102 protein-coding genes and 1 riboswitch (2 of these 103 running past the window's edge) are annotated in these 112,611 nt (G+C 64.8%); of the genes, 58 read left to right on the top strand and 44 right to left on the bottom strand.

The window, feature by feature from the left end:
- The 4 genes from AC1D02_RS07635 to AC1D02_RS07620 form a co-directional block, all read right to left on the bottom strand.
- Positions 1-722 carry the 5' portion of a methyl-accepting chemotaxis protein gene (locus AC1D02_RS07635; RefSeq protein ID WP_477315339.1) on the bottom strand. It extends 847 nt beyond the left edge of the window, so 722 of the gene's 1,569 nt are visible here — the first part of the coding sequence; the start codon lies at positions 720-722; the stop codon falls past the left edge of the window.
- Positions 723-908: 186 nt separating this feature from the next.
- Complete coding sequence (locus tag AC1D02_RS07630; RefSeq protein WP_477315337.1) at positions 909-2,291, bottom strand: efflux transporter outer membrane subunit; 1,383 nt, start codon at positions 2,289-2,291, stop codon at positions 909-911.
- On the bottom strand, positions 2,288-5,446 hold the full coding sequence (locus AC1D02_RS07625; RefSeq protein ID WP_477315335.1) for an efflux RND transporter permease subunit: 3,159 nt from the start codon (positions 5,444-5,446) through the stop codon (positions 2,288-2,290). The genes AC1D02_RS07630 and AC1D02_RS07625 overlap by 4 nt, the downstream gene beginning before the upstream one ends.
- 18 nt (positions 5,447-5,464) lie before the next feature.
- The gene (locus tag AC1D02_RS07620; protein WP_477315333.1) at positions 5,465-6,637 is read right to left on the bottom strand and encodes an efflux RND transporter periplasmic adaptor subunit; all 1,173 of its coding nucleotides are present in this window, start codon (positions 6,635-6,637) and stop codon (positions 5,465-5,467) included.
- Between the two features lie 170 nt (positions 6,638-6,807).
- Between AC1D02_RS07620 and AC1D02_RS07615 the strand changes: the two genes are divergently transcribed.
- The gene (locus AC1D02_RS07615) at positions 6,808-7,422 is read left to right on the top strand and encodes a TetR family transcriptional regulator (RefSeq protein WP_477315331.1); all 615 of its coding nucleotides are present in this window, start codon (positions 6,808-6,810) and stop codon (positions 7,420-7,422) included.
- A 44-nt stretch (positions 7,423-7,466) separates the two neighbouring features.
- Here AC1D02_RS07615 and tal read toward each other — a convergent pair whose 3' ends face one another.
- Entirely contained in the window at positions 7,467-8,399 is a 933-nt protein-coding gene (gene tal, locus AC1D02_RS07610; RefSeq protein ID WP_477315329.1) for a transaldolase, read from the bottom strand.
- A gap of 170 nt (positions 8,400-8,569) precedes the next feature.
- Between tal and AC1D02_RS07605 the strand changes: the two genes are divergently transcribed.
- The 4 genes from AC1D02_RS07605 (at position 8,570) to AC1D02_RS07590 (ending at position 10,947) form a co-directional block, all read left to right on the top strand.
- On the top strand, positions 8,570-8,968 hold the full coding sequence (locus tag AC1D02_RS07605) for a hypothetical protein (protein ID WP_477315327.1): 399 nt from the start codon (positions 8,570-8,572) through the stop codon (positions 8,966-8,968).
- A 203-nt stretch (positions 8,969-9,171) separates the two neighbouring features.
- Positions 9,172-9,690, top strand: coding sequence for an outer membrane beta-barrel protein (locus tag AC1D02_RS07600; protein WP_477315325.1), 519 nt, complete (start codon positions 9,172-9,174; stop codon positions 9,688-9,690).
- A 124-nt stretch (positions 9,691-9,814) separates the two neighbouring features.
- Positions 9,815-10,579: a slipin family protein gene (locus tag AC1D02_RS07595; protein ID WP_477315323.1), complete on the top strand. Its 765-nt coding sequence runs from the start codon at positions 9,815-9,817 to the stop codon at positions 10,577-10,579.
- A 95-nt stretch (positions 10,580-10,674) separates the two neighbouring features.
- Positions 10,675-10,947: a hypothetical protein gene (locus AC1D02_RS07590; protein WP_477315321.1), complete on the top strand. Its 273-nt coding sequence runs from the start codon at positions 10,675-10,677 to the stop codon at positions 10,945-10,947.
- Between the two features lie 4 nt (positions 10,948-10,951).
- Here the strand turns inward: AC1D02_RS07590 and AC1D02_RS07585 are convergent, their stop codons facing one another.
- The 3 genes from AC1D02_RS07585 to AC1D02_RS07575 are packed head-to-tail and all read right to left on the bottom strand — an operon-like array spanning position 10,952 to position 12,480.
- Positions 10,952-11,368, bottom strand: a complete 417-nt coding sequence (locus AC1D02_RS07585) for a hypothetical protein (RefSeq protein ID WP_477315319.1) — start codon at positions 11,366-11,368, stop codon at positions 10,952-10,954.
- The gene (locus AC1D02_RS07580; RefSeq protein WP_477315317.1) at positions 11,355-11,969 is read right to left on the bottom strand and encodes a hypothetical protein; all 615 of its coding nucleotides are present in this window, start codon (positions 11,967-11,969) and stop codon (positions 11,355-11,357) included. The genes AC1D02_RS07585 and AC1D02_RS07580 overlap by 14 nt, the downstream gene beginning before the upstream one ends.
- Before the next feature lie 10 nt (positions 11,970-11,979).
- Positions 11,980-12,480 (bottom strand): GAF domain-containing protein, encoded by a 501-nt coding sequence (locus tag AC1D02_RS07575; RefSeq protein ID WP_477315315.1) that lies wholly within the window; start codon positions 12,478-12,480, stop codon positions 11,980-11,982.
- Between the two features lie 147 nt (positions 12,481-12,627).
- Between AC1D02_RS07575 and AC1D02_RS07570 the strand changes: the two genes are divergently transcribed.
- The 3 genes from AC1D02_RS07570 to AC1D02_RS07560 are packed head-to-tail and all read left to right on the top strand — an operon-like array spanning position 12,628 to position 20,343.
- Positions 12,628-15,891, top strand: coding sequence for a type VI secretion system Vgr family protein (locus AC1D02_RS07570; RefSeq protein WP_477315313.1), 3,264 nt, complete (start codon positions 12,628-12,630; stop codon positions 15,889-15,891).
- A gap of 32 nt (positions 15,892-15,923) precedes the next feature.
- Complete coding sequence (locus tag AC1D02_RS07565; RefSeq protein ID WP_477315311.1) at positions 15,924-18,929, top strand: phospholipase D-like domain-containing protein; 3,006 nt, start codon at positions 15,924-15,926, stop codon at positions 18,927-18,929.
- 52 nt (positions 18,930-18,981) lie between these two features.
- Positions 18,982-20,343 (top strand): T6SS immunity protein Tli4 family protein, encoded by a 1,362-nt coding sequence (locus AC1D02_RS07560; protein ID WP_477315309.1) that lies wholly within the window; start codon positions 18,982-18,984, stop codon positions 20,341-20,343.
- A 7-nt stretch (positions 20,344-20,350) separates the two neighbouring features.
- Here AC1D02_RS07560 and AC1D02_RS07555 read toward each other — a convergent pair whose 3' ends face one another.
- The 6 genes from AC1D02_RS07555 to pgi form a co-directional block, all read right to left on the bottom strand.
- Entirely contained in the window at positions 20,351-21,205 is an 855-nt protein-coding gene (locus AC1D02_RS07555) for an SIS domain-containing protein (protein WP_477315307.1), read from the bottom strand.
- On the bottom strand, positions 21,205-22,671 hold the full coding sequence (gene zwf / locus AC1D02_RS07550; protein ID WP_477315305.1) for a glucose-6-phosphate dehydrogenase: 1,467 nt from the start codon (positions 22,669-22,671) through the stop codon (positions 21,205-21,207). The genes AC1D02_RS07555 and zwf overlap by 1 nt, the downstream gene beginning before the upstream one ends.
- Before the next feature lie 120 nt (positions 22,672-22,791).
- Positions 22,792-24,036, bottom strand: coding sequence for a sensor histidine kinase (locus AC1D02_RS07545; protein ID WP_477315303.1), 1,245 nt, complete (start codon positions 24,034-24,036; stop codon positions 22,792-22,794).
- Positions 24,033-25,589 carry an ATPase domain-containing protein gene (locus tag AC1D02_RS07540; RefSeq protein WP_477315301.1) on the bottom strand — a complete coding sequence of 519 codons (1,557 nt, stop codon included), beginning with the start codon at positions 25,587-25,589 and terminating at the stop codon, positions 24,033-24,035. The genes AC1D02_RS07545 and AC1D02_RS07540 overlap by 4 nt, the downstream gene beginning before the upstream one ends.
- A 113-nt stretch (positions 25,590-25,702) precedes the next feature.
- Positions 25,703-26,596, bottom strand: a complete 894-nt coding sequence (locus AC1D02_RS07535; protein ID WP_477315299.1) for an SMP-30/gluconolactonase/LRE family protein — start codon at positions 26,594-26,596, stop codon at positions 25,703-25,705.
- Positions 26,593-28,239 (bottom strand): glucose-6-phosphate isomerase, encoded by a 1,647-nt coding sequence (pgi, locus tag AC1D02_RS07530; protein ID WP_477315297.1) that lies wholly within the window; start codon positions 28,237-28,239, stop codon positions 26,593-26,595. The genes AC1D02_RS07535 and pgi overlap by 4 nt, the downstream gene beginning before the upstream one ends.
- Before the next feature lie 219 nt (positions 28,240-28,458).
- Between pgi and edd the strand changes: the two genes are divergently transcribed.
- The 4 genes from edd to AC1D02_RS07510 all read left to right on the top strand — a co-directional run bounded on the left by edd (position 28,459) and on the right by AC1D02_RS07510 (position 32,120).
- Positions 28,459-30,375 (top strand): phosphogluconate dehydratase, encoded by a 1,917-nt coding sequence (edd, locus tag AC1D02_RS07525; protein WP_477315295.1) that lies wholly within the window; start codon positions 28,459-28,461, stop codon positions 30,373-30,375.
- On the top strand, positions 30,372-30,995 hold the full coding sequence (gene eda / locus AC1D02_RS07520) for a bifunctional 4-hydroxy-2-oxoglutarate aldolase/2-dehydro-3-deoxy-phosphogluconate aldolase (protein WP_477315293.1): 624 nt from the start codon (positions 30,372-30,374) through the stop codon (positions 30,993-30,995). Before edd ends, eda begins: the two co-directional genes overlap by 4 nt.
- Before the next feature lie 9 nt (positions 30,996-31,004).
- The gene (locus AC1D02_RS07515) at positions 31,005-31,526 is read left to right on the top strand and encodes a Rhs element Vgr protein (RefSeq protein ID WP_477315291.1); all 522 of its coding nucleotides are present in this window, start codon (positions 31,005-31,007) and stop codon (positions 31,524-31,526) included.
- 90 nt (positions 31,527-31,616) lie between these two features.
- A complete protein-coding gene (locus AC1D02_RS07510; protein ID WP_477315289.1) occupies positions 31,617-32,120 on the top strand; it encodes a Maf family protein in 504 nt (167 codons plus the stop codon).
- A gap of 45 nt (positions 32,121-32,165) precedes the next feature.
- Here the strand turns inward: AC1D02_RS07510 and AC1D02_RS07505 are convergent, their stop codons facing one another.
- From AC1D02_RS07505 to AC1D02_RS07495, 3 genes are read right to left on the bottom strand one after another with little or no spacing between them, the layout of a single operon-like run.
- Positions 32,166-33,128, bottom strand: a complete 963-nt coding sequence (locus tag AC1D02_RS07505) for a diguanylate cyclase (protein ID WP_477315287.1) — start codon at positions 33,126-33,128, stop codon at positions 32,166-32,168.
- Position 33,129: 1 nt separating this feature from the next.
- Positions 33,130-33,747, bottom strand: coding sequence for a chemotaxis protein CheC (locus AC1D02_RS07500; RefSeq protein WP_477315285.1), 618 nt, complete (start codon positions 33,745-33,747; stop codon positions 33,130-33,132).
- Positions 33,748-33,749: 2 nt separating this feature from the next.
- Positions 33,750-34,115 carry a response regulator gene (locus AC1D02_RS07495; RefSeq protein WP_477315283.1) on the bottom strand — a complete coding sequence of 122 codons (366 nt, stop codon included), beginning with the start codon at positions 34,113-34,115 and terminating at the stop codon, positions 33,750-33,752.
- Positions 34,116-34,309: 194 nt separating this feature from the next.
- Between AC1D02_RS07495 and rpiA the strand changes: the two genes are divergently transcribed.
- From rpiA to AC1D02_RS07480, 3 genes are read left to right on the top strand one after another with little or no spacing between them, the layout of a single operon-like run.
- Positions 34,310-34,987 (top strand): ribose-5-phosphate isomerase RpiA, encoded by a 678-nt coding sequence (gene rpiA, locus AC1D02_RS07490; protein WP_477315281.1) that lies wholly within the window; start codon positions 34,310-34,312, stop codon positions 34,985-34,987.
- Between the two features lie 13 nt (positions 34,988-35,000).
- Complete coding sequence (locus tag AC1D02_RS07485) at positions 35,001-35,333, top strand: hypothetical protein (protein WP_477315279.1); 333 nt, start codon at positions 35,001-35,003, stop codon at positions 35,331-35,333.
- Positions 35,330-36,199, top strand: coding sequence for an EamA family transporter (locus AC1D02_RS07480; RefSeq protein ID WP_477315277.1), 870 nt, complete (start codon positions 35,330-35,332; stop codon positions 36,197-36,199). The genes AC1D02_RS07485 and AC1D02_RS07480 overlap by 4 nt, the downstream gene beginning before the upstream one ends.
- Here the strand turns inward: AC1D02_RS07480 and AC1D02_RS07475 are convergent.
- The gene (locus AC1D02_RS07475; RefSeq protein WP_477315275.1) at positions 36,196-37,077 is read right to left on the bottom strand and encodes a LysR family transcriptional regulator; all 882 of its coding nucleotides are present in this window, start codon (positions 37,075-37,077) and stop codon (positions 36,196-36,198) included. The two genes, AC1D02_RS07480 and AC1D02_RS07475, sit on opposite strands and share 4 nt — an antisense overlap.
- 123 nt (positions 37,078-37,200) lie before the next feature.
- Between AC1D02_RS07475 and AC1D02_RS07470 the strand changes: the two genes are divergently transcribed.
- The 7 genes from AC1D02_RS07470 (at position 37,201) to AC1D02_RS07440 (ending at position 44,460) form a co-directional block, all read left to right on the top strand.
- Entirely contained in the window at positions 37,201-37,896 is a 696-nt protein-coding gene (locus AC1D02_RS07470) for an RraA family protein (RefSeq protein WP_477315273.1), read from the top strand.
- On the top strand, positions 37,893-38,813 hold the full coding sequence (locus AC1D02_RS07465; RefSeq protein ID WP_477315271.1) for an NAD(P)-dependent oxidoreductase: 921 nt from the start codon (positions 37,893-37,895) through the stop codon (positions 38,811-38,813). The genes AC1D02_RS07470 and AC1D02_RS07465 overlap by 4 nt, the downstream gene beginning before the upstream one ends.
- A gap of 65 nt (positions 38,814-38,878) precedes the next feature.
- Positions 38,879-40,201, top strand: a complete 1,323-nt coding sequence (locus tag AC1D02_RS07460; RefSeq protein WP_477315269.1) for an MFS transporter — start codon at positions 38,879-38,881, stop codon at positions 40,199-40,201.
- A 54-nt stretch (positions 40,202-40,255) separates the two neighbouring features.
- A complete protein-coding gene (locus tag AC1D02_RS07455) occupies positions 40,256-41,230 on the top strand; it encodes a tripartite tricarboxylate transporter substrate binding protein (protein ID WP_477315267.1) in 975 nt (324 codons plus the stop codon).
- A gap of 147 nt (positions 41,231-41,377) precedes the next feature.
- On the top strand, positions 41,378-42,430 hold the full coding sequence (locus tag AC1D02_RS07450; RefSeq protein ID WP_477315265.1) for a porin: 1,053 nt from the start codon (positions 41,378-41,380) through the stop codon (positions 42,428-42,430).
- 12 nt (positions 42,431-42,442) lie between these two features.
- Positions 42,443-42,904 carry a tripartite tricarboxylate transporter TctB family protein gene (locus tag AC1D02_RS07445; RefSeq protein WP_477315263.1) on the top strand — a complete coding sequence of 154 codons (462 nt, stop codon included), beginning with the start codon at positions 42,443-42,445 and terminating at the stop codon, positions 42,902-42,904.
- Between the two features lie 11 nt (positions 42,905-42,915).
- Entirely contained in the window at positions 42,916-44,460 is a 1,545-nt protein-coding gene (locus AC1D02_RS07440; protein WP_477315261.1) for a tripartite tricarboxylate transporter permease, read from the top strand.
- A 55-nt stretch (positions 44,461-44,515) separates the two neighbouring features.
- Here AC1D02_RS07440 and AC1D02_RS07435 read toward each other — a convergent pair whose 3' ends face one another.
- Both AC1D02_RS07435 and argA read right to left on the bottom strand, forming a co-directional pair.
- Entirely contained in the window at positions 44,516-44,788 is a 273-nt protein-coding gene (locus AC1D02_RS07435) for an oxidative damage protection protein (protein ID WP_477315259.1), read from the bottom strand.
- A 35-nt stretch (positions 44,789-44,823) separates the two neighbouring features.
- Positions 44,824-46,134, bottom strand: a complete 1,311-nt coding sequence (argA, locus tag AC1D02_RS07430; RefSeq protein ID WP_477315257.1) for an amino-acid N-acetyltransferase — start codon at positions 46,132-46,134, stop codon at positions 44,824-44,826.
- A gap of 53 nt (positions 46,135-46,187) precedes the next feature.
- On the opposite strand from argA, the gene hrpA reads away from it, so the two are divergent.
- Positions 46,188-50,240 (top strand): ATP-dependent RNA helicase HrpA, encoded by a 4,053-nt coding sequence (gene hrpA, locus AC1D02_RS07425; protein WP_477315255.1) that lies wholly within the window; start codon positions 46,188-46,190, stop codon positions 50,238-50,240.
- A gap of 131 nt (positions 50,241-50,371) precedes the next feature.
- On the opposite strand, the gene AC1D02_RS07420 is transcribed toward hrpA, so the two are convergent.
- Positions 50,372-50,869, bottom strand: coding sequence for a PRC-barrel domain-containing protein (locus AC1D02_RS07420; RefSeq protein WP_477315253.1), 498 nt, complete (start codon positions 50,867-50,869; stop codon positions 50,372-50,374).
- A 179-nt stretch (positions 50,870-51,048) separates the two neighbouring features.
- Between AC1D02_RS07420 and AC1D02_RS07415 the strand changes: the two genes are divergently transcribed.
- The gene (locus AC1D02_RS07415; RefSeq protein WP_477315251.1) at positions 51,049-51,171 is read left to right on the top strand and encodes a hypothetical protein; all 123 of its coding nucleotides are present in this window, start codon (positions 51,049-51,051) and stop codon (positions 51,169-51,171) included.
- Positions 51,165-52,295, top strand: a complete 1,131-nt coding sequence (locus AC1D02_RS07410) for an extracellular catalytic domain type 1 short-chain-length polyhydroxyalkanoate depolymerase (RefSeq protein WP_477315249.1) — start codon at positions 51,165-51,167, stop codon at positions 52,293-52,295. The genes AC1D02_RS07415 and AC1D02_RS07410 overlap by 7 nt, the downstream gene beginning before the upstream one ends.
- On the opposite strand, the gene hepT is transcribed toward AC1D02_RS07410, so the two are convergent.
- The 4 genes from hepT to acpA all read right to left on the bottom strand — a co-directional run bounded on the left by hepT (position 52,272) and on the right by acpA (position 57,099).
- Positions 52,272-52,700, bottom strand: a complete 429-nt coding sequence (gene hepT, locus AC1D02_RS07405; RefSeq protein ID WP_477315247.1) for a type VII toxin-antitoxin system HepT family RNase toxin — start codon at positions 52,698-52,700, stop codon at positions 52,272-52,274. The genes AC1D02_RS07410 and hepT overlap by 24 nt on opposite strands.
- 25 nt (positions 52,701-52,725) lie before the next feature.
- Positions 52,726-53,964: a putative Na+/H+ antiporter gene (locus tag AC1D02_RS07400; protein ID WP_477315245.1), complete on the bottom strand. Its 1,239-nt coding sequence runs from the start codon at positions 53,962-53,964 to the stop codon at positions 52,726-52,728.
- Positions 53,965-53,971: 7 nt separating this feature from the next.
- Positions 53,972-55,498: a dienelactone hydrolase family protein gene (locus tag AC1D02_RS07395; protein ID WP_477315243.1), complete on the bottom strand. Its 1,527-nt coding sequence runs from the start codon at positions 55,496-55,498 to the stop codon at positions 53,972-53,974.
- A 128-nt stretch (positions 55,499-55,626) separates the two neighbouring features.
- Complete coding sequence (gene acpA, locus AC1D02_RS07390) at positions 55,627-57,099, bottom strand: acid phosphatase (protein WP_477315241.1); 1,473 nt, start codon at positions 57,097-57,099, stop codon at positions 55,627-55,629.
- A 179-nt stretch (positions 57,100-57,278) separates the two neighbouring features.
- On the opposite strand from acpA, the gene imuA reads away from it, so the two are divergent.
- From imuA to AC1D02_RS07375, 3 genes are all read left to right on the top strand, one after another.
- Entirely contained in the window at positions 57,279-57,986 is a 708-nt protein-coding gene (gene imuA, locus AC1D02_RS07385; RefSeq protein ID WP_477315239.1) for a translesion DNA synthesis-associated protein ImuA, read from the top strand.
- On the top strand, positions 57,916-59,397 hold the full coding sequence (locus tag AC1D02_RS07380) for a Y-family DNA polymerase (RefSeq protein ID WP_477315237.1): 1,482 nt from the start codon (positions 57,916-57,918) through the stop codon (positions 59,395-59,397). The genes imuA and AC1D02_RS07380 overlap by 71 nt, the downstream gene beginning before the upstream one ends.
- Positions 59,398-59,467: 70 nt before the next feature.
- On the top strand, positions 59,468-60,241 hold the full coding sequence (locus AC1D02_RS07375; protein WP_477315235.1) for an alpha/beta hydrolase family protein: 774 nt from the start codon (positions 59,468-59,470) through the stop codon (positions 60,239-60,241).
- A 52-nt stretch (positions 60,242-60,293) separates the two neighbouring features.
- On the opposite strand, the gene AC1D02_RS07370 is transcribed toward AC1D02_RS07375, so the two are convergent.
- Positions 60,294-60,641 (bottom strand): hypothetical protein, encoded by a 348-nt coding sequence (locus AC1D02_RS07370; RefSeq protein ID WP_477315233.1) that lies wholly within the window; start codon positions 60,639-60,641, stop codon positions 60,294-60,296.
- Between the two features lie 385 nt (positions 60,642-61,026).
- Positions 61,027-62,922, bottom strand: a complete 1,896-nt coding sequence (locus AC1D02_RS07365; RefSeq protein WP_477315231.1) for a M61 family metallopeptidase — start codon at positions 62,920-62,922, stop codon at positions 61,027-61,029.
- 271 nt (positions 62,923-63,193) lie between these two features.
- Here AC1D02_RS07365 and AC1D02_RS07360 point away from each other — a divergent pair, with 271 nt between their 5' ends.
- The 4 genes from AC1D02_RS07360 to AC1D02_RS07345 all read left to right on the top strand — a co-directional run bounded on the left by AC1D02_RS07360 (position 63,194) and on the right by AC1D02_RS07345 (position 67,429).
- On the top strand, positions 63,194-63,646 hold the full coding sequence (locus AC1D02_RS07360) for an Hsp20 family protein (RefSeq protein ID WP_477315229.1): 453 nt from the start codon (positions 63,194-63,196) through the stop codon (positions 63,644-63,646).
- A 182-nt stretch (positions 63,647-63,828) separates the two neighbouring features.
- A complete protein-coding gene (locus tag AC1D02_RS07355; protein ID WP_477315227.1) occupies positions 63,829-65,358 on the top strand; it encodes a DegQ family serine endoprotease in 1,530 nt (509 codons plus the stop codon).
- Between the two features lie 41 nt (positions 65,359-65,399).
- On the top strand, positions 65,400-66,062 hold the full coding sequence (locus tag AC1D02_RS07350) for a response regulator (protein WP_477315225.1): 663 nt from the start codon (positions 65,400-65,402) through the stop codon (positions 66,060-66,062).
- Complete coding sequence (locus AC1D02_RS07345) at positions 66,059-67,429, top strand: ATP-binding protein (protein WP_477315223.1); 1,371 nt, start codon at positions 66,059-66,061, stop codon at positions 67,427-67,429. The genes AC1D02_RS07350 and AC1D02_RS07345 overlap by 4 nt, the downstream gene beginning before the upstream one ends.
- Here AC1D02_RS07345 and AC1D02_RS07340 read toward each other — a convergent pair.
- Positions 67,320-68,360, bottom strand: a complete 1,041-nt coding sequence (locus AC1D02_RS07340; protein ID WP_477315221.1) for an acyltransferase family protein — start codon at positions 68,358-68,360, stop codon at positions 67,320-67,322. The genes AC1D02_RS07345 and AC1D02_RS07340 overlap by 110 nt on opposite strands.
- Positions 68,361-68,467: 107 nt before the next feature.
- On the opposite strand from AC1D02_RS07340, the gene AC1D02_RS07335 reads away from it, so the two are divergent.
- The gene (locus tag AC1D02_RS07335; RefSeq protein WP_477315219.1) at positions 68,468-69,307 is read left to right on the top strand and encodes a PhzF family phenazine biosynthesis protein; all 840 of its coding nucleotides are present in this window, start codon (positions 68,468-68,470) and stop codon (positions 69,305-69,307) included.
- Positions 69,308-69,632: 325 nt separating this feature from the next.
- Here the strand turns inward: AC1D02_RS07335 and AC1D02_RS07330 are convergent, their stop codons facing one another.
- A complete protein-coding gene (locus AC1D02_RS07330) occupies positions 69,633-70,157 on the bottom strand; it encodes a hypothetical protein (protein ID WP_477315217.1) in 525 nt (174 codons plus the stop codon).
- Positions 70,158-70,611: 454 nt separating this feature from the next.
- Between AC1D02_RS07330 and AC1D02_RS07325 the strand changes: the two genes are divergently transcribed.
- Complete coding sequence (locus AC1D02_RS07325) at positions 70,612-73,785, top strand: error-prone DNA polymerase (protein ID WP_477315371.1); 3,174 nt, start codon at positions 70,612-70,614, stop codon at positions 73,783-73,785.
- 42 nt (positions 73,786-73,827) lie between these two features.
- Here AC1D02_RS07325 and AC1D02_RS07320 read toward each other — a convergent pair whose 3' ends face one another.
- On the bottom strand, positions 73,828-75,501 hold the full coding sequence (locus tag AC1D02_RS07320; protein ID WP_477315215.1) for a methyl-accepting chemotaxis protein: 1,674 nt from the start codon (positions 75,499-75,501) through the stop codon (positions 73,828-73,830).
- A gap of 159 nt (positions 75,502-75,660) precedes the next feature.
- Between AC1D02_RS07320 and AC1D02_RS07315 the strand changes: the two genes are divergently transcribed.
- Positions 75,661-76,980, top strand: coding sequence for an amidohydrolase (locus AC1D02_RS07315; protein WP_477315213.1), 1,320 nt, complete (start codon positions 75,661-75,663; stop codon positions 76,978-76,980).
- Positions 76,981-77,102: 122 nt separating this feature from the next.
- Here AC1D02_RS07315 and AC1D02_RS07310 read toward each other — a convergent pair whose 3' ends face one another.
- The 3 genes from AC1D02_RS07310 to AC1D02_RS07300 form a co-directional block, all read right to left on the bottom strand.
- On the bottom strand, positions 77,103-77,504 hold the full coding sequence (locus AC1D02_RS07310; protein WP_477315211.1) for a PRC-barrel domain-containing protein: 402 nt from the start codon (positions 77,502-77,504) through the stop codon (positions 77,103-77,105).
- A gap of 75 nt (positions 77,505-77,579) precedes the next feature.
- Positions 77,580-78,629, bottom strand: coding sequence for a M48 family metallopeptidase (locus tag AC1D02_RS07305; RefSeq protein ID WP_477315209.1), 1,050 nt, complete (start codon positions 78,627-78,629; stop codon positions 77,580-77,582).
- Positions 78,630-78,636: 7 nt separating this feature from the next.
- Positions 78,637-79,812 carry a YjgN family protein gene (locus AC1D02_RS07300; protein WP_477315207.1) on the bottom strand — a complete coding sequence of 392 codons (1,176 nt, stop codon included), beginning with the start codon at positions 79,810-79,812 and terminating at the stop codon, positions 78,637-78,639.
- Between the two features lie 291 nt (positions 79,813-80,103).
- Here AC1D02_RS07300 and AC1D02_RS07295 point away from each other — a divergent pair, with 291 nt between their 5' ends.
- The 4 genes from AC1D02_RS07295 to ftsB all read left to right on the top strand — a co-directional run bounded on the left by AC1D02_RS07295 (position 80,104) and on the right by ftsB (position 84,422).
- Entirely contained in the window at positions 80,104-81,798 is a 1,695-nt protein-coding gene (locus tag AC1D02_RS07295) for a CTP synthase (RefSeq protein WP_477315205.1), read from the top strand.
- Positions 81,795-82,649 (top strand): 3-deoxy-8-phosphooctulonate synthase, encoded by an 855-nt coding sequence (gene kdsA, locus AC1D02_RS07290; protein ID WP_477315203.1) that lies wholly within the window; start codon positions 81,795-81,797, stop codon positions 82,647-82,649. Before AC1D02_RS07295 ends, kdsA begins: the two co-directional genes overlap by 4 nt.
- 91 nt (positions 82,650-82,740) lie before the next feature.
- The gene (gene eno, locus AC1D02_RS07285; protein WP_477315201.1) at positions 82,741-84,024 is read left to right on the top strand and encodes a phosphopyruvate hydratase; all 1,284 of its coding nucleotides are present in this window, start codon (positions 82,741-82,743) and stop codon (positions 84,022-84,024) included.
- Between the two features lie 44 nt (positions 84,025-84,068).
- Positions 84,069-84,422: a cell division protein FtsB gene (gene ftsB, locus AC1D02_RS07280; protein WP_477315199.1), complete on the top strand. Its 354-nt coding sequence runs from the start codon at positions 84,069-84,071 to the stop codon at positions 84,420-84,422.
- Positions 84,423-84,548: 126 nt separating this feature from the next.
- Here ftsB and AC1D02_RS07275 read toward each other — a convergent pair whose 3' ends face one another.
- The gene (locus AC1D02_RS07275) at positions 84,549-85,391 is read right to left on the bottom strand and encodes a DUF3108 domain-containing protein (RefSeq protein WP_477315197.1); all 843 of its coding nucleotides are present in this window, start codon (positions 85,389-85,391) and stop codon (positions 84,549-84,551) included.
- A 56-nt stretch (positions 85,392-85,447) separates the two neighbouring features.
- Positions 85,448-88,210: a TonB-dependent receptor domain-containing protein gene (locus tag AC1D02_RS07270; RefSeq protein WP_477315195.1), complete on the bottom strand. Its 2,763-nt coding sequence runs from the start codon at positions 88,208-88,210 to the stop codon at positions 85,448-85,450.
- A gap of 692 nt (positions 88,211-88,902) precedes the next feature.
- Between AC1D02_RS07270 and AC1D02_RS07265 the strand changes: the two genes are divergently transcribed.
- Entirely contained in the window at positions 88,903-89,235 is a 333-nt protein-coding gene (locus AC1D02_RS07265) for a hypothetical protein (protein WP_477315193.1), read from the top strand.
- Between the two features lie 57 nt (positions 89,236-89,292).
- Here AC1D02_RS07265 and hslO read toward each other — a convergent pair whose 3' ends face one another.
- A complete protein-coding gene (gene hslO / locus AC1D02_RS07260) occupies positions 89,293-90,246 on the bottom strand; it encodes an Hsp33 family molecular chaperone HslO (protein WP_477315191.1) in 954 nt (317 codons plus the stop codon).
- Between the two features lie 3 nt (positions 90,247-90,249).
- On the bottom strand, positions 90,250-90,774 hold the full coding sequence (locus tag AC1D02_RS07255; RefSeq protein WP_477315189.1) for a gamma carbonic anhydrase family protein: 525 nt from the start codon (positions 90,772-90,774) through the stop codon (positions 90,250-90,252).
- Positions 90,775-90,919: 145 nt separating this feature from the next.
- Here AC1D02_RS07255 and AC1D02_RS07250 point away from each other — a divergent pair, with 145 nt between their 5' ends.
- From AC1D02_RS07250 to bamC, 9 genes are all read left to right on the top strand, one after another.
- Complete coding sequence (locus AC1D02_RS07250; protein ID WP_477315187.1) at positions 90,920-91,798, top strand: alpha/beta fold hydrolase; 879 nt, start codon at positions 90,920-90,922, stop codon at positions 91,796-91,798.
- 63 nt (positions 91,799-91,861) lie between these two features.
- Positions 91,862-92,695: a 3',5'-nucleoside bisphosphate phosphatase gene (locus AC1D02_RS07245; RefSeq protein WP_477315185.1), complete on the top strand. Its 834-nt coding sequence runs from the start codon at positions 91,862-91,864 to the stop codon at positions 92,693-92,695.
- A gap of 113 nt (positions 92,696-92,808) precedes the next feature.
- Positions 92,809-93,690, top strand: a complete 882-nt coding sequence (gene htpX / locus AC1D02_RS07240; protein ID WP_477315183.1) for a protease HtpX — start codon at positions 92,809-92,811, stop codon at positions 93,688-93,690.
- Positions 93,691-94,311, top strand: coding sequence for an L-threonylcarbamoyladenylate synthase (locus AC1D02_RS07235; RefSeq protein WP_477315181.1), 621 nt, complete (start codon positions 93,691-93,693; stop codon positions 94,309-94,311).
- 49 nt (positions 94,312-94,360) lie between these two features.
- Positions 94,361-95,029, top strand: a complete 669-nt coding sequence (locus AC1D02_RS07230) for a site-2 protease family protein (protein WP_477315179.1) — start codon at positions 94,361-94,363, stop codon at positions 95,027-95,029.
- Positions 95,030-95,033: 4 nt separating this feature from the next.
- Positions 95,034-96,236 carry a tryptophan--tRNA ligase gene (locus AC1D02_RS07225; RefSeq protein WP_477315177.1) on the top strand — a complete coding sequence of 401 codons (1,203 nt, stop codon included), beginning with the start codon at positions 95,034-95,036 and terminating at the stop codon, positions 96,234-96,236.
- Complete coding sequence (locus AC1D02_RS07220) at positions 96,236-96,832, top strand: class I SAM-dependent methyltransferase (RefSeq protein ID WP_477315175.1); 597 nt, start codon at positions 96,236-96,238, stop codon at positions 96,830-96,832. The genes AC1D02_RS07225 and AC1D02_RS07220 overlap by 1 nt, the downstream gene beginning before the upstream one ends.
- A gap of 71 nt (positions 96,833-96,903) precedes the next feature.
- Positions 96,904-97,788 carry a 4-hydroxy-tetrahydrodipicolinate synthase gene (dapA, locus tag AC1D02_RS07215; RefSeq protein WP_477315173.1) on the top strand — a complete coding sequence of 295 codons (885 nt, stop codon included), beginning with the start codon at positions 96,904-96,906 and terminating at the stop codon, positions 97,786-97,788.
- Between the two features lie 58 nt (positions 97,789-97,846).
- Positions 97,847-98,992: an outer membrane protein assembly factor BamC gene (gene bamC / locus AC1D02_RS07210; protein ID WP_477315171.1), complete on the top strand. Its 1,146-nt coding sequence runs from the start codon at positions 97,847-97,849 to the stop codon at positions 98,990-98,992.
- 138 nt (positions 98,993-99,130) lie between these two features.
- On the opposite strand, the gene AC1D02_RS07205 is transcribed toward bamC, so the two are convergent.
- The 3 genes from AC1D02_RS07205 to AC1D02_RS07195 all read right to left on the bottom strand — a co-directional run bounded on the left by AC1D02_RS07205 (position 99,131) and on the right by AC1D02_RS07195 (position 101,365).
- Positions 99,131-99,385: a hypothetical protein gene (locus AC1D02_RS07205; protein WP_477315169.1), complete on the bottom strand. Its 255-nt coding sequence runs from the start codon at positions 99,383-99,385 to the stop codon at positions 99,131-99,133.
- Positions 99,386-99,678: 293 nt separating this feature from the next.
- Positions 99,679-100,158, bottom strand: a complete 480-nt coding sequence (locus AC1D02_RS07200) for a DUF7931 domain-containing protein (RefSeq protein ID WP_477315167.1) — start codon at positions 100,156-100,158, stop codon at positions 99,679-99,681.
- 85 nt (positions 100,159-100,243) lie between these two features.
- The gene (locus AC1D02_RS07195; protein WP_477315165.1) at positions 100,244-101,365 is read right to left on the bottom strand and encodes a JmjC domain-containing protein; all 1,122 of its coding nucleotides are present in this window, start codon (positions 101,363-101,365) and stop codon (positions 100,244-100,246) included.
- A gap of 81 nt (positions 101,366-101,446) precedes the next feature.
- Between AC1D02_RS07195 and AC1D02_RS07190 the strand changes: the two genes are divergently transcribed.
- Positions 101,447-101,989, top strand: a complete 543-nt coding sequence (locus tag AC1D02_RS07190; protein WP_477315163.1) for an FKBP-type peptidyl-prolyl cis-trans isomerase — start codon at positions 101,447-101,449, stop codon at positions 101,987-101,989.
- A 205-nt stretch (positions 101,990-102,194) separates the two neighbouring features.
- Here the strand turns inward: AC1D02_RS07190 and AC1D02_RS07185 are convergent, their stop codons facing one another.
- Complete coding sequence (locus AC1D02_RS07185) at positions 102,195-103,151, bottom strand: hypothetical protein (RefSeq protein WP_477315161.1); 957 nt, start codon at positions 103,149-103,151, stop codon at positions 102,195-102,197.
- A complete protein-coding gene (gene mutS, locus AC1D02_RS07180; protein WP_477315159.1) occupies positions 103,151-105,805 on the bottom strand; it encodes a DNA mismatch repair protein MutS in 2,655 nt (884 codons plus the stop codon). Before mutS ends, AC1D02_RS07185 begins: the two co-directional genes overlap by 1 nt.
- A 188-nt stretch (positions 105,806-105,993) precedes the next feature.
- Here mutS and AC1D02_RS07175 point away from each other — a divergent pair, with 188 nt between their 5' ends.
- The gene (locus tag AC1D02_RS07175; RefSeq protein ID WP_477315157.1) at positions 105,994-106,461 is read left to right on the top strand and encodes an SRPBCC family protein; all 468 of its coding nucleotides are present in this window, start codon (positions 105,994-105,996) and stop codon (positions 106,459-106,461) included.
- A complete protein-coding gene (locus AC1D02_RS07170) occupies positions 106,448-106,786 on the top strand; it encodes an ArsR/SmtB family transcription factor (RefSeq protein WP_477315369.1) in 339 nt (112 codons plus the stop codon). Before AC1D02_RS07175 ends, AC1D02_RS07170 begins: the two co-directional genes overlap by 14 nt.
- 3 nt (positions 106,787-106,789) lie before the next feature.
- Here AC1D02_RS07170 and AC1D02_RS07165 read toward each other — a convergent pair whose 3' ends face one another.
- On the bottom strand, positions 106,790-108,358 hold the full coding sequence (locus tag AC1D02_RS07165) for an EAL domain-containing protein (RefSeq protein WP_477315155.1): 1,569 nt from the start codon (positions 108,356-108,358) through the stop codon (positions 106,790-106,792).
- A 141-nt stretch (positions 108,359-108,499) separates the two neighbouring features.
- Here AC1D02_RS07165 and AC1D02_RS07160 point away from each other — a divergent pair, with 141 nt between their 5' ends.
- Both AC1D02_RS07160 and AC1D02_RS07155 read left to right on the top strand, forming a co-directional pair.
- Positions 108,500-108,769: a hypothetical protein gene (locus AC1D02_RS07160; protein WP_477315153.1), complete on the top strand. Its 270-nt coding sequence runs from the start codon at positions 108,500-108,502 to the stop codon at positions 108,767-108,769.
- 51 nt (positions 108,770-108,820) lie between these two features.
- Complete coding sequence (locus AC1D02_RS07155; protein ID WP_477315151.1) at positions 108,821-108,949, top strand: hypothetical protein; 129 nt, start codon at positions 108,821-108,823, stop codon at positions 108,947-108,949.
- Between the two features lie 68 nt (positions 108,950-109,017).
- Here the strand turns inward: AC1D02_RS07155 and AC1D02_RS07150 are convergent, their stop codons facing one another.
- Positions 109,018-109,218, bottom strand: coding sequence for a hypothetical protein (locus AC1D02_RS07150; protein ID WP_477315150.1), 201 nt, complete (start codon positions 109,216-109,218; stop codon positions 109,018-109,020).
- A gap of 164 nt (positions 109,219-109,382) precedes the next feature.
- Positions 109,383-109,489: riboswitch (TPP riboswitch) on the top strand.
- Positions 109,490-109,558: 69 nt separating this feature from the next.
- Between AC1D02_RS07150 and thiC the strand changes: the two genes are divergently transcribed.
- The 4 genes in view from thiC to thiD are tightly spaced (at most 14 nt apart) and all read left to right on the top strand, a layout consistent with a single transcriptional unit that may run on beyond the window.
- Entirely contained in the window at positions 109,559-111,472 is a 1,914-nt protein-coding gene (gene thiC / locus AC1D02_RS07145; protein WP_477315149.1) for a phosphomethylpyrimidine synthase ThiC, read from the top strand.
- Between the two features lie 8 nt (positions 111,473-111,480).
- Positions 111,481-111,684, top strand: a complete 204-nt coding sequence (gene thiS / locus AC1D02_RS07140; RefSeq protein WP_477315148.1) for a sulfur carrier protein ThiS — start codon at positions 111,481-111,483, stop codon at positions 111,682-111,684.
- A 14-nt stretch (positions 111,685-111,698) separates the two neighbouring features.
- Positions 111,699-112,487 carry a thiazole synthase gene (locus AC1D02_RS07135; protein ID WP_477315147.1) on the top strand — a complete coding sequence of 263 codons (789 nt, stop codon included), beginning with the start codon at positions 111,699-111,701 and terminating at the stop codon, positions 112,485-112,487.
- Positions 112,484-112,611, top strand: partial view of a bifunctional hydroxymethylpyrimidine kinase/phosphomethylpyrimidine kinase gene (gene thiD, locus AC1D02_RS07130; RefSeq protein ID WP_477315146.1) — the 5' end (the start) only. It continues 628 nt past the right edge of the window; only the first 128 of its 756 coding nucleotides appear in the window; its start codon is at positions 112,484-112,486; its stop codon lies off the right edge, out of view. The genes AC1D02_RS07135 and thiD overlap by 4 nt, the downstream gene beginning before the upstream one ends.

The following is a 112,611-nucleotide window of genomic DNA, read 5'->3' as shown; positions in this document are numbered from 1 at the left end:
TGCGAAGCGGCGCGGAAGGCCGTGGTCAGGTCGCCGTTGGCGACGGTTTCGGCGACGTCGATCGCTTCTTTCAGCGGACGCGTGATACTGCGCGAAATCAGGTAGGCGAACACGGCGCCGATGGCGACCACCAGCACGCCGAGCAGCAGCAACAGCTTGAACGCGCGCGCGCTGGCCGCTTCGAGAGCAAGCGCGGTGTCGTCGATCGCCTTGCGCTGGAACGCCTGGAGCGCTTTGACCCGGGACGAATACGACTCGGCGGCCGGCATGAAGGTGTCATTGAAAATGCGCACGCTGCCCTCGGCGTCGCCGGCCTTCTTTGCATTCATCACTTCGACCTTCGCGGCCTGGTATTTGGCGCGGTCGGCGACGATCGCCTTGAGCATGGCTTTTTCTTCATCGCTGGTCAGCACCGCTTCGACCTGCTTGATCAGTTCCGAGGTCCTGGTCACGCTGTCGGCGATCGGCTTGGCGAAGGTGGTCGACAGGGTGTCGTCGCTGCTGCGCGCGATCATCGCTGTGCGCGAGATGGCCGAGTAGGTGTACAGGTACCAGTCGGTGACCAGGCGCTCCTTGACCAGCGGAAGCTCGGTCATGCGCTTGGTTGACTCGGCGGCGGCGCGCGCCGTGATGAGCGAGTAAGTGGTCGATGCGATCGACAGCAGCAAAACAATGGCGAAGCCGACTGCCAGCCGCGTGCCGATACGTAAATTCGAAAACATGATGATTGCCCGTCGGTGGATATAAAAATGATACTTCTAGGCAATTATTATGCGCTCATGCGGCGTCGCGGGCTATACGCAGAAGCCGTAGTGTTGTTGAGCGGAAACAAACGTGTCGTCTGACCTAGCCGAGCCGACAAGGCCGCGAGGAAGCGGGCCGGCGCGGCCGGCCCGCTTCGGGGCTGGTCAGCGAACCTCGCTCCAGCCGCCGCCCAGCACGCGGTACAGCGTGACCTGGTTCTGCAGGCGCAGCAGGTTGGCCTGCACCGCCGCCTGCTGCGCCGCGAACAGCGAGCGCTGGGCATCGAGCAGGTCGAGGTACGACGCCGCGCCTGCCTTGTAGCGCAGGTCGGACAGGTTGAAGCGGTCCGCTTCCGCCGCCGCCACCGAACGCTGGGCGCGCAGCTGCTCGGCGTACGTGGCCTGGCCGGCCAGCGCGTCCGACACTTCGCGGAACGCCAGCTGGATGCTCTTCTCGTACTGCGCCACGGCGATGTCGCGGCCTGCCTTGGCGCTGCCCAGCGTGGCGCTGTTGCGGCCGTAGTCGAAGATCGGCAGCACCGCCTGCGGCGCGAAGGTCCAGCCGAACGAGCCGCTCTTGAACAGGCCTGACAGATGCGAGCTGGCGGTGCCGGCGCTGCCGGTCAGCGCGATGCGCGGGAAGAAGTTGGCGCGCGCCGCGCCGATGTTGGCGTTGGCGCCGATCAGCTGCTGCTCGGCCGCGCGGATGTCGGGGCGCACCGCCAGCAGGTCGGACGGCAAGCCGGCCGGCAGTTCGGACAGCTCGGTCTGGGCCAGCGTGCGCGCCGGCGCCAGGTTCTCCGGCAGCGGCTGGCCCACCAGCAGCGTCAGCAGATTAGCGTCCTGCGCGCGCTGGCGCATCTGCTGCGCCAGGACCACGCGCGCGGTGTCGACCAGCGACACGCCTTGCTGCAGGTCGAGCTTCGACACCACGCCGTTGTCGAACTTCAGCTGGATCAGCTTGAGCGACTCCTCGCGCCCGGCCAAGGTCTGGCGGGTCAGCGCCAGCAGTTCGTCGTCGGCCAGCAGCGCCAGGTAGGCGTTGGCCACCGACGCGACCAGGCTGATGTGCGCCGCCTTGCGCGCTTCGCCGGTGGCGAGGAATTGCGCCAGCGCCGCGTCGGAGAGGTTCTTCACCCGGCCGAACAGGTCCAGCTCGAAGGCGCTGACGCCGAAGCCGGCCTGGTAAGTGCTGGTGATGCTGTCGTTCGAGCCGGGCAGGCGGCTGCCGGAAATCGCCGCGTTCACGGTGGGCAGGCTGTCGGCGCGGCGGATTTGGTACTGCGCGCGCGCCTGCTCGATGTTGAGGATCGCCACGCGCAGGTCGCGGTTGTTGGCCAGCGCCAGTTCGATCAGCTGCTTCAGGCGCGCGTCGGCGAAGAAGCGCTGCCAGGAGATTTGCGAGGCCGCTTGCGTGGCCGCCGGACTGGCTTCGGGGAAGCTGGCGGCCACCGGCGCCGCCGGGCGCTCGTATTTCGGCGCCAGCGACATGCAGCCGGTCAGCGCGAGGGCGAGCGGCAGCGCGCCCAGGGTGAATCGTTTCATCATATTTTTTCCTCAAATGCGACAGATGCTTCTTCTTCATGCGCGTACTTCTTGCGCTGGCGCTCGCTGCCTTTGAATATGGACCTCACCACGACGAAGAACACCGGCACAAAAAACACGCCGAGCGCGGTCGCGGTGACCATCCCGCCCATCACGCCGGTGCCGATGGCGCGCTGGCCGGCGGAGCCCGCGCCGTTGGCGATCGCCAGCGGCAGCACGCCCAGGATGAAGGCCATCGACGTCATCAGGATCGGGCGGAAGCGCAGGTGGCAGGCGCGCAGCACGGCTTCCTTGAGCGGCACGCCCTGGGCCTGCAGGTCCTTGGCGAACTCGATGATCAGCACCGCGTTCTTGGCGCCCAGGCCGATGATGGTGATCAGGCCAAGCTTGAAGTAGACGTCGTTCGGGAAGCCGCGCGCGGTCGCCGCCAGCAGCGCGCCGAGCACGCCGAGCGGCACCACCAGCAGCACCGCGACCGGGATCGACCAGCTTTCGTACAGCGCGGCCAGCGCCAGGAACACCGCCAGCATGGCGAAGCCGAGCAGCACGAACACGGTCGAACCGGACAGCTTTTCCTCGCGCGACTGGCCGGTCCACTCGAATGCGAAGCCGGCGGGCAGCTGGGCCGCCAGGCGTTCCATCTCGTCGAGCGCCTGGCCGGTACTGTGGCCCGGCGCCGCATCGCCCGACAGGCGCATGGTCGAGTAGCCGTTGTAGCGCACCGTCTGCATCGGGCCGGTGACCCAGCGCGTGGTGGCAAATGCCGACAGCGGCACCGGCCGGCCCTGGGCGTTGGCGGCGTTCAGCTTCAGCAGGTCATCGGGCTGCATGCGCGTCGGCGCGTCGGCCTGGACGACCACGCGCTGCAGCCGGCCGGCATTCGGGAAGTCGTTGATGTAGGCCGAGCCGAGCGAGGTAGACAGCGCCGCGTTGACCGAGTCGAACGACACGCCGAGCGCATTGGCCTTGTCGCGGTCGATGTCGAGCTGCACCTGCGGCGCGTCTTCCAGGCCTTCCGGACGCACGCCGGTCAGGATCTTGCTCTGCGCGGCCATGCCCATCAGCTGGTTGCGGGCGGCCACCAGCGCTTCGCGGCCATTGCCGGCGCGGTCCTGCAGGCGGAACGAGAAGCCGGTGCCGCGCCCCAGTTCCGGAATCGGCGGCGGCGACAGCGCGAACACGAACGAATCGCGCTGCTTCGACATGGCGCCGGTGATGCGGTTGGCGACGTCCTGGGCGCCCTGGCCCGGGCCCTTGCGCTCGTGCCAGTCCTTCAGCGGGATGAACGCCAGCGCCACGTTCTGGCCCTGGCCGGAGAAGTTGAAGCCGACCACGCCGACCATGTCGGCCACTTCCGGCTGCTTCATGATGAAGGCCTCGGCATCGGCCAGGACCTTGCTGGTGCGCTGCGTGGTGGCGCCGGCCGGCAGCTGGATGTTGGCGATGATGTAGCCCTGGTCTTCGTTCGGCAGGAACGACGACGGCATGCGCATGAACATCAGCGCGACGACGCCGATCACGACGGCGAACACCGCCAGCGCCCGGCCGGTGCGGCCCAGCGTCTTGGCGACGATGCCTTCGTAATTCTTGGCGGTGCGCGAGAAGCCGCGGTTGAACCAGCCGAAGAAGCCGGTCTTGGCATGGCCGTGGCCCGCTTCGACGGGCTTGAGCAGGTGGGCGCACAGCGCAGGCGTCAGCGACAGCGCCATGAACGCGGAGAAGAAAATCGACGACACCATCACCGCCGAAAACTGGCGGTAGATGTTGCCGACCGCGCCGGCGAAGAACGCCAGCGGCACGAACACCGACATCAGCACCACGGTCACGCCGATGATGGCGCCGGAGATCTGGCCCATCGCCTTGCGCGTCGCTTCGAGCGGGGGCAAGCCTTCCTCGCTCATGATGCGTTCGACGTTTTCGACCACCACGATGGCATCGTCGACGACGATGCCGATCACCAGCACCATGCCGAACATGGTCAGCACGTTGATCGAGAAGCCGAACGCCAGCAGCGCGCCGAGGGCGCCGAGCAGGGCGACCGGCACGACGATGGTCGGGATGATCGTGTAGCGGAAGTTCTGCAGGAACAGGTACATCACCAGGAACACCAGGATCACCGCTTCGACCAGCGTCTCGACGACCTGCTTGATCGAGATGTCGACGAACTTCGAGCTGTCGAACGGGATTGCGTATTTCATCCCGGGCGGGAAGTACTTCGACAATTCCTGCATGCGCTTCTTGACCAGCGTGGCCGTTTCCAGCGCGTTGCCGGACGAGGACAGCTGGATGCCGATGCCGGTCGACGGCTTGCCGTTCAGGCGCGCCGAGGTGGCGTAGCTCTGGCCGCCGATTTCGATGCGGGCGACGTCGCGCAGGCGCACGGCCGAGCCGTCGGTATTGGCGCGCAGGATGATGTTGCCGAACTGCTCGACGTTGCTGAGCTGGCCGGTGACGACGACGGTCGCCGTGATGGTCTGGCCGGCTTCGAGCGGCAGGTCGCCGATGGTGCCGGACGCCACTTGCGCGTTCTGCGTGCGGATGGCGTTGTTGACGTCGGTCGGCGACAGGTTGAAGCCCTGCAGCTTGGCCGGGTCGATCCAGATGCGCATCGCCTTTTCGGTGCCGAACAACTGGGCCTGGCCGACGCCCTTGATGCGCTGGATTTCAGGCAGCACGGTGCGCGAGGCGTAGTCGCCGAGCGCGATCGGGTCCCATTTCGGATCGTCCGACGACAAGATGGTAAACATCAGGAAGTTCGAACGGGCCTGGTCGACCCGCACGCCTTGCTGCACCACCGCCTGCGGCAGGCGTGGGGTGGCGCGTCCGAGACGGTTCTGGACGTCGACCTGGGCCAGCGCCGGATCGGTGCCGGTCTCGAACGAGAGCGTCAAGGTGCCGGTGCCGTTGGCCTGGCTGATCGACTCCATGTAGATCAGTCCCGGCGAGCCGTTCATTTCGCGTTCGATCACGCTGATGACGCTGTCCTCGAGGGTCTGGGCGGAGGCGCCCGGGTAAGCGGCGGTGACCACGATGGACGGTGGCGCGACGGTAGGGTATTGGGCGACCGGCAATTGTTTGATTGCCACTCCGCCCACCACCATGATGAACAATGCGATCACCCACGCGAAAATGGGGCGGTCAATAAAGAAGCGAGCCATGAAGGAATCCTGTGTCTGTTATTTGCTGGCGGCTGGCGCTGCGGCGGCCGGGGCGGCGGCGGTTGCAGTCCACGGCACCGGCTTGACCGGGGCGCCCGGCACCATCATCTTCTGGAAGCCGTCGACCACCACCTGCTCGCCAGGTTTCAAGCCATCGAGCACGATCCAGCTGGCGCCTTGCTGCGAGCCGATCTTGACCGGACGCGGCGCCGGCTTGCCGTCGGCGCCGACAACGATGACGGTGTCGCCCTGGGTGCCGCGCGTGACGGCCTGCTGCGGCACGACGATGGCGGCCGGCAGCTGCTGCTGCGACAGGCGCACGCGCACGTACTGGCCGGGCAGCAGCGCGTTGTCCGGGTTCGGCACTTCGGCGCGCAGCGCGACCTGGCCCGAGGTCGGGTCGACGGTCACGTCGGAAAACAGCAGCTTGCCTTTGCGCGGCAGTTCCGAGCCGTCGTCGAGCAGCACGGTGACGGGGACGCCGCCGGCGGCAACGGCCTTGGCGCCGGCGTTGCGGCGCAGGCGCTGCAGGTCGGCGGCCGACTGGGTGATGTTCAGGTAGACAGTGCTGGTCTGCTGGATCAGCGCGAGCTGGGTCGCTTCGGCGGCCGACACCAGCGCGCCTTCGGTGACCAGCGCGCGGCCGATGCGGCCGGCGATCGGCGCGGTGACAGTGGCATAGCCCGTGTTGATCTGGGCGATCTGCACGGCGGCGCGCTGCGCGGCGACGTCCGCTTCGGCCGTCTTCTGCGCGGCCACCACGTTGACGTATTCCTGCTTGCTGACGGCGTTCGCTTCGACCAGCGGCTTGTAGCGCTCGGCCTGGGCCGCGGCCTGGTTCAGGTTGGCCTGCGACTTGCCGAGGTTGGCGCGGGCGCTGGCCAGCGCGGCCTGGTAGGGCGCCGGGTCGATCTGGTACAGCGCCTGGCCGGCTTTGACTTCGCTGCCTTCCTGGAACAGGCGCTTGAGCACCACGCCGTTGACGCGGGCGCGCACCTGCGCCACCCGCACCGGCTCGACGCGCGCCGGCAGTTCGGTCTGCAGCGCGACAGGTTCGAATTTGGTGACGATCACGCCGACTTCGGGCGGCGGGCGGTTGCCGCCCGGCGCGCCGGCCTGGGCGGCATCCTTCGAGCCGCAGGCGGACATCGCGGCGAGGGCGAACAGGATGGCGGCGGCGATCCGTGTCATGGACAACGTGGAGGAGGAAGGGGAAGTGCGCATTGCGTGTGCATCCTTTGGAAATGCGGTTTTGTGACGGCCCGAGGGGCTGTGTTTACCGCTGGCTTTTATCGAATTTCCAGATATACTATCACGACTGTATGTTTAAATGTTTTGAAGCCCATAATTGAAGGGATGGCATGGTACGCAGGACCAAGGAAGACGCGCTGGCAACCCGCGACAGCATCCTCGATGCGGCGGAGCAACTTTTTGTCAAACAAGGCGTGTCGGGGACGACCCTACAGCATATCGCAACGGCTGCCGGTGTCACGCGCGGCGCGATTTACTGGCACTTCCTCGACAAGGGCGCGATGTTCAACGCGATGATGGAGCGGGTCAAGATGCCGCTGGAGGCGGCGCGCCAGCTGCTCGACGAGGCCAACGCGGCCGATCCGCTCGAGTCGCTGCGCGAGCACATGCTGTGCGTGTTCCGGGTGACGGTGGAAGATCCGCAGGCGCGGCGGGTGTTCGAGATCGCCACCCTGAAGATGGAGTTCGTCGACGAATTGAATGCGGTGCGCGAGCGGCGCAAGCAGAACCAGGAGTTGTGGATGGCGCGCACCGAAGCGCGGATCCGCGACGGCATCGCCAGCGGGCAGGTCAAGCCCGACGTCGATGCGCAGGCGGTGGCGCTGGGGCTGTGGGCGATCATGGATGGCTTGCTGCGCACCTGGCTGCTCGACCAGCAGGCGTTCGACCTGATGAAGCTGGGAACGCAGATCGTCGAGACGCACCTGGCCTGTTTGCGGGCATAAGCGCCTGCGGGGGCCTGGTCCTGCGGACCTGACCCCCACCTCGATCAGCGCAGCGCGGCGATCATCTGCTTCAGCTTGCCCGAATCGGCGCAGAACGCGCGGATGCCTTCGGCCAGCTTCTCGGTCGCCATCGCGTCTTCGTTCATCATGAAGCGGAAGGTCTTCTCATCGATCGACACTTTCTCGACGCTGGCGCCGGCCGCTTCCGCCCCCAGCTTGCGCGCCACCGGCGCTTCGGTGTCGGCCATCTGCTGCAGCAGGTCCGGCGAAATCGTCAGCAGGTCGCAGCCGGCCAGTTCCAGGATCTGCGAGGTGTTGCGGAAGCTCGCGCCCATCACTTCGGTCTTGTAGCCGAACTTGCGGTAGTAGTTGTAGATGCGCTTGACCGACTGCACGCCCGGATCGTCGGCGCCGGTGTAGTCCATGCCGGTCGATTTCTTGTACCAGTCGTAGATGCGGCCGACGAACGGCGAAATCAGCTGCGCGCCCGCTTCGGCGCAGGCGATCGCCTGCGGCAGCGCGAACAGCAAGGTCATGTTGCATTTGATGCCTTCGCGCTCGAGGATCTCGGCGGCGCGGATGCCTTCCCAGGTCGAGGCGATCTTGATCAGCACGCGGTCGCGCCCGATGCCGGTCGCTTCGTACAGCGCGATCAGCTCGCGGCCCTTGGCCACGTTGGCCTCGGTGTCGAACGACAGGCGCGCATCGATCTCGGTCGAGACGCGGCCCGGGATGATCTTCAGGATCTCGACGCCGAACGCGATCAGCAGGCGGTCGATGACGTCGCCGGTCGACAGGGTCGGGAAGTCGCGCACGGCCTGCTCGAGCAGCGGGCGGTACTCCGGCTTTTGCACCGCCTTCAGGATCAGCGACGGATTGGTGGTGGCATCGCGCGGCGTGTACGCCTTGATCGACTGGAAATCGCCGGTGTCGGCGACCACGGTGGTGAATTGCTTGAGCTGTTCGAGTTGATTCATGGCGTACGCAAGTGGAAAGAAGTCGGGTCCGTATTGTACCAAGCGGAAATCATCGCCGCCCAACGGGATTCGTCGCCGTTGCCCGTTTGCAATCGCGCGCCGCCTGGTGTTGTCATCGTTACACTGTGTCCAGGCCAATTTCACCGGAAACCTTTCTATAGGAGCAGCACATGATCAAGAAAACCCTCATCAAGGCAATGCTCGGCGTCGCCGCCACCACCGCCATGCTGGCCGCGTTCGGCGCCCAGGCGCAGACCGCCACGGTGCGGCCGCCGAAGGTTGGCGAAGCGAACGACCATACGTCGCCGAACGCGGTAAAGCAGCCGGCCGGCCGCATCGCCAACGCCACCGGCGACATCAATCCTGGCGTGGTGCCGCCGATCGTGGGCGAAGCGAACGATCACACCTCGGCGAACGCTGAACCGCGCCCGGCGCCGAAGGCGAAGTCGATGAAGAAGAAGGTAAGGAAGGCCAAGGTGAAGCCGCCGGTGACGGGCGAGGCGAATGACCATACGGCGCCGGGCGGCAGCACCGAAGCGGCCAAGGCGGCCAAGGCCGCGAGCATGTAACGCTCAGCCGAACAATACAGATACGAATCAATGCGATACGCATAGTCCGTATGCATATATCGCCGATTCGCCACGTTTTATTGTTCGGTTACTATTCGTTACCTAAATTTGTTTGCTTGGCAGTAATGGGATTGTAATAATGGCGGGGCCGTCGAGAACTTACCGCTCGGCGCCCCCTTAATGATTACTAAAAAGGTCCCACCATGTTCAAGAAAATCGCAATCGCAGCGGCTCTCGCCGTCGTCGCTTCGTCGTCGTTCGCGCAGCAGCAAATGGAGCGTCCGGCCGTCTACGCTGGCGTCGACATCGGCAGCACCAAGTTCGACGGTATCTCGGATCGCCAGAGCAGCTTCGGCGGCTTCGTGGGCTATCAGTTCCACCCTAATTTCGCCATCGAGGCAGGCTACAAGCGTCTGGGCGACTTCGACGTCATGGCCGGCGCCACCAAGGTCGGCGTGACCGTCGACCAGACCGCGCTGTCGTTCATCGGCTCGGTGCCGCTGCAGAGCGGCTTCAACGTCTACGGCCGTTTGGGCTACAACCGCCTCGACGCCAAGGGCAGCGTCTCCGGCTACGGCAGCGCCACCGATTCGACCTCGGGCGTTCTGTACGGCGTGGGCGTTGGCTACACCTTCACCCCGAACATCACTGCACGCCTGGAAGCCCAGCGTCCAAGCAGCGATTCGAGCAACATCGGCGCCAGCCTGTCCCTGAAGTTCTAAGGACAGCCGGTTGCAACGGAAAGCCCGCTTCGGCGGGCTTTTTTGCGTCTGCGCGCGATATCTTTCGCGCGCGCGCCGGCGTATGCTTGCGACATGGGCGTCGAACCTTGCGAGGAGAGCGATCATGGTGCTTCAATTTGGTGGCGCATTCTTTCTGTTCATCATCGGGTTGCTGCTGTTTTCGACGATCTGGATCTTCCGCGAGTACGAGCGCGGCGTCGTCTTCTTCCTGGGCCGTTTCCAGCGCGTGATGGGCCCGGGACTGGTGCTGATCATCCCGGCGATCCAGAAGGTGGTGCGGGTCGACCTGCGCACCGTGGTGCTCGAAGTGCCGACGCAGGACGTGATCTCGCGCGACAACGTGTCGGTCAAGGTCAGCGCGGTGATCTACTTTCGCATCATCGACGCGGCGCGCTCGGTGATCGAGGTCGAGGACTACCTCAACGCCACCAGCCAGCTGGCGCAGACCACCTTGCGCTCGGTGCTGGGCAAGCACCAGCTCGACGACATGCTGGCCGAGCGCGAGCGCCTCAACGCCGATGTCCAGCAGGCGCTCGACGCGCAGACCAACTCGTGGGGCATCAAGGTGTCCAACGTCGAAATCAAGCAGATCGACCTGACCGAATCGATGATCCGGGCGATCGCGCGCCAGGCCGAGGCCGAGCGTGAGCGTCGCGCCAAGGTGATCCACGCCGAGGGCGAACTGCAGGCCGCCGAAAAGCTGTTCGAGGCCGCGGAGATCCTGGCCAAGGAACCGCAGGCGATCCAGCTGCGCTACCTGGAAACGCTGACCGTGATCGGCGCCGACAAGAACACCACGGTCATCTTCCCGCTGCCGATGGACCTGGTACAGCACTTCCTGCAATCGGGGAAAAGCGCTTCCCCATAGAACCTTGCGCGATCGAACTGGAATATACGGGTGAACATCGACTGTTCGCCCTGGCGCCGCTGGCCGCGCGAGGGAAACCGAGAGAGGGAATGATCATGCGTACGACTATGGCATTGACGCTGGCGCTGCTGCTGGGCGGCTGCGCCACACCGGCGGAACGCGCCGCGCAACAGCAGCGCGAAGTGGACGAGATGATTGTCGTGTATGGGCCGGCGTGCGAGCGGCTGGGCTATGCGAACGGCTCCGATCAGTGGCGCTCGTGCATCCTGACCATGGACACCAAGAACGCGATCGCGCGCTACCGGACCTCGCCGACCACGACGACCTGCTTCGGCCATCGCGGCTTTTTCAACTGTTCTTCGTTCTGATGGCTTACCCGTGGCCGTGGGCGCGGATGGCGGTGATGCGTTTCACCGCCGGGTCGTAGATGGCATCGTAATAGCAGTCGCCGCCATCTGCGACCACCAGCCAGTCGGCGCGCAGCTGTTCAGGCGTGCGGCCCCACAATGAGCAGGCGCCGCTCAAGCGGACCACGCGTGCTCCTTCCTCGAGCACGCCCTGGTACTGCACCGTGTAACCCGAGATGTCGCGCATCGGCCTGCGGTTCTTCGGAACGATATCGATCGCCGACGACTTGATGGCGTTGGCGGCATCCATCGCGACCTCGATCGGCACTTCCCATCGTCCTCCGCGGACCTGGTGCCACTGAGGCAGATCCTGGGCGGCGGCGCTGACCGACGTTACGGCGGCGAGGATGAAGGCCGTGAAAATTCCTTTAGTGGCATTCATGGCGGCCGAAGGTTTTTTCCAGGAAATCGAGATAGGCCGGATCGTCCTTCGACAAGATCGCGCAATCGAACGGCGGCTGCTGGATTTTTCCGAACAGGTAGATGGTCGACGTCACGGCGAAAAACTCTTTTTCGTTTTGCAGGAAATGGGCGCGCTGATACGCCTGCGGATACTTGCCAGGCCGGCTTGCGGCCTCGAATGCGCGGATGATATCCGGATTCCTCAGCGTCAGGACGGCGAGGTGGTAGGCATGCATCAATTCGTGCAGCAGGATCGGCTTATTGGCCGGGAACACGATCGGCTGAATGCGCACGGCCGGCTCGCCATTACGCACGTCGAAGATACCGGGATTCCCGCGAACGGCCGGATCGACGATGATCCGGGTCTTCTTGAAAAACGCCAGTATCTCCGGCGGCAGGCCGCTTGCTTCGACGATGTCCAGTTGCTCTGCCACGGAGGCGAACGGCGCGCCCGCAAACGCCGCTTTCTGGCTGTCGTCGAGAAGATGATCATCGAGCGTGAAGCCGCGATGCGCCTGGTCCGCCAATGCGAAGGGAGAGAGCAGGCAAAGCAAACACAGTAGAAGCGTGCGCAATTTCATTGGCGCTCTCTCAGGCGAAGTCGGTCGCGTCGAGGAAAGCGGCGACCAGAGTTTCGAGCCCGGCCTGGTCTTCCTCGTTGAAGCGGTTCAGGGTCGGGCTGTCGATGTCGAACACGCCCAGCACGACGCCGTCCTTGATCAGCGGGATGACGATTTCGGCGTTCGACGCCGAGTCGCAGGCAATGTGGCCGGGGAAGGCGTGCACGTCCGGCACCAGCATCGTCTTGCGCTCGGCCGCCGCGGCGCCGCACACGCCACGTCCGAACGGGATGCGCGCGCAGGCTACCTTGCCCTGGAACGGGCCGACCAGCAGTTCCTGGCCGTCGCCTTTTTTGTTCGGGCGCGTCAGGTAGAAGCCGGCCCAGTTCAGTTCCGCGATGGTGTCGTAAATGAAGGCGGAGAACTGCGACGCGTTGGCGACCAGGTCGCGTTCACCTTCGAGGATGCTGGCGACCTGGCGGGTCAGCATGGCGTAATCGGGCTTGGTGGAGGCGGCGGGGGTGATGTGCATGATGCGATGGGCGTGTGGTTGCGAAAAATCACATTCTAACCTGCCATCCTCATAAGCGCCAACTAAGTCGCGCCGCATTGACCAATGGCAAATTCCCACAGCGTACGAATCCTAATATCAGCTCTTCAAGTGGTGCAGGGAGCGGCCGTGAAGACATCGGAGATCATCAATCAAGTGCGCGAGGCGCTTTCCTCGTTCACCAGCGACACCCGATTGTACGAACTCTCCTTTCCCGAGCAGCGCAAATCGGTTCCGCTGCTGGTTGAGGCGTTCGCTGCCGATGAGCGCGTGCTGGGAGTTGGATACCGGGACGTAATCGCCTTGTCCACCAACGGAAACATCGCGCATCAGTCTGTGCTCGGGCAGCGCGCCCGCTTGGCGATGAGCCTGGCCGACCGCACTCGGGCCGGCTTCGGCGGGTACGTGAGCGAGGTCGCCACACTGGGGTGCGACGGCGCCCTGACGCGCTATCGTCTGCGTCTGTCGCCATGGATTAGGCTGCTGACCCAGGTGCACAATAGCCGCGCATGGCAGAACTGCGGCGTGCGTGAAATTGTCGATGCCGTTTTCTCTCCCTATCAGCCGCATGCGCAGTGGCGCTGGAGCGACGAGGTCAACAGCTTCCTGGCCGATGCTGGGATTCGCGCCTCGTGCACCCAGTATCGTGAGACTGACGCCGAATTCGTCACCCGGCTGCTCACAGAAGAGGGATTGGCATGGCGATTTGAAGACGCTGACGGCCAGGATCGGATGGTACTGTTTTCGGACAGCAGCCGGTTGGTCGCCGTACCGGAAGACTCCAGCAGCGCTGGCGATGGCATCCGCTACCATGCCGCCAGCTCGGTCGAGCGCAGCGACAGCATTCAACACCTTGAAGAGATTCGCACGCTTGGAATTGGCACGGTGACCCTGTCGAGCTATGACTACATCGTCAAGCGGACCGTCAGCGTTAGTGTGCCAACGAGGTACCCAATCGGTGGCAAGTATGCGCAGGGGGTTGAAATATTTGACTGTCCGGGCCATGGCGCCTTCGCCGATAGGGGGCAGGCGCGCCGCAACGTCGAATTTCAGATGCAGGCGCATGAAGCCCGGACCCTGGTGTGGCAGGGGAGATCGACCGCGCGCACTCTGTGTGCAGGCACGCGGATTCGCGTCACCGGAATTCCGATGAAGAAGTACTGCTCTGAAATACCCGCGTTCGTGGTGCTGCGTGTCGCAAGCGCTGGCGTGAACAACCTGCCGGTAAGCGCGCGGGATGGCCTCGCCACATTATTCGGCCCGGTGGTGGATATGATTGGACAATCGTTGGGCGAGGTCGGGCTCGCCGGCTCCCACGCTCTGATCGATCAGGCGCGGCGCAGCGGCTACGCCAATTGTTTCGAGGCGATACCTGTGGAACGGCCATGGCGTCCAACTGCGGACGACAGCGCTTGCATCCGCGTGAGGCCTACCGCGACAGGCAGTCAGAGTGCGATTGTGGTGGGACCTGACGGCTCGGTTGAACCTAACGGCGCGGACGAAGTGCATTGCGACAGGATGGGGCGGGTCCGGGTTCGCTTCCATTGGCAGGAAAGCAGCGCCAATTGCTGGGTGCGTGTGGCACAGCGTTCGGCAGGCGCGCACATGGGAAGCCAGTTCATCCCGCGCATCGGCCAAGAAGTCCTGGTGAAATTCATCGAGGGCGATATCGATCAGCCGGTCATTGTCGGCGCGCTGTACAACGGTCAGGGTGAGGGCGGGGTGCCGACCACGCCAGGCGGGCGGGCCGATCAGATCAGTGATAGCGCCGTCTTCGAACCGGCGAACGATCATCGCCGCTCCGGCCAGGGCAATCTGGCCGGCGGCAATAGCCCGGTCTGGCATGGCGCATCGGGCGCCAGCGCCGGGCATCGTAATCCAGGCGCGCAGTGGGGTGTGCGCAGCAAGGAACTCGGAGGCCGGGGCTACAACCAGTTGGTGTTCGACGATACAGACGGCCAAGGCCGCGTTCAGCTGAAAACCACCCAAGCGGCCAGCGAACTCAATCTCGGGCACCTGATCCACAACGTGGACAATTATCGGGGGACCACGCGAGGCAGAGGCGCAGAGCTGCGTACGGATGCATACGGCGCCGTTCGTGCAGGCGAGGGTTTGCTCATCTCCAGCTACAAGATCGCTCATGCGCCACTATCTCGCGCCCCTGCGGGCAACAACATGGAAGGCAACGCATTGCTCAAGCGCGCGATGCAACTGGCCGCCAGCTTCAATGGTGCGGCGACGATGCACCAGAGCGTTGCCTTCGGCGCGCACCTGGGGTCCACGTCAGCGGACGCAAGTTCCACGGACAGCAAGGCGGCGCCATTGAAAGCTTTGTGGACCACCTCTGCGGGAGCAGTCAGTAGTTGCAGCCTGAGGGTAGCGAGGGCGGATGCGGCAGCGCGGAATACCAAACCGCACGACGACAAATTGGCTCACACCAGCGCACCCATGGTGGGCATCTCTGCGAAGGCCGGCCTTGGAATGGTGGCGGGTCAAGACGTGCAACTGGCGAACGGCGAAACAGTATCTTTGATGAACGGCATCGACAGCCAGTTCGTGGCCGGAGGTCAGATGCAGGTCCACAGTGGCCAAGCCATCGGCGTGCTCGCTGGGGCTGTGGGGGGCGGCGAGGACGGCGCCGGGTTGCAGTTGATTGCAGCGAAAGACGAGGTCGCGTACCAGGCGCAGTCCGACAAGCTGCAGGTGCAGGCGCGCGACGAGATCGACGTTGTCAGCGCCACCGCGCATATCGATTGGGCGGCGGCCAAGAGCATCAGCCTGTCGACCGCGGGGGGCGCCAATATCACCATCGCCGGTGGAAATATCACGGTGCAGTGCCCGGGAAAACTTATGGTGCACGCGGGGATGAAAAAGTTCGCTGCGCCGGATCGCCTCAGCTATCCATTGCCGAAGTTGCCCAGATCGGCAATGCCCGAGCGAGCGCTGAAATTCAAACTGCGGCTGGCGGATACGCCTGGGCCGCATGGCCATCCGCTGGCGCATACACCGTGGAAGATTGCTTCTGGCGAAATGCCATTCGGTTTGGCGTTTATTGACGAGGAAAGCATCGTCGCGCAAGGCGAGACCGATGCAGACGGAAATCTGGTGCTGACGGACCAGGAACAGTCGAAGGTGGCCAAGGCCTACTGCGCGAATCCAGAGCGCACCTGGCTGGTGTATCCAGGGCACACGGTGCGCTTGAATGTCGAAACCGAGTCGGCCGATTGGAGTGAGCAAGAAAAACTTTTGCAGGCGATGAATGCAGCAGACTTCAGCGGTGGCTTGCACAGCAGCCAGCATGACCCTGGCGCAGCACCTCAAGCCAGATACGCAAAGGCGGCATTCGATGTTTCGGCATCGAAGAACGTGTTCCCGAAAGTCAAAGAGTCGTAATTTCGGCCCATATCCTATTTCTGGATTCGTTCATGACCAGTAAACGCATCTCTCAGTTGGTTTCGGAAGAAGGCAAGCCGCTTGCGTCGGCGACTTCGGCGCCGGGCTGCTTCATTCATGACGGCGTGCCGCCCAAGGGCTATGCGGACATTCAGTGGGGCGATGTTTTCGCGGAACCTCGAAGTGGCAACAAGGTCGAGTTTTACGTGACCGGGGAGGAATATTTTGCTGCCGTCGCTGCAGCAATCGAAGGCGCGCAGGAGTCCATCTACATCACAGGCTGGCAGGTAAATTTCGACGTCGAACTGGTCAAAGGGAAGACACTGTTCGAATTTCTCGCGAAGGCGATCGACGGGAATCCCAACCTGCGCATTTACGTCATGCCCTGGATGTCGCCGAAGGTCGGCGTCGACACCGGAGATTTCGAAACCATGCTCGCGATTTTCCAGTTGAATGCTGGGCTTCCCCCGCCGGCGCGCGCGTTTGCGATGCCGGCGATTGCCCAAAGCGACATGCCTGCAGGCCTGGGCATCGGATTCTCGCACCATCAGAAACTGGTGGTGATCGACAATCGGCGCGCTTTCGTCGGCGGTATCGACCTTGCATACGGTCGTAGGGATGACGGCAGGTTTTCGCTTGCAGCGGACGGAAGGAAGGGCAACGAACTGTACAACTCTTGCATTCCTGCGCTCCATGAAATGTCCCATGTCGAACAAACGGATTACCTTACCCGCGCGGAAATGTTCGCAGCCTGCTTCGACGGCAAAGTGGGAGTGACCGGAACGTTCGTCACTTCGGCACCGTTGAAGTCGATTGCAAACGCCCAGGATTTTGTGCGGCCCGCCATCGACAAGAAAAATGAAGTTCAGAAGTCTGTTTCTGATTGGTGGGACAACGTGAACCTGATGCCGCAATTCCTGCGAAAGGTGCAGGACGTTCCGATCGATGCCGCGCAGGAGTTGTCGCGTTGGGCTTTCCATAAACTGGATCAGGAAGTCCAGCACAAGCTCGGAAAGCTTCGCGAGAGCGGCAGCGCCAACGCGGCCGATCGCGCCGCGGCCGTACTCGCTTGGCTCAACAACGCAAGCATGGATCAGCTGCCGCCGGCGATCCGCCAGGAGACGGTCACCCTGATTGAAACTTTTATTATCGCGACGATGACGCAGCTTGGGAACTTGACTGACCAGAAATCCGTGCGTTATGAAAATCTTAAGAAGCTAAAAAAGATGCTTCCGGCAAGCGCGAAGACGATCTCGTCTGATCAACCGCGTATGCCCTGGCATGACGTTCATTCGTCGATCATGGGGCCTTCAGTGAGCGACTTGAGCAGAAATTTCATTGGACGGTGGAACGGTATTGCGGCGCGCTACGAGCGGTCATACAAGTTTGTGACTAATGACGCGACAGTACGCACGATGTTTTCTTTCTTTGGAATCCAACCGACTGCATGGATACGAATTCCGAGGCTGCCAAGTTCAATCGCTCCGGACAAACAAGAGAAGGCGGGCGAAACGTGGGTCCAGGTTTTGCGCAGTGCCCCGTTGACCTTGCAGCTCGACGAGTGGAACAGCAATTCTGGCGACGGGCGCCGCAAGCCGCGGCCTGTCCGCGCCCAGAATAACTGTCTGAAGGCGATGCTCACGGCGATTCAGGGTGCGCAGAAGTTCATCTATATAGAAGGGCAGTTCTTTCAGTCGGCTTATGGCACCGATCTGACGAAAGAGGGGAAGCTCTCAGGTCCCATGGATGCATTGTTGGATATCACGAAGTCGCCGAACTACGGGAAGTATGCGCGACAGCTCGAAATCGTGGGGGTCTCGCCAACGAAAATCGTCAGCGCAATTCGCTGGTCGCAGATAGATGACGTTCGCGCCGATGCGAACGGCAAGGGCCGCGAGTTCATGAACGATCTTGACATGGTAATCAAGAACGCAGCGGCGATCGAGTCGTCTCGACGCATGGGGAAGGCGCAAGAAGAAGTCATAAATCCCATTGCTGACGCACTGGCGACTAGGATCGAAACGGCGATTTATGACGGGTTGCCATTTCATGTATATCTTGTCGTGCCGGTGCATCCCGAAGGGCCGTTGAACGCATTGAATATCATGACTCAGCTTCACCTGACGATGCAATCGCTGGTGTTTGGGGAAAGCAGTCTGGTCAATCGGATTCGGCGCGCGATGGCGGTCGCAGATTTGCTGCGAACGGAAAGCATGCCGATTGATTCGGCGAAAAGCATTGTCCGAAATTATCTGCCGGGGGAACTGGAGCGCAAGGTAAAGGAGGGATGGAAGAAATACGTTACGTTGTTGAATCTGCGCACTTGGGATCACTTAGGGCTGAGGCCGGTCACGGAACAAATTTACGTTCACTCGAAGTTGCTTATCGCTGATGACAGGGTCGCCGTGCTCGGCAGCGCGAACATAAACGATCGCAGCCAGTTGGGCGATCGGGATTCGGAGCTGGCGGTCGTTATCCGCGACGACGCGAAGGTATCAGCGAAACTCGACGGTAAGCGCGTCGAACTGGTGAGCGTATCGGTGCAGAATTTGCGATCACAGTTATGGTCCAAATTATTCGGACTTACGGGCGCCACACCTGCACCCGAGCTCCAATCAATAATCCTCGCACCAGCGGCGCCAGAGACGTGGATGGCGATTCAAAATCTTGCATATGCGAACGCGCTCGCTTATCAGCAGGCTTTCCCCTTCCTCGCGCGGGTCGCCGGTGAGTCTAGTTCAATCTGGCCGACATGGGTGCCCGATAAGCGTCGTCTGCACGGTCAGATGCCGTTTCATCCCAACTTTTGGCTGACTGTAAGAAGTAATTCAAAGCCCCTCAGCTGGGACGCTACCGCGCTTCTGCGCGAATCCTCCCCTGCGACCACGCGAGGCTATATCGTCGCGCTGCCGACGACTTGGACGGCGGGCGAGAACAACATCTCCAAAATGAATTTAACGTTATTGGCAGACCTCGCTGTGCCGACAGGCCAGCCGAGCGATTCATCAGGGAGCGGCGAAATTCGTCGGGCGGTCTGACGGGGTCTGAGTGAATTTCTGGTGATTGTAGTTTTGTAATTGAGGAGTGATCATGCGCCTTTGCTGGCATTCTCGAATCTATCTATCTTGTCTCCTGGTCGTATTGTTCTCTGGATGCAGCCGTGCGGAAGGCCAGCAATCCATCGCCTCGGACGAAGCACTTGCGGAGCGGCCGTCCAAATATCCTAGTCTTGAAGAAATGCTGGAAAGTACCGCGCCAGAATATCGTACACCGCAGGGTGCGCGACGCGATTGTCTAGGTCGCCTGACTTTCGATGTTGACCAATCGATTGAATGGGCTACTTTTTTTGACAGAAGAGTTACGGACAGCCTTCAAGGACGGAAATTCAGTGAAAACGTCTTTGATCGGGGCGACGTCATGGAATTCGGCAATGTCCGAATTGGAATCGTCGGGCCGGTTGATTCGCAGCTCGCAAGCCGAGTCCGAAGGAATATGCCTTCGGAAACAGATTATCTCGAAAAGTCGATTAATGACTTGTCCGATCGAATTCGTGAAATCAAAAATGCAGGAGTGCAGGAAGACGCATCCCGGGCCTCTCTCACTTGGTTCGTAGAGAAAATTGAACAACATCGAAAGACAATCCAGGAAATAAAGGAGGAATTCCCTGTGGCCGACTTCGGCATTCCAGGAAGTTACGGTTATTCGACGGAGTTTTTCGAGGGTAATGATGAATCGCTGAGGTACTCGGTCTACTTCGCGCATGTGCTGCGAGAGAAGTATGTCTACATGTTCCGGTCTCAAGAGCGAATCACACCTACGATGAGCAAGGAACAGCACAAGCAAAAACTGGTGGCGATACTGAAGAGTTTCCGTCCGCGCATACTACACGAGATCCCTTCTGAACTTGGCGTTTGCATTCCCCATGGGTTTATTGCCGACGACGGCAAAACCATCACCGACATTAAGCAATCGTTTCGTTGGGCGGACGCACCAGGTGTCGTGTACACCATCCATACGGGCAACGTAGACAGCCGCCGAATGAAGTTTACCCCGCTTACGGCGGGCGTAAGGGCCGCGGTGGGCTCCTTTGGCACCCCTGAAGAAAGCGAAATGAACAAACACGTCACCCGGCGTATTGGACCGCGCCCGTACAAAATGGGCGGATTGATGTCGGACCAGGGCGGGGTCGCATTGAAAATCCACAGGCCGGGAAAAGCGACTATCGAAACGTATTCTGTCTTTACCGGCTATTCGGGTTGGCTTAGTGTCGCTGTGCTTCCCTACATCCTCGTCGACATGCAAACATTCACGAGGGAGCAAGCTCCCGAACTCGCTCAGGATCCGCCTCCGTTCGCGCAGAGTATGGGCCGACTGGAGACTGTTTTGCGCAGCATGCGACTGCGCCCCACCGATCCCCCGATGCCCGAAATCGTTGCGGCATCCAAGAAGTAATGAACCTTCAGCCGATGAAGGAATCGAACTGCATGTCGAATTCCTGCAGCGCCTTCTGCGCATTCTGCATCTTCTTGCGGAACTCGGGCCCGCGCTGCAGCGCCAGGCCGACCGCCAGCACGTCGATCACCACCAGGTAGGCCAGGCGCGCAGAAATCGGCGTGTACGGGTCGGTGTTGAACACCAGATCGATCGGGATCAGCACCGTCGCCAAATCGGCCAGCGGCGTGCCCGAGGGCGCGAGCACGATGACGTCCGCGCCGCCGCGCCGCGCCAGCTTCACTGAGCGCAGCAGGGCAGGGCTGTTGCCGCGCTGTGAAATCGCGACCACCGCATCGCCCTCGCGCAGCAGCGCCGCGGCGATGCTGTGGATGTTCGGATCCGAATACGCCACCGTCGGCACCCCGGAGCGGAAGAACTTGTGCTGCGCGTCGGCCGCGACGATCCCCGACGTGCCCTGTCCGTAAAACTCGATCTTGTTCGCGCGCGACAGGATATCGAGCGCCTTCTGGATGGCTTCCGGATTGAGGTTGTTGCGCAGGTCGAGCAGGGTGTTGATCGAGCGGCTGCAGATCTTGCTGACCAGGTCAGACGCCAGGTCGTCCTGCGCCGGCTGCTCGTTCGCGCCGGGCAGCGCCAGCGCGAGTCCCTGCGCCAGCTTCAGCTTGAACTCGTGCCAGCCGTCGTAACCGAGCGTGCGGCAGAACCGCACCACGGTCGGCTCGGACACCTGGGCGCTCTTAGCGAGCGCCGTGATGTTCTGGCTGACGGTGGCCGTCGGCTGTTCCAGCACCGCCAGCGCGACCTTGCGCTCGGACTTGGACAGCGAGTCGAGCTGCGTCCGTATCGAGTCGAGCAACATCAGTCTTCGGGCAAGGCTTCTTCGCGCCACTGCAGGCCGTCGCGGCCTATCAGTGCGCTGGCCGCCGCGGGTCCCCAGGTGCCGGACGAATACGGAATCGGATTGTTGTCGGCCTGCTCCCAGTAGTCGAGGATAGGCTCGACCCATTCCCACGCCGCTTCCAGCTCGTCGCCGCGCATGAACAGCGTCAGCTGGCCGCGCAGCACGTCGAGCAGCAGGCGCTCGTAGGCGTCCATGCGCGGCGTGTTGAACTGCTCGCGGAAATCGAGTTCGAGTTCGGCCTGCTTCAGGCGCATGCTGTCGCCCGGCGTCTTGGCCATCAAATTCATCGACAGGCCTTCGTCCGGCTGCAGGCGAATCACCAGGGTGTTCGGCTGGAAGCTCGACGTCGGCTGGTTGAAGATCGAATGCGGAATCGGCTTGAAGCGCACGACGATTTCGGCCAAGCGGTCGGCCATCCGTTTGCCGGTGCGCAGATAGAACGGCACGCCGGCCCAGCGCCAGGTGTCGATTTCGGCCTTCAGCGCGACGAAGGTCTCGGTGGTCGAGTGCTCCGGCGCATCCGGCTCGTCCTTGTAGCTCGGCACCGGCTGGCCGTCGACGTGGCCGGCGCGGTACTGGCCGCGCACGATGTTCTGCGCCAGCGTGGTCGGCGTGAAGCGCTTCAGCGAACGCAGCACCTGCAGCTTGGCGTCGCGCACCGCGTCGGGGGCGATCGAGGTCGGCGGCTCCATCGCGACGATGCACAGCAGCTGCAGCAGGTGATTCTGCAGCATGTCGCGCAGCGCGCCCGAGGTGTCGTAATAGCCCATGCGGTTGCCCACGCCGATCTTCTCGGCGATGGTGATCTGCACGTCCGAGATCCACTCACGGCGCCACAGCGGCTCGAACAGGATGTTACCGAAGCGCAGCGCCAGCAGGTTCTGCACGGTCTCCTTGCCCAGGTAATGGTCGATCCGGTAGATCTGCTTCTCGGCGAAGACCTTGCCCACTTCCTTGTTGATCTGCTTGGCCGATTCGAGGTCGCGGCCCAGCGGCTTTTCCAGCACCACGCGCGAATTGGCGGTGGCAAGACCGGTCGCGGCCAGGTTGTCGCAGATCTGCGCGAACAGGTGCGGCGGCGTCGCCAGGTAGTACACGCGCGTCAGGCTGTCGTCCTTGCGCAGCGCCTCGACCAAGGCGCCGTAGGTCTTTTCGTCGGTCGCGTTCATCGACACATACACGATGCGCTTGACGAATTCCGCGTACTTCGCTGCGTCGGGCGCCTTGATGTTCGGCTTGGACTGGGTCTCGACCGCGGCGAGGAACTCTTCCTGCGACCACTCGTGGCGGCCCACGCAGATGATGCGCGCGGACGGCGGCAGATCGCCGGCCACGTCGCGCGAGTACATCGCAGGGAGCAGCTTGCGCATCGACAGATCGCCGCTGCCGCCAAAAAGTACGAGGTCGAAATCGTTGATTGCCATAGTGTGTGATCGCAAAAGTAGGGTGCCGGATGGATAATGCCGCTTGTTGCCCGTTGCTGGCGCACGCAAAGCCGTTTATGTAAATTTACTACATCAATAAACGAATCGCAAGTAATTTTACTACGCGATTGACGGAATGCCGCCGCGCGGCAGGCGGACCGTGAAAGTGGCGCCGAGGTTCTTGCCGGCGCTGTCGACGGTCAGCGTACCGCCGTGCAGCTCGACGATGCGGCGCGCAATGTACAGGCCCAGTCCAAGGCCGGTGGCGTTGCCGCTGGTTTGCAGCGTGAACGCGCCGAACACGTGCTGCAGGTCTTCCGGCGGAATGCCCTGGCCGCTGTCGGCGATGTCGATCTCGACGTGGCTGTCACCGTCGCGGATGGCGACCCGGACGGCGCCGCCGTCAGGGGTGAACTTGATCGCATTCAGCAGCAGGTTCCAGATCACCTGCTGCAGCCTGCCGGCGTCGGCCATCAGCGTGATGCCGTCGCCGAAATCGGCCGGCGCCACGCTGAAGGCGATGCGTTTTTCGTGCGCCGCAGGTTCGATCGTCGACACGGCCGCGCGCAGCACGCCGCCCAGTCCCACTTCGGCCGGCACGATCGACATCTGCCCGGTCAGTGTGCGGGCGGCGTCGATCAGGTCGTCCACCATGCCGGCCTCCTGGCGCACGTGCAGTCGCATGGCGGTCAGCCCCGCTTCGACCGCGGGCGGCAAATCCTTCACGGTGCGCAGCATCAGCTCGACGCGCATCGACAGCGCGGCCAGCGGCGTGCGCATCTCGTGTGACACCGTGGCGAGGAACAGGTCGCGCGTGCGGCTGACCCGGTTGAGTTCGTCGATGATTTCGCGCTGGCGGTCGAACGATCCGGCCAGCGTCGCCAGCAGGGCGGCGTAGGTGGCCATGCGTGTGTCCGAGACCGGAGGCTCGAGCCGCACCACGTTCCACAGCGACTGTCCCGACAGGGCGGCCAGCTTGGCGATGCGCTCGCATTCCAGCGGCGAGGTGAAGTCGCGAAAGCACCATCCGAACACCAGCACGCCGTAGACTTTTCCGGACTGGGTCAGCGGCAGGCTCGATACGCGCATGCCGTGGAACATGCGGTCCGGCTCGGGCGCGCCGCTGGCCAGCACGGCGCCGACGATCTCGCGTTCGAGTTCGGTGCCGGCGCCGTCTTCGCTCCACAGCGCCGACGCGCCGAGGAAGCGGGTGGTGCGCGACGACAGCAGCGGGCCGACGGTGCGCCTGCCTTGCGCGTCCCAGGCGGATACCGCGAGCCCGGTTGACAGCGCGTACTGATTTAAAGGCGCGGCCCAGCCATCCCAATCGATCTGGGCGACATGGGGCTGCGCGATGTGGATCACTTGCTCGCTTCGATCGGCAAATCGACCGACGGCGGCATCTTGCTGCCGTGGGCGATGGCATCCTCGATCACCGGGCTTTGGCGTGACGGCGAACGCGACAGCAGGCCGTAGTAGGACGAGAACGGCAGCTGCGGCACCACGCTGCCCGGATCAATGTAGGCGTCTTCGTCGAGCAGTTGCAGGCCGCCTTCGGCGATCACGTATTCGCGCGTGACCTGGATGTTGCGGCTGCCGCGTACCTTCGGGATCGCGATCGCGCGCCGCAGCACCGTCGAGATCTCGACGTAGTTCAGCAGGATGATGTTGTCGACCAGGTGCGAGCCCTTGAGCTCCTCGCTGATCTGCGACAGTCCCAGCAGCTCCGGGCTTTCGTAGTTGAAGAAGATGGTCGCCAGGCGGTTTTTGAAGAACGTCGCCAGCGCATACAGATAGTCGGCCACTTCGTCGCGGCTGGTCATCTCGTAGACCGCGATGGAATCGAACACGACGACGTCGATGCCTTCCTCCTCGACCAGCTTGATGATGCGGTCGAAGTGCACGTCGAGTTCGAGCTCGAGCGGCGACTCGTACTGGATGAACAATTCGCCGCGTTCGACCATGCCTTGGAGGTCGAAGCCGAGCGAGCCGGCGTTGCGCATCAGTTGTTTCGGGTGTTCGTCCAGGCTGACCAGCAGCGTCTTGTGGCCGGCCTCGATCGCCGACTTCAGGAACTGCACGCTGAGCACCGTCTTGCCGGTGCCAGAGATCCCGCTGACCATCGTCACTGAGCCCTCGTACAGGCCGCCGTCCAGCAGCCCGTCGATCGATTCGGAGCCGATCGACAGGCGCTTGTCGGAGGTCGGCTGCTCGTTGAGGGACAGCGGGCGCGATTGCGCGCGGCGATACACGTGGATGCCCTTGTTCGCTTCGATGCGCATGGTGTGGCTGCCGCCGATGAAGTCCTGGCCGCGCGACTTGAGCACGGTGAGGCGGCGCTGCACGCGGCGGCGGTTTTCCTGGCGCGACAACTCGATGATGGTGTCGAACACGAAGCGCTCGTGCGCCGCGGCGCCCAGCGACTCGTCGCGTTCGGCGGTGACCATGGTCGTCACGCCGAGGCGGTTCAGGCCTTCGATCAGCACGTGCACGTCTTCGCGGAACGGCAGGTCGTGCACTTCGGCGTACAGGCGCAGCGGGGTCAGGCCGTCGATCAGCAGGCGCTTGGCGCCCATCGCGCGCAGCGACTCCGAGAACGCCCCTTCGCTGTTGCGGAACTCGCTCAGCAGAACGGCGGGGCTGGTCTGGATGACCTTGACCTTGCCGGCGTCGATCTGGCCCTGCAGGTCCCAGTTGAAGCCGGCCGCGTCGCGCAGCAGCTTGGTCGAATCGAGTTCGAACGAGACGATCGCGCCCGGTTCGTCGTACAGCGCCGCGCCGGCATGGATGAATCCGAGGCCGAGCGTGGTCTTGCCGGAACCGGGCGCGCCCTCGACGATGATGTTGTTATGGCGCGGAAGCCCGCCGAGAAGGACTTCATCGAGTCCGTCGATGCCGGTTTTGACTAGGGTGTCCACTCTTGTTGCTCCTGCGCGCGAAAAAGCGGGGTCAGCTCCCGCAGGACCTGACCCCCATTAATAGATGCCGACAGTCTATCAGGCTAATTCTGTCTGCTAGCGCACAAAAGGCGTTACGGCCGGTAAACTGGTTCCGGCAGGCCCGGGACGTCTACCCGCAACGACAACACGCAGCCGCTGAGCGGGTATTGCGCGCGTTCTTCGGCAGGCCGCCTGGTGCCGGCGCTTGTGATGTAAAGCGTGCGCAGGTCGGCCCCTCCGAACGCCATCATGGTCGGCGCGCGCAGCGGTAGCCGGACCTCGCGCAGCAGTTCGCCCGCGCTGGAGAAGCGCAGCAGGCGGCCGCCTTCGAACATCGCGCTCCAGTAGGCGCCTTCGCTGTCGACCGCGGCGCCGTCGGGGCGCCCGCCGTAGCCGGGCGCCGCCTTGTCGCTGGAAAAGCGCTGGAATGGCTGCGCTTCGCCGAGCGCGCCGGTGGCGGCGTCGAACGGATAGCGGTCGATCCGGTGGCTGGTGGTGTCGGAATGGTACATCCACTTTTGGTCCGGGCTGAAGCCAAGGCCGTTCGAAACGGTCATGCCGCCCGACCAGGCGCGGCGTACCTGGCCGCGTTCGAGGCAGTACATTTCCGCGGCCGCTTCGGTGCGCGGCTCGTACAGCGTGCCGACCCAGAAGCGGCCGGCCGGATCGACGCGGCCGTCGTTGAAGCGCACCTTGCCGGTGTCGTAGGGCGCCGGCGCGATCGGCGTGAAGGCGCCGCTGTCGGTGTCGAAGCGCGCGAAGCCCGAACGCAGCGCGACCACCAGGCCGCCGCCGGCATGCAGGCCAAGCGCGGTCGGCTCGCTGTCGGTTTTCCAGCTGCGATGCGCGCCGCTGGCGGGATCGAGCCGGTGAATCGCGAAGCCATCGATGTCGACCCAGTACAGGCAGGCCTCGGCCGGATTCCACAGCGGGCTTTCGCCGACCGCCATCGGCTGGTCGAACGCGACGTCGATGGCGTCGCTCATACGGCCGCCTTGGCCATCGCGATCAGGCCGTTGGTGGAGCTGTCGTGCTTCGCGGGCTGCGCGTCGCCGTTCAGTTCGGCCTCGATGTTCTTGGCCAGCACCTTGCCCAGCTCGACGCCCCACTGGTCGAAGCTGTTCACGTCCCACAGCACGCCCTGCACGAAGGTCTTGTGCTCGTACAGCGCCACCAGCGCGCCGAGCGAATGCGGCGTCAGGTATTCCATCAGGATGGTGTTGCTCGGACGGTTGCCCGGGAAGGTCTTGTGCGGCGCCAGGCGCTCGGCTTCGGCCTTTCCGATACCCTGGGCATTCAGGTCGGCGCGCACTTCGTCGATGGTTTTGCCGCGCATGAACGCTTCCGACTGCGCGAAGCAGTTCGCCAGCAGCGCCGCGTGGTGCTGGGTGAATTCGTGTCCGGGCCGCAGCGCCGCGATGAAGTCGATCGGCGTCACGTCGGTGCCCTGGTGCAGCAGCTGGAAGTAGGCGTGCTGGCCGTTGGTGCCGCATTCGCCCCAGATCGCCGGGCAGGTCGGGGTGTCGACCGGTTCGCCGCTGCGCGTGACGCGCTTGCCGTTGCTCTCCATCTCGAGCTGCTGCAGGTATGCGGGGAAGCGGTTCAGGTCCTGGTGATACGGCGCGATCGACACCGAGCCGCAATCGAGGAACTGGCGGTTCCAGAAGCCGACCAGCGCGAGCAGCGCCGGCATGTTTTGATCGAGCGGCGCGGTCCTGAAATGCTCGTCCATTGCGTGCGCGCCGGCCAGGAAGTCGCTGAAGTAGCCGAAGCCGACGGCCAGCGCGATCGGCAGTCCGATCGCCGACCACACCGAATACCGCCCGCCGACCCAGTCCCAGAACGGGAACATGTTGGCCGGGTCGATGCCGAATTTCTTGATTGCCTCGGTGTTGGTGGAGACGGCGACGAAGTGCTTGGCCAGCGCCTCCGGCTGCGCCAGCGCGAGGAACCAGCGGCGCGCGGTCTGCGCGTTCATCATGGTTTCGCTGGTGGTGAAGGTCTTCGAGGCGACGATGAACAGCGTGGTCTCGGGATCGACCTGCGACAGCGTCGCATCCATGTCGTGGCCGTCCACATTCGACACGAAATGCAGGGTCAGCGTCGGCAGCGAATACTGGCGCAGCGCCAGGCAGGCCATCTTGGGGCCCAGGTCGGAGCCGCCGATGCCGATGTTGACGACGTCGGTGATCGGCTTGCCGGTGTAGCCGCGCCAGGCGCCGGAGCGCACCGCGTCGCTGAAGATGCGTACGCGTTTCAGTACATCGTGCACGTCGGCGCCAACGTCCTGGCCGTCCACCACCAGCGCGGGCGCATCGATCGGCGCGCGCAGCGCGGTGTGCAGCACGGCGCGGTCTTCGGTCAGGTTGATCTTCTCGCCGGCGAACATCGCCTCGCGCTGGCGCTCGACGCCGCGCTCGCGCGCCAGGCCCACCAGCAGTTCAAGCGTGCGCCCGTCGAGGCGGTTTTTTGAATAGTCTAGAAAGAGACCAGCGCCTTCGACCGACATCTTCCTGAAGCGCTCGGGATCGGCGCCGAACAGGTCGCGCATCTGCCAGCTGGCGGCGTCGACGGCGTGGGTGGCGAGGGCCTGGAAACTGGCGGTGGAGGTGAGGGCGGGCTGGCGCATGGTATCGAGAGTAGAATGGGCTTATGTTTATGATACATCAAAATTCGGTAAATTCACTACATAATGAAATGCGGAGCGTTGCAGTTGACGTGCGCCGCTGACAAGGCCGGGGTCAGGTCCGCCGGACCTGACCCCATTGTCGCAACAATATTCGAGCCTGACGGATTAATTGAATAATTTTGTAGTAAAATTTCAGAAATTAATTTTAGAGGATTGACCATGGCGCTCCATCCAGTACTTCAGGCGGTGACCGACCGTATCATCGAACGCAGCCGCCCGTCGCGCGCAGCCTACCTCGCGCACCTCGACGCCGCGCGCGTCCAGGGCGTGCAGCGCAGCGCGCTGGCCTGCACCAACCTCGCGCATGGCTTCGCCGCGTTCCCTGCCAACGACAAGCTCAAACTGAAGGAGCAGAAAAAGCCCTCGATCGGGATCGTCTCGTCATATAACGACATGCTGTCGGCGCACCAGCCATTCCAGTTCTTCCCCGAGATTATCAAGGCCGCCGTGCGCGAAGTCGACGCGGTCGCGCAGTTCGCCGGCGCGACGCCCGCCATGTGCGACGGGGTGACGCAGGGCCAGCCCGGCATGGAACTGTCGCTGTTCTCGCGCGACGCCATCGCGATGGCCACCGCGGTCGCGCTGTCCCACAATATGTTCGACGCCGGCCTGTACCTGGGCGTGTGCGACAAGATTGTCCCGGGCCTGTTGATCGGCGCGCTGCATTTCGGTCACCTGCCCGCGGTGTTCGTGCCGGCCGGCCCGATGAGCAGCGGCGTGTCGAACAAGGAAAAAGCGGCGCTGCGCCAGCGCTACGCGCAAGGCAAGGCCACCCGCGAAGAACTGCTGGAAGGCGAATCGGCGTCGTACCACAGCGCCGGCACCTGCACCTTCTACGGCACCGCCAACAGCAACCAGATGCTGATGGAGTTCATGGGCCTGCACCTGCCCGGATCTTCTTTCGTCCCTCCGGGCACGCCGCTGCGCGACGCACTGACGGCCGCCGCGGCCAAGCGCGCCGTCGCCATCACGCCGCAGGGCGGCAATTACACGCCGGTCGGCCACGTCGTCGATGAAAAATCCATTGTCAACGCGGTCATCGGCCTGCTGGCGACCGGCGGCTCCACCAACCACACGCTGCACCTGGTGGCCATCGCCAAGGCGGCCGGCATCGTGATCGACTGGGACGACTTCAACGAACTGTCCGCGATCATTCCTTTGCTGGCCCGGATCTACCCGAACGGCGACGCCGACGTAAACCACTTCAACGCGGCCGGCGGCCCTGGCTACGTGATTCGCGAGCTGCTCGACCAGGGACTGCTGCACGACGACGTGCTTACCATCCTCGGCAAGGGCCTGCGCGCCCATTGCATGGAGCCGTTCCTGGACGGCGAGAAGGTGGTATGGAAGCCCGCTGCCGCGCAATCGGCCGACACCGAGGTGCTGCGACCGGCCTCCGCGCCGTTCGCCAACGACGGCGGCATGATCCTGGTGAAGGGCAACCTGGGCCGCGCCGTGATGAAGATCTCCGCGGTCAAGGAGCAGCACCGCGTCGTCGAGGCGCCGGCGCTGACCTTCAACTCGCAGGAAGACTTCATGCACGCCTACCAGGCGGGCCACCTGGACCGCGACTTCATCGCCGTGATCCGCTTCCAGGGCCCGCGCGCCAACGGCATGCCGGAACTGCACGCGCTGACTCCGGCGCTGGCCAATCTGCAGGACGCCGGCCGCAAGGTGGCGATGGTCACCGACGGCCGCATGTCGGGCGCGTCGGGCAAGGTGCCGGCGGCGATCCACGTGTCGCCCGAGATCCTGGCCGGCGGCCCGCTCGGCCTGGTGCGCGACGGCGATATCATCCGCCTCGACGCCACCCTGGGCACCTTGCAGGCGCTGGTGCCGGATGCGGTCTGGCATGCGCGCGCGATGGCGACCGCCGATTTGTCGTCGTCGCACATCGGCATGGGACGCGAGCTGTTCTCGATGTTCCGCCACACGGTCAGCGAAGCGGAGAAGGGCGCCACCACCTTCTCGCTGCCATCGCCGATCCCCACCACCGTGCCGCTGCACGAAGGCGCCGATGTCGGCGACATCGTCCCCGGCTCCGACGAAGACACCTTGATCAAGAACCCAATATGACCATGAACCTGCTCGACATCATGCGCGTTGCGCGCGTCATTCCCGTCATCGCCATCGACGACCCAGAACACGCCGTGCCGCTGGCGAAAGCGCTGGTTGCCGGCGGCATCCGCGTGCTCGAAGTCACGCTGCGCACCAGGCATGGCCTGGACGCGATCCGCGCCATGACCGCGGTCGAAGGCGCCATCGTCGGCGTCGGCACGCTGACCCAGCCCGAGGAATTTGCCGCCGCGCGCGACGCCGGCGCCGTGTTCGGCGTCTCGCCCGGCCTGACGCCGGCGCTGATCGAGGCGGCCAAGCGGAGCGGCCTGCCGCTGCTGCCGGGCGTGATGACGCCGTCCGAAGTGCTGGCCGCGCGCGAAGCGGGCTTCCTGCAGCTCAAGCTGTTCCCGGCGGTGCCGGCCGGCGGCGTCGGCATGCTCAACGCGATCGGCGGCCCGATTCCGGATGTGACGTTCTGCCCGACGGGCGGCATCTCGATCGAGACCGCGCCGGCCTTCCTGGCCTGCAAAAACGTCGCCTGCGTGGGCGGCTCATGGCTGACGCCGAAGGACGCGCTGGCGGCCGGCGACTGGGCCCGCATCACCGAGCTGGCGAAGGCGGCGGCCGCGCTGGGCTGACCGTCCGTGGTGAAGCGCAGCCTCACCGAAGGCGAAGTGGCGATGGCGTCGATGCTGTTCGGCGACGCCATCGATTATGCGAAAGTTCGCATAATCGGGCGGCGCTACATGCCGTTCCAGCCGCGTAACTGCGCGATGACGCCGAACGGCAGCATGTACTTTCACCGCTCCTGCTTCCTGGACGATTATTCGTCTGCGGACATCGGCGCGCGCCACTGGTTCATGCACGAGATGGTGCACGTCTGGCAGCACCAGCTGGGCTATCCGGTGCGGCTGCGCGGCGCGGTGCGCATCGGCCTCGATTACCGCTACCGGCTGCGCGCCGGCGCCACGCTGGCCGACTTCAACATGGAAGCGCAGGGCGACCTGCTGGCCGATTATTTCGTGCTCAAGCTGCTCGGTGCGCCCGGGGCGATGCGCTGGCGCCACAACGCCGGCGCCCTCGACCTGTTCGAGGAAGTGCTGGCCGATTTCATTGCCGATCCATCAAAGCGCGCGCACCTGCCGCGCAGCCTCGGCAGCCGCCGTTAGTTCGCACGGCTTGCGCGGCATCAAACAGCGCCGGGCGGAAAGCCGTACGCTAGAAGTTTGCTAGACGCAACTTTTTTCCGGCGAGGCCCTATGTACTTCCGTGTTTTCATCCCGATCATCCTGCTGCTGTGGACAGCGCGGGCGGGAAGTGCGCCCACGCCGCGTATAGGAGAAGCGGAAGTGCGCGATGCGAACAAGGGACAGCCGTGCTTCACGATTTCCGAACGCGAGGAGCGGCGCGGCGGGGCACCCGATTTCGAGGCGATCAGCGTGGTGGACACCTCGGCCCGGCCGCGCGAGACGGTGTGGAAGATGTCGATGCCGAAAGGGCGCACCTTTCCGGTGATGTTCAGCATGTGCATTCCGTACGCTGGCAGGGTGCAGTCGCTGCCGCAGACGCGCGCGGCGGAACTCGAACCGGGCAGGGTGTATGAGGTGACGATCGACGTGCGCGGCGGGGCGCCGGAGCAGGCGCGCGGTTATGGCGCCAGGTTCTGCCTGGTCAGGCAGCGCGACGGCGGCGTCAATGTGCTGCCGATCGCACCTGGCACGCGCGAAGGGAAAAATCTGTACGGATGCGTCGCGGCCAAGTGAAGATGGGGTCGTCAAATTCGGGGTCAGGTCCATCGGACCTGACCCCTACGCCTGATCGACCGCCACCTGGTTGCGCCCGCCGCGCTTGGCCTCGTACAAGGCGCGGTCCGCCGCGCCGATCAACTCGGCCACTTCAAGCGGATTGTTCGGCGCCTGCGTCGCCACGCCGATGCTGATGGTGACCTGCGCAGACCCTTGTGCGCCGACATGCGGAATCGCCAGTTGCGCGACGCAGCGGCGCATCGTCTCGGCGATGCCGGCCGCGCCCGCGCTGTCCATGTCGGGAAGGATCACCGCGAACTCCTCGCCGCCATAGCGCGCGATCAGGTCGGGCGGGCGTTTCAGGCGTGCGGCCAGCGCGCCGGCCACGCGGATCAGCGTGTCGTCGCCCTGCTGGTGGCCATAGTGGTCGTTGTACGCCTTGAAGAAATCGATGTCGATCATCAGCATCGACAGCGCGACGCCGGAACGCTTGGCGCGCCGCTGCTCCTTCTCGATCGCCTGGTCGAAGTGGCGGCGGTTGGCGATCCCGGTCAGGCCGTCGGAGAATGTCTGCGAGCGCAGCTCCAGCGCCTGCTCACGCAGCAGCCGCTCGCGCTGCACCGCGGCGCTGACGTCGCTGACCTGGATCAGGCAGTGGCGCCGATCGCCCTCGACGTCGAGCGGCGTGACGGCGACCGCCTGCTGGATGCGCACGCCGGCGATGCGCGCTTCGCGGTCGGCGAACAGCGGCAGCGGCGCCTTGTGCAGCGTCTGCGACAGCACCGCGGGGAAGTTGTCGCGCAGCGCCTGCAGCACCGCGCGGTCGAGGCGCTTGCCGTGCAGCGCGGGGAAGACGGCGAAGAAGTCGCGCCCCAGCACCTCGCCTTCGGTGCAGCCGGAGCGCTGCGCCATCCAGCGGTTCCACAGCACCACGCGGCGCGCGTTGTCGAGCACCACGGCGCCGACGTCCAGCGCGCCGAGTACGTTTTCCAGCATCCCCGGACGAATCATGTCGATGCTGCCCATGTCACTCGCCTTCAATCGCGGACAGGTAGCGCTCGACCTGGGCCTGCAGGTCGGCCAGCGCGGAGAGGTCGAGCACGAACGCCACGTAGCCGTTGATCTGGTGCGTCTCGAGGATGAAGTCGATGTGCAGCACCAGCACCACGGTGTCGGGCGAGCCGCCGGAGGCGCCGAGGATGTCCTCGCTGCTGCCCAGGTGGTAGACCGGCAGCGAGCCGCGCAATTCCTGCTCGAAGATGTTGGCCAGGGTGCCGACGCAGGAGTTGAGGATGATGTTGCCGATCTCGCTCATCGCCTCCTGCTCCATCTCGGTGAGCTGCTTGAACGGCACCGCGTCGCCCACCATCAGGCGCACGATGTCGAGGCTTTTATCTTCGGGGAACATCAGGATCGCGCGGGTAGTAAAGGCGCCTTCGTAGAGCTGGCTGACGCCGCACACGCGCTGGCCGTCGACGTTGCCGAGCAGGGCGGCGGCGGCGGCGCGGTTCAGGAAGCGGATCGACGGCACCGACATCGTGACCTCTTCGCTGACGATTTCGCTCATCGCCCTGGCGGCCTGGCCGACGCCGATGTTGAAGATTTCAACCAGCGCGTCGTGCTGCAGTTCGCTGAGCGTGACCATGCTTACTCCAGCGCGCCCAGCAGGGCGTGGATGCGCGCCTCGGTGATCGGCTTTTCCATGAAGCCGATGCCCATTTCGCTGGCGCGGTTGCGGGTCGCGTTCTGCACGTTGGCGGTGACCAGCGAGATGTGGGCGTCCGGGCACAGCGCGCGCAGGTGGCCGGCGGCGGCCATCCCGCCCATGCCCGGCATGTTGATGTCGATCAGGATCAGCACCGGCGAGATGCCCCGCACCTTGTCGAGCGCTTCTTCGCCGGTGGCCGCTTCCTCGACCAGCCAGCCGGGCTGGCGCGTCAGAATGAACTGGCGTGCCATCAGGCGCGAGACGCGGCTGTCGTCGACCACCAGTACGATTTTCGAGTCGTTCATTGCGATTCCCAAGAGTCTTCAAAGCGTTGGGGGATTCTGCCACCGATCGGCGCATTGTTTTTCCCAAAAGGAACATTCTTTGCGCTGGCGCGGGGTCGCGCTTGCTGCGGGACAAGGGAAGATATTGTTGAAAGGCGGCCCGGCCACGGTCGATCCGTTAAAATGTCGGCATTCCCCCCAAGTTAAGCAGAATCATGACCCAAGACGAACTCAAGCAAGCAGTGGCCGTGGCCGCGATCCAATATGTCGTGGACGGCGAAATCATCGGCGTCGGCACCGGCTCGACCGCCAATTTCTTCATCGACGAACTGGCCAGGATCAAGCACCGCATCAAGGGCACCGTGGCCTCGTCGGAAGCGACCGCGGCGCGCCTGCGCGGCCACGGCATCGAGGTGTTCGACCTGAACGACGTGCCGTCGATCGCGGTCTACATCGACGGCGCCGACGAAATCACCAGCACCGGCGCGATGATCAAGGGCGGCGGCGCCGCGCTGACGCGCGAGAAGATCGTCGCTTCCGTGTCGGGCCAGTTCGTGTGCATCGCCGACGGCTCCAAGCTGGTCGACGTGATGGGAAAATTCCCGCTGCCGGTCGAAGTGCTGCCGATGGCGCGCGCCGCCGTCATGCGCAAGCTGGCGGCGCTGGGCGGCCAGCCGAAGCTGCGCGTAAAGGCCGGCACCGACGAAGCCTTCATCACCGACAACGGCGGCCAGATCATCGACGTCGCCGGCCTGTCGATCACCGACCCGGTCGCGCTGGAGCAGGAAATCAACCAGGTGCCGGGCGTGATCGCCGTCGGCCTGTTCGCACTGCGCGGCGCCGACGTCTGCCTGCTGGGCACCGGCGAAGGCGTCAAGACCCTCACTTTCTAAGCCAAGGAAAAGCATGAAGCGATTGCTGCTGCTGGCGACGTGCGCGTTTGCGCTGTCGGCCTGTTCGATGTTCAAGACGAAGATGGAACCAGTGGCGATTGCGCCGGCCAAGCCGGTCGACACGCGCCTGCGCGACGCCAACGGCGCCGTGATCGAACGCATCGCCTTCCGTCCGGGCGTGTCGTCGGTGACGGTGGAGCGCCTCGGCAAGGCGCAGGCGTGCCACAGCAGCGAGGGCGCAGGCCTGGTGACCGAGCCGGGTCCGGTCGAGGTCTACAAGATGGTGTGCGACAGCGGCAAGGTGTTCATGGCCCGCTGCGAACTGCGGCAATGTAAGGCGATGTGACGATTCCGCTCACCGATTCGCGGCGCGACGGCATCCTGATGCCGTCGCTTGCGCTGTTCGGCAGCCAGGTTTCCGTCAACCTTGGCGCCGCGGTGGCCAAGCAGCTGTTCCCCGTCATTGGAGTGGAAGGCATCACCGCGTTCCGGGTGGGCTTTTCGGCGCTGATCCTGCTGGCGATCTTCCGCCCCTGGCGTTCGCCGCTGACCCGGCGCGACGTGTTCAACCTGGTCATCTACGGCGCCGTCATGGGCCTGATGAACCTTCTGATCTACCGCGCGTTCCAGCGCATCCCGATCGGCATTGCGGTCGCCATCGAAGTGACCGGGCCGCTGCTGGTGGCCTTGCTGTCGTCGCGCCGGCCCCGCGACATCGCCTCGTGCGCGCTGGCGGTGTTCGGGCTTTATCTGCTGCTTCCCTTGAATACAGTCGCCGGTCGCCTCGATCCGGTGGGCGTCGCGTATGCCTTCGGCGCTGCCGCGTGCTGGGCGCTATACATCGTGTTCGGCAAGCGCGCCTCGAGCATCGCGGGCGGGCAGGGCGTCGCGCTGGGGATGCTGGTGGCGTCGCTGTTCATCGTGCCGCTCGGGGTGGCCTACACCGACCCATCGACGATCACGACGCGGGTAGCGGGCATCGGCCTGCTGATCGCGGTGTTGTCGAGCGCGGTGCCGTACTGCCTGGAGATGCTGGCGCTGCGCGGCCTGCCGCAGGGGCTGTATGGGATGTTCAGCAGCGCCGCGCCGGCCGTCACGGCGCTGGCCGGGCTGGTCGTGCTGGGAGAGCGCTTGAACGGGACGCAGTGGATGGCGATCGCCTGCATCGTGCTGGCGTCGGCGACCTGCGCGCTATCCGCTCGAAAAACTTAATGACCGTTCTGGCTGCGCAAAATCGCGACGGTGCGTTGCACGACAGGGGACATATACCCGCCCGTGCGGTAGGTCAGGCCTAGCCTTCGCCTCAGCGTCGTTTCGGGCAGTTCGACCTCGCGCAAGTACGCCTTTTGGGATTGCAGATTGAAGCGGGCCACAAATCCCAGCAAGTGAGTCTGCTCGATGATCGGCAGGATCATGTTCAGCACATTCGATTCGATCTGCACGGCCGGCCGCGCAAGGCCATTCCTTTCGAAGGTCTGGTCGAGCCATTGACGGCTCGCCACCGAAGCTGCCGGCAGTACCCATTTGTAGCGCAACAGGTCCGGCAAGGTGTACGGGGCTTTGAAGATGTCGTGATCCCGGCTCGCGAGCACGACCACCTCGTCCTCGGAAAACTGCTCGGACACCAGGTGCTCGTCCGATTCGACGATCGGCCCCACCACCAGGTCCAGGTCGCCCTCGCGTAGCGCCGAGAGGAGGGCGTCGTTCATCGCCACCTTGAGTTCGACCTCCACCTCGGGCGCGCCGCCCAGCAGTTCTTCGAACACGCCAGGCATCATGTGCTCGGCCAGCGTCGGCACGCAGCCGATCCGCATTTTTCCCTTCAGGCCGCCGGCATGCTCCTTCATTTCGCGCGCGGTTTCCTCCACCAGCAGCGCCATCTGCTTGGTTCGCGACAGCAGCACCGCGCCGGCGGCGGTCAGCTTCATCCCGCGTCCGGACTTTTCGAACAATTGCGCGCCCAGGTCCGCTTCCAGCCGGTCGATGCATTTGGTCAGCGCCGGCTGGGTGCGGAACAGCTTTTCGGCGGCGCGGCCGAGGTTGCCTTCGGTGGCGATGACTTCGAAATAGCGCAGGTCGCGGAAATCCATGAAGCATTCCTGAAAGTTTAAGAAAGCGAAAAATAAGTGAATATACATTATAGATCGCGCTTCATATACTCGGTTCACATCAAGAAAAACATTCACAGACCCGCACACAGAACAGGACCCGACATGACCCATTCCGCCCCTCCAGACGTCATCAGCGACTTCATTCGCGTTGATCCGAGCCTGGCCAAAGCCGCCTCCGAATTTCCCGCCTCGATCCTGGCCGACGTCGCCGGCCGCCGCGGCACACTCAGCAGCCGTATTGCTCCGCTGGCGCCGACCATGCGCATCGCCGGCCCGGCGCTGACGATCGAAGTGCGTCCCGGCGACAACCTGATGATCCACGCCGCGATGGCAATGGCGAAGCCGGGCGACGTCCTGGTGATCGACGGCAAGGGCGACGAGACCACCGCGCTGATGGGCGAGATCATGATCTCGGCGTGCATGAAGATCGGCATCGCCGGCGTCATCATCGACGGCTCGGTGCGCGACACCGAAGCCATCCGCGCGCTGGGCTTCCCGACCTACGCCGTCGGCGCCAATCCGAACGGCCCGAACAAGCTGGCGCCGGGACGCGTGAACTGGCCGGTGTCGGTCGGCGGCACCGCGGTCGCTCCCGGCGACCTGATCGTCGCCGACGCCGACGGCGTGGTGGTCATCGAGCGCAGCAAGGTGGAGGCTGTGCTGGCGCTGGCAGCCGGCAAAGTCGCCGACGAAACCGTGCGCTTGACGCAAATCCGCAGCGGCGGCCAGTTGCGCCCGGCGTGGCTTGAAGGCGCGCTGAAGAAGGCCGGTGTGGTGATCGAAGGAGCAGTCGCATGAGTCGCGTGATCCTGGTGACCGGCGCCGATCTCGCACCGCAGGCGGTGGCGCTGCTGGCCGATTTCGAGCTGGTCTACGCCGGCAAGGACTGCAACGAGGATAGCGTGGTGGCGCTGTGTCGCCAGCACGATCCGGTGGCGATCATCGCGCGCTATGGAAAAATCAGCGCGCGGGTGATTGAAGCGAGCCCGAGCTTGCGCGTTATTTCCAAGCACGGCACCGGCATCGACACCATCGATGCGGCCGCGGCGAGGGCGCGCGGCATTGCGGTCAAGGCCGCGGCCGGCGCGAATGCCGCCGCCGTGGCCGAGCACACCTGGGCCCTGATCCTGGCATGCGCCAAGAACGTGGTTCGCCTCGACGGCCGCATGCGCGCCGGCCACTGGGACAAGGCGACGCACAAGAGCCTGGAGCTCAAAGGGCGCACCCTGGGCCTGGTTGGCCTGGGCGCGATCGGCCTGCGCGTCGCCGACACCGGCATGGCGCTCGGCATGCGCGTGATCGCTTACGATCCGTTCGCCAAGGCGTTTCCCGCCGGCGTGGAGCGCGTCGAACTGGACCACGTCATCGCCGCGTCCGATGTGTTGTCGCTGCACTGCCCGCTGACGGCGCAAAATGCGAATATGATCAATGCGGCGACGCTGGCGAGCATGCGCCAGGGCGCGATCCTGGTGAATACGGCGCGCGGCGGCCTGATCGACGAGGCGGCGCTGGCCGATGCACTGCGCAGCGGCAAACTGCGCGCCGCGGGACTCGACAGCTTCCAGGTCGAGCCTTACGACGGCGCGCACGAATTCTCGGCGTTGGCCGACGCGATCCTCTCGCCCCACGTGGCAGGCGTCACCGACGATGCCTACGTCGGCATGGGAACGGCGGCGGCGCAGAACGTTCTGGACGAACTCGCCGTCACGGCGTAACAGCATATAAAAAGGAGTGCGCCCACGATGGCGCACCCGACCGGCAGGCTTTGGAGGAAGACAAGATGGAAACCACGAATCGCGACATTCAATTCGAGAGGGCGACGGTGCGCAAGGTCATCGGGCGCCTGATCCCCTTCCTGATGGTGTGCTACCTGCTCGCGTTCATTGATCGCGGCAACATCGGCATGGCTGCCCTGAGCATGAATCACGACCTGGGCATCTCGCCGCAGGTGTTCGGTTTCGCCAGCAGCCTGTTTTTTATCTCGTACTTCTTCTTCGAGGTGCCGAGTAACCTGGCGCTGCAGAAATTCGGCGCGCGCAAGTGGATCGCCCGAATCATGATCACCTGGGGGCTGGTGTCGGCCGGCACCGCGCTGGTGACCGGCCAGAACTCCCTGTTCGTGCTGCGCTTCCTGCTCGGCGCGGCCGAAGCCGGCTTCTTCCCTGGCGTCCTGTTGTACCTGACTTACTGGGTGCCGTCGGCCTACCGCGCCCGCATCATCGCCATTTTCATGGTGTCGGTGCCGCTGGCAAGCTTCATCGCTTCGCCGGTCTCGGCCCTGCTGATGCGCATGGAAGGCACGCTGGGCCTGCACGGCTGGCAGTGGCTGTTCCTCCTGGAAGGGCTGCCGACCGTCGTGATGGGCCTGGCTTGCCTGTCATTCCTGACCGACCGGCCGGAACATGCGAAGTGGCTGAGCGCCGAAGAACGCGACTGGCTCGCCGGCCAGATGGAGCGCGAGCGCAGCGAGAAGAAACTGGTCGCCCATGTTTCGCTGTGGAAGCTGTTCCGCAGCAAAGAGGTGCTCGGCATGGCGCTGGTCTGCTCGACTGCGTCGGCCGCCGGCTCGGTGCTCGGCGTATGGCAGCCGCAGATGATCAAATCGTTCGGATTTACGGTGATGCAGACCGGCTTGCTCAACTCGATTCCTTACGCCATTGCCGCCGTGCTGATGGTCTTTTGGGGACGCAATTCGGACCGTACCGGCGAGCGCCGCTGGCATATAGTCATTCCGCTGGCGCTGATTTCGGTGGGAATGCTGTTCACGCTGGCCACCACATCGATCGTGCCGACCATCATCCTGCTGTCGTGCGTGCTGATTGGCGCCTACTCCTTCAAGGGACCGTTCTGGGCGCTCAGCTCCGGCTGGCTGGCCTCGGGCTCGGCAGCGGCAGGGCTGGCCGGCATCAACGCCGTATCCAACCTGATCGGCGGCGGGCTGATGGTCAACGTCTATGGCTGGATCAAGGCCGGTACCGGCAGCTACGCCCTGGCCCTCCTGCCGATCGCGGCGCTGGCGCTGGTCAGCATCACGGTGCTGATGGTCCTGAGCCGCAGCGCCAGCAAGGCGGCGCGCATTGCAACGATCGGGGCCGCGGCATAAGCGACGCCCGATTCATCCAACACATCATTACAACCACAACAGCAGGAGACCTGTATGAATCCGTTCGCCCGTCACATCCTGATCGTCGCGCTATCGAGCCTCGCTGCACTGGCCAGCGCCGCCGAGCAGCCGTATCCGTCCAAGCCGATCCGCCTGGTCGTTCCGTTTCCCGCCGGCGGCGGCACCGACATCATCTCTCGCGTGGTGAGCAACAAGCTGACCGAAACGCAGAAATGGGTCATCGTCGTCGACAACCGCCCTGGCGCCGGCGGCAACATCGGGGTCGACCTGGCCGCCAAGGCGCCGGCCGACGGTTACACCATCGTCATGGGCCAGACCAGCAACCTGGCGGTCAATCCCACCCTGTACGCGAAAATGCCGTATGACGCGATCAAGGACCTGGCGCCGGTCGCCGCGGTGGCCGACGCGCCGCTGGTGCTGGTGGTGGCCGCCGGCTCGCCGTTCAAGACGCTGGCCGACGTGGTCGCCGCGGCCAAAGCCAGGCCCGGCATGATCACGCTGGCCACGCCGGGCAACGGCACGGTGGCGCACCTGACCGGCGAATTGTTCCAGAAGGCGGCCGGCATCAAGCTGCAGCACGTGCCATACAAGGGCTCGTCCCAGGCGATCACCGACCTGCTCGGCGGATCGATCCAGCTGCTGATGGCCTCGGTGCCGACGGCCAACGGACAGTTCAAGGGCGGCAACATGCGTGCGCTGGCCGTCACCTCGGAAAAGCGCTCCGGCGATTTGCCGACCGTGCCGACCATCAACGAGTCGGGCTACAAGGGCTTCGACGCCCGCACCTGGTTCGGCTTCCTCGCCCCGGCCGGCACGCCCGCGCCCGTCATCGCCAGGCTCAATGCCGAAGTCAACAAGGTGCTGAAAATGCCGGAGGTGCGCGAGAAGATCCGCGTCGAAGGCGGCGACACCCTGGGTGGCACGCCCGAGGAGTTTGCCAGCATGATCAAGGCGGAACACGTCCGCTGGGGCAAGGTCGTCAAGGAGTCCGGCGCCAAGATCGACTGACCGGCGCCCACGCAGCCATCGGCCCGCGGCGACGCGGGCCCACACCACATTCCTTTTTCAATCCGCGCAACAGCGGAGGGATCCGTGCGGCCTTCGCACGGCAATTGAACCAGCAGCATCCATAAAAACTACTCAAGGGACCGCAAGATGAACATGAAATATTCGATGATGGCGCTGTGCTGTATGGTGTCGGCAACGGCGTATGCGCAGTCCAGCGTGACTGTGTACGGCTCGATCGACGCCGGCCTGCGGTATCAGACCAACGTCAACGCCGCCGGCGACGGCCTGCTGTCGATGGGCACGGGGAACTATTACTCCAACCGCCTGGGCTTTCGCGGCGTGGAAGACCTGGGCGGCGGGCTGAAGGCGCGCTTCCAGCTTGAAAGCGGTTTTTCCAGCAAGACCGGCGCGCTGGACAACACCAACAACGTGCTGTTCAACCGTACCGCGGCGGTCGGCGTGAGCGGCGCCTGGGGCGGCATCGACGTGGGCCGCCAATACACGATCGGCTTCAAGACCGAGAAGTTCCTCGACCCGTTCGACCATCACTACACCGGCATCGTGCCGCTGTCGTCCGGCGCCGGCACCACCTTGCCGGCAGCGGCGAGCGCCGCGGGGCTGGGCGCATCCTCGTCTTCCGGTACGCGATTCAACAACGACGTCCAGTACGCCGGCACCTTCGGTCCGGTCACGGCGCGCGCCGAGTATGCGCTGGGCGAGATCGCGGGCGACGCCAGCAAGGGGTCGGCACGGGCGGTGGGCGCGAGCTACACCGGCTCGACGCTGCTGCTGGCCGGCGCTTACACGCACAAGGAGACGGTGGCTGGCTTCACCAACACGGCGTTCGTCGCCGGCGGCGGATTCAAGCTGCAGGCGGCGACGGTCAAGGTGGCGCAGTCGCGCGAGCGCCAGTCGAGCGCAACGGTGGGCGAGTATCGCAACAAGACCAGCTGGGCCGGCGTGAGCTACGCGTTCTCGCCGGCAGTGGAAGCCACGCTGGCCGCCTACCGCTCGAATTTCGACAGCCTGGCCAGCACCGGCAAGCGCGATTTGCTGCTGCTGGGCGCCACCTACACCTTCACCAAGCGCACCAACCTGTACGCCGAAGTGGACCTGAACCGGTATGAAGGCGCCCTGGTGCCTGCCACCAGGCAGACCCGCCAGCGCGGCATTTCGGCCGGCATCAACCACCTGTTCTAAGGAGCCGACGCGATGAACATAAGAAATCAAAAGGACTTCTGGGCCGGCTTCATGTTCGTCGCGTTCGGCGCGGGCTTTGCCGTATATGGCGCCCGCTACGCGTTCGGCACGGCGGAGCGCATGGGCCCTGGTTATTTCCCCACCGTGCTCGGCCTGCTGCTGGTGGCGATCGGCGTTGTGGTCGCCGTGGGCGGCCTGGTTGGGAAGGGTGAAGTCGAACAGATCGGAAAATTCGCCTGGCCCACGCTATTGCTGATCATCGGCCCGGTCGCGCTGTTCGGGCTGCTGCTCGAACGCCTGGGCCTGGTGGCCTGCCTGCTGATGCTGGTCGGCATTTCCAGCTATGCGAGCCATGAGTTCGGCTGGAAGGCGACGGTCGGCAATGCGCTCGCGCTGATCGCGCTGTCGCTGCTGGTGTTCGTGTACTTGCTGAAGCTGCAATTTCCACTGTGGCCGGCTGCGCTCGGCATATAAGGAAACATACAATGGACGGCTTTCTCTCTCACCTGTCGATCGGATTTTCAGCGGTGCTGGCGCTGGAACCGATGACATTGTTCGGCATCACCGCCAACATCCCCGTCAACCTGGTCTACTGCCTGCTCGGCGCCATCATCGGCACGCTGATCGGCGTGCTGCCGGGCCTCGGTCCGACGGCGACCATCGCCATGCTGCTGCCGGCGACCTACGCATTGCCGCCGTTGGGCGGACTGATCATGCTCGCCGGCATTTACTACGGGGCGCAATATGGCGGCTCGACCACAGCGATCCTGGTCAACCTGCCCGGCGAGACCTCGTCGGTGGTGACCTGCATCGACGGCTATCAGATGGCGCGGCGGGGGCGGGCCGGGGTGGCGCTGACCACTGCCGCGCTCGGATCTTTCTTCGCCGGTTGCGTCGGTATCCTGCTGCTGGCCGCGTTCGCGGTGCCGCTGGCGAAGGTCGCGTTCCAGTTCGGCCCTGCGGAATACTTTTCGTTGATCGTGCTCGGCATGATCGGCGCGGTGGTGCTCGCGTCCGGATCGCTGATCAAGGCGATCGGCATGATCTGCATCGGACTGCTGGGCGGGATCATCGGCACCGACGTCAACTCCGGCGTGGCGCGCTTCACCTTCGACATCGCCGAATTGTCCGACGGCATCGGTTTCGTCGCGGTGGCGATGGGCGTGTTCGGCTTCGCCGAGGTCATCGCCAACCTCGAGCAGAAGGAGCATCGCGAGGTTTTCACCAACAAGGTCACCAGCATGTTTCCGACCAGGGAGGACTTCAGGCGCATGGTCGCGCCGGTGCTGCGCGGCACGATGCTGGGATCGGCGCTCGGCATCCTGCCGGGCGGCGGGGCGGCGCTGGCCTCGTTCGGCGCCTACTCGCTGGAAAAGAAGGTGAGCAGGAACAGCGCCGAGTTCGGCAAGGGCGCCATCGAAGGCGTGGCGGGTCCGGAGTCGGCCAACAATGCCGCGGCGCAGACCTCGTTCATTCCCTTGCTCACGCTGGGCATTCCGCCCAACCCGGTGATGGCGCTGATGATTGGCGCGATGACCATGCACAACATCCAGCCTGGACCGCAAGTGATGACCAACAATCCGACGCTGTTCTGGGGCCTGATCGTGTCCATGTGGTTCGGCAACCTGATGCTGGTGGTGCTGAACCTGCCGCTGATCGGCATCTGGGTCAAGCTGCTGAAAGTACCGTATCGCTTCCTGTACCCGGCAATCCTGGTGTTTTGCTGCATTGGCGTCTACACGGTCAACAATAGCGCGTTCGACGTCCTTCTGACCGCCGGCTTCGGTGTGCTCGGATATGTCTTCAACAAGCTGGGATGCGAAGGCGCGCCTTTGTTGCTCGGCTTCGTGCTGGGGCCCATGCTGGAGGAGAACTTCCGCCGCTCGCTGCTGCTGTCGCACGGGGACTTCTCGGTATTCTTCAGCCGCCCGCTGTCGCTGGCCCTGCTCGTTGCGACAGCCGTGCTTGTCGTGATCGTGGCGATGCCGTCGGTCAAGAAGAAGCGCGTCGAGGCGTTCCAGGAGGAATAGGGTGAAGGGTCTGACGGGGACGCCAAGTCCCGCGGGTCAGACCCAGGTGGGAAAGTTATTCGGCAGGAGGCACGTAGCCGACAGCCGCGTCGGCGCCTTCGCCGAAGAAGTGCTTCTCCATCTGCGCCGCCAGGTATTTGCGGGCGCGCAGGTCGGCCAGGTTCAGGCGGTTCTCGTTGACCAGCATGGTCTGGTGCTTGAGCCACGCGGCCCACGCCTCTTTCGACACCTGCTCGTAAATTTTCTTGCCCAGTTCACCCGGGTACGGCGGGAAGTCGAGCCCTTCGGCGTCTTTATTCAGTTTGATGCAATGGACGGTGCGGGCCATGAGTGCTCCTAATGCGGTATGGGGTAAAGCCGAGATTATAAAGGCTTAATCAGGACCTGTGATTTGCGCTGCCAGTTGTACATGTGCTGGCGATCCTTCGGCAGGTCCTCGACCGTGGCCGGCACGAAGCCGCGCTTCTGGAACCAGTGCGAGGTGCGTGTGGTCAGCACGAACAGCTTGTTGAAGCCAGCGGCGCGCGCGCGATTTTCCATGTGGCGCAAAATGCGTTCGCCGTCGCCCTGGGTCTGCACCTCGGGATTGACGGTCAGGCAGGCCATCTCCGCCATCTTCGACGCCGGGAACGGGTACAGCGCGGCGCAGCCGAAGATGACGCCATCGTGCTCGATGACCGAGAAGTTGTCGATTTCGCGTTCGATCAGCTCGCGGCCGCGCTTGACCAGCGTGCCGTCGGCTTCGAGCGGCTCGATCAGCTTGATGATGCCGCCGACGTCGTCGATGTTGGCCTTGCGCAGACTCTCGAGGTTCTCGTGACTGATCATGGTGCCTACGCCGTCGTGGGTGAACAGCTCGAGCAGGGCCGAGCCGTCCATCGCGAACGAGACGATGTGGGCGCGTTCGACGCCGTTGTTGCAGGCCTTGATCGCCTGCTGCAGGTAGTATGACGCGTCGGACGGCAGGAAGCCCGCCTGCAGCACCGCTTCGGCCTGGTGCGACGACAGTTCGCGGATTTCGACGCCGCCCTGGTCGAGCATCATCGGCGTCTCGCTGATGAAGATCAGCTTGTCGGCCTGCAGGGCGATGGCGGCGGTGACGGCGACGTCTTCCATCGTCAGGTTGAACACTTCGCCGGTCGGCGAAAAGCCGAGCGGGGAGAGCAGCACGATGCTGTCGGTGGCCAGGATCGGGTGAATCGTCTCGGCGGCCACCTTGCGCACCACGCCAGTCAGCTCGAGGTCGACGCCGTCGATCACGCCAAGCGGGCGCGCGGTGACGAAATTGCCGGAGATAATACGGATCGCGGCGTTCGACATCGGCGTATTCGGCAAGCCCTGGCTGAACGCGGCCTCGATGTCGAGGCGCAGTTCGCCGGCGGCTTCCTTGGCGCATTCCAGCGCGGCGGTGTCGGTGATGCGGATGCCGTTGTGGAAGCGGCCTTCGACGTTACGCAGCGCGAGCTGTTCGGCCACCTGCGGACGCGAGCCGTGGACGATGACGACGCGGATGCCGAGGGCGACCAGCAGCGACAGGTCCTGGGCCAGCACGGTGAGCGCGCCGGCGGTCACGAGTTCACCAGGGAAGGCGACCACGAAGGTCTTGCCACGGAAAGCGTGGATGTAGGGCGCGACGGAGCGCAGCCACTGGACGAATTGGTTAGAAGTTTCCATTTGCCGCATTATAATTCGCTGCGCGACTTGCGCGCTAAATACGTGTAAAAACAATGTCAGAACAGAGTAACAAGCCTGCAGATGCCGCTTCGGCCGCCAATGTCCATCGTGCGCCGCGGTCAAAGGCGGGGTCAGGTCCGGCGGACCTGACCCCATCGAAGCAGGCGCAGTCGCGTCAAGGACAGCCGCGCCAGCCAGCAAAGGCGGGGTCAGGTCCGCGGGACCAGACCCCTTCTCAGCGCGCGCCTCGGCCGCCGCGCCAGGCGGCCGTGCGCACGCCGCTGCCGCCGATTACCTTCCCGGAAGACCTGCCGGTCTCCGGCCGCCGCGCTGAAATCGCCAAGGCGATCGCCGAGAACCAGGTCATCATCGTCTCCGGCGAAACCGGCTCCGGCAAGACCACCCAGCTGCCGAAAATCTGCCTGGAGCTCGGACGCGGCGAAAAAGGCCTGATCGGCCATACCCAGCCGCGCCGTATCGCCGCGTCGTCGACCGCCAAGCGGATCGGCGTCGAACTCGGCTCGCCGCAGGGCGTCCACGTCGGCTACAAGGTGCGTTTCAACGACACCTTGCAGCCTGGCGCGTGGATCAAGCTGATGACCGACGGTATCCTGCTGGCCGAAACCCAGACCGATCCGCTGCTCAAGGCCTACGACACGATCATCATCGACGAGGCGCACGAACGCAGCCTGAACATCGATTTCCTGCTCGGCTACCTGAAACAGCTGCTGCCGCGCCGGCCCGACCTGAAGATCATCATCACGTCGGCGACCATCGACGCCGAGCGCTTCGCGCGCCATTTCGGCACGCCGGAAAAGCCGGCGCCCGTGATCGAAGTGTCCGGCCGCCTGTACCAGGTCGAGGTGCGCTACCGCCCGGTCGAACGCGATCAGGTCCTGACCGGCGCCCCGGACAGCGGCAAGCCGCTGCCGAAAGCGCAGGCCGCGCGCGAAAAGCGCGACCTGATGGATGGGGTGGTCGACGCGGTCGACGAACTGTGCCGGCTCGGCTCGGGCGACGTGCTGGTGTTCCTGCCCGGCGAGCGCGAGATCCGCGACTGCGCCGAGGCGCTGCGCAAGCACCATCCGCCGCACGTCGAGATCCTGCCGCTGTTCGCCCGCCTGTCGGTCGAGGAGCAGGAGCGCGTCTTCAAGATCGGCAACGCGCGCCGCATCGTCCTGGCGACCAACGTGGCCGAGACTTCGCTGACCGTGCCGGGCATCCGCTACGTGGTCGACGCGGGCCTGGCGCGCGTGAAGCGCTACAGCTTCCGCAACAAGGTCGAGCAGCTGCAGGTCGAGCCGATCGCGCAGTCGGCGGCCAACCAGCGCGCCGGCCGTTGCGGCCGCGTCGCCGACGGCGTCTGCATCCGCCTGTACGAAGAACAGGATTTCCTGCAGCGCCCGAAGTTCACCGAGCCGGAGATTCTGCGTTCGTCGCTGGCGGCGGTCATCCTGCGCATGAAGTCTCTGCACCTGACCGACGTCGAGACTTTCCCGTTCATCGAGCCGCCGCAAGGCCGCGCGATCGCCGACGGCTACCAGCTGCTGCAGGAGGTCGGCGCGGTCGACGAATACAATCAACTGACCCCGCTCGGCAACAAGCTGGCGCGGTTGCCGCTCGATCCGCGCGTGGGCCGCATGATCCTGGCCGCGCTGGACAACGCCTGCCTGACCGAGATGCTGATCATCGCGTCGGCGCTGTCGGTGCAGGATCCGCGCGACCGGCCAATGGAGCACCAGCAGGCCGCCGACGAAGCGCACAAGAAGTTCGCCGACGAGAAGTCGGAGTTCCTGACCTACCTGAAAATCTGGCGCTGGTTCGAGCAGGCGATCGAACACAAGAAAACCAATCGCCAGCTGATGGAAACCTGCCGCGCCAATTTCCTGTCGCAGGTGCGCCTGCGCGAGTGGCGCGACGTGCATTCGCAGCTGCTCACCATCGTCAAGGAGCAGGGCTGGCGCCTCAACGAGCTGCCGGCCACCTACGAAAACCTGCACACCGCGCTGCTCACCGGCCTGCTGGGGAACATCGGCTTCAAGAGCGAGGACGAGCCGGGCGCCGGCTACCTCGGCGCGCGCGGCATCAAGTTCCACATCTGGCCTGGATCGTCGCTGCTCAAGAAGCCGGGCAAGTGGGTGATGGCGGCCGAACTGGTCGAGACCACGCGCCTGTACGCGCGCACGATCGCCACCATTCAGCCGGAGTGGGTCGAGCGCGTCGGCGCCCACCTGCTGAAGAAATCGTGGGGCGAGCCTCGCTGGGAGAAGCGCGCCGCGCAAGTGACCGCATCCGAACGCGCGACCCTGTACGGGCTGGTGGTGTACAGCCAGCGCCGCATCAACTACGGCCAGTTCAATCCCGAGGAGGCGCGCTCGATCTTCATCCAGGAAGCGCTGGTGGGCGGCGATTACGACACGCGCGCGCCATTCTTCGCGCACAACCACAAGCTGGTGAAGGAGATCGAAAACCTCGAGCACAAGTCGCGCCGGCTCGACGTGCTGGTCGACGATCACCTGATCGCCGCCTTCTACGACAAGCTGATCCCGGCCGACGTGGTCAATGGCGCCGGCTTCGAGAAGTGGCACAAGGACGTCACGCGCGACAATCCGAAGCTGCTGTTCCTGAACCGCGAGGAGCTGATGCGGCACGAGGCGGCCGGCGTGACCACCGAGCTGTTCCCGAAAACGCTGACCGTCACCGGCATCGAGATGGCGCTGACCTATCACTTCGAACCGGGCAGCGTGCGCGACGGCGTGACGATGTCGGTGCCGCTGTTTGCGCTGAACCAGCTGCCGCGCGAGCGCTGCGAGTGGCTGGTGCCGGGCATGCTGAAGGAGAAGGTGCATCTGCTGCTGAAATCCCTGCCGCAGAAGCTGCGCCGCCATTGCGTGCCGCTGCCCGATTATGCGGCGCGCTTTTGCGAGCGCATGCAGGATGCCGGCAAGTTCGGCCGCGGCGACCTGATCGACGCGATCATCGCCGACATCCGCGCGCAGACCAGCATCGCCGTGATGACTACCGACTTCAAGGTCGAGACGCTGCCGGCGCACCACTTCATGAACTTCAAGGTGATCGACGAGCACGGGCGCCAGCTCGAAATGGGCCGCAACCTGGCCACCTTGCAGGCCGAATTCGGCGGGCAGGCGCGCCAGAGCTTCCAGAAGCTGGCCGAGGCGACCGCGGTGGTGGCGCCGGCGGCCGCCGCGGCTCCCGTCAAAGGGAAGGCGCCAGCCGAAGCGCCGAAGGCAACCGGCGCGCACACCAACATCACGGCGTGGACCTTCGGCGAGCTGCCCGAGCTGCTGGAAATCGTGCAGGGCAAGCTGACCCTGATCGGCTTCCCGGCGCTGGTCGACAAGGGGACACACTGCGACCTGGAGGTATTCGACGATCCGACGGTGGCTGCGCGCACGCATCGCATCGGCCTGCGCCGCCTGTTCGCGCTGCAGTTCAAGGAGCAGCTCAAGTTCATCGAGAAGAATATCCCGGGCATGCAGCAGATGGGCATGCAGTTCATGGCGATGGGATCGCAGGAAGAGCTGCGCGACCAGATCATCGCCAAGGCGATCGACATCGCCTGCCTGCAGGATCCGCTGCCGACCGACGCGGCGTCGTTCAACAAGCGCCGGGACGAGGGCAAGTCGCGGCTTGGCTTGCTGGTCAACGAGATTGCGCGGCTGGTGTCGCTGGTGCTGACCGAGTTCCATGGCCTGCCGAAGAAACTGCAGGGTGTACAGGCGCAGGCCGCGGCCGACATGCAGGAACAGTTGCGCGCCCTGGTGCACAAGCGGTTCGTCACCGACACCGAGTTCGCGCAGCTGTCGCACTTTCCGCGCTACCTGAAGGCGATCAATGTGCGGCTCGAAAAGCTGCGCGGCGATCCGGCGCGCGACGCCAGGCTGATGGCGGAGTGGAGCGGGGCGGCCAGCCAGTTCCTGCGGATTTCAAAGACCATGGCGGGCAAGAACACCGATCCGCGCATGACCGATTTCCGCTGGATGCTGGAGGAGCTGCGGGTGTCGCTGTTTGCGCAGGAGCTGCGCACGCCGATGCCGGTGTCTGCCAAGCGGCTGCAGAAGGTGTGGGAGTCGATGCAGCGCTAAAGAATGGGGTCAGGTCCGCCGGACCCGACCCCGGGTTTGTCGCTGCGGCGGAAATACCCGCGCGGCGATTCTAGCCTCGGTGTCAAATTCGGGGGCAGGTCCGCAGGACCAGACCCCTCGGCCTGCATCTGTCAGTGGTCGCTGCGCGTCTCGCCGATTGCCGGCCCGGAGCTGGCGCCAGCCCCGCGCACCGCGCCTCCCACCATGCCGTCGACCGGCACGCCGGTGCCCGGCAGATCGGTGCCGTAGAAGCTGTGGACCTGCTTCATCCACTCCAAGTCGGTCATGTCGGGCCACGAATGCGCGTTGAATCCCGGCGCCGACTTCAGCTTGTCCTTGTCGACGTCGAGCACGAAGCATTTGTTGACGGTGTCGAGCCGCATCGCCTGCCACGGCACGGCGAACAGTTTCTCGCCCAGCCCGAAGAAGCCGCCGAACGCCAGCACCGCATACGCCACCTGCCCGGTGCGCATGTCGAGCATGATTTCCTTGATGTCGCCGAGACTCAGTCCCTGGTTGTTGATCACGCTCTCGCCGATCAACGTGTCCGCACCCATCAGCGCGGGGCCCGGCCCCTTGCCGCTGGCGTGCTTGTAGATCCCTAATCTGTCGCGGTCCAGAAAGCCCATGATTCGTCCCTCCTGTTATGAAATCCCAGCCTAGGGAGCGCAACCCCCCACGTCCTTGATCTATCTCAAACGTGCGAAGGTCGCATCAATCCGTTGTGTTCATGCCCTTATGCGCGCCAACGCACAGAGCGAAAATTGCGCACTGGATAGTCTGGTAAAAAAACACGGAGGCACCTTAAATGATGTTTGTGAACGCACGCTGCAACAACGCCGGCCCGCTGGGCAAATCCATCCGCACCCGCTCGCTCGCGGCGTTCCTGTTGGCGCGCCTTCCCGTTCCCCTCACCAGGCTCCGATGGTAAAAACAAGTAATCCGTGGCTGCGCGGCTTGCTGCGCGCCGGCAAAAAGCAGCAGCGTTCGGTTGTCCGCGCCATCGGCAGCCTGCTCGCGCCGCCCAAGCCAACGCCCAAACGCAAGCCGAAGGTTCGCCCGGTCGGCGTTGCCGCCACGGTCACACCGCTCAAGCCGCGCGCCACCCGCAGCAGGCCTGCCGCCGTCAAGCCGGTCGCGGCCGCTCCCGCCGCCGGCAAGTGGCTCGCGTCCTATCTGTCGGGGATGTCCGACCGCGGCACCCTGCGCCGCATGAACTACTGGCTCTACGTTCCAGATAAAACACCGGCCGACAACGGCTTGCCGCTGATCGTCATGCTGCATGGCTGCGACCAGACCGCGACCCTGTTCGCCGAAGGCACGCGCATGAACCAGCTGGCCGAGGCGGCCGGCTACGCGGTGCTGTATCCGCAGCAGTCCGTCGGTACCCATCCGCACCGCTGCTGGAAATGGTACGACCGCGCCACGCAGCAAGGCGCCGGCGACGTGCCGCTGATCGTCGGCATCGTCAACAAGGTGATGGCCGGCTATCCGATCGACCGCTCGCGCATTTATATTTGCGGCATTTCGGCCGGCGCCGGCATGGCCAACATCGTCGCGCTGAATCATCCGGAGATGTTCGCCGGGCTTGGCGTGCATTCGGGACCGAGTTTCGGCGCCGGCCACAGCACCATCGGCGCGCTGGCGGTGATGCAGCATGGCGGCGGGGCGAGGGTCGACGGGGCGATCGAGGAAGTGCTGGACAAGCGCGCCGCATTCTCGCCGCTGCCGACGATCCTGATCCAGGGCGAGGACGACCATGTGGTGCGGCCGATCAACCAGGTCCAACTGGCGCGCCAGGCGATGCTGGTCAACCGCCTGCCGGCCGACAGCCCGGAACAGGTGAAGGTCAAGCTGGGCACCAGGCGCGGCCACGGCTATCACCTGCGCGATGTGTACCGCGGGCGCAAGGTGATGCTGCGGGTGGCGCGCATCGCCGAACTGAAACATGCGTGGAGCGGCGGCGACGAGCGCCTGTCGTACAACTCGGGACGGGGCCCGGATGCGAGCAGGATGATGCTCGACTTCTTTTCAAGGCACCGGCGGGTGCTGTGATGTCGCCGTCACCAGCGCCTGGGCGAACGCTTCGACGTCGTCCAGGCCGCGCTTGACGATCGTCACCAGCGCCGGCAGCGGCGCGGCCTGGTAGTCCCACTCCGCGCGGCAGAATTCGCCGACGCGCTGGAGGTCGTGGGCCAGCGCTTCGGTGATCCAGCCTTTCTCGCGCAGCAGCAGGAACACATGGCGCTCGTCCTCCGGCTCGCCCAGCCGATACGTGCCGATCACGTAGTCGCCCATTTCCACCGCCGCCTCCCACGCGCGCAGCACGTTGAGCGTGGCCGCGTCGCGCCGGGTGATGTCGTCGAGGAAGGTGGTGGGATCCTTTTCGTATTCCTCGCGCGCCCGCCGCAGGCAGTGTTCGATCATCGCCGTCTTGCTCGCAAGTACCTGGTCGCTCATGATTGCCTCCACGGGTTTGGACGCGCTACATCAGGAAAAGTGCCGCCGCGACGATGGTCGGCGCGAGGGCGCCGAGGAACAGGCCGGCCGCGCCGATCGATTCATCGTTGAAGCCGCGCCGCAGCAGCGACACACCGGCCGGATTCGGCGCGTTCGCGATCACGGTCAGTCCGCCGCCGGCGACGGCCCCAGCCACAAGCATATACCTGTCGTGCGCGGACAGGCCGGAAATCAGCGAGCCCAGGTAGGTGAGGGCGGCGTTGTCGGTGACGGCGGTCAGGCCGAGCGCGCCGAAGAACAGCGCGGTCGGGCCCAGCTGCGAGACCAGCGGCTGCAGCCACCATTGCTGCATGCCGCCCAGCACCACCAGGCCGGCCAGGAAGAAGCCGACCAGCAGGCCTTCTTTCAGGATCAGCGGATCCTGGTGGCGCGGGTAGGCCTGGGTGAAGCCGAGGAACAGCAGGAACAGGCCGAGGAACATCACCGGGTGGTGGGCCAGCAGCACGACCGCGGCGAGGAAGGCAAGATGAATCAGCGCGACGCCGGGAGGAATCCGCGGCATCTCGCTTGCGGGAGCTGCGGCGAGGTGGCGGCGCAGCAGGAAGGTCATGCCGGTCGCGTTGATGATGACTGCCAGCGCGGCTTTCCAGCCGAAGGTCGCGGCCATGAAGGCGCTGTCCCAGCCCCAGGCGCCGGCCACCATCAGCACCGGCGGCGCGGCGTAGGCGGTCAAGGTGCCGCCGATCGAGACGTTGACGAACAGGACGCCGAGGGCGCCGTATTTTAGCCGCTCGGGTACGCCGGCGCGGAACACCAGCGGCGCCAGCATCAGTGCGGCGATCGTCATCGCGGCCGGCTCGGTGACCAGCGAGCCGGCCAGCGGCACCAGCGCGAGTCCGAACCAGGTGTGCGCCACTTCTTCACGTACCGGCAGCAGCCGCGCCAGCCACGCGAGCAAGCCGCGCACGCTGGCCAGCACCGGGCGCGAGGCGGCGATCACCATCACCACGAACACGAACAGCGGCTCGGCGTACTGGCGCGATTCGGCATAGTCGATCGCCGCCCGGCCGCCGGACAGCACGGCCATCGTGACGATCAGGATGCACGCCCAGAAGCCGAACACCACCTCGACCTCCCCGAGCAGGTGCAGCAGGCCGGCGTGGCGCGGGTGGCGCTGGGCCAGCCGCTCGAACGCCTTGGCGGCGAAGGTGTGGATCAGGGCACAGCCGAACAGAATCGCGCCGGCAAGTTCGACTGTGTGCATCGCTTCCTTATCCGGCCTTCGGCGCGGGCGCGCCAGCCTGCAGAGCCTTCAGCCGATCGACCGCATTCGTGTTCTTCGGATCGAGTTCCAGCGAACGCTGATAATTCTTGATCGCCAGCGGCTTGTCGTTATCCTGCTGATAGGCTTCGGCCAGCGAGTCGAAGGCATTCGCGCTTTTGGGATCGACAATAGTGGCGAGTTTGAAGATCTCGATCGACTCCTTGACCTTGTCCGCCCTCAGCAACTGGTAGCCCCAGTTGACCAGAATCGGTTCGCCCAGTTTGAATTCGGGTTCCTTCTTTTGCATCTCGGCGTAAACTTCCGAGGCGTGGCCGAACCCGCGCTGGCCCAGGGCGGCGACGAAAGTGTCGAGCGTCGGCGGCAGGCCGCGCGAGGCGCGCCTGTCGACCATCAGCATATGTGCCGGCACGCCGTTCCTGGCGGGCGCGTTGGCCAGAAAGGCGCGGCCGGCCGAATCGTTCTTCAAATAGGCGTTGAGGAACTGGGCGACGTAGCGCGACATCCAGCTCATTGCCAGCGACGATTCTTCGCGTGTGTATTCGTCCGTGCCGTGGCCGCCGTCCGGCGCGAAGCGCTGAAACTCCGAGCTGAAGTTCGCGTGCTCCATGGGATTCATCGTCAGCTTGTAGAAGTCGGCGTATTTGATGTCATTTAACAGGTTGCTGGACATATCGAACTTGCGGGCGGCATGTTCTTCCATCGACCGCGGGCGCGCCGCGACGTACATGAACGGCGCCGTCAGCCGCTCGGGCGAGACATACTTGGCCGAGCGCACCAGTTCGGGGAAATAGCGCACCGAGCCGTCCAGGCTCACCAGTGCCGAAATGCGGTTGTCCCTGGCGGCGGCCAACACGTTCGCTAGGCCGCCCCAGCTGAAACCGATGACGCCGACATGCGCCGCATCGGCCTGGGGCAGCGTTTGCGCGTAACCGACCAGGAATTCGATATCGCCGGCCTGGGCTTCCACACCCTCGAGGTCTGTTGTCATTGAGCGGCCATGCGGCCCGATCGCCGCCGTCGAGATCACCACATAGCCCTGGCTTGCAAGGTATTCGCATAGGTCGACGTTTTCATGCGCCGACGCATTGAAACTCGGCGCATAGATCACGACCGGAAATTTCCCCGCTGCCGGCCGGGCATCGCGCACCGCCCACATCGGCCGGCTTTCTTCGCGCCGGATCGCGTCGGGTTTCAACGCGCTCCAGGTGTTGGCGATTCTGGTCGAGGTAATCTTGTCGATTTCTGCTGCCGGACGATTGAAGTTTTCTTCGGTGGCGATGAGGCGCAGGTAGTCGATGTAATGCAACGGCGCGCCGCCTTTCGCTGCCGGGTACCAGATCAGCGTTTGCAACGGCCGCGCGCGTTCGCCCGAACTGGGCTTGCCGCTCAGCATATCGATCTTCGCTTTATAGGTACGCGAGTAATCGTACTGCTGCACGATGCGCAAGCCGACCCCATGCTGGCCGGGCTCATTCGAAAACACGAAACCCGATGCGGCCTGCGCGACGGACATGGCACTCAATAACAGGCCGAATATTATCTTGTACATATATGCATCTCCATGATTATTAATTATTCTTTCGCAACCATGGCAGATAATACATGCGTTTTTTGCGTTAGAGCATTATTTCCTTAGCCGGCTTATCGAACAGCCTTGTCCAGCTCGAACGCGTTGGTCAGGTCGCCCTGCTGGGAGCGCACGCCAGGCAACGGTTCGAGCTTGAAGCGGTGCGTCAGGAACTGCAGGATCGACGTGGTGTCATACGGCGTGTGGTCGACGAAGCCCTTCTTGGCGTACGGCGAGATGATGATCGCGGGGATACGCGAGCCCGGGCCCCAGCGGTCGCCCTTCGGCGGCGCCACGTGGTCCCAGAAGCCGCCGTTTTCGTCGTAGGTGATGATGATCGCCATGTGCTTCCATTGCGATGAGGCCTTCAGTTTGGCCACGATGTCGGCCAGGTGGATGTCGCCTTCCATCACGTTGGCGCCGCCCGGATGCTCGTTCAGCTTGCCGGACGGCTTGTAGAAGCTGACCTGCGGCAGCTTGCCTGCCTTGATGTCGGCCATCAGGTCCTCGCCGTCCTTCAAATGTTCGGCGCGATCCTTCGTGCCCGGCGCGAAGCGCAGGAAGTAGTTGAACGGCTGGTGGTGAGGCTGGAAGTCGACCTCGCCGCCGTAGATCTGCTTGCGGTCGTTCAGCGCGGCGTAGTAGCCCCCGGCATACCACTTCCAGCTCACGCGCTTGTCCGACAGCGTGTCGCCGATGGTCTTCAGGGTTTGCGGCGGCAGCGGGTCGTCGGCCGGATCGGCCAGGCGCGGATCGTCCTTGGCCGGCTTGGCCTGGCTCGGCTGATAGCTCGGCTGCACGGTGTTGATGGTGTAGCCGTCCGGGCTGATCACGCCGTCCTGGAACTTCGGCCCGCCGGTCATCGCGCTGGCCGGCGAATCGTCCTTGAGCATCAGGCGGCCGTTGGCGTCGAGTTTCGCGCGCATCTTGTCGGGCGCGTTCGGGAAATTCGGCGTGCAGGCGCAGGCCAGCCACATGTGGTTGATGTAGGAGCCGCCGAACGCGCCCATGAAGAAGTTATCGGCCAGCACGTACTCGCGCGCCAGGCGCCACAGCGGCAGCGACGAGCCGTCGTAGTGGCCCATGGTCAGCGCGCCGGCGTCGGACCAGGCGACGAACATGTCGTTCCTGCCGCCGTTGATCTGCATCTGGTTCTGGTAGAAGCGGTGGGTCAGGTCGCGCGTCTTGGCCGACAGCGGCAGGTTGATCGGCGGCGCGTCGATCTGGAACGGCGCGTTCGGCATCGCGGTTGGATATTGGGGATCGGGCACGCTGGTCTTTTGCCACACCGGCGGCAGGGTGGGCAGCACGGTGCCGTCGCGGTCGCGCTGGACTGTGCCGTTTTCCGCGGTGGCGTTGCCGATGCCGTTGGCGCCGGGGAAGCGGCCGTACAGGTTGTCGAAGCTGCGGTTTTCGCCGTACAGCACGATCACGGTCTGGATTTGCTCGAGGCCCTTCAGTGGCCTGGGCGCCTTCTTGGTGGCGGCGTGGGCGGGCAGGGTGGCGAGCGCGGCGAGCGCGAACAGTGCGGAGCAGGCGATTTTCATTGTTAAGCCGTCAAAAGTGGACGCCTATTATAGGGGCAATAGCGGGGGCTGGTCCTGCGGACCTGGCCCCATTTTGGACGGACGATCCAGGCTCTGCGCGCACGATATCAGATAGACCTTGCCAAACCCCGGCCCAAATAGTACTGTGTATTCATACAGTAGTTTTAAGCGATCCCACCATGTCACTTCATCAACATATCACCGCCCCGGAGGCCTTGCACCCCTCCTTGTGGCTCGCTTCGCAGCTGGCGCATTCCACCGCGCGCTGCGTCGATACCGGCCATCCGGCGCTGTCGGGCCAGCTGCCCGGCGGCGGCTGGCCGACCGGCACCCTGATCGACCTGATGCTGCAGCAGCCCGGCATCGGCGAGCTGCGCCTGCTGCGTCCTGCGCTGGCGACGGTGGCGCGGCGCCGCATCGTGCTGCTGCAGCCGCCCCATCCGCCGCAGGCGCTGGCGCTGGCCGCGCTCGGGCTGGCGCCGTCGCAGCTCATCTGGATCCGCAGCAGCCGCAGCAGCGACGCGCTGTGGGCGGCCGAGCAGGTGCTGCGCAGCGGCAGTTGCGGCGCCTTGCTGTTCTGGCAGAACCACGCGCGCGGCGAAACGCTGCGCCGGCTGCACCTGGCCGCGCAAAGCGGCGAAACCCTGTTCTTCATGATGCGCCCGCTCGCCGCGGCGCAGGACAGTTCGCCCGCGCCGCTGCGCCTGTCCTTGCGGCCGGCCGCGGGCGGGCTGGACATCGAATTCGTCAAACGCCGGGGACCGCAGCGCGACGCGCCGCTGTTCCTGCCCCTCACACCTTCTTTACTGCAGCGCCATGCGACTTTGGATCGGGCTCTACCTGCCCCAGTTACCGCTCGAAGTGTTTTGCCCGAACTGGTCCAGTGATTCGGCCAGCGTCGTGCTCGAGCAGGAACGCGTGCTGGCGCTGTCGCCGGCGGCGCGGGCGGCCGGCCTGCAGGGCGGGATGCGGCGCGGCGGGGTGCTCATGCTCGCGCCCGAGGCCAAACTGTACGAGCGCTCGGCCGAGCGCGAGGCCGAGGCCCTGCATGCGGTAGCGATGGCGCTGCTGCAGTACACGCCGCTGGTGGCGCAGGCCGAGGAGTCGACGCTGCTGATGGACGTCGGCGCCAGCCTGCGCCTGTTCGGCGGCATCAAGGCGCTGTGCCGGCGCATTCGCGCCAACCTGCGCGCGCTGGGTTTCACCGGCGCCCTCAGCTGCGCGTCGACCGCGCGCGGCGCCTGGCTGCTGGCGCGCCACGGCGGCACGCGCGTCGTCAAAATGGACTCGCTGGTGCGCCGGCTCGACCGCCTGCCGGCTGCCTTGCTGCCGCCGGCGCGGCCGTTCGCGCCCTGGTTCGAAGGCATCGGCTGCTTCAACCTGGGCGACATGCGGCGCCTGCCGCGGCCCGGTCTGCAGCGGCGCTGCGGCCGGCCGCTGCTCGACATCCTCGACGCCGCCTACGGCATGACGCCCGAGCTGTTCGACTGGATCGAAGCGCCCACCACCTTCCGCGCCAGGCTCGAACTGTTCGACCGCGTCGAGCACGCCGACGCGCTGCTGTTCGGCGCGCACCGGCTGCTGCTGCAGCTGACCGGCTGGCTGTGCGCGCGCCAGCTGGCGGTCGAACGCATCACTTTGCAGCTCGAGCACGAGCGCGGCCGGGTGGCGATGGCGCCCACCGCGATCGACATCGTGCTGGCCGAGCCGACCTGGCGCGACGAACACCTGGTGCGCCTGCTGCGCGAGCGGCTCGGCAAGGTCGAACTGGTGGCGCCCGTCATCGGCCTGTGCCTCGAAGCGCTGCAGGTGCAGGCGATGGCGCCGCCGAGCGACTCGTTGTTTCCCGAGCCCGGCGGCAGCGAGCAGGACCAGCTGCGCATGCTCGAACTGCTGGTGGCGCGGCTGGGGCCGGAAAACGTCTTGCAGGCGGCGCCGCAGGCAGATTACCGGCCCGAGCACGCCAACGCCTGGGTCCCGGTGGGCAAGAAGATCCGTCCGGCAGACCGCGAGGCGCAAATGCCGCCCGACGTGCTCAGCCTGCCGCGCCCGAGTTGGCTGCTGGCCAAGCCGATCGCGCTGCTGATGCGCAATCACCGGCCGTTTTACGGCTCGCCGCTGAAGCTCGCCTCGACGCCGGAGCGCATCGAAGCGGGCTGGTGGAACCAGTCGCAAACGCGCGACTACTTCATCGCCGAAGGCCAGGACCACGCGCATTACTGGGTGTACCGCGAGCGCATCGTCGGCGCGGCGCAGGACAGCGAACCGCGCTGGTTCCTGCATGGACTGTTCGGTTGAACCGCGCTTGCCGAAGGGGGCGATCTGATGCACAGTGACAGCTTGCCAACTCATCTTGACCAGGACAGACATGCAGACTGAACGTATGGAATTTGTTGGTGCCGACGGGCAAAAGCTGGCGGCGCGAATGGAATCTCCCAATGGGCCGGTCAGGGCGTATGCCTTGTTCGCCCACTGCTTCACCTGCGGCAAGGACGTGTTCGCGGCAAGCCGCATCGCCCAGTCGCTGGCCGAGCGCGGCATCGCCGCGCTGCGCTTCGATTTCACGGGGCTGGGCGCGAGCGAAGGCGACTTCGCCAACACCAATTTTTCTTCCAACGTGGCCGACCTGGTGGCCGCGGCCGACTTCATGCGGGACGATGGGAAGGCGCCGCAGATCCTGATCGGCCACAGCCTGGGCGGCGCCGCGGTGCTGGCGGCGGCCGGCTCGATCCCCGAAGCAAGGGCGGTGGTGACGATCGGCGCGCCGAGCGATCCCGAGCATGTGCGCGGGCTGCTGGGACCGTCGCTGGGCACGATCGAATCGACGGGCGAAGCGGAGGTGTCGCTGGCGGGGCGCAGTTTCAAGATCAAGCGCCAGTTCCTGATCGACGCGGCCGGCTATAACCTGGCCGCGAAGACGGCCTTGCTGAAGCGCGCGCTGCTGGTGATGCATTCGCCGAAGGACACGACGGTCGACATCGGCAATGCACTGGCGATCTTCACCGCGGCGAAGCATCCCAAGAGTTTCATCTCACTGGACGACGCCGATCACCTGCTGACGAGGCGCGAGGATGCGGTGTATGTGGCAGGGATGATCGCGGCGTGGAGTGAACGCTACCTGGTCGTAGCCGGAGCGCCATGAAAATGGCGACTCGGCGTCCCCGTCGCTCCGGCGGACCTGACCGCGACGTCTATCACTCGTCGTCGAACTCTTCGGCCAAATTCTTCCAGCCCTTCTTCTTGGCGAAGTCGTTGAATTCCTCCGGCGCCTCGAGCACGATCAGCTTGGCTTCCTGCAGGCCAGGATCGCTGTGCTCGAAGTTCGGGCCGACGTAGCCCAGCGCGCGCAGGCGGTCGATGATATTGCCGACCAGCGTCTTGTCCTTGTACAGCCCCGCGACGGACGCGGTGAAGTCCACGAACACATCAATGATCCCGTAGCCCTCGTCGTAAATGCGAATTGCCTTGACGTCATGGGAACGGCCGCTGCTGTCACTGGCCTTGAACGGGCCGCTCAGCTGGATATCGGTATCGGTAGTCATCGCCGCAGCATACACCATCGTGAAATTACTTGAGCGGCTTCAAGATCGCGCACTCGAATTCATTGGGGTCAGACCCGGTTATTGAATGGCGCGAAGCCGAAGACACTGGCAAGAAGGCGAGCTTATTAAAGTCAGACCCGTTTATTCAATGGCGCGGCGCCGAAAACGCCAGCAAATAACCGGGTCTGACCCCGATGGTTTACTTGGAATTCATTGGGGTTAGACCCAATTCATTGGGGTCAGACCCGGTTATTGAATGGCGCGAAGCCCAAGACACCGGCAAGAAGGCGAGCTTATTAAGGTCAGACCCGTTTATTGAATTGCGCGGCGCCGAAAACGCCAGCAAATAACCGGGTCTGACCCCGGTGGTCTAGACCCCGATGGTTTACTTGAGCGGCTTCAGGATGGCGCCGAGGCGATCCTTGCTGCCGGCAATGCGCTCCAGGTGCGGATAGCGCAGCCCGCCGTGGTAATCGAGCGAAATCGTCCGGTAGTTCGCGCCCTGTTTCACCAGCAGCACGATCGGGTCCTTGCTGTCCTTGGCCGCTTTGATCGCCGCCTTCAGCACCTCGCCCTTGTAGGCGCGGTTGTTGACCGCAGCGATCGTGCTGTTCGGCGCCAGGCCGGCGCGGAACGCCACGCTGTCCCAATTCACCGCGGCCACGCCGCCATCGGCCTTGACCGTCATGCCCAGCGAGTACGCGAAGCTGGTCGCCTTGCTCTGCTCGTCGGCCGTCTTGCTGAAGTCGCTCGGCTTGTCGCTGTAGACCAGCTTCCAGCCGGCGCGCGCCAGGCCGTCGAGCGGGGCGCCGGCGGCGTGGCCGTCGAGGCGCGTGCGCAGGAACGGCGCCCAGTCGAATGGCTGCACCTTGTTCAGCGCGGCGACCACGTCGTCGAAGGTGTAGAACGCCGGCAGCATGCTGCCGTCGTTGATGCTGTAGAACGCGCGCGCGAAATCGTCCAGCGAGTGCTTGTCGTTCGACATCTCGCGGATCTTGGTGTCGACGTCGAGCCAGACGAACATGCCCTCGACGTAGTAGTCCTCGGCGCGCTGCCAGTTGCGCCAGCCCAGCGGACGGCGGCCGTTGATGATCGAGTCGTTGACCGTGTCCTGCAGCGCGCGCCACGAGCGCCCTTGCACGTTGTCGTACAGCGCGGCCATCGCGGCGAATTCCTCTTGCGTGCCTTTCTCCGACATCAGGCCGGAGCGCGCGCCCAGCACCTTGCCCCAGTACTCGGTCTGGCCTTCGTACACCCACAGCAGTTCATTCTGCAGCGGCGCGTTGAAGTTCGGGACGTCCTGGCCGGCCGGGCGGCGGAACTTGCCGTCCCACGAGTGGGTGTATTCGTGCGGCAGCAGGTCGCGCACCGCCTCGTTCTTGGCCCACTCGGTGAAGTAGCCCGGCTTGACACCGTTCTCGCTCGACTGGTGATGCTCGCGCCCGATGCCGCCGAAGTCGTCCGACAGCGCGAGCAGGAAATCGTAGTGCTTGTAATGGTGCGAGTTGAACAGCTTCGATGCCTGCGCGACCAGCGCGCGGTGCGCCTCGATCTGTTCAGGCTTCGCTTCCAGGCTCTCCGCATTGTCGGCGACGATGTTGAGGAACACCGGCGCCTTCGCGCCCGGCGCCAGGTCGATGCGCTTGAAGTAGCGGCCGGCAAACAGCGGCGAGTCGATCAGCGTTTCCAGGTCGAGCGGCTTGAACACCACCTCGTTGCCATTGCGGCCGGACGCCTCCAAGGCGCTGCCGTACTGCCAGCCTTCCGGGAGGGTCAGGCTGGGCTGCACCGTGATGCGGCGCGCGACATAACCGGCCGGATACAGCGTCACCGACGGCCACTGCACGCCGAGGATGTCGTTGGTCATCGTGATGCGGCCCTGCGAGCCGTCCATCGGCGACAGAAACTGGTATTCCGCTTCCAGCGTCGTCACGCCCTGCGGCACGTTCAGGTGGAAGGCGAACACGTTGACCGGGTCGCGCGACCACTCGACCGGCTTGCCGTTGCCGGTGAACTTCAGGCCGGCCAGCTGGCTCAGGATGTTGTTCGGACCGTGGTTGGCCGGCAGCCACTGCGGATACAGCAAGGTCAGCGGACCCGGCTTGACCGGGAGCGACATCTTCATGCGGAAGATCTGCTGGCTCAGGTTGGTCGCGTCGACCTTCAGCACGATGGTGCCCGGATACGGCTGGTCGACCGGCACCGGCACGTCGGCGCGGGCAGGCAGGGCGAGGGAGGCGAGCAGGGCAACGAGGGGCAGCAGCTTGAGCTTGGAGGTCATGGTCTGAATAAGATAGTTGATGTGTCAAGTATTTCGGCAGCAGAAGTGTAGCATGGCTTGGGGCCAGGTCCGCCGGAGCGACGGGGACGCCGAGTCCCGCCTTTTCGGCGCAAATATCAGGCCGTTTGACCAAATATTTTTCGCCCCATTGGGCAAAAAAACGTATTTTTCAAGCCCTTGAAATGGCCCAGGTCGATCACTAGATTGGACGCAACGGATGCTCAACCGAGGTCCGTCAACTTATCGCTTAACTTACACAAGGATACTTATCATGCGTACTTTCGACCTTACCCCTCTCTATCGTTCCGCCATTGGCTTCGACCGCCTGGCCAACCTGCTCGAGCAGCGCGCCGACGCTCAGCCCAGCTACCCGCCATACAACATCGAACTGGTGAGCGAAGACCAATACCGCATCGTGATGGCGCTGGCTGGCTTCAGCCGTTCGGAAATCGAGATCGTCACCGAGCGCGATGCCCTGCACGTCACCGGCCGCAAGCAGAAGGATGATGTGCAGCGCACCTTCCTGCACCGCGGCATCGCCGCGCGCGACTTCGAGCAGCGCTTCCAGCTGGCCAACCACGTCAAGGTCACCACCGCCTCGTTCGACAACGGCATGCTGACCATCGAACTGGTGCGCGAAGTGCCGGAAGCGCTCAAGCCGCGCAAGATCGCCATCGACGGCGGCGAGACCGTGCAGGCACTGGAGCAGCGCCAGGCCGCGTAATGTAAGCGGGGTCAGGTCCGCCGGGCCTGACCCCGACTTTGACGCCGGCGACGGAATCAAAGGTGGGGCCAGGTCCGTCGCGACTGGTCCCATTTTTTCGTTACGGCCGCGTGTTAAGCAAACTCTAAGTCTGCAGGTTCACACTGAAGCCATCGACCAACTCAACTCACAGGAGTACGACAATGCAAAATCAAGGTGCCGTTACTGCTATCACCGCCAAGCGCCTGACGCTTGCACTCGCTGCCGCCGGCGCGATCGGCGGGGCAGTGGGTGCGATTGCAGTCAATCACAATAACGCCGTCGCTTCCGCCGCCACCGCCGCGGCGACCGCGCCGTCCAACTACGTCGCGCCGGCGCCGCTCGCCGCGCCAGGCACCCAGGTATCGATGGCGCTGCCCGACTTCACCCAGATCGTCTCGCGCATGGGGCCCGCCGTGGTCAACATCCGCGTGATGGGCAGCACCAAGACCGCCTTCAAAGGACGCGCGCAGCAGGCGCCGCAGTTCGATGAAGACGATCCGTTTTTCGAATTCTTCCGTCGCTTCCAAGGCCCGCAAAATCCGCGCGGCCAACGCGACAGGCCCGTTTTTGGCGCCGGTTCCGGGTTCATCGTGAGTCCGGACGGCGTCATCCTGACCAACGCGCACGTGGTGCGCGACGCCGAGGAGGTCACGGTCAAGCTGCAGGACCGGCGCGAATACCGCGCCAAGGTCCTCGGCTCCGATCCGAAGACCGACGTGGCGGTGCTCAAGATCGACGCCAGGAACCTGCCGGTGGTCCCGATCGGCAAATCGAGCGACCTGAAAGTGGGCGAGTGGGTGCTGGCGATCGGCTCGCCGTTCGGCCTTGACAGCACCGTGACGGCCGGCGTGGTGAGCGCCAAGGGCCGCTCGCTGCAGGACGATAACAGCGTGCCGTTCATCCAAACCGACGTCGCCGTCAACCCCGGCAACTCGGGCGGCCCGCTGTTCAACACGCGCGGCGAAGTAGTCGGCATCAATTCGCAGATCTACAGCCAGACTGGCGGCTACCAGGGCCTGTCGTTCGCGATCCCGATCGACGTCGCCTACCGCATCAAGGAGCAGCTGGTCGCCACCGGCTCGGTCAAGCACGCCAAGCTGGGCGTGACGGTGCAGGAAGTGAACCAGGGCTTCGCAGATTCGTTCAATCTCGCTTCGCCGGAAGGCGCGCTGGTGTCGACCGTCGAACGCGGCGGCCCGGCCGACAAGGCCGGCCTGAAGTCGGGCGACGTGATCCGCAAGCTGAATGGCCAGCAGATCATCGCATCTACTGACCTGCCGGCGATGCTGTCGACCGCCCGGCCGGGCGAGAAGGTGACGATGGACGTTTGGCGCGACGGGAAGATCGTGCAGGTCGGCGCCAAGCTTGGCGACGCCAGCGAGAAGGCGGCGCCCGAAGAAGTTGCGGCCGTGTCCACCAGCAGCGGCTCGAAGCTGGGCCTGGCCCTGCGCCCGCTGCAGCCGATCGAGCGGCGCCAGTCCGGCCTCGCATCGGGCCTGCTGGTGGAAGACGCCGATGGCGCCGCGGCCAACGCCGGCGTGCAGCCTGGCGACGTCCTGTTGTCGATCAACGGTCGCGCGGTCAGCACCATCGACCAGGTGCGCGACGTGGTCGGCAAGTCCAACAAGTCGGTGGCCTTGCTGATTCAGCGCGGCAGTGACAAAATCTTCATTCCGGTGAGGATAGGCTAAGCCTGGTCGTCCTCCATCCAGGGAATCGAGAAAGAAGAAGTATGCGGCTATTGCTGGTGGAGGACGATGTAATGATCGGCGAAGTAGTGCTCGACCTGCTCAGGGCCGAGCACTACGCCGTCGACTGGGTCAAGGACGGCGAGATGGCCGACACCGCGCTGGTGCAGTCGCAAGCGTATGACCTGGTGCTGCTGGACCTTGGCCTGCCGCGCAAGGACGGCCTCGAAGTGCTGCGGGCTATGCGCGCCCGCAAGGACCGCACCCCGGTGCTGGTGGCCACCGCGCGCGATGCGGTGGGCGACAGGATCGCCGGCCTCGACGCCGGCGCCGACGATTACGTTCTCAAACCCTACGACCTCGACGAACTGCTCGCGCGCATCCGCGCGTTGCTGCGCCGTTCGGCCGGCCGCGCCGAGCCGGTATTCGAATACAAGAACATCACGATTAATCCCGCGACGCGCGAAGTGAGCGTGGCCGGCGCGCCGGCGACGCTGTCGGCGCGCGAATGGGCGGTGCTCGAAGCGCTGATCGCGCGGCCCGGCGCCGTGCTGTCGCGCGCGCAGCTGGAAGAAAAGCTTTACAGCTGGCGCGACGAAGTGTCGAGCAACGCGGTCGAGGTCTACATCCACGGCCTGCGCAAGAAACTTGGCAGCGACCTGATTCAGAATGTGCGCGGCGTCGGCTACATGGTACCCAAGCTATGAGGATGACGCATTCCCTACGCGGGCGCCTGCTGTGGTTCCTGCTGGCGGCGATTACCTTCGCCGCCGTCGCGCAGGCGTCGGTGGCCTACCGCACCGCCCTCAACGACGCCGACCAGATCTTCGACTACAACATGCAGCAGATGGCGCTGTCGCTGCGTTCCAGCGCGCCGCTGTCGAACGCGGAGTCGCGCGCCGGCGTCGAAGCGGCCGCCGAGAACAACGAACTTGTGGTGCAGGTGTGGACGCTGGACGGCGTGCAGCTGTTCCGCTCCGTGTCGAGCGCGCGCCTGCCGCAGCGGGCGGTGCTGGGTTTTTCCAACGTCGAGGCAAACAACACCACTTACCGCGTTTTCTCGCTGCAGACCAGCGCGCAGACCGTGCAGGTCGCGCAAGACATGGCGGTACGCCGCAACATGGCCAGCAACTTGGCGCTGCGCACGGTCTGGCCGATCGCGGTGATGATGCCGATCCTGATGCTGTCGGTGTGGTGGATCGTCAGCGGCTCGCTCGAACCGGTGGCGCGGGTGCGCTCGCAGGTGGCGTCGCGCCAGGCCGACGACCTGTCGCCGGTCTCCGAAGGCGGTCTGCCGGACGAGGTGCGGCCGCTGGTGCAGGAACTGAACCTGCTGTTCGGGCGCGTGCGCGAGGCGTTCGCCGCGCAGCAGCACTTTGTCGCCGACGCGGCGCACGAGCTGCGCACGCCGCTGGCCGCGCTCAAGCTGCAGGTGCAAAGCCTGGAGCGCGCCGAGTCGCCCGAAGCGCGCCAACTCGCCGTGGCGCGCCTGTCGGCCGGCATCGAACGTTCGACCCGGCTGGTCGAACAGCTGCTGGTGCTGGCGCGCCAGGAAGCCAACGCCGCGGAGGGCGCCAAGTCACAGCCGGTCGCGCTCGACGAGCTGGCGCGTCGCACGGTCGGCGAGCTCGCTAACGTGGCGCAGCACAAGGGCGTCGACGTCGGGCTGCACCATGCCGACGCGGCGCGCATTGAAGGGCAGGTCGACGCGCTGACGATCCTGATGCGCAACCTGGTCGACAACGCGATCAAGTACACGCCGGCCGGCGGCACCGTCGACATCGACGTCAGCGCGGAGGGCGCCGGCGCGGTGATCGTGGTGGAAGACAGCGGGCCGGGCATCCCGGTCGAAGAGCGCGAGCGCGTGCTGGACCGGTTCTACCGCGTCGCCGGCAGCGAGGCGTCCGGCAGCGGCTTGGGGCTGGCGATCGTCAAGGCGATCGCCGAGCGCCACGGTGCCACGCTCACGCTGGGCCAGTCGGCGCGGCTGGGCGGGCTGGCCGCGCGGGTGGCGTTTCCGAAGCGGGCGTCGCCCGGCGCGACGCGCCCAGGAAAATCGAGCGCGTCAGCGTGAAACGGTCGAAGGCCATCGACAGGCCGTAGGATGCGATCACCGCGACGATGAAGCGCACGGTCTCGCTGCCGGCCGGCGATACGGTCCGCAGCGCGACGGCGATCGGCATGTGCATGAACATGATCCCCATCGAATAGCGGCCGAGGGCGGTCAGCACCGCGGCGATGGGCTTCACCCTGGCCAGGTACAGGTTGGCCTGCATGAACGCGACGATCATGCACAACGCCAGCGCCAACGACAGCAGCGGGATGCCGTAGATCGTGTACTTCATGTCCTGCGCGACCAGGTAGCCGGACAACGCAAGCGAGATGGCGATGGCCGAGCCGATCCACGCCGGCGCCGCGGCGGCAGCCGGCAGCGCGCGGCCTTTGCACAGGTAGCCGAGGAAGAAGTAGGGCATCGCCGCGGGGACGACGTGCAGGTTCAGCGGCAGCGCGAACCACGGGTACCACAGGTTCACGTAACTTGCGGCGAGGCCGACGACGACCACCAGCGCGACGATGCCGGTGCGCCAGCGCACCAGCAGGAAGTTCATCACCTGCTGCGTAAAGTACAGGCAGGTCACGAACCAGAACACCGCCATCGTGCCGCCGATGCCCTGGCCGCCCGACAGCTGGACCAGCAGTTGCGCCCACCCTTTGCCGGCCAGCGTCATCTTGACCATGATCGGCACGCTGAGAAGAAACAGAAAGGCGAAGTAGGGCACCAGCAGGTGCCGCGCTTTTTTGACGGCGTATCCGACACCGTCGGGGTCCGGCTTGAACAGGTAGCCGCTAAGGAAAAAGAACAGCGGCATGTGAAAGACGTGGATCGCGTCCCTGGCCGGCGTCCCGTACAGCACGATGTGCGCGGCGGCGACCAGCAGGATGCCGCTGCCCTTGATGCAGTCGATCCATTCGATTCTTGCGGCGCCCTGCGGAAGCTGGCTCATGTTGTTCTCCTTCGCTCGTCCAGCTTATCGGGGGGCATGGTCCGGACCATTGACCTCGCGCAGTTGTGGCAACATGGCAGTCCCACATTTTCGGAAGGAATGCCAGCATGCCCTGCGTCCGTTACCAGATCCTGAACGTCTTCGCCGAAACGACTTTCGGCGGCAATCCATTGGCCGTCATCGAGGACGGCGCCGGCCTGTCCGACGCCGACATGCAGGCGATCGCGCGTCAGTTCAACCTGTCGGAAACGACGTTCCTGCTGCCGTCGGCCGTCGCCGCGGCGCGCGTGCGGATTTTCACCCCCAGCTACGAGATGCCGTTCGCCGGCCATCCGACGCTGGGATCTGCGCAGGTTGTCAGCGATCTGCTGGATGCCGGGGAGAGTTTCAGCCTTGAGATGAAAGGCGGCGTAATTCCCGTGCGCCGCCGCGACGGCCGCTGGACCTTGTCGGCGAACGCCGCCACCCATCGGCCGATGGAGGCCACGCGCGCCGAACTGGCCGCCATGCTCGGATTGTCCGAGGAGGCCATCGTCGGGCCGGCATACTGGATGGACTGCGGCACCGAGCAGCCGGTGATCGAGCTCGCGTCGGTGGAGCATGTGCACGCATGCCGGCCGGTGGCCGCGCTGATGGCGCGGTTCAGCCGCAACACGGCCGGGCAGCCGAAGACCTATGTGTTCGCGCGCACCGCGGAGGGCTTTGAGTGCCGCTACTTCTGGATGCCGGGCGAGAGCAGCATCAGCGAGGATCCAGGCACCGGTTCTGCGTGCGCGAACCTTGGCGCGTGGTGGCTGCTGACACAGGACGGTCGGCCGCTGCATGCGATCGTGCGCCAGGCGACGTCGATCAATCGGCCGAGCGTGCTGACGCTGGATGTGGAGCAGGGCAAGGTGGAGGTGGGCGGAAGGGTGATCTTGCTTGGGAAGGGCGAGCTTGCCTGGTAAAAGATGGGGGCAGTCCGCAGGGCCAGACCCCGCCTGCGTCCTTAGAACTTGTGCCAGAGGCGCGCGAAGCAGACATGCCGTTCAGGCCAAACTGCACGCTCTCATACTTGAAGCCGTTGTCGGTCTGGTTCGGATCCTGCTCCGTCGGATGCACGTTGAAGGTGTTCGCTGGGCACCTTTGACGGCCCGCCGGCTCCGCTGATGCACTACGACGCCAAGGCCGCGGCCGACTGGCGTTCACGTATGCGTCGCGCCGAAGACCAAGTTCACCATCGGCCAAGTTATCCGACTAGCTTGTCCGACCTACACCATGTTATGGCGGCGATTACCTCGCTATCGCCTGCAGCAGCACGAAGCCTTCGTGGCGGATTACGCCTTCGGCATCGGCCAGGGCCTTGCTGGCCTTGATGAATGCCGGACGCTGCATGTCCGCGCGTTCGGCGGCAGAGGCAGTGGGGCGGGCCGGCTCGCCATAGGTCGGCCGGCTGTTATACCTCTGGTTGAGCAGCTTCTTGCCGTAGCTCGATGAATAGAAGCGCGCCATTTCGGTGGCTGTTTCGGCGCTGATGGTGCGGGCCAGCGGATACGCCAGGCGGGCGTAGATTTGCTCCTTCGGCGTTTTGTCGATCCTGGCGTAGACGGCCGCGCGCTGCTGCTCGCTGGCGTAACGGCTGGCGCCGGTCACCGAACGCATCATTTTCTCCATCTGCATCGCCGCCATCAAATCGGTAACGGCGCGCACGTGGCCGTTGGTAATGACGGCCGGCCCGGCGGCGGGCGCCGCGCCAGACGAGGCATTGCAAGCGGCGATCAACACGGCTAGGCCCAGCGCTTTTACCAGTTTCATCATTTACCTTTGGTTAATGTTTTTGTTTGGAAATTATAGCAACATTGCATCAATAAAATCGGGGTCAGACCCGCTTTTTTTCAAAAATAATCGCGGCGTTGGACGAATCAATAAATCGGGGTCAGACCCGCTTTTTTCAAAAATAATCGCCGCGTTGGACGAATAAAAAATGGGTCTGAAATGGGGCGCGGCAGTTTTTTGAAAATAACCGGCGCATCGGACGAAGAAAAGGCGGGTCTGACCCCGGGGAGTAAAATCGGGGTCAGACCCGTTTTTTTCAAAAATAATCGCCGCGTTGGACGAATAAAAAATGGGTCTGAAATGGGGCGCCGCGGTTTTTCGAAAATAACCGGCGCGTCGGACGAATAAAAGGCGGGTCTGACCCCGGGGGGGGAGAATCCTTGTGTCGGCGCACCCGTAGGATATACTGTGTTTATATACAGTATTCTTGCTTCCGATGCCCGCCTTCCCGCCCGTGACCGGCCTGCCCGACTATGCCGAGCTGTTCTGCCTGTCGAATTTCTCTTTCCTGCAAGGCGCCTCGCACGCCGAGGAGCTGGTCGCGCGCGCCGTCCAGCTAGGCTACTCGGCGCTGGCGCTGACCGACGAATGTTCGCTCGCCGGCGTCGTGCGCGCCCATGCCGAAGCCAAAAAGGCGGCGCTGCCGCTGCTGGTCGGCGCCCACTTCCACCTGCAGCATCCAGACGGCCGACCCGCGCTGTCGCTGATCCTGCTGGCGCAGAACCGCAACGGCTACGGCAACCTGTCCGAGCTGATCACCATCGGCCGCACCCGCGGCGACAAGGGCACCTACCTGCTCACGCCCGCCGATTTCGCAGCGCCGCCGCCCGCGCACGCCCACCTGAAGCAGATGCCCGACTGCCTGGCGATCCTGCTGCCGGCCTATCCCGGCCACGACGCCGCCGACGTCGACCGCCTGCACGCGCAGGCCGCGTGGATGGCCGCGACCTTTCCCGGCCGCGCCTGGATCGGCCTGAACCTGCTGCACCGCGCCTACGACGACGCCCACCGCGCCACCATCGAGGAGGTGGCGTGGCAGCACGCGCTGCCGATCACCGCCATCGGCCACGTGTGCATGCACGTCCGGTCGAGGAAGCCGCTGCAGGACACGCTGTCGGCCATCCGCATCGGCAAGCCGGTGGCCGAATGCGGCTACCAGCTGGCCCAGAACGCCGAGCAGCACCTGCGCGCGCGCCTGCGCCTGGCCAACATCTACGCGCCCGAGGTGCTGGCCGAAACGCTGCGCATCGCGCGCCTGTGCACCTTCTCGCTCGACGAGCTGCGCTACGAATATCCGAACGAGGTGATCCCGGCCGGCCAGACCGCGGCCAGCTACCTGCGCAGCGAGACTTACATCGGCGCGCACCGGCGCTTCCGCGAGGGCATCCCGGCCAAGGTGCAGCAGCAGCTCGAACACGAGCTGGCGCTGATCGGCGAGATGCGCTACGAGCAGTACTTCCTGACCGTCTACGACATCGTGCGGTTCGCGCGCTCGAACAACATCCTGTGCCAAGGCCGCGGCTCGGCCGCCAATTCGGCGGTGTGCTACTGCCTCGGCATCACCGAGGTCGATCCGGCCCGCGCCAACCTGCTGTTCGAGCGCTTCATCTCGAAGGAGCGCAACGAGCCGCCCGACATCGACGTCGACTTCGAGCACCAGCGCCGCGAGGAGGTGATCCAGTACATCTACAACAAGTACGGCCGCACCCGCGCCGCGCTGGCCGCGGTGGTGATCAGCTACCGGCCGAAAAGCGCGCTGCGCGACAGCGGCCGCGCGCTCGGCATCGACCTGGCCATCGTCGAGAAGGTGGCCAAGACCCACCACTGGTTCGACAGCAAGCAGGACCTGGTCAACCGGCTCGCCGAGAGCGGCCTCGATCCCGAGTCCGACCTGGCGCAGCAATGGGCCACGCTGGCGCAGCAGCTGCTCGGCTTCCCGCGCCACCTGTCGCAGCATCCGGGCGGCTTCGTCATCGCCCAGGGCAAGCTGTCACGCCTGGTGCCGATCGAGAACGCCGCGATGGCCGAACGCAGCGTGATCCAGTGGGACAAGAACGACCTCGAGGAGCTGGGCCTGATGAAGGTCGACGTGCTGGCGCTGGGCATGCTGTCGATGCTGCGCCGCGGCCTCGAATTCATCAGCACGCGCCACGGCACCGTGTTCGAGATGCAGGACATCCCACACGACGACACGCCGACCTACGACATGATGTGCGCGGCCGATACGGTCGGCGTATTCCAGATCGAGTCGCGCGCGCAAATGAGCATGCTGCCTCGGATGCGCCCGCGCATCTTCTACGACCTGGTGATCGAGGTGGCCGTGGTGCGCCCCGGCCCGATCCAGGGCGGCATGGTGCATCCTTACCTGCGCCGGCGCCAGGGCCTGGAGGAGGTGGTCTATCCGAAGCCCGAGATCCGCGCGGCGCTCGAACGCACGCTCGGCGTGCCGATCTTCCAGGAGCAGGTGATGCAGGTGGCGATCCTCGCGGCCGGCTTCACGCCGGGCGAAGCGGACCAGCTGCGGCGCGCGATGGCGGCCTGGAAGCGCAAGGGCGGGCTGGAGAAATACTATGAGCGCATCGTCGGCGGCATGCTCGAACGCGGCTACACGCTCGAATTCGCCGAGTCGATCTTCGCCCAGATCCAGGGCTTCGGCGAATACGGCTTCCCCGAATCGCACGCCGCCAGCTTCGCGCTGCTCGCCTACGCCAGCGCGTGGATGAAGCGCCACGAGCCGGGCGCCTTCCTGTGCGCGCTGCTCAATAGCCAGCCGATGGGCTTCTACAGCCCGTCGCAGCTGGTGCAGGACGCGCGCCGCCACGGCATCGAGGTGCGGCCGATCGACATCGCCGTCAGCGACTGGGATTCGACGCTCGAAGAATACGACGACACGCGCACGCGCCAGCCGGCGGTCCGGCTCGGGATGTCGCTGCAGCGCGGCATGAGCCGCGAAGTGGCGGCGCGCATCGAGGACGCGCGCGCGATCCGCCCGTTCAGCGACGTGGCCGACCTGGCGCGCAGGGCGGGGCTGGATCGCGGCGACCTGCAGGTGCTGGCGGCGTCGAACGCGCTCGCCTCATTGGCCGGCAACCGGCGCCAGGCGCTGTGGCAGGCGGTCGGCGCGGTGCCCGACAAGGACCTGCTGCGCCCGACCACGCCGCAGGAAGAGGCGCCGCAATTGCGCGCGCCATCCGAGGGCGACGAGATCGTCGGCGATTACCGCTCGCAGGGATTGACGCTGGGGCGCCATCCGCTCGCGCTGCTGCGCCCGCAGCTGCTCAAGCAGCGCTTCATGCCGGCGGCGGTGTTGAACGATTACCAGAACGGCCAGCTGGCGCGCGCCTGCGGCATCGTCACGGTGCGCCAGCGGCCCGGGACCGCCAAGGGCGTGCTGTTCATGACTCTGGAAGACGAGACGGGCAACATCAATCTGATCGTCTGGCCCAAGCTGGTCGAAGAGCAGCGCCGCGAAGTGCTGCGCGCGCCCTTGTTGGGCGTGTATGGGATCTGGCAGAGGGAAGGGGAAGTGCGCCACCTGGTGGCCAAGCGGCTGGTGGACATGTCGCATTTGCTGGGGCGCCTGGGCACGCAAAGCCGCGACTTCTGCTGATGGGGCTTGTCGTTCCTGCCTGCGCAGGAACGACAAGCTGGTTTAGAACTCTTCCCAGTCGTCGCCGGCGCGCGCGGTGCGCTTCGGCGCGGCGATCGCGCGCGCCACCGGCGCCACGCGCGGGGGACGCGCCGCCGCCTTCAGCACCGGCGCCACCCTGGCAGCCGAACGATCGAGCTTGAACACGCTCACCACCTGCGCCAGCTTGCGCGCCTGCTGCTGCATCGATTCGGCCGCGGCCGCCGACTCTTCCACCAGCGCCGCGTTCTGCTGCGTCACCTGGTCCATCTGGCCGATCGCCTGGTTGACCTGCTCGATGCCGTCGGTCTGCTCCTGGCTCGCCAGCGTGATCTCGCCCATGATGTCGGTCACGCGGCGAATGCTCGACACCACCTGCTCCATCGTCGCGCCGGCCTGGTCGACCAGCCTGGCGCCGGCATCGACCTTCTGCACCGAGTCGCCGATCAGCGTCTTGATTTCCTTGGCCGCCGCCGCCGAACGCTGCGCCAGCGTGCGTACTTCCGACGCCACCACGGCAAAGCCGCGGCCCTGTTCGCCGGCGCGCGCCGCTTCGACCGCCGCGTTCAGCGCGAGGATATTGGTCTGGAACGCGATGCCGTCGATGACGCCGATGATGTCGACGATCTTGCGCGCCGATTCGTTGATCGATCCCATCGTGACGATGACCTGGCCGACCACCGCGCCGCCCTGTGCGGCGACATCCGAGGCCGTCAACGACAGCTGGTTGGCCTGGCGCGCATTGTCGGCGTTCTGCTTGACCGTCGACGTCAGTTCTTCCATCGACGCCGCGGTCTCTTCGAGCGAGCTGGCCTGCTGCTCGGTGCGTGCCGACAGGTCGTGGTTGCCGGCGCTGATTTCGTCCGCTGCGACGGTGATCGACTCGGTACCGCCGCGCACTTCGCTGACGATCTTGACCAGGCTGTCGGCCATGTGGCCCAGGGCGCGCAGCAGCGCCGCGGTTTCATCTTTGCCGGTGGCGCTGATGGCGTGGGTCAGGTCGCCCGCGGCGACCGTCTCGGCCAGCGTCACCGCCTGGCGGATCGGGCGCGTGATGCCCACGGTAAGCAGCCAGGATCCGGCCACGCCCACCGCGACGGCGGCCGCGGCGAGGACGGCGATCAGCGTGGTGCTGAACCGGGCGGTGACGTCGATCGCTTTGGCGGTCGCATCGATATGGCTGCGCTGCAGCTTGACCATCTCCATCAGCAGGTCCTGGTACACCTTGGCGCGCGGGGAGTAGGCTTCGTCGAGAATCTTGACGGCGGCTTCGTTGTCGCCGTCGGCCTTGGCCTTGCGCGCCGCTTCGCGCGCCTCGATGTAGATCTTGCGCTGTGCGATGATCTTCGCGTACAACGCTTTTTCGTCCGGCTCCTGGATCATCGGCTCGACCTGCTTGACCAGCTCGATCACCTGCTGGGCGGTGACGGCGGCGTCTTCCTTAAAATAGGCGACCAGCGACGGGTCGCTGCTGCGCATGATGGCGGCGGTGCGGCGGATCGCGCCGAAGTTCTGGCCGTACCAGTCGGTGAACAGGCGCTCCTTGGTCAGCGGCTGGTCCATCATGACGTGGGTCGAGGCGGCCACGCCGTTCAGGCGCCAGATGCCTACCACGGCGATGAACGCCGTCATCGCCAGAATCAGCGCGAAACCCAAGGCCAGGCGGGTGCCGACTTTCATATTAGACATCGAAAACATGGTAATTCCCTATAATGTGGCATTCTTGCCAAACTTTGAGGGCGTCATTCTACAGTGTTATACGGCAACATTCATTTCCTGATAGAATTTATTCAATTGTATGCCCCCAAATGTTGCAGATGCACATCATTTCCTCCCACCCTTATTGATAGCGCTCCCATGACACCCATCAGCCGTAATATTCTCGCCCTCGCGCTGGCCGCCGCCGGCGCCGCCCACAGCGCGCCGCTGCCGAAAGCCATGGCGGACCAGCTCAACGCCTCATATCCCGCTGTCGAATCGCTGTATCAGGAACTGCACCGCGCGCCCGAACTGGCGTTCAACGAGCACAAGACCGCCGCCAGGCTGGCGCAGCTGGCCAGGGAACTGGGCTTCGAGGTGACCACCGGCGTCGGCGGCACCGGCGTCGTCGCGCTGCTGCGCAACGGGCCCGGTCCCACGGTGATGCTGCGCACCGAGATCGACGCCCTGCCGGTGCTGGAAAAAACCGGCCTGCCGTTCGCCAGCAGCGTGACCACCAGGAACCCCGCCGGTGAGGCCACCCCGGTGATGCACGCCTGCGGCCACGACCTGCACATGGCGGCCTGGTACGGCACCGCAAAGCTGATGGCGGAAAACCGCAAGCAGTGGAGCGGCACGCTGATGCTGGTCGGCCAGCCGGCCGAGGAGACCGTCGCCGGCGCCGCCGCGATGCTCAAGGACGGCCTGTTCACGCGCTTCCCGAAGCCCGACTACGCGCTGTCGATGCATGACGACGCGAGCGGTCCCTCGGGCACGATCATGTACCACGCCGGCGCCTTCCGTGCTTCGTCGGACGTCGTCAACATCACCATGTTCGGCCAGGGCGGCCACGGCGCGGTGCCGCACGAAACGCGCGACCCGATCGTGATGGCGTCGCGCCTCGTGCTGGCCTTGCAGACCTTGGTCTCGCGCGAGAACAATCCGCTCGATCCGGTCGTCATCACCGTCGGCAGCATCCATGCCGGCACCGTGGCCAACATCATTCCGGACCAGGTCAAGCTGCAGCTGTCGGTGCGCACCTTCAAGCCGGAAGTGCGCGCGCGCGTGCTGGCGAGCATTGCGCGTGAAGCGAAGGGCGAGGCGATTGCCGCCGGCGCGCCGAAGGAGCCGCTGGTGGAAGTCCAGCCGGGTACCGATTCGGTCTACAACGATCCGGAGCTGGTGGGCCGCATGGTGAAGGTGGTGCAGGGCGCGGTGGGTCCCGAGTTCGTGAAGGAGATGCCATCGAAGATGACGTCGGAAGACTTTTCGCAGTACGGCATGCAGCCGGGCGTGAAGGCGGTCTTGCTGCACGTGGGCGCGGTCGACGCGGCGCGCCTGGCGGCCGCCAACAAGGCCGGCAAGCCGCTGCCTGGCACGCACTCGCCGCAGTGGGCGCCGGACTTCAAGCCGACGGTCACCAACACCATCAAGGCCGAGACCGCGATCCTGCTGGATCTGTTTGCGAGCAAGAAGTAAGAAATGGGGGGCTGGTCCGCGCGACCGCAGCCCGGCATGCGTACGGCGCCCGACGCCGGAAACCGCGGCACGCAAAGGCGTGGTCAGGTCCGGCGGACCTAACCCCATTTTTCTGCGGCGTCTTACACCCCGCTGGTGCCGTAGTAGCCGTGAATCTGGCTGGCCCAGGTCTGGTCGGCCATGTTCGGCCAGTTGTCCTTGTCGAAGCCAGGCGCGGCGTCGATTTTCGCCTTGTCCATGTTCATCGTCATGCGATGGTTGGCGGTGTCCAGCGTCAGCGCCGCCCATGGCACCGCGAACAGCTTGTCGCCGATGCCCAGCACGCCGCCGCTCGACATCACCACATACGCGATCTTGCCGCTGCGCATGTCGAGCATGATTTCCTTGATTTCGCCAAGGTGCTCGTCCTTCAGGTTGTGGACGTGGTCGCCGATCAGGGTGTCGGCGCCCATCAGTTCGGGGCCCGGGCCCTTGTGGTTCTTGTTCGAATACATTCCGAGCGTGTCGCGATTCAGATAGGACATGTTGGCCTCCGTGGTAAAAGAGACAGCATGGCCCGCCCGCGCAAACGGGTCTGTTCGCTCGCGCACACTGGACCGTCAGCGCGCCGCGCGAATCCGTCTGGCCCGTTCGCCACTTTCCGGATGGCTGGCCGCATAGCTGGCGGTGGTGCGCAGCCAGCCGGGCAAGCCGGCCGATGGATCTTTTGAATTGACCGCCTCGAACACGTCGAACAGATCCGCCAGCGGCGCCGTCGGCATGCCCGCGCCACGCAAGCTGGCCGCCGCAAAGTCGTCCGCGTCGGTCTCCATGTCGCGCGAGTAGCGCATCCTGACCGCCAGTGCGGGCACGCCGGCGGCGACGGCGCTGAAATCGCCGAACAATGCCGCTGAGGCGGCCGCCGTCAGCGATGAGCGGGCCAGCACGCGCACGGTGTGGCGATGCTCGACGTGGCCAATCTCATGCGCCAGCACGCCGGCCAGCGCGGCTTTTTGGGACGGCGTGAATTCGTCGTTGTTCTCCCGCGCGATGGCGCGCACCATGTTGTCGGTAATGATGATGGTGCCATCGGGCAGGGCCAGCGCATTCGCGCCCAGCCGCGGCGAGTCGCGCACCAGCAGCCGGATCGGAATGCGCGGGTGCGCCGGCATGATCGACGCCATGACTCGCTGGATCTGCGCGATGCGCGGTTCGCTGAAGCGGCTAGGCTCGATCATGCCGCGCTCGAGCGCGCGCAGGCCGGTCTGGCCGAGCTTCTGGTCGAACTCCGGCGGCACCGAAGCGGCGATTCGCTCGGCCGCGGCGGGGATGCCCCAGATCGCGATCGCGGCGCCGATGGCGATCAGCATGACCAGCGCCGCCAGCGCCGCCGGCCAGCGCTGCTGCCACCGCATCACCGTCGAAGGACGGAAGCCGAGAGCGTCGGCCAGCGCCTGGCCGCCCGCAGCGTCGGCCACTTCGCAGCGCGCGCCGTCCGGCAGGTATAGCACCCGCGGCGCCCGCGCGAACGGTTCTGCCAGCGTAACGTCGGCAAAGCGGTATTCCTTGGCCAGCGCGGCGCCCATTACCACCAGCGCGCCGTCGCCCGGCTTCAGTTCGACCGCATGCAGGCGGGCGCTGACGCCGTCAAAGTAGTTTGCTGTAATCATCGCGTCCTCACCACGAAAGATCGATCATGCCGAAATCGGCCGCGCCGTCGCCCGCGGCGCTGGCAGGCTTGCGCGCTGCCGCGGCGATATGCTGCTCGAAGCTGGCGCCGCCATGCACCGCCAGGTGTTCGACCCGGTAGCGATAGACCCGGACTGCGGCGAAAGGACGGAACAGTCCCAGCGTGAGCAGGGTCAGCACGGCGTTCACGGTCTGCAGCCGGACGAATTCGCGCGCGCGCATCGTGCTGCGAATCTCGAGACCAGGGAAGGCAGTGTGCGACCACACCAGGTTGGTATAGCGCGCCTGCAGGTAAGGGCCGGCCAGCAGGTACAGCGTGTAGACGGCCAGCAGCGCGCCGAGGAAAGGCACAACCATCATCATCCAACTGCTCTTGGACGTGCCGCCAGCCAGTTTGGTCCAGGCGAAGGAAGTGATACCGAGCGCCGTCATCAATACCAGCATGCCGGCCAGCGCGATCAGAAACGCGATCAGGAAGGGCTTGATGAAGCGGCGCGCCGGCAGCGTGTAGCTAGCCGGGGCGGCCCCGAATTCGAGGTGGCGCTGCTGATAGCCTTTCATCGCGCCGTACATCAGGGGCCAGGCGACATACAGCAGGAAGGCGTACAGGCCGGTCAGCCTTCCCGGCATGAGCGCGAGGAGCACGCCGGGCAGCAGGAACGTCACCAGCGGCGGCAGGTAGGCGCGATAGGCGCCGCCGACCGAGCCGCTGAAATCGAAGCGCAATCCGCGATACTGCGTGTTGTGCAGGCGGAAGCGCAGCGCGCTGCGCATGAACCAGGGCAACGCTATCAGCAGCGTCCCGAACACCGTCAGTCCGACCTCGGCCGAAAAGCCGAACGCGTATTGATAGGACGCGAACAGCACCACGGCCAGCACACGGCCCTTGAGGATCGCCTTCGGATCGCCGCGAAAATCGAAGGTGGCGCCGGCCAGTTGCGTATTGCGGTCGAAGTACTGCAGGCGCCGCACCTTCGCCCACGCCGAGTAGATGCCCAGGGAGGCGACCGTCAGCATCAGGTTGACGATCCAGATGCGGAAGTATTCCTGGCCGCTGCCGGTGAAGGCGAAGCCGAGCGTCTCGGTGGCGGGATCGCCGTCGTTCGCGGCGGGTGCCATGGGCGCCGGGCTGGCCGCGTCGACTGGTTCCGAAAGAGCTTGCATCGTTTGGTCCTCGTTATCGAAGAATGGGAATGGATTCTAGCGATGATCGTTTAACTTTGCCAGATGAATAATTAATTTTAAGTAATATTGCTGAATTAAAATTCTTGCTGTAGCCAAAGAGCCACGTTCCCTGTCGCGGAGCCGGCGCGTGGTGTTGAGCCTGCCTTGGCGGCACCGCCATTGCTGGCGCGCGGCGCCCCGGGCTTGGATTTTTGCCCCGGCATGCGGAAGTCTTGCCCGGTTTAAGGTATAATTTCAATTTCCCGCACGTGCCGTTCGGCACTATCTGCAATGACCAAATTTGTCTTCGTCACCGGTGGCGTCGTGTCTTCCCTTGGAAAAGGGATTGCCGCCGCCTCTCTCGCCGCGATCCTCGAATCGCGCGGCCTCAAAGTCACCATGCTCAAGCTCGATCCGTACATCAACGTCGATCCGGGCACCATGAGTCCATTGCAGCATGGCGAAGTGTTCGTCACCGACGACGGGGCCGAAACCGACCTCGACCTCGGCCACTACGAGCGCTTCATCAGCACCCGCATGAAAAAGGTGAACAACTTCACCACCGGCCAGATCTACGAATCGGTGATCCGCAAGGAGCGCCGCGGCGAGTACCTGGGCAAGACCGTCCAGGTGATCCCGCACATCACCAACGAGATCCAGGATTACATCTACCGCGGCGCCGAAGGCGCGGACGTGGCGCTGGTCGAAATCGGCGGCACCGTGGGCGACATCGAATCGCTGCCCTTCCTCGAAGCGGCGCGCCAGCTGTCGCTGCGCGCCGGCCGCAAGTCGTCGGCCTTCGTGCACCTGACCCTGGTGCCGTTCATCGCCTCGGCCGGCGAACTGAAAACCAAACCGACCCAGCACAGCGTGCAGAAGCTGCGCGAGATCGGCATCTCGCCGAACGCGCTGCTGTGCCGCGCCGACCGCCCGATCCCGGACGACGAGCGCGCCAAGATCTCGCTGTTTTCGAACATCGAGGAAGCGGCCGTCATTTCGGTGTGGGACGTCGACACCATCTACAAGGTGCCGCAGGTGCTGCACGACCAGGGACTCGACGAAATCATCCTCGAAGCGCTCGGCCTCGAAGCGCCGCCGGCCGACCTGTCTGTGTGGACCAAGCTGATTCACGCGCTCGAGCATCCGAAGGAATCGGTCACCATCGGCATGGTCGGCAAGTACGTCGACCTGACCGAGTCGTACAAGTCGCTGACCGAGGCGCTGCGCCACGCCGGCATCCACACCGAGAGCCGCGTCAACATCGAGTACCTCGATTCGGAAGACATCGAGACCAAGGGCTGCGCCCACCTGGCCAAGTACGACGCGATCCTGGTGCCGGGCGGCTTCGGCAAGCGCGGCGTCGAAGGCAAGATCATGGCCGCCCGCTATGCGCGCGAGAACAAGGTGCCTTACCTGGGCATTTGCCTCGGCATGCAGGTCGCGCTGATCGAATACGCACGCCACGAAGCGGGCATGGTCAACGCCAACTCGACCGAGTTCGAGCCGGACACCGACCAGCCGGTCGTGGCCCTGATCAACGAGTGGCAGAACCACGACGGCAAGGTGGAAAAGCGCGACGAGCGCTCCGACCTCGGCGGCACCATGCGCCTTGGCGCGCAGGCTTGCGCGGTCAACCCGGGCACGCTGGCCGCCGAAATCTACGGCAGCGTCGTCACCGAGCGCCATCGTCACCGCTACGAAGCGAACAACCACTACCTCGCGCGCGTCGAGCAGGCCGGTCTGATCGTGTCCGCACGCACCCCGACCGAAGACCTGTGCGAAATCATGGAGCTGCCGCGCCAGGGCGCGCACGCGCACCCGTGGTACATGGGCGTGCAGTTCCACCCCGAGTTCAAGTCGACGCCGCGCGCCGGCCATCCGCTGTTCTCGTCGTTCATCAAGGCGGCGCTGGCGCACAAGAGCGCGGGCGCCGGAAAGCCGGCTGCCACGGTGGCGGAACCGGCATTGCAAGGAGATGCAGCATGAAGCTTTGCGGATTCGACGTCGGCCTCGACCAGCCGATCTTCCTGATCGCCGGCACCTGCGTGATCGAGTCGCGCCAGATGGCGATGGACACCGCCGGCACGCTGAAGGAACTGACGGCCAGCCTGGGCATCCCGTTCATCTACAAGTCGTCCTTCGACAAGGCCAACCGCTCGTCGGGCAGCACCTTCCGCGGCCCCGGCATGGAAAAGGGCCTCGAGATCCTGGCCGACGTCAAGCGCGAGATCGGCGTGCCGGTCCTGACCGACGTGCACACGATCGAAGAACTGCCGGCCGTGTGCGCGGTGGTCGACGTGATCCAGACCCCGGCCTTCCTGTGCCGCCAGACCGACTTCATCGTCGCCTGCGCCCAGACCGGCCTGCCGGTCAACATCAAGAAGGGCCAGTTCCTCGCGCCCGGCGACATGAAGAACGTGATCGACAAGGCGCGCGTCGCTGCACGCGCCGCCGGCGTCAATGAAGACAACTTCATGGCTTGCGAGCGCGGCGTCTCGTTCGGCTACAACAACCTGGTGTCGGACATGCGTTCGCTCGCCATCATGCGCGAATCGAACTGCCCGGTCGTGTTCGACGGCACCCACTCGGTCCAGCTGCCAGGCGGCCAGGGCACCTCGTCCGGCGGCCAGCGCGAGCACATTCCGGTGCTGGCGCGCGCCGCGGTCGCCGCCGGCATCGCCGGCCTGTTCATGGAGACCCACCCGAATCCGGCGGTCGCCATGTCGGACGGCCCGAACGCGATGCCGCTGGGACGCATGAAGGAGCTGCTGTCCACGCTGGTCGATATCGACCGCGTGGTCAAGAAGGCCGGCTTCCTCGAGACCAGCTTTGCCTGAGATACCCGCGAAACCTGGGTCTGACCCCGCGGGGTCAGACCCTTTTTTTGCCTGCGCTTAAAAAGATTACCTACCTTCGGAGATTAGAAAAATGAGTGCTATCGTTGACATCATCGGCCGCGAAATTATCGATTCGCGCGGCAATCCGACCGTCGAGTGCGACGTGCTGCTGGAATCGGGCGTGATGGGCCGCGCCGCGGTGCCGTCCGGCGCCTCGACCGGTTCGCGCGAAGCGATCGAGCTGCGCGACGGCGATCCGAAGCGCTATTTCGGCAAGGGCGTGCTGCAGGCCTGCGAGAACATCAACACCGAAATCTCCGAAGCGATCATGGGCCTGGACGCCAACGAGCAGGCGTTCCTGGACCGCACCCTGATCGACCTCGACGGCACCGAGAACAAGAGCCGCCTGGGCGCCAACGCCATGCTGGCCGTGTCGATGGCGGTCGCCAAGGCCGCCGCTGAAGAAGCCGGCCTGCCGCTGTACCGCTACTTCGGCGGCTCCGGCGCGATGCAGATGCCGGTGCCGATGATGAACGTCATCAACGGCGGCGCGCACGCCGACAACAACCTGGACATCCAGGAATTCATGATCATCCCTGTGGGCGCCCCGTCGTTCAAGGAAGCGATCCGCTACGGCGCCGAAGTGTTCCACACGCTGAAGAAGATCCTCCACTCGAAAGGCCTGGCCACTTCGGTCGGCGACGAAGGCGGATTCGCGCCGTCGGTGGCCAACCATGAAGAAGCGATCAAGCTGATCATGCAGGCGATCGAAGAAGCGGGCTACGAGCCGGGCACGCAGATCGCGCTGGGCCTCGATTGCGCCGCGAGCGAATTCTACAAGGACGGCAAGTATGTCCTGTCGGGCGAAGGCATGGCGCTGTCGGCGGTCGACTTCACCAACATGCTCGCGACCTGGTGCGACAAGTACCCGATCATCTCGATCGAAGACGCGATGGCCGAAGGCGACTGGGACGGCTGGAAGATCCTGACCGACGCGCTGGGCAAGAAGGTGCAGCTGGTGGGCGACGACCTGTTCGTCACCAACACCAAGATCCTGAAAGAGGGCATCCAGAAGAACATCGCCAATTCGATCCTCATCAAGATCAACCAGATCGGCACCCTGACCGAGACCTTCGCCGCGATCGAAATGGCCAAGCGCGCAGGCTACACCGCGGTGATTTCGCACCGTTCGGGCGAGACCGAAGACTCGACCATCGCCGACATCGCGGTCGGCATGAACGCGCTGCAGATCAAGACCGGCTCGCTGTCGCGTTCGGACCGCATGGCCAAGTACAACCAGCTGCTGCGCATCGAGGAAGACTTGGGCGACATCGCCAGCTACCCGGGCCGCGACGCGTTCTACAATCTGAAGTAAATTAACCTGCAACCGGCCAGTCAACCTGGCCGGTTTCCACATCCATGCGCCTGATTACGCTTGCCCTCTGTGCCTTGCTGCTGCTGATCCAGTATCCCCTGTGGCTGGGGAAGAAGGGCGGCTGGCTGAAAGTGGCCGACCTCGAGACCCAGGTTGCCGAGAGCCGCAAAAAGACCGAAGAACTGAAGGCGCGCAACGCCAAGCTCGACTCCGAAGTACGCGACCTGAAGGACGGCACCGGCGCGGTCGAGGAGCGCGCGCGCTATGAGCTCGGCATGATCAAGTCGAACGAAATCTTCGTCCAGGTGCTCGACGAAAACGGCAAGCCGACGGTGTCGAAGACGGCGCTGCCGGCGCCTCCGCCCGAGAAGCCAGGGGCCGCAAAGTCGGCGCACTAAATTCACACGGCTGCGGCAAATTCGGGGGTGTAGCAGGGGTTTAGCGAAGCGAAGCTTCGCTCCTGCGCAACGGTCGGGCCTTGCAAGGCTCGACTCCTCCCAGATCCGGCGGACCTGACCCCGTTTTCAATCGATCAGCGTCTTGACCAGCACCTTCCCGCCGCCCATCGGACTCTCCTGGCGCACCATCAGCTGCGTAGCCTTCGCGAACCAGAATGTCGACGGCTCGCCCGGCCGGTTGTAATCGGTCGTCACCACCCAGCAATCGACCGGACCGCCCGGTCCGGCGATGCGCGCCGATCCCGTCACCTTGAACAGGTAGCGCTGCGGCGCCGACTTTCCGCCGGGATGATAGAAGTTGATGCTGGCTTCGTAGCCGGCCGCCAGCGGCAGTGTTTGCAGCGTCTCGATATCGGTCTCGAAGTTGAACGTCGGCTCCGGCGAGTCGACAGAGAGATCCTTGTGGGTATTCTCGGCCAGCTCTTTAATGCCGGTGATCTTGTCCGGGGCGAACGCGAACCCTTCCACCAATCGCTTCCCTTCGCGCTCGCTCACGCGCTCGTGCGTGCGTGGACGGAAGGTTCCACTATCGAACCAAGAGTCGAAGGTCCGCGTCGATGGCGGGTTGACGCCATCCCATCGCTGCGTGATGTGCAGCGCGTTCGTCTCGAACTTGACCGTGCGCGCCCAAATGTCGATCGGCGCATTGCTGTCGCCCGATTTCACGTAGCGCAGATAGTGGTGGGTGCCTTCGTGCAGCAGCGCGAAGCGCGGCAGCGGCGTGCCGAGATCGACCTTGGTAATCGCCGCGCCGGCATGGAGGGAAGTGGCCGCGGCGATGGCGGCGAGGAGGAGTTTGAAACCTGGCTTGTGCATATGTCCTGTGCCCTGGTTAAAAACAACATTGTATTTTGCTTGCGTCGCGCGAAACCGCGTATGCATTGAAAAAAAGGCCCCGTGCGCGAGCATGGGGCCTTTCAGAAAACAGGATCAGGTCTGCGGGACCAGACCCCGATTCAAATAACTTAGAACTTGTAGGTCGCGCTCAGGTAGCCGGTGGCGCCGTGGGCGTCGTAGTAGCTAGGATCGTAACCGCTCTGGAAGTACTGCCCCGCCGTGATCGCCGCGGGCGGCTGACGGTTGAACAGGTTCTTCACACCGGCGCGCACCACCAGTTTCTTGAAGCCGGTGAAGGTGCCCTGCAGGTCCCAGGTCGAGAACGCGCCGACGTGCTGGGCGTCGGTCCCGTTCTCGGAATCGGCGCGCACGTTGTCGGCGTAGCCCGACTGATAGTTCTGCGTCAGGTTCAGGCCATACGCCTTGTACTTCCAGTCGAACGACAGCTGGTGCTTCCAGCGGAAGATGATGCCGCCGTTGGCCACCGCGTTGAGCTTCTGGCCGTCCGGCGTCAGCGTCGCCGCCACGCTCTTCTGCACGGTGCCGTCGATCAGCGTCTCGTCGAACTTGCTGACGTAGGTGCCGTTCAGGCGCGTGCTGAAGTTACCGAAGGTGGCGCTCTTCGGCAGTGCGTAGCGCACGTCGAGGTCGATGCCCTGGGTCTTGAGCGAGTTGGCGTTGATGTTGGTGTTGACGATCTTCGCGATGTTGCCGTTGGCGTCGCGCTGCACGAACGGCTGGTACGCCGCAACGCCCGCTGCCGCCTGGTCGACCAGGAACTCCGGATCGAAGGTGGTGACCAGGTTGTTCACGTTGATCTTCCAGAAGTCCAGCGCGACCGACAGGCCCTTGACCGGGTCGATGACGAAGCCGACCGAGGACTGCTCCGATTTCTCAGGCTTCAGGTTGGCGTTGCCGCCGTAGATCGTGTTGAACTGGGCGCGCTCGCCGGTCGCCGGATCGACGAAGGTGGCGGTGGTGCCGGTCGATACAGGGGTGTTCAGCTCAGGCAGCGCGGCGACGCGGAAGCCCTTGCCGTACGACGCGCGCACCAGCAGCTGCGACACCGGCTGGTAGCGCAGGCTGATCTTCGGATTGGTCGCCTTGGCGTCCGGGTAGCGGTCGGTACGCACAGCCAGGTCGGCTTCGAGCGTCTTCAGCACCGGCACGATGACTTCGCCGAACAGGGCCTGCGAGTTGCGCGATGCCGACAGCGGCAGCGCCTGGCCGCCGTAGCCCGAGATGTCGCCCGACTGGTAGGCCACGCTCGGGTTGAACTTCAGGCTCTCGTCGCTGATCGATGCGCCCAGCGCGAACTTGGCGGCGCCGGCCGGCAGCTGGTACAGGTCGCCCGAAACACGCGCGGCCAGCGAGTCGTTGGTCAGGGTCGAGTTGACCATCTGGCCGTTGTAGTTGGTGGCGCGGATCTGCGCGCTCAGGGCAGGCGACTGGTACTGGGTGAACGGATTGAACGCCGGGTTGTTGCTCAGGAGTTGAACCAGTTGCACGTTGTTCTGGTAGCCGCCGGTGGTGGTCTCGGTGACGTCGGATGCGTTGTGGGTGTAGGCCACATCGTAGTCGTAGCCCTTGATGGCGCCGCGGGCGCCGATTACCAGGTGGGTCTGGTCGGCGACGTCTTCATGCGAGCGTCCGCCGGCATCGACCGCGCGGTAGCTGACCGTGACCGGCTTGCCGGCTTCGGACGGCTTCCTGGCCGCGATGTAGGCGGCAGGGTAGAACGGGCTGCTCGGCGCCAGAATGATCGCTGGGTACACGTTCTGCTTGGCGAAGGCGGTGTCGCTCTCGAGGAAGCTGTTGCTGTATGGGGAAGCCTGCTCGATGGTGACGGTCTTCTGGCGCGAGTGGAAGCCCTCCATGAACAGTTCGGCGCTGTCGTTCAGCTTGACGCGCAAGCTGCCCGCCAGGTTGGCGCGCGCCACTTGCGGCGCCAGCGGCACCAGCGGCGCCGAGTTGTAGCGGCAGGCGGTGTTCGCGCCGAAGTTGGCGTCGAAGGCACTGCCGTTGACGGCGCAGTTGTCCGGCGAGAGCGGATTGCCGATCGAGCTGCCCAGGCTCGCCAGCGTGTTCGGCACGTAGCCCATCGCGTTGGCCTGCGTGGTCGGCACGAAGGTGGTCAGGTTGCCGCTCGGGGTCGCGCTGTTGTCGAAGCGGCCGTCGTTGGTCCAGTTGTTCTGGGCGTAGCGGCGCTGGCGGCCGTACAGCGCGTTGTCCTTGCCGACGTCGGCCGACACGGTGATGTTGTAGCGGTCTTCGTCGAAGTCGCCGAAGCCGGCGATGATGCTGGCCTTGCCGGTCGAGCCGCCGCCGTCCTTGGTGCCGCTGGCGTAGGTGCTCGCTTCGACGCCCTGGAAGTTATCGCGCAGGATGAAGTTGATCACGCCGCCGATCGCGTCGGAGCCGTACACGCCGGAGGCGCCGTCCTTCAGCACTTCGACGTGGTCGACCGACGCGAGCGGGATCGAGTTGACGTCGACCGCGGTGCCGTCGGTGGCGTAGTTGGCCAGGCGGCGGCCGTTGACCAGCACCAGCGTCTTGGACGCGCCGATGCCGCGCAGGCTGGCGGTCGATTCGCCGTAGGTGGACGAGCCGGCGCCCTGGGCGGCGTTGGTCGCGCCGACCAGCGTGTTCGAACTGATGGAGGTGAGCAGCTGTTCGGTGTTGGTGACGCCGAGCTTCTGGATGTCTTCGCGGGTCAGGGTCTGCACCGGCAGCGCGCCTTCGGCTTGCGCGCGCTTGATCGACGAACCCGTGATCTGCACGCGCTGCATGGGCGCTTCGGCCGTTTGCGCCTGGGCGGCGATTGCGCCCAGCGCGAGGCTGCCGGCGAACATCAGGCGCAGCGAGCGCGCGATAATTTTTTCTTGAGTCATGGTGGTGTCCCGATTGGATGGATGTGTCAGGGCCGCGCCGAGGCTTTTGGCCGCGCGGCGAAAACGTTGGCTACTCGGGAAATTGATGCGTGGGGCGACGGCGGCGCGATTGCCAGGGTAGGGCGGGCGCTGCCGGTGACCAGTACTTCGTTTTCGACGTAAAACCAACCTGGATGTTTTCAGGCGTGAGCTTGCGTTTGTTGCACTGCGCAAGTTCGGTTCATCTTACAAACCGGTGAGATGACGTGTCAACTCGGCCGGGCGCTCGAAAAGTTATACATCGCGAACGCTGTATATGCATGTTTTTACCGAAACGATTTAGTGTTTTTATATTTTATATTGAACTAAAGTTGGCGCAAGCAGTGCTCGGCAAAATTGTCATCGTCGAAAATTGTATTTGCACGAATAAATCGATCGTGCTTTTTTAACGAACTGAGATGGGCTGCTGCGCCGCAATATAAACTAGGCATTTTTTGTTACGTTTGCTTACATTTAGCTTGTATAGCCAAATATTGTCTCGGCTATTCGTCCATCACCAAAAGTAATTCGGCCTCCGGCCCGATGGCTGTCGATCTCCCGTTTGAGGGCCGGTCGTGGCATCATCGCGGTTATGGAAGTGGCACGGTATGCCCCGGATGCCGCGCGACCCTCAGTGAACACAACCAACATACATGTTTACAAAGGACAAGTTGATGGCGTTAGATCATTGGAGCGACAAAGAGAAAAAAATCGCACGGCGCGCGTTCGACGCTGCCGTCCAGCGCGAACGGGCAGCGTTACTGGAAGAATTTAAGCAAAAGGCGGCCAACGCGAAGGACTTCGAGGATTTATGGCAAATCGAAGATTACTTGAAGAAGAAGCAGCGCGAACTCGTCGCAAAGTACGACTACCGCTATTCCCAACTGCGGTTTGTTTTTACCATCCTGTTGGCTGAAGGGCGAGTCACTGAGGAGGATCTCGCCGGACTGTCGGAAGAGAAGCTGGTCGCCATCCGCGTGCTGCGCGACGACAAATACGAGTGGTGAAATTAGAATGGGGACTCGGCGTCCCCATCGCCCCGCGGGACCAGCCCCCGTCGTGGTTTAGTGTTTGACTTCGCTGGCCGGCATCAGCGCTTCGATCGGCGCTTCGGTCGCAAACAGCTGCGCGCAGTCGACCTTGTCGAACTCGTAGTGTTTGCCGCAGAAATCGCAGTTGATGCCCAGGTGGCCCAGCTCGGCCAGCGCGTCTTCCACTTCCGCCTGCCCCAGCATCTTGAGCATATTGCCGACTTTTTCGCGCGTGCAGCTGCAATGGAACTGCGGATGCGCCGGCTCGAACACCCGGATCGTCTCTTCCCAGAACAGCCGGTTCATCAGCGTCTGGATGTCGGTCGCCAGCAGTTCTTCCTGCTTCAGCGTCGACGCCAGCGTGACCGCGCGGTTCCACGTCTCGAGGTCGTCCTCTTCGCTGGCCTGCACCACCTGGTCGTCCTTGCCGCTGTGGCGCGGCAGCTTTTGCAGCAGCAGCCCGCGCGACACGCCGTCGTCGGCGCCCAGCCACAGGCGGGTGTCGAGCTGCTCCGAGCGCAGCATATAGTTTTCGATGACGGTCGCCATGTCCTCGCCGTCCAGCGGCACGATGCCCTGGTAAGGCTGCTGGCCCGGCATCTTCTCCACCGGGTCGAGCGTGATCACGAAGCGGCCCTTGCCGCTGACATTCAGCAGGTCGGTCAGCGATGCGCCATCAGCCACCACGGCGTCCGGCGCCAGCTTGGCGGTGGCGCGCAGGCGCAGGTCGGAGTCGCACTCCACCACCAGCAGGCGCACCGGCCCGTCGCCATGAATCTGCATGATGATCGCGCCGTTGAACTTGAGGTTGGCCGACAGCAGGGCGGCGGCCGCCACCATCTCGCCCAGCACGGTCTTGACGGCCGCCGGATAGTTGTGGCGCGCCTGGATCTCGCGCCAGGTGTCGGAAATTTCGACGAACTCGCCGCGCACCGCGGCGTTGTCGAAGATGAATTTTTGCAGGGTGTCTTTGGTGTCTTGGGTCATGTGTTATCCGATTTTTTTCAGTTCCGCCTGGTACATCTTGCCGCGCTTGACGTAGCCGTCGGCGATGTCGCGCAGGCGCGCGATGTCGGTCTCGGCCAGCGTGCGCACGGCTTTCGCCGGGCTGCCGAGGATCAGGGTGTTGTCCGGGAATTCCTTGCCCTCGGTGACCAGCGCGCCGGCGCCGACCAGGCAGCCCTTGCCGATCTTCGCGCCGTTCATGATCACCGCCTGGATGCCGATCAGCGAGCCGTCGCCGATGGTGCAGCCGTGCAGCATCGCCATGTGGCCGATCGAGACGCCCTTGCCGATGTCGAGCGGGTAGCCCATGTCGGTGTGCATCACGGTGTTTTCCTGGACGTTGCTGTCGGCGCCGATCGAAATGCGCTCGTTGTCGCCGCGCAGGGTCACGCCGTACCACACGGTGGCGTTGGCGCCGAGCGTGACTTTGCCGATCAGGCTGGCCGTGTCGGCCACCCAGGCGGTCGGGTCGATCTGGGGCGCGTCGGCTCCGAGTTGGTAGATAGCCATAGTGTGTGGGAAGGAGTTATTGGAATGGCGCTATTTTACGCCTCGGGCAGCCAGCCGGCCCGATCACCGCAATTGGGGGCGCCCTGCGGGAATTCAACAGCGGGGTATAATTCGAACGGTCGTACTTTTATCTCACCAGGCATCCATGAAACCGTCCCGTTCCGAATTCGTCCCCATCCGCGGCCTGCGCACCCACGTGCACCACTGGGGCAGCGAAGGCGCGCCGATCATCTTCATGGTGCACGGCTGGATGGACGTGGGCGCCTCGTTCCAGTTCGTGGCCGACCACCTGGCCGGCGACTGGCACGTGATCGCGCCCGACTGGCGCGGTTTCGGGCTGACCGAGCGCGCCCACGTCGACACCTACTGGTTCCCCGACTACATCGGCGACCTCGATGCGATGCTCGATCACTATTCGCCGCGGGCGCCGGTCAACCTGCTGGGCCACAGCATGGGCGGCAACGTCGCCGGCATCTACGGCGGAGTGCGGCCCGAGCGCGTGCGCCGGCTGATCAACCTGGAAGGCTTCGGAATGCCGGCCACCACGCCGGAGCAGGCGCCGCGCCAGTATGCGAAATGGCTCGACGCGTTGCGCCAGCCGCCGGAGATGCGCACGTATCCGAGCGTGGCGGCGGTCGCCGCGCGGCTGCAGAAGACCAATCCGCGCCTGTCGGACGAGCGCGCGGCCTTCCTGGCGCCGCACTGGTCGGCGCCGAACGATGCCGGCGAGTGGGAGATCCTGGGCGACCCGGCGCACAAGCAGCCGACGCCGACCCTGTACCGGATCGAGGAAGTGATGGCGTGCTGGCGCGCGATCACGGCGCCGGTGATGTGGGTCGAGGCCGAAGACACCAATATGTGGCAGTGGATGGGGCCGAAGCCGCAGGCGCGCATCGAGATCGACCGCCGCCTCGGACACTTGAAGGATGTCGAGTGTCACATGATGGCGGACGCGGGGCACATGCTGCACCACGACCAGCCGGAGCAACTGGCGCGGCTGATCGAGGCCTTCCTGGCCAAGTAGACCCGGCGCCTTCGAGTCGCCACTCGGCGTACAATGACACCTTCGTCAATTCGCCGGTTCCCCATGCTGAATGTAGATTTGCATTGCCACTCGAACGTGTCCGACGGCGTCCTGTCGCCGGCGGCAGTGGCGCAGTACGCGCACAAGGCGGGCGTCGACGTCTGGGGCCTCACCGACCACGACGAGGTCAAGGGCATTCCCGCCGCGCGCGCCGCTGCCGCGCAGATCGGCATGGGCTTCATCCCCGGCGTCGAAATCTCGATCACCTGGGCCAACCAGACCGTGCACATCGTTGGCCTGCGCATCGACGACACCAGCCCCGTGCTGGTGCAGGGCCTCGAAGCGACCCGCAGCGGCCGCGACGCCCGCGGTCGCGAAATGGCCGAACAGCTGGCGGCGGCCGACATCCCCAACGCCTACGAGGGCGCGCTCAAATATGTCGGGAACCCGGACTTGATGTCGCGCACCCATTTCGCCCGCTACCTGATCGAGATCGGCGTCTGCGCCACCATCCCGGAAGTGTTCCGCAAATACCTCACCGAGGGCAAGCCGGGCTACGTGCCGCACCGCTGGGCCACGCTGGAGCAGGCGGTCGGCTGGATCAAGGCGGCCGGCGGCGTTGCCGTTATCGCGCACCCGGGCCGCTACAAATTTTCCCCGGTGGCAGAGGGCGCGCTGTTCGACGAGTTCAAGCAGATGGGCGGCACGGCGATCGAAGTGGTTACCGGCAGCCACACTCCGGACCAGTATCCGATTTATGCGGAACTGGCGCGCCGCTACGGCTTCCTGGCCTCGCGCGGCACCGATTTCCACGCGCCGGGCGAGTCGCGCGCCGAGTTTGCGTTGCTGCCGCCGCTGCCGTCGAATGTGACGCCGGTCTGGCACGACTGGTTCTAGCACTTGAATTTTCCGTGTAGCACCCTTATCTTGCTGTCATTGCTTAGCATGGTCGGCATTGGTTCCTGCCTTCGCAGGAACGACGACCTCGCTATTCCCCGGAGCCAATAAGAATGAAACGCATCGTCCTGTTCCTCGCCACCAACCTGGCCGTGATGCTGGTGCTGACGCTCGTGCTGAATGTGCTCGGCGTGGGCCGCGCAGTGACCGGCGCCGGCATCAACGTCGGCCAGCTCGCCGTGTTCTCGCTGGTGGTCGGTTTCACCGGCTCGATCGTCTCGTTGCTGATGAGTAAGCCGATGGCCAAGTGGTCGACCGGCGCGCGCGTGATCGACAATCCGTCCAACTCGACCGAGCTGTGGCTGGTCAACACCGTGCGCCAGCTGGCCGAGCGCGCCCGGATCGGCATGCCGGAAGTGGCCGTGTACGACGGCGAGCCGAACGCCTTCGCCACCGGCGCCTTCAAGAATTCCGCGCTGGTGGCGGTGTCCACCGGCCTGCTGCAGGGCATGACGCGGGAAGAAGTCGAAGCCGTGCTCGGCCACGAAATCGCCCACGTCGCCAACGGCGACATGATCACGCTGACCCTGATCCAGGGCGTGGTCAACACCTTCGTCGTGTTCATGGCGCGCGTGGTCGGCTTCTTCGTCGACAAGGTGCTGCTGAAGAACGGCAGCGACCGCGGCCCCGGCATCGGCTACATGGTCACCGTGTTCGTCTGCGAAATCATCTTCGGCATCCTGGCCTCGATCATCGTCGCCTGGTTCTCGCGCCAGCGCGAATTCCGCGCCGACGCCGGTTCGGCCAGTCTGCTGGGCAATTCGGTGCCGATGCAGCACGCGCTGGCCCGCCTGGCCGGCCTGCATCCGGGCGAACTGCCGCAAAGCATGGCGGCGTCCGGGATCTCGGGCGGCAACAGCGGCTGGGGCGCGCTGTTCGCCACCCACCCGCCGATGGAGCAGCGCATCGCCGCACTGCAGGGACTGCGCGCTTAAATGAGCCAGTTCTTCCAGATCCATCCGGATAATCCGCAGGCGCGCCTGATCAAGCAGGCAGCAGGGATCATCCACGGCGGCGGCATCGTCGCGCTGCCCACCGACTCCTGCTACGCGCTGGTGTGCCACCTCGACGACAAGGCCGCGGTGGAGCGCCTGCGCCGCATCCGCGGCATCGACGAGAAGCAGCACCTGACGCTGATGTGCCGCGACCTGTCCGAGATCGCGCTCTACGCGCGCGTCGACAACCGCCAGTTCCGCATTCTGAAGTCGGCCACGCCGGGGCCGTTCACCGTGATCCTCGAGGCCACGCGCGAAGTGCCGCGGCGCCTGTCGCACCCGTCGCGCAAGACCATCGGCCTGCGCGTGCCGGAGCATCCCGTTACCAACGCATTGCTGGAAGAACTGGGCCAGCCGCTGATCGGCTCGACCCTGATCATGCCGGACGGTGAACTGCTCAACGACCCCGACGAGATCCGCGAGCGCCTCGCCAAGCTTGTCGACCTGATCATCGACGGCGGCCCGTGCCCGATGGAGCCGACCACCGTGATCGACCTCACTTCCGACGAGCCGACGCTGATCCGGCAGGGCCGCGGCGACGCCGCCGTCTTCGGCCTGTAACTCCTTCCACCCGCGGGGCCGCGCGCCCCGCTCTGATAGAATCGACTTCATGAACGAAATCATCCAGGCGATCGCCGTCTACGCACTGCCGGTCATCTTTGCCATCACCCTGCACGAAGCCGCGCACGCCTACGCCGCCAAATATTTTGGCGACAATACCGCCTACGCGCTCGGGCGCATGAGCATGAATCCGCTGCGCCACATCGATCCGATCGGCACCATCCTGCTGCCGGCGCTGGTGTTCATGACCAGTTCGAAAATGGGCTACCCGATGCTGTTCGGCTATGCCAAGCCGGTGCCGGTCGACTATAGCCGCCTGCGCAACCCGAAAAAGCAGATGGCGTTCGTGGCGCTGGCCGGCCCGCTGATGAACCTGGCGATGGCGTTCGGCTGGGTGGTGTTCGCGCTGCTGCTGGCGGCGACCCATGTCAGTGAAGCCTATCCCTATGCCGTGGCACGCGCCGGGCTGATGGTCAACGCCATGATCTGCGCATTCAACCTGATTCCCCTTCCGCCGCTCGACGGCAGCAGGGTCGTCGCGAGCATCCTGCCCAATCGCCTGGCGGCGCAGTACTACAAGATCGAACCGTACGGCATCTTCATCCTGCTTGGCCTGCTTGTCACGCACGTGCTCGATCCGGTGATCCTGTCGATGGCGCAGTGGACGCGCGATTTGGCGTTTCTCATGGCCACCCCTTTGATTTACCTTTTGAGCTAATCCTATGTACCCCGATCGCGTCGTCTCCGGCATGCGTCCCACCGGCACCATGCACCTTGGCCACTACCATGGCGCCCTGAAAAACTGGATCAGGATGCAGGCCGAGCAGCCTTGCCTGTTCTTCGTGGCCGACTGGCACGCGCTGACCACGCACTACGACGACCCGAGCATCATCGAGCGCAGCACCTGGGACATGCTGGTCGACTGGCTGGCCGCCGGCGTCGACCCGTCGCAGGCAACCCTGTTCATCCAGTCCAAGGTGCCGGAGCACGCCGAACTGCACCTGCTGCTGTCGATGGCCACGCCGCTCGGCTGGCTGGAGCGCGTGCCGACCTACAAGGACCAGATCGACAACCTGGCCAACAAGGACCTGGCCACCTACGGCTTCCTCGGCTATCCGCTGCTGCAGGCGGCCGACGTGCTGATCTACCGCGCCAGCCAGGTGCCGGTTGGCGACGACCAGGTGCCGCATATCGAAATGATGCGCGAGATCGCGCGCCGCTTCAATCACCTGTACGGCAAGGAAAAGGGCTTCGAGGAGAAGGCGATCGAGGCGGTCAGGAAGCTTGGCAGCAAGCGCGCCAAGCTGTACACGGAGCTGCGCACCGAATATCAGCAGGAGGGCAAGGATGAGGCGCTGGACCAGGCGCGCGCCATGCTCGAGGACGCCGGCAGCCTGTCGAACATCGACCGCGAGCGCCTGTTCGGCTACCTCGAAGGCAGCCGCAAGCTGATCCTCGTCGAGCCGCAGGCCAGGCTGACGGTGGCCTCGCGCCTGCCGGGCCTGGACGGGCGCAAGATGAGCAAGAGCTACGGCAATTCGATCGCGCTGCGCGAGGACAAGGAGTCGGTCACCAGGAAGGTGCGCACCATGCCGACCGATCCGGCGCGCGTGCGCCGCACCGATCCCGGCAACCCGAACAAGTGCCCGGTGTTCCAGCTGCACGAAGTGTATTCGGACGGCGCCACGCGCGACTGGGTGGTCAAGGGCTGCACCACGGCCGGCATCGGCTGCATCGAATGCAAGCAGCCGGTGATCGACGCTATCGTCGCCGAACAGCAGCCGATGCACGAACGCGCGCAGCAGTACCTCGACGATCCGACGCTGGTGCGCGCGATCGTCGCCGACGGCTGCGACAAGGCCCGCAAGCTGGCGCAGGAAACCATGCGCGACGTGCGCGAGGCCATGGGCCTGGCATATACTTGATGAGTCAAGTATCTCCGTGGGTGGCGCGCTGGGCGCCGGTCGTGCCGGAAGGTGAGGTGCTCGACCTGGCGTGCGGGACGGGGCGCCACGCGCGCCATTTCGCGGCGCTGGGGCATGCGGTGCTGGCGGTGGACCGCGATGCGGACGCGCTGGCCCAAGCGGCGGGCGAGGGCATTGTTACGATGCAGTGTGATCTGGAGCCGGCGTCAACCCCGGGGTCAGGTCCGGCGGACCTGACCCCATCTTCTGGGCAGACGCCTCTGGTGCCGGGCCGCTTTTCAGGCATCGTCGTCACCAACTACCTGCACCGGCCGCTGATGGCGCAACTGGCCGCCAGCCTGCGCCCCGACGGCGTGCTGATCTACGAGACCTTCGCCATCGGCAACGAAGCCTTCGGCAAGCCGTCGAATCCCGCCTTCCTGCTGGCGCCCGGCGAACTGCTGGACATCGCCCGCGCCGCCGGCTTGCGCGTGCTGGCGTTCGAAGAGGGCTATGTCGAGCGCCCGAAACCGGCCATGATCCAGCGCCTGTGCGCTTGCGGCCCCGATTTTCCGCTTAGAAACGCCTTGCTCGACCGTTTTGAACATGACTTCTAGTCAAGAATGAACCAATCGGTCAGGGTATCCGCTACAATCAGGTTTTTATTGGCCACCAACATCACAAGATTATGATCAAGGGCAGCATAGTAGCAATCGTCACCCCGATGCACGCGGACGGCAGCCTGGACCTGCCGGGCCTGCGCAAACTGATCGACTGGCACGTCGCCGAAGGCACCGACGGCATCGTCATCGTCGGCACCACCGGCGAGTCGGCCACGGTCGACGTCGAAGAACACTGCGCGCTGATCCGCCTCGCGGTCGAGCACAGCGCCAGGCGCATCCCGATCATCGCCGGCACCGGCGGCAATTCGACCGCCGAATCGATCACGCTGACCCAGTTCGCCAAGGACGCCGGCGCCGACGCCGCGCTGGTGGTGGTGCCGTACTACAACCGTCCTACCCAGGAAGGCATGTACCAGCACTTCAAGGCGATCGCCGAAGCGGTCGACCTGCCGATCATCCTGTACAACGTGCCTGGCCGTACCGTGGCCGACATGAGCAACGACACCGTGCTGCGCCTGGCCGACATTCCGAACATCGTCGGCCTGAAGGATGCGACCGGCAACATCGGCCGCGGCGCCGAGCTGCTGCGCCTGGCGCCGAAATCGTTCGCCGTGTATTCGGGCGACGATCCGACCGCGCTGGCGCTGATGTTCATGGGCGGCGCCGGCAACATCTCGGTCACCGCCAACGTCGCGCCGCGCGCGATGCACGAGCTGTGCGTGGCCGCGATGGCGGGCGACATCGCCAGGGCCGTCGAGATCAACAACAAGGTGATCCCGCTGCACGCCAAGCTGTTTGTCGAGCCGAACCCGGTGCCGGTCAAATGGGCGATGGCCGAAATGGGCCTGATGCCGGCCGGCCTGCGCCTGCCGCTGGTCGCGCTGGCCGCCGAATTCCACGATACCGTCCGCGCCGCGATGCGCGAAGCGGGCGTCCTTCCACAATCCTGACCGCAAGGCCTGGACCATTTTTCGATATCGCTGACCGTTAGCCCTTACCTATTACGACATGACTAATCGCAAGACTTTCACCCCTGCCGCCACCCGCGGCGTCGTCCTCTCCGCGCTGATGGTAAGCCTGGCCGGTTGCAGCTATGTTGGCAACATCATGGAGTCCGACAAGCTCGACTACCGCGGCGCCAAGAAGGCCGCCCCGCTCGACGTGCCGCCGGACCTGACCCAGCTGCAAAAGGACAACCGCTACGCGATTCCTGACGGCCGCGGCGTCGCCACGGCGTCGGGCCTGCAGCAGAAGGGCGCGGCGCCCGCGGTGGTGGCCAGCGGCGACGCGATCGGCGCGGTCGGCAACGCGGCCGTCAAGGTCGAGCGCAACGGCAACCAGCGCTGGCTGGTGGTCAAGCAGACCCCTGAGCAGCTGTGGCCGCAACTGAAGGAGTTCTGGGCCGATTCCGGCTTCACGATCGAGACCGAGTCGGCGACCACCGGTGTGATGGAGACCAACTGGGCCGAGGACCGCTCGAAGATCCCGCAGGACTTCATCCGCAACACCCTGGGCAAGGTGTTCGACTCGGCTTACGGCACCGGCCGCCGCGACAAGTTCCGCACCCGTCTCGAGCGCACCGCCGACGGCAGCACCGAGATCTACATCAGCCACCGTGGCGCCGAGGAAGTGCTGACCGGCCCGCAAAAAGAGATCCCGCAGTGGACCACGCGTCCGAACGACCCGGGCCTGGAAGCGGCTTTCCTGGCCAAGCTGACCGCCCGCCTGACCGGCACGCCGGACGTCAAGGCGGTCACCTCGACAGTGCAGAACGCGCCGCTGCAGGCGACCCACGCCAAGCTGGTCGGCTCGACCGTGGAAGTGGACGAAGGCTTCGATCGCGCCTGGCGCCGTGTCGGCCTGGCGCTCGACCGCGTCGGCTTCACGGTGGAAGACCGCGACCGCGTCAACGGCGTGTACTTCGTGCGCTACGTCGATCCCGACCTGGCCGGCACCACCGGCTTCCTGAAGAAGCTGTTCACCTTCGGCGCGGCTGCCGACAAGGAAAAAGAAGCGCAGCGCTATCGCGTGTCGGTGAAGTCGGCGGCTGGCGCATCGACCAGCCAGGTGACGGTGCAGACCAACGACGGCAAGCCGGAGACGACGCCGACCGGCGCCAAGATCCTCAGGCTGCTGGGCGACGAGCTGAAGTAACCCTTACATGGGAATAAAAAAACCGGCCCAGGCCGGTTTTTTTACGGGTGTTCGGGTCAGGTTGGGCGCGACCTGACCCCAAACGTACAGGCGTAAAAAAACCGGCCCGAAGGCCGGTCTTTCTTTGCCATGAGCAAATTACTTCGCAGCAGCCGAAGCAGCAGCCGAAGCAGCCGAAGCAGCAGCCGAAGCAGCGTCAGCAGCCGACGATGCGGCCGAAGCAGCCGACGAAGCGGCAGCAGCAGCTTCAGCAGCTGGGGTAGCGGCTGGAGCAGCTGCAGGAGCTGGGGTCTCGACTACTGGAGCTGGAGCAACAACAACTGGCTCTTCTTTTTTGCTGCAAGCAGCCAGAGCGACAGCCAGCAGGGAGATGATCAGCAGATTTTTTTTCATGGGTTTTCCTTTTTTAATTCAAAAGTAGAGACAACGTTATTGCGATGAATAATTACCGGTAATTATCGCTCGTTAGGATATTCTCGTCAGCTTTCGTACCTGTGATGGTGCTTGACAGACAACGGAAACTTCCTAACCCGATATTATAGCGAAATTTGGTGCTCCGCAATAGGCGAAAGATGCTTTTATGGAATTTTCTAAGCTGATAACAACGTTCATTTTGTAACAATATGTTTATAGCCAGCGATCCGCCCTGCATAAATGCCGTTTTCCCCACAAAATTCGGTCGACCTTTACAGGCCGGTAACAGTGGGGTGGAGGCAGGGGCGTGACTCCAGCCAGATTGCCGCAAAGCGTTCCAGGCTGATTTCGCAGGCCGCCGGATTATCGAACGCCGCCTCGCCGCGCATATGATCCGAGTGGAAGCGGCGCACGATGTGGACCTGGTCGCCGATGCAGAACGAATCGGTCAGCTGGTGCAGATTGGGCGGCGTGGCGCGGCATTCGACGCGGTGGCCGTAATCGCGCAGCAGGCGCAGGAAGCGCGGGCACTCGCGCTCGATATGAGCGCTGCGGTGCATCGCCAGCACCAGTGCGCCGCCGGCGGCGAGAAAGTGGCGCAGCGCCGCGTCGACGTCGGCCTGCCCGAGCGGGAACACGGAAAAGTCGGGATCGAACATCTCCAGCACGCCTTTCGAGCGCGCCAGGCATTCGCGCAAGTGCGCGCCGAATTCGGCGTGCGAATTGAATTTCACGGCAATCGGTGCATCCATGTGTCCCCCTTTTGCTGGCCTCAGCGTCAAGTTCGGGGTCAGGTCCGCCGGACCTGACCCCAGCCTTTGGTCGCCGCCGCCGGACTTAGCCCAGTTCCACCCAGCCGTCCTGGTACCAGGTGTACAGCGCGTCCATCACATCGTCCGACGCGCCGGCCAGCGCTTCGCCGGACAGCATGCGCGTGTTGGCCAGCGTATCGAGCAGCGCCTTGTCCGCGCGCCCGACGGCGAACGACTCGCCATTGATGAACACGTGCTTGCCGCGATAGAGCATCAGCGTTTTGAGCGACAGTACCACGCCGCGCTTGGCGATCGCCTCGCCGAAGCGGCCAACCGTCAGCGGCTTGGCCGGCCCGGTGAAGAACACATTGTGCTTCGGCTCCGACAGGTGCTCGCCCAGGAAGATCGTCACGTCTTCTTCGGTGAAGCGCACCTTGTTCAATTCATCGGCGATGGTCGAGAGCATGTGGCGCGGGATCTCGGCCGGCTTGGCCGAGGCCTCCAGCTCCGGATCGGCGTAGCGGCCAGGCAGGTCGATCGAATCGGCCATGAATTGCAGGAAGGCTTCGCCCAGTTCCTGGTAGGACGGCGAGCGGAAGCCGATCGAGTAGGTCATGCACTCGCCCTCGGCCACGCCGTCGTGCGCGTAATGGGGCGGCAGGTACAGCATGTCGCCCGGCTCCAGCACGAACTCTTCCTGCGGCTTGAAGTTCTTGAGGATCTTCAGCGGCATGCCGTCCACTAGCGACAGGTCCTTCTGGGCGCCGATGCGCCAGCGCCGCTTGCCGTGCGCCTGCAGCAGGAACACGTCGTAGGAATCGAAGTGCGGGCCGACCCCGCCGCCGTCGGAGGCGAAGCTGATCATCAGGTCGTCGAGGCGGGCGTCCGGGATGAAGCGGAACTGGCGCAGCAGCGCGTCGGCGCGGGCGTCGTACAGGTTGGCGCCCTGGACCAGCATGGTCCATTCCTTGCGGTCGCGCGCCGGCAGGTCGGTCAGGGGGCCATGCTGCATGTTCCATTCGCCGTCGAAATGGGTGATCAGGCGCGACTCGACGAAGTTCTGGGTCGCCATCCTGGCCAGCGCGTCGAACGGCACGATCGGCTTCATGCCCGGGATGGCCTGGCGGATCAGCAGCGGTTTCTTGTGCCAGTAATCGCGCAAAAACTGGGCCGGCGTGATGTCGCCGAGGAGGGGGATTTTTTTCATGCGCCATTATAACCGTGCAGCTATGGGCGAACGCGGGCGCGGAGGTATAATCCGTCTGCTAAAACACTGAAAGGAAGCGCGATGAAGATTGCCAAGAACACGGTAGTGACGGTCAACTACAAGCTGTCGGACGCACAGAACAACCTGATCGAAGATGGCAGTCAGCCCATGGTCTACCTGCACGGCGGCTACGAGAACACGCTGCCGAAGATCGAAGAAGAGCTCGATGGGAAAGAAGTCGGCTATTCGTCGACCATCCAGATCGAGCCGGACGACGCGTTCGGCGACTACGACCCGGCGCTGGTGAAGGTCGAGCCGCGCAACCGCCTGCCGGAGCCGCTGGAAGTGGGCATGCAGTTCGAAGGCATGCCCGACAGCACCGACGCCGACGACGAAGCGATGATCTTCACCGTCACCGACATCGCCGACGACAAGGTTGTACTGGACGGCAACCATCCGCTGGCGGGCATGGCGCTGCGTTTCGAGCTGTCGGTGATCGACGTGCGCGCGGCGACCGAAGAAGAGATCCAGCACGAGCACGTGCACGGCGCCCATGGCCACCACCATGGCGACGAAGATGACGGCGATGCCAGCGACGAGTTCCGCTCGCACCCGGTGCACTGATGTGGGTCGGGGGTGTAGCAGGGGTTTAGTGAAGCGAAGCTTCGCTCCTGCGAAACGGTCGAGCCTTGCAAGGCTCGACTCCTTCCAGGTCCTGCGCGACCTGACCCTGTTCTTGACGCCGGCGGCTGCACTATCACTTCAGCGATTCAAGCCGTTGCGTCAACCCCGTGGTCAGGTCCACCGGACCTGACCCCACCTTCCAGAATCACTTCTCGTCCGACGCGTTCTTCAGCGTGAACGGCGACGCCGCTCCCGGCGTGACTTTCACTTCCACCGCTCCCGATCCCAGGCTCAAGTGCCCCAGGTTGCCGCGCCATTCGATGTCCGGCGAACCCTTCTTCGCCGAATCGGTATCGATCAGCAGCACCTTGCCCGGATACTTCTGCGCCAGCGCCGCGATCTGGCGCCGCGGCTCGTCGAAGCCATCCTGCTTGCTGCTGCTGGCGCGTCCAAGCAGCGCGCGCAGCCCGGTCGGCTGCGTCAGCGCCTTGACGTCGCCCTCCGAGAACAGCACCACCGCGTCGAGCTTCTCGCGCCTGGCCATCGCAAACAGGCGATTGAGCCAGAAACGGTTGGCCACCATGCGGTCCTCGAACTCGCTGTTGCGGCCCGCTTCGGGCAGGAAGTGGTTGTTGTTGGCGGGGAGGTTGATGGTCGCGTACAGCACGTCGCCCACCTGCCAGTGCGCGTTCTCCGCGTAGCTGCGGAACTTCGCGCTGGCCGACAACCGCGTCACCGCCAGCTTGCGCACGCCCAGCGAATGCGGCTCGCTGTAAAAAGTTTCGCGCAGCCGGTTCAGTCGTTCGATCGCCAGCGAGCGGCCGGCCGAGTTCTTGCAGCCGCTCCAGTCGCTGGCGGCCGGCAGCACGATGATCGGCCGGCGCGCGTCGTCGAACAGCTCGCGCCGCTGCGCGTACAGCTTGTCGCTGCACGGTTCGTCCGCGCCCTTGATGCCGGTGACGACGACGAAGGCCAGCGACGATTCGCTTTCGTCGGCGATCGCCTGCTTGAGCCGCGCCTCGCTGCCGCCGTTGTGGAAGCTGTGGCCGATCACGCCAAACCGGTGCTGGTTTGGATCCACCTTTTTCGGCGCGGCGGCGAACGCGCCGTGCGTCGCCAGCACGGCCAGCGCGACCGCTGCAAGCTGGTGGCGGCGCGCCATTATGCGGACAGGCGCTTCAACTGATACAGCCGATCGAGCGCCTCGCGCGGGGTGAGGGCGTCCGGATCGATCGCATCCAGCGCTGCCTGCAGATCACTGGCGCCGGGCGCCTCGGGCGCTACGTCGTCGTCCGGCTCGACGCACGGCAGCGCGAACAGGTCGAGTTGCGGCGTCGTGTCGAGCGCCTGCGATTCGAGCCGCGCCAGGTGCTTGCGCGCCGCCTTGATCACGCCCTGCGGCACGCCGGCCAGCTGCGCCACCTGCAGTCCGTAGCTTTGCGAGGCCGGGCCGGCCTGCACCGCGTGCAGGAACACGATGCTGTCCTTGTGCTCGACCGCCGACAGGTGCACGTTCGATGCGGTCGGATGGCTCTCGGGCAGCTGCGTCAGTTCGAAGTAGTGGGTGGCGAACAGCGTGAAGCTGCGGCTCGTGTCGATCAGGTGGCGCGCAATCGCCCACGCCAGCGCCAGGCCGTCGAAGGTCGAGGTGCCGCGTCCGACTTCGTCCATCAGCACCAGGGAATGCTCGGTGGCGCCGTTCAGGATCGCCGCCGATTCGGTCATTTCCACCATGAAGGTCGAGCGGCCGCCCGCCAGGTCGTCGGTGGCGCCGATGCGGGTGAAGATGCGGTCGATCGGGCCGATCGTCGCCGAAGTCGCCGGCACGTAGCTGCCGATGTAAGCCAGCAGCGTGATCAGCGCGACCTGGCGCATGAAGGTCGATTTACCGCCCATGTTCGGGCCGGTGATCAGCAGCAGTCGGCGCTCGTTCGAGAAGCAGCAGTCGTTGGCAATGAAGCGCTCGATCTGGTTCTCCACCACCGGATGGCGGCCTTCGCGAATATCCAGGCACGGCTCGGCGACCAACTGCGGCGCGCACCAGTTGTGCTGCAGCGCGTGGTGAGTCAGCGCAGTCAGCGTGTCCAGCTGCGCCAGGCCCTGCGCGATCGTCTGCAGGCAGGCGATGTGCGGCGCCAGGTCGCCCAGCAACTGGTCGTACAGCAGCTTCTCGCGCACCAGCGCCTTGTCCTGCGCCGACAGCGCCTTGTCCTCGAATACCTTCAGCTCCGGCGTGATGTATCGCTCGGCGTTCTTCAGCGTCTGGCGGCGGCGATAGTCGTCCGGCACTTTGTCGGTCTGGCCGTGCGTGACTTCGATGTAAAAGCCGTGCACCTTGTTGTACTCGACGCGCAGGTTGGCGATGCCGGTGCGGGCGCGCTCGCGCGTCTCCAGGTCGACCAGGAACTGGCCGGCGTTTTCCGACAGGCCGCGCAGTTCGTCGAGTTCAGCGTCGAAGCCGCGCGCGAACACGCCGCCGTCGCGCACCATTGCCGCGGGTTCTTCGGCGACCGCGCGCTGCAGCAGGTCGAGGCAGGATTCGGGCGTCGCGATCGACTCGTGGATCGCCGCCAGCACGGCCGGCACGCCGGCGATGAAGCTTTGCTGGACGGTGCGGCGCAGCGCGGGCAGCTGCTTCAGGCCGCCGCGCAGGCTGGCCAGGTCGCGCGGGCGCGCCGACAGCAGCGCGATGCGCGTGGTGATGCGCTCGATGTCGGGCACGTTGCCCAGCGTGGCGGCCAGCGCGCCGCTGGTGTCGCTGCCGGCCAGCGCGGCGATCGCCTCGTGGCGCGAGCGGGCCACGCCCTGGTCACGCTTCGCATGGTGCAGCCAGTGGCGCAGCATGCGCGAACCCATCGCCGTGCGGCAGTGGTCGAGCAGCGAGAACAAGGTAGGCGACTCCTGGCCGCGAATGGTCTCGGTCAGTTCCAGGTTGCGGCGGGTGGCCGCGTCCAGGCCGATGAATTCGTTTTCGGTTTCGGTCGACAGGCTTTTTACGTGCTGCAGGCCGCGGCCCTGGGTCGACTGGGCGTAGCGCAGCAGCGCGCCGGCCGCGCCGAACGCGGCGCCCAGGCCGTCGGCGCCGAAGCCGGTGAGGGTGGCCACGCCGAGCTGCTCGAGCAGCGCGCGGTGGCCGCCGACGACGTCGAAGTGCCAGTCGGGCACCGTCTGCGTGTGCGCGATTGCGCTGTCTTCGAACAGGTCGCCGGTGTCGCCGCGCAGGATCTCGGCCGGCGCGATGCGTTCGAGCTCCTGCTGCAGGCGCACGCCGACGGTGCGGGCGTCGCCCGAGAACTCCATCAGCTTCAGGCCGCCGGACGCGAGCGACAGCCACGCCAGGCCGGTGGTGACCACCTTGCGTTGGCTGATCATGCACATCGCCAGCAGCGGGCGCTCGGCCTTCTCGGGCAGCAGGTCGGCGTCGGTCAAGGTGCCTGGGGTGACGACCCGCATCACCTTGCGTTCGACCGGGCCCTTGCTGGTGGCAGGATCGCCGATCTGTTCGCAGATCGCGCACGACTCGCCCAGCTTGACCAGCTTGGCCAGGTAGGGATCGAGCGAATGGAAAGGGATGCCGCACATGCGGATCGGATTGCCGTTCGACGCGCCGCGCGCGGTCAGCGTGATGCCCAGGATGCGCGCCGCCTTTTCGGCGTCGTCGTGAAACAGCTCGTAGAAGTCGCCCATGCGGTAAAACAGCAGCATGGTCGGGTAGTCGGCCTTCAGTCGAAGGTACTGCTGCATCATGGGCGTATGTTTTTCGCCCGCGCCGTTCTTGATGGCGGCTGCGTTGATTTCGGTCGGAACGGTGGTCATTTATTCTTCATGGGGATGGAGCGGCGGCGGCGCCTGCGATGATCCCGCCATTTTACCGCTTTCGCCACGGCGCTCCGAGCAAAAACCTGCCTGATTCCAGCAACCGATCGATTGCATTTTACGGACAGGCCTCCTATACTGGGTTAATGCAACCTTTTGGTTGCGCAATGACCAGAAGGAGGAACAGCATGAAAAGCATTTCGAGCACCGATTGCATTGAGCGCAGCGTCGTCATCGACGCCCCGCGCGCTCGCGTTTGGCAAGCCCTGGCGAACGCCGAGGAATTCGGCACCTGGTTCGGCGCGAAGCTGGCCGGCCAGGTTTTCGTACCCGGCCAACGCACGCGCGGGCAGATTACCTATCCCGGCTATGAGCATCTCACTTTCGACGTGATGGTCGAACGGGTCGAGCCGCAAGTCCTGCTGTCGTTCCGCTGGCATCCCGCCGCAGTCGATGCGGCGATCGACTATTCCGCAGAAGAGTCGACGCTGGTGACCTTCACGCTGGCCGACGCACCGGGCCAGGGCACGCTGCTGAAAGTGGTGGAATCCGGCTTCGACCAGCTGCCGGCGGAACGCCGCCTCGAAGCGTTCCGCATGAACAGCGGCGGCTGGGATGCGCAGATGGATAACATCGTGCGCCATGTCGGCGCCTAGCGCCCCGCACGGCGACGTGGTGCCGCGCGTATTCGCGGCGCTGGGCGATCCGACGCGCCTGAAGCTTGTCGCGCTGCTGTGCGCCGGCAGCGCCTTGTCGATCGCGCAGCTCACGGCCGGCACCGACATCAGCCGGCAGGCCGTCACCAAGCACCTTCATGTGCTGGCCGAAGCGGGTGTGGTACGCGACGTGAAGCTGGGGCGCGAGCGGCTCTGGCATCTGGAGCCGGCGGCCATCGCGGAGGCCCGGCGCGCACTCGAGATCATCGGCGGGCAGTGGGACGTCGCGCTCGGGAAGCTCAAGCGGTTTGCCGAGTCGTCATAACAGTCATGAGCGTGCGGCCAGCGCACGCTCGATGTCGACGAACTTCATCGGCTTCGCGAACAGCCACCCCTGCGCGTATTCCACGCCGTGCTGCCGCAGGAACCGTGCCTGCGCCTCGGTCTCGACCCCTTCTGCGGTCAGCTTCAGCTTCAGACTCTTGGCCATTTCGATGATGTGCTGGACCACGTGACTGGTCGGCGCCTCGGTCGCGATCGCGTCGACGAAACTCTTGTCGATCTTCAGGTAGTCGACCTCCAACGTCTGCAGGTAGGACAGGCCGGAATAGCCGGTGCCGAAATCGTCGATCGCCACCCGCACGCCTTTCGCGCGCAGCGTGCGCAGCATCTCGCGCGCCAGTTCGACATTCAGCAGGCCGCGTTCGGTGATTTCAACCACCAGGTTGCCGGGCGCCGCCGCGGTCTTGCTCAGGAAATCGTCCAGCTGCGCCGGCAGCCGTGGCGAATGCATGTCGGCCGCCGACAGGTTGACCGCGAGGTGAAAATGCGGATGGCCCCGCAGGAATGCGCCGGTGTCGCGCGCGGCCAGCTCCAGCACGCGCTGCGTGACCAGCTCGATCAGCCCGCTTTTTTCGGCGATCGGAATGAAGATGTTCGGGTCCACCAGCTCGCCGGTCCGCCTCTGCCAGCGGATCAGCGCTTCGGCGCCGACCCACGCGCCGCTCTCCATGTCGACGATCGGCTGGTACAGCAAAAACAGCTCATTGCGCTTCAGGCCCGTCTTGATCGCTGCCGCCAGCGACAACTGGGTGCGGGCGAGCAGGAGCACGGCCGCGGCGAGCATCAGGCCGGCGATCCCTCCGGCCGGCACCAGGCGTTGAGCGGCCTCGCGCGTGCTGTGGTTGGAATCGCTGACCGGGATCGCCGCGACGGCGGCATACAGGAAGCGGTCGGACCGCGCCGCAGCCACCAGGCGCCGGCCATCGACGAACGTCACCGCCTTGTGCGTCCCCAGTCGGTGCAGCCATTCGCTGGCGACGAAATGGCGCGATGCCATGGGAACGGTATCGCCCAACAGGAAAATCGCCAGAGACACTTCGGGGCCGCTGACGGTCGTGTCGATCGGCAGGTCCTTGTGGATGATCGCCACATAGTTATTGCGCGCCAGCGCAATGAACGGCACCTGCGGGGCAAAGGGAAGGCGCAGGTTCTTGTAGATCGCCACACCGTTCGCGGTGACGAAATCCGGGGCGCCGCCGAGCATCAGGTCCTTGCGGTCGCCGCCGATCGAGGAGCAGGCGATACGGCCGTCTTCGACATGGCCAATCGCCTGGATGTAGCTCGAGGTCACGTCGATCTGCCGCATCAGGTCGATGTTCGCGTCGGAACACGGCGCCCCGTTGCGCGCCGCCTCCAGCAGCTTGAAGCCGCGGTCGACCTGGGCCGCGGTGGCGTCGGTGCGCATCAGCACGTCGCGCGCATAGCCCAGCACTCGCTCGGTTTCGATGGCGCGCCCCTGGCGCTGCGCTTCCTGGATCGCCAGCAGCACCGGCGCGCCGACGGCGAACGCCGCCACCACCAGCGTCAATGCGATGGCGGCCCGCTTCTTTCTCATGGAGCTCTACCTGCCGACATGGTTTCTCCGCGCCGGATTGCGTTGAAGACCATCATAACGCACCATTTATGCGTGTTTCATAATAATTTAGACAAGACGAATGTCGTGACAAGCTGCCGCGCCCAGAGGTAGAATCGGCTCATGCGTTATATCCGCCTCCTTCTGATCGCCCTGGTTTTCGTGCTGCACAGCGCGGCCGTGATGGCGTCGTCCGTGAAGATCTGCTGCATGGACGCGCATTGCCCGGTCGCCGAATGCGTGACGATGGGCTGCATCGCCGATCCGCTGCCACCGGCGGCGGCGGCTGTAACCCAGCAGATTTCCGCACCGTCGATGCGCGCGCCGGTCTTGCCATCGGAATCGGTGCATCTTGGTTCGCACGTGGAAGAGATCTGGACGCCGCCCGACTAGGATGATCCTGGTTTTGTCAGAAAACTCAAATCAAACAACAAGGAAACGAAGATGAAATCGAAAATGTTCAAAGTGGGCGCCGCTGTTGCCCTGTTGGCCGTCTCGGCCGCCGCCGCCGCATCGAGCATGGACTGCTGCCTCAGCGTCGAATGCTGCCTGCGCATGCTGGGCTGCTGCTAAACCCAGGCCGCGGTAAATAAAAAAAGCCGGCGCTGCGAAGCGTCGGCTTTTTTATTGGGCGATCGGGATCAGGATTTGTCGCTCTTCGACCCAGACTGCTTGCTGCCGCTGTCGCTTTTCTGGCTCTGCTTGCTCGTGTCGGACTGCTGACTCGCGCCAGTGGTGGCGCCGCTGCGCGAAGCTGGCGGCGTACTGCCTGGCGCCTGCTGGCCGGACTGCTTGCTCTCGGCGTGAGTGTGATTGTGACCGCTGCTGACTTTGCTGCTCATGTGATCTCCTTGTTGTGAAACAAACTGAGCACCATCATGCACTGCCGTTGTCGGCCAGATAATAGGCGCGCGGCGGCTGCGGGCGTAGGACACCGCTTACTTAAATTTTTTTGGACCTTGTCTAAACGCTCAGAATGCGTTTAGAATCGTCCGTGCCGAACAACGGCAAACGCTAGGGGTCCTGCAAGTCGCGAACGCGATGCGCGGGTGAGAAATACCCTCCGAACCTGATCTGGATAATGCCAGCGAAGGGAAGCATGGTGACACCGGCCGCGCGCCGTCTCGCCTCACTCCTTTGCTGGCTCCTGCTCAAACCATCGAGAAGCTACCAAGGAGCCACATGAACGCCAACCCGAAATTTTTGTCCGCCACCGCGACGGTGGACGAAGCCGCAATCCGTCCATTGCCGATGTCGCGCAAGGTCTATGTCGAAGGCAGCCGCCCCGACATCCAGGTGCCGATGCGTGAAATCGGCCAGTCCGACACCGCCGCCTCCTTCGGCGCCGAGAAGAACCCGCCGGTCTACGTCTACGATACCTCCGGCCCGTACACCGACCCGGACGTGAAGATCGACATTCGCTCCGGCTTGCCGTGCCCGCGCGCGCCGTGGATCGCCGAGCGCGGCGACACCGAGGAGCTGGCCGGCCCCTCGTCCGCGTTCGGCATCGAACGCTCGCTCGACCCGGCCACCGCCGACATGCGCTTCAACCTGCAGCGCAAGCCGCGCCGCGCCATCGCCGGGGCCAACGTCACGCAGATGCACTACGCGCGGCGCGGCATCGTCACGCCGGAGATGGAGTTTGTCGCGATCCGCGAGAACATGCGGCGAAAGGAGTACCTGGCGCAGCTGCGGGCGTCCGGCCCGATGGGCAATCGCCTCGCCGAACTGATGGGGCGCCAGCATCCTGGCCAGTCGTTCGGCGCCAGCATCCCCGACGAGATCACGCCCGAATTCGTGCGCGACGAAATTGCCCGCGGCCGCGCCATCATCCCGGCCAACATCAACCACCCCGAAGTCGAGCCGATGATCATCGGCCGCAATTTCCTCGTCAAGATCAACGCCAACATCGGCAACTCCGCAGTCACATCGTCGATCGGCGAGGAGGTCGAGAAGATGACCTGGGCGATCCGCTGGGGCGGCGACAACGTGATGGACCTCTCGACCGGCAAGCACATTCACGAGACGCGCGAGTGGGTGATCCGCAACAGCCCTGTGCCGATCGGGACGGTGCCGATCTACCAGGCGCTGGAAAAAGTCAACGGCAAGGCCGAGGACCTGACCTGGGAGATCTACCGCGACACGCTGATCGAACAGGCGGAGCAGGGCGTCGACTACTTCACGATCCACGCCGGCGTGCTGCTGCGCTACGTGCCGATGACGGCTAAGCGCCTGACCGGCATCGTCTCGCGCGGCGGCTCGATCATGGCCAAGTGGTGCCTGGCGCATCACCGCGAGTCCTTCCTGTACACGCATTTCGAAGAGATCTGCGAAATCATGAAGGCCTACGACGTGTCGTTCAGCCTGGGCGACGGCCTGCGTCCCGGCTCGATCTACGACGCCAACGACGAGGCGCAGCTGGCCGAACTGAAGACGCTGGGCGAACTGACCCAGGTCGCCTGGAAGCACGACGTGCAGGTGATGATCGAGGGCCCGGGCCACGTGCCGCTGCACCTGATCAAGGAGAACATGGACCTGCAGCTGGAGCAGTGCAGCGAGGCGCCGTTCTACACGCTCGGGCCGCTGACCACCGACATCGCGCCGGGCTACGACCACATCACCTCGGGCATCGGCGCCGCCACCATCGGCTGGTACGGCACCGCGATGCTGTGCTACGTCACGCCGAAGGAGCACCTCGGCCTGCCCAACAAGGCCGACGTCAAGGACGGCATCATCACTTACAAGATCGCCGCCCACGCGGCGGACCTGGCCAAGGGACACCCGGGCGCGCAGATCCGCGACAACGCGCTGTCGAAAGCGCGCTTCGAGTTCCGCTGGGAAGACCAGTTCAACCTCGGGCTCGATCCGGACAAGGCGCGCGAGTTCCACGACGAGACCCTGCCCAAGGATTCGGCCAAGGTGGCGCACTTCTGCTCGATGTGCGGCCCGCATTTCTGCTCGATGAAGATCACCCAGGAAGTGCGCGAGTACGCCGGCAGGATGGGGATCTCGGAAGTCGCGGCGCTCAAACAGGGCATGGAGGTGAAGGCCGTCGAATTCGTCAAGCGCGGCGCCGAAATCTACCAGAAGCAGTGAGGCGCGCGATGACCGAAATTATTTTGAACGGAGCGCCGCACCAGGTGGCGCCTGAAGCGACGCTGGCCGACCTGGTCGACGCGCTGTCCTTGTCGAACCAGGCGCTCGCGCTGGCGGTCAACCGCCGCGTGGTGCCGCGCCAGCAATGGCGCGAGCACGGCATGCGGCCGGGCGACCGGATCGAAGTGGTGCGCGCCATCGGCGGCGGCTGAACCAGGAGAATGACATGAAAGAATCGAACCAGGAACTGACAATCGCGGGCAGGACCTATCGCTCGCGCCTTCTGGTCGGCAGCGGGAAATATCGCGACCTGGCGCAGACGCGCGAGGCGACCGACGCCGCCGGCGCCGAAATCGTCACGGTGGCGATCCGGCGCGTAAACATAGGGCAGGACCCGAAGGCGCCCAGCCTGCTCGACGTGCTGCCGCCATCGCAGTACACGATCCTGCCCAACACGGCCGGCTGCTACAACGCGAAGGACGCGGTCTACACGCTGCAGATGGCGCGCGAACTGCTGGACGGGCACAAGCTGGTGAAGCTGGAAGTGCTGGGCGACGAGCGCACGCTGTTCCCGCACATGCCCGAAACGCTGGCCGCCGCCGAAACGCTGGTGCGCGACGGCTTCGACGTGATGGTGTACTGCAGCGACGATCCGATCCAGGCGAAACTGCTGGAGGAAATCGGCTGCGTCGCGGTGATGCCGCTGGCGTCGCTGATCGGCTCCGGCATGGGCATCCTCAATCCGTGGAACCTGTCGCTGATTATCGAGCAGGCCAAAGTGCCGGTGCTGGTGGACGCCGGCGTCGGCACCGCGTCGGACGCGGCGATCGCGATGGAGCTGGGCTGCGACGGCGTGCTGATGAACACGGCGATCGCCGGCGCGCGCGATCCGGTGCGCATGGCGCGCGCGATGCGGCTGGCGGTCGAGGCGGGCCGCGAGGCTTACCTGGCCGGACGCATCCCCAAGCGATTCGCCGCTTCGCCTTCGTCGCCGATGACAGGGCGCCTCGCGTGACGCGGCCGACCGTTCTGGTGTTCGCCGGCGCCGACCCGAGCGGCGGCGCCGGCATCGCCGCCGACATCCTGGCCATTGCGGCGCTGGGCGCGCATGCGCTGCCGGTGATCACCGCGGTCACGGT

The organism is Massilia sp. P1_C10 (assembly GCF_056406475.1).
The sequence above is the reverse complement of the archived record's forward strand: the minus strand, read 5'-3'. Positions and strand labels throughout refer to the sequence as shown.

What these genes read in the sequence shown, in the direction of transcription:
- AC1D02_RS07630 (WP_477315337.1), bottom strand. Translation starts at nt 2,291, where the DNA reads ATGATGAAACGATTCACCCTGGGCGCGCTGCCGCTCGCCCTCGCGCTG.
- AC1D02_RS07625 (WP_477315335.1), bottom strand. Translation starts at nt 5,446, where the DNA reads ATGGCTCGCTTCTTTATTGACCGCCCCATTTTCGCGTGGGTGATCGCA.
- AC1D02_RS07620 (WP_477315333.1), bottom strand. Translation starts at nt 6,637, where the DNA reads ATGACACGGATCGCCGCCGCCATCCTGTTCGCCCTCGCCGCGATGTCC.
- AC1D02_RS07615 (WP_477315331.1), top strand. Translation starts at nt 6,808, where the DNA reads ATGGTACGCAGGACCAAGGAAGACGCGCTGGCAACCCGCGACAGCATC.
- tal (WP_477315329.1), bottom strand. Translation starts at nt 8,399, where the DNA reads ATGAATCAACTCGAACAGCTCAAGCAATTCACCACCGTGGTCGCCGAC.
- AC1D02_RS07605 (WP_477315327.1), top strand. Translation starts at nt 8,570, where the DNA reads ATGATCAAGAAAACCCTCATCAAGGCAATGCTCGGCGTCGCCGCCACC.
- AC1D02_RS07600 (WP_477315325.1), top strand. Translation starts at nt 9,172, where the DNA reads ATGTTCAAGAAAATCGCAATCGCAGCGGCTCTCGCCGTCGTCGCTTCG.
- AC1D02_RS07595 (WP_477315323.1), top strand. Translation starts at nt 9,815, where the DNA reads ATGGTGCTTCAATTTGGTGGCGCATTCTTTCTGTTCATCATCGGGTTG.
- AC1D02_RS07590 (WP_477315321.1), top strand. Translation starts at nt 10,675, where the DNA reads ATGCGTACGACTATGGCATTGACGCTGGCGCTGCTGCTGGGCGGCTGC.
- AC1D02_RS07585 (WP_477315319.1), bottom strand. Translation starts at nt 11,368, where the DNA reads ATGAATGCCACTAAAGGAATTTTCACGGCCTTCATCCTCGCCGCCGTA.
- AC1D02_RS07580 (WP_477315317.1), bottom strand. Translation starts at nt 11,969, where the DNA reads ATGAAATTGCGCACGCTTCTACTGTGTTTGCTTTGCCTGCTCTCTCCC.
- AC1D02_RS07575 (WP_477315315.1), bottom strand. Translation starts at nt 12,480, where the DNA reads ATGCACATCACCCCCGCCGCCTCCACCAAGCCCGATTACGCCATGCTG.
- AC1D02_RS07565 (WP_477315311.1), top strand. Translation starts at nt 15,924, where the DNA reads ATGACCAGTAAACGCATCTCTCAGTTGGTTTCGGAAGAAGGCAAGCCG.
- AC1D02_RS07560 (WP_477315309.1), top strand. Translation starts at nt 18,982, where the DNA reads ATGCGCCTTTGCTGGCATTCTCGAATCTATCTATCTTGTCTCCTGGTC.
- AC1D02_RS07555 (WP_477315307.1), bottom strand. Translation starts at nt 21,205, where the DNA reads ATGTTGCTCGACTCGATACGGACGCAGCTCGACTCGCTGTCCAAGTCC.
- zwf (WP_477315305.1), bottom strand. Translation starts at nt 22,671, where the DNA reads ATGGCAATCAACGATTTCGACCTCGTACTTTTTGGCGGCAGCGGCGAT.
- AC1D02_RS07535 (WP_477315299.1), bottom strand. Translation starts at nt 26,596, where the DNA reads ATGAGCGACGCCATCGACGTCGCGTTCGACCAGCCGATGGCGGTCGGC.
- pgi (WP_477315297.1), bottom strand. Translation starts at nt 28,239, where the DNA reads ATGCGCCAGCCCGCCCTCACCTCCACCGCCAGTTTCCAGGCCCTCGCC.
- edd (WP_477315295.1), top strand. Translation starts at nt 28,459, where the DNA reads ATGGCGCTCCATCCAGTACTTCAGGCGGTGACCGACCGTATCATCGAA.
- eda (WP_477315293.1), top strand. Translation starts at nt 30,372, where the DNA reads ATGACCATGAACCTGCTCGACATCATGCGCGTTGCGCGCGTCATTCCC.
- AC1D02_RS07510 (WP_477315289.1), top strand. Translation starts at nt 31,617, where the DNA reads ATGTACTTCCGTGTTTTCATCCCGATCATCCTGCTGCTGTGGACAGCG.
- AC1D02_RS07505 (WP_477315287.1), bottom strand. Translation starts at nt 33,128, where the DNA reads ATGGGCAGCATCGACATGATTCGTCCGGGGATGCTGGAAAACGTACTC.
- AC1D02_RS07500 (WP_477315285.1), bottom strand. Translation starts at nt 33,747, where the DNA reads ATGGTCACGCTCAGCGAACTGCAGCACGACGCGCTGGTTGAAATCTTC.
- AC1D02_RS07495 (WP_477315283.1), bottom strand. Translation starts at nt 34,115, where the DNA reads ATGAACGACTCGAAAATCGTACTGGTGGTCGACGACAGCCGCGTCTCG.
- rpiA (WP_477315281.1), top strand. Translation starts at nt 34,310, where the DNA reads ATGACCCAAGACGAACTCAAGCAAGCAGTGGCCGTGGCCGCGATCCAA.
- AC1D02_RS07485 (WP_477315279.1), top strand. Translation starts at nt 35,001, where the DNA reads ATGAAGCGATTGCTGCTGCTGGCGACGTGCGCGTTTGCGCTGTCGGCC.
- AC1D02_RS07475 (WP_477315275.1), bottom strand. Translation starts at nt 37,077, where the DNA reads ATGGATTTCCGCGACCTGCGCTATTTCGAAGTCATCGCCACCGAAGGC.
- AC1D02_RS07470 (WP_477315273.1), top strand. Translation starts at nt 37,201, where the DNA reads ATGACCCATTCCGCCCCTCCAGACGTCATCAGCGACTTCATTCGCGTT.
- AC1D02_RS07465 (WP_477315271.1), top strand. Translation starts at nt 37,893, where the DNA reads ATGAGTCGCGTGATCCTGGTGACCGGCGCCGATCTCGCACCGCAGGCG.
- AC1D02_RS07460 (WP_477315269.1), top strand. Translation starts at nt 38,879, where the DNA reads ATGGAAACCACGAATCGCGACATTCAATTCGAGAGGGCGACGGTGCGC.
- AC1D02_RS07455 (WP_477315267.1), top strand. Translation starts at nt 40,256, where the DNA reads ATGAATCCGTTCGCCCGTCACATCCTGATCGTCGCGCTATCGAGCCTC.
- AC1D02_RS07450 (WP_477315265.1), top strand. Translation starts at nt 41,378, where the DNA reads ATGAACATGAAATATTCGATGATGGCGCTGTGCTGTATGGTGTCGGCA.
- AC1D02_RS07445 (WP_477315263.1), top strand. Translation starts at nt 42,443, where the DNA reads ATGAACATAAGAAATCAAAAGGACTTCTGGGCCGGCTTCATGTTCGTC.
- AC1D02_RS07440 (WP_477315261.1), top strand. Translation starts at nt 42,916, where the DNA reads ATGGACGGCTTTCTCTCTCACCTGTCGATCGGATTTTCAGCGGTGCTG.
- AC1D02_RS07435 (WP_477315259.1), bottom strand. Translation starts at nt 44,788, where the DNA reads ATGGCCCGCACCGTCCATTGCATCAAACTGAATAAAGACGCCGAAGGG.
- argA (WP_477315257.1), bottom strand. Translation starts at nt 46,134, where the DNA reads ATGGAAACTTCTAACCAATTCGTCCAGTGGCTGCGCTCCGTCGCGCCC.
- hrpA (WP_477315255.1), top strand. Translation starts at nt 46,188, where the DNA reads ATGTCAGAACAGAGTAACAAGCCTGCAGATGCCGCTTCGGCCGCCAAT.
- AC1D02_RS07420 (WP_477315253.1), bottom strand. Translation starts at nt 50,869, where the DNA reads ATGGGCTTTCTGGACCGCGACAGATTAGGGATCTACAAGCACGCCAGC.
- AC1D02_RS07415 (WP_477315251.1), top strand. Translation starts at nt 51,049, where the DNA reads ATGATGTTTGTGAACGCACGCTGCAACAACGCCGGCCCGCTGGGCAAA.
- AC1D02_RS07410 (WP_477315249.1), top strand. Translation starts at nt 51,165, where the DNA reads ATGGTAAAAACAAGTAATCCGTGGCTGCGCGGCTTGCTGCGCGCCGGC.
- hepT (WP_477315247.1), bottom strand. Translation starts at nt 52,700, where the DNA reads ATGAGCGACCAGGTACTTGCGAGCAAGACGGCGATGATCGAACACTGC.
- AC1D02_RS07400 (WP_477315245.1), bottom strand. Translation starts at nt 53,964, where the DNA reads ATGCACACAGTCGAACTTGCCGGCGCGATTCTGTTCGGCTGTGCCCTG.
- AC1D02_RS07395 (WP_477315243.1), bottom strand. Translation starts at nt 55,498, where the DNA reads ATGTCCGTCGCGCAGGCCGCATCGGGTTTCGTGTTTTCGAATGAGCCC.
- acpA (WP_477315241.1), bottom strand. Translation starts at nt 57,099, where the DNA reads ATGAAAATCGCCTGCTCCGCACTGTTCGCGCTCGCCGCGCTCGCCACC.
- imuA (WP_477315239.1), top strand. Translation starts at nt 57,279, where the DNA reads ATGTCACTTCATCAACATATCACCGCCCCGGAGGCCTTGCACCCCTCC.
- AC1D02_RS07380 (WP_477315237.1), top strand. Translation starts at nt 57,916, where the DNA reads ATGCGACTTTGGATCGGGCTCTACCTGCCCCAGTTACCGCTCGAAGTG.
- AC1D02_RS07375 (WP_477315235.1), top strand. Translation starts at nt 59,468, where the DNA reads ATGCAGACTGAACGTATGGAATTTGTTGGTGCCGACGGGCAAAAGCTG.
- AC1D02_RS07370 (WP_477315233.1), bottom strand. Translation starts at nt 60,641, where the DNA reads ATGACTACCGATACCGATATCCAGCTGAGCGGCCCGTTCAAGGCCAGT.
- AC1D02_RS07365 (WP_477315231.1), bottom strand. Translation starts at nt 62,922, where the DNA reads ATGACCTCCAAGCTCAAGCTGCTGCCCCTCGTTGCCCTGCTCGCCTCC.
- AC1D02_RS07360 (WP_477315229.1), top strand. Translation starts at nt 63,194, where the DNA reads ATGCGTACTTTCGACCTTACCCCTCTCTATCGTTCCGCCATTGGCTTC.
- AC1D02_RS07355 (WP_477315227.1), top strand. Translation starts at nt 63,829, where the DNA reads ATGCAAAATCAAGGTGCCGTTACTGCTATCACCGCCAAGCGCCTGACG.
- AC1D02_RS07350 (WP_477315225.1), top strand. Translation starts at nt 65,400, where the DNA reads ATGCGGCTATTGCTGGTGGAGGACGATGTAATGATCGGCGAAGTAGTG.
- AC1D02_RS07345 (WP_477315223.1), top strand. Translation starts at nt 66,059, where the DNA reads ATGAGGATGACGCATTCCCTACGCGGGCGCCTGCTGTGGTTCCTGCTG.
- AC1D02_RS07340 (WP_477315221.1), bottom strand. Translation starts at nt 68,360, where the DNA reads ATGAGCCAGCTTCCGCAGGGCGCCGCAAGAATCGAATGGATCGACTGC.
- AC1D02_RS07335 (WP_477315219.1), top strand. Translation starts at nt 68,468, where the DNA reads ATGCCCTGCGTCCGTTACCAGATCCTGAACGTCTTCGCCGAAACGACT.
- AC1D02_RS07330 (WP_477315217.1), bottom strand. Translation starts at nt 70,157, where the DNA reads ATGATGAAACTGGTAAAAGCGCTGGGCCTAGCCGTGTTGATCGCCGCT.
- AC1D02_RS07325 (WP_477315371.1), top strand. Translation starts at nt 70,612, where the DNA reads ATGCCCGCCTTCCCGCCCGTGACCGGCCTGCCCGACTATGCCGAGCTG.
- AC1D02_RS07320 (WP_477315215.1), bottom strand. Translation starts at nt 75,501, where the DNA reads ATGTTTTCGATGTCTAATATGAAAGTCGGCACCCGCCTGGCCTTGGGT.
- AC1D02_RS07315 (WP_477315213.1), top strand. Translation starts at nt 75,661, where the DNA reads ATGACACCCATCAGCCGTAATATTCTCGCCCTCGCGCTGGCCGCCGCC.
- AC1D02_RS07310 (WP_477315211.1), bottom strand. Translation starts at nt 77,504, where the DNA reads ATGTCCTATCTGAATCGCGACACGCTCGGAATGTATTCGAACAAGAAC.
- AC1D02_RS07305 (WP_477315209.1), bottom strand. Translation starts at nt 78,629, where the DNA reads ATGATTACAGCAAACTACTTTGACGGCGTCAGCGCCCGCCTGCATGCG.
- AC1D02_RS07300 (WP_477315207.1), bottom strand. Translation starts at nt 79,812, where the DNA reads ATGCAAGCTCTTTCGGAACCAGTCGACGCGGCCAGCCCGGCGCCCATG.
- AC1D02_RS07295 (WP_477315205.1), top strand. Translation starts at nt 80,104, where the DNA reads ATGACCAAATTTGTCTTCGTCACCGGTGGCGTCGTGTCTTCCCTTGGA.
- kdsA (WP_477315203.1), top strand. Translation starts at nt 81,795, where the DNA reads ATGAAGCTTTGCGGATTCGACGTCGGCCTCGACCAGCCGATCTTCCTG.
- eno (WP_477315201.1), top strand. Translation starts at nt 82,741, where the DNA reads ATGAGTGCTATCGTTGACATCATCGGCCGCGAAATTATCGATTCGCGC.
- ftsB (WP_477315199.1), top strand. Translation starts at nt 84,069, where the DNA reads ATGCGCCTGATTACGCTTGCCCTCTGTGCCTTGCTGCTGCTGATCCAG.
- AC1D02_RS07275 (WP_477315197.1), bottom strand. Translation starts at nt 85,391, where the DNA reads ATGCTCGCGCACGGGGCCTTTTTTTCAATGCATACGCGGTTTCGCGCG.
- AC1D02_RS07270 (WP_477315195.1), bottom strand. Translation starts at nt 88,210, where the DNA reads ATGACTCAAGAAAAAATTATCGCGCGCTCGCTGCGCCTGATGTTCGCC.
- AC1D02_RS07265 (WP_477315193.1), top strand. Translation starts at nt 88,903, where the DNA reads ATGGCGTTAGATCATTGGAGCGACAAAGAGAAAAAAATCGCACGGCGC.
- hslO (WP_477315191.1), bottom strand. Translation starts at nt 90,246, where the DNA reads ATGACCCAAGACACCAAAGACACCCTGCAAAAATTCATCTTCGACAAC.
- AC1D02_RS07255 (WP_477315189.1), bottom strand. Translation starts at nt 90,774, where the DNA reads ATGGCTATCTACCAACTCGGAGCCGACGCGCCCCAGATCGACCCGACC.
- AC1D02_RS07250 (WP_477315187.1), top strand. Translation starts at nt 90,920, where the DNA reads ATGAAACCGTCCCGTTCCGAATTCGTCCCCATCCGCGGCCTGCGCACC.
- AC1D02_RS07245 (WP_477315185.1), top strand. Translation starts at nt 91,862, where the DNA reads ATGCTGAATGTAGATTTGCATTGCCACTCGAACGTGTCCGACGGCGTC.
- htpX (WP_477315183.1), top strand. Translation starts at nt 92,809, where the DNA reads ATGAAACGCATCGTCCTGTTCCTCGCCACCAACCTGGCCGTGATGCTG.
- AC1D02_RS07235 (WP_477315181.1), top strand. Translation starts at nt 93,691, where the DNA reads ATGAGCCAGTTCTTCCAGATCCATCCGGATAATCCGCAGGCGCGCCTG.
- AC1D02_RS07230 (WP_477315179.1), top strand. Translation starts at nt 94,361, where the DNA reads ATGAACGAAATCATCCAGGCGATCGCCGTCTACGCACTGCCGGTCATC.
- AC1D02_RS07225 (WP_477315177.1), top strand. Translation starts at nt 95,034, where the DNA reads ATGTACCCCGATCGCGTCGTCTCCGGCATGCGTCCCACCGGCACCATG.
- AC1D02_RS07220 (WP_477315175.1), top strand. Translation starts at nt 96,236, where the DNA reads ATGAGTCAAGTATCTCCGTGGGTGGCGCGCTGGGCGCCGGTCGTGCCG.
- dapA (WP_477315173.1), top strand. Translation starts at nt 96,904, where the DNA reads ATGATCAAGGGCAGCATAGTAGCAATCGTCACCCCGATGCACGCGGAC.
- bamC (WP_477315171.1), top strand. Translation starts at nt 97,847, where the DNA reads ATGACTAATCGCAAGACTTTCACCCCTGCCGCCACCCGCGGCGTCGTC.
- AC1D02_RS07205 (WP_477315169.1), bottom strand. Translation starts at nt 99,385, where the DNA reads ATGAAAAAAAATCTGCTGATCATCTCCCTGCTGGCTGTCGCTCTGGCT.
- AC1D02_RS07200 (WP_477315167.1), bottom strand. Translation starts at nt 100,158, where the DNA reads ATGGATGCACCGATTGCCGTGAAATTCAATTCGCACGCCGAATTCGGC.
- AC1D02_RS07195 (WP_477315165.1), bottom strand. Translation starts at nt 101,365, where the DNA reads ATGAAAAAAATCCCCCTCCTCGGCGACATCACGCCGGCCCAGTTTTTG.
- AC1D02_RS07190 (WP_477315163.1), top strand. Translation starts at nt 101,447, where the DNA reads ATGAAGATTGCCAAGAACACGGTAGTGACGGTCAACTACAAGCTGTCG.
- AC1D02_RS07185 (WP_477315161.1), bottom strand. Translation starts at nt 103,151, where the DNA reads ATGGCGCGCCGCCACCAGCTTGCAGCGGTCGCGCTGGCCGTGCTGGCG.
- mutS (WP_477315159.1), bottom strand. Translation starts at nt 105,805, where the DNA reads ATGACCACCGTTCCGACCGAAATCAACGCAGCCGCCATCAAGAACGGC.
- AC1D02_RS07175 (WP_477315157.1), top strand. Translation starts at nt 105,994, where the DNA reads ATGAAAAGCATTTCGAGCACCGATTGCATTGAGCGCAGCGTCGTCATC.
- AC1D02_RS07170 (WP_477315369.1), top strand. Translation starts at nt 106,448, where the DNA reads ATGTCGGCGCCTAGCGCCCCGCACGGCGACGTGGTGCCGCGCGTATTC.
- AC1D02_RS07165 (WP_477315155.1), bottom strand. Translation starts at nt 108,358, where the DNA reads ATGAGAAAGAAGCGGGCCGCCATCGCATTGACGCTGGTGGTGGCGGCG.
- AC1D02_RS07160 (WP_477315153.1), top strand. Translation starts at nt 108,500, where the DNA reads ATGCGTTATATCCGCCTCCTTCTGATCGCCCTGGTTTTCGTGCTGCAC.
- AC1D02_RS07155 (WP_477315151.1), top strand. Translation starts at nt 108,821, where the DNA reads ATGAAATCGAAAATGTTCAAAGTGGGCGCCGCTGTTGCCCTGTTGGCC.
- AC1D02_RS07150 (WP_477315150.1), bottom strand. Translation starts at nt 109,218, where the DNA reads ATGAGCAGCAAAGTCAGCAGCGGTCACAATCACACTCACGCCGAGAGC.
- thiC (WP_477315149.1), top strand. Translation starts at nt 109,559, where the DNA reads ATGAACGCCAACCCGAAATTTTTGTCCGCCACCGCGACGGTGGACGAA.
- thiS (WP_477315148.1), top strand. Translation starts at nt 111,481, where the DNA reads ATGACCGAAATTATTTTGAACGGAGCGCCGCACCAGGTGGCGCCTGAA.
- AC1D02_RS07135 (WP_477315147.1), top strand. Translation starts at nt 111,699, where the DNA reads ATGAAAGAATCGAACCAGGAACTGACAATCGCGGGCAGGACCTATCGC.